Here is a 115343-nt window from a genome sequence, read left to right as displayed (position 1 = left end):
GCGCGCCTCGTACCCGGCCTCGCGCACGGCCTCGACGAGCGACTCGGCCGTCGCGCTCCCCTCGACCACGGCCTCGCCGCGCTCGAGGCTCACCTCGCCCACCCGCGTGACGCCGGCGACCTTCGCGAGCGCCCTGGAGACCGCCTGGACGCAGTGGCCGCAGGTCATGCCCTCGATGACGAGTCTCTGCATCTGCCCCCTATGGCCGGTCGAGGCGGCAGCGTCAACGCCGCCGCCGGCCCCGCCCCCTCCGGATGGGCGCGGATCCTGGCCGGACCGGGCGCGGCGCTGCCAGCCCTGACGACGGTTTCCGTCACGTTTCCTCCGCGGGCAGGGCGCGGCGGCGGCTGACAAATGAATGTAGCAAACGGGCGCGCGGCACGGGTGCTAGGGCTAGATCTCGTGTCAGACAGCTTCCTTGTCGCAGATGCCGTCACGCCGCTCCACGGGACCGCGGCCACCGCCGTCGCCTGGCGCTCGCGGGGGCAGCTCCGCGTCACGGTGATCGCGAAGGCGACGTTCGCGTTCGCGCCGGACGCGGCGATGCCGCGCGCGGCGCCGCAGCCGATCCTGCGCGCGGAGGTCCACCACGGCGATCACCCGGCCCGCAGCGTCCGGTTCACGAGCGATCTCGCGCCCTGCCTGGCCCGGGCCGACGTGCTCTTCACGGGCCACGCCTGGGCGCCGGCCGAGCGCCCGGTCGACGCGCTGACCGTGCGGCTCGCGGTCTTCGACGGCCGCCGGCCCCTCGTCGACAAGCGGCTCGTCGTGCGGGAGCAGGGCGGCTTCCTGCGGGCGCCGATCGTCTACGAGCGCGCGGTCTGCAGGGCCGATCGGATGGACAACCCCCTCGGCGTCGCGCCGGGCGCCGGCGCGCCGGGCGTCCTCGACCCCGCCGCGCCGGACCGCCCCGCCGGCTTCGGCCCGATCGCCCGCGCCTGGCCGGCGCGGCGGCGGCGCCTCGGGCCCACGCCGCGCAAGGCGCTCGAGGGCCCCATCGCCGAGATCCCCGACGGGTTCGACTGGTCCTACTTCCAGGCCGCGCCGCCCGACCAGCAGACCGAGCTCCTGCGCGGCGACGAGTGGATCGTGCTCGAGGGGCTGAGCCCGGGGCGGCCGCTGCTCCGGATGCGCCTGCCGGCGGCGCGCGGCATCGCGTGCGTCCACGGCCTGTCCGCCTTCGGCATGCCGGAGGGCCAGCCGCTCGATCTGCGCGCCGACACGCTGCGCATCGACGGCGACGAGCAGCGCTGCACGCTCGTCTTCCGGGGCAGCTTCCCGGTCGCCGGCGAGGCCGCGCTCGCGGCCGTGCGGATCGCGGCCGGCGTCGCGTCCGCCGGGACGCCGCTCGCCTGGGTGGAGCCGCGCGCCCCGCGGCGGGCCGCGACGGCGCCCGAGCCCGCGCGGGCGCAAGGCCCGACCGGGACCGTGAGCATGGCACCCCCGGAGAGCCATGCTGCGCCCTCGAGCGGCGGCGCGCTCTCGAGCGGCGGCGCGCCCTCGGCGCAGGACGCGACGCTCTGGCTCGACCACGAGGAAGCGGCGGCGTCGGGGCAAGGGCCGGCGCTCCCCTTCTCCTCGGCAGCCCCTGCGTCCTCCGCCCCGCCGCCGTCTGCCTCGTCGGCCTCGATCGAGCAGGCCGGCGGCGCCTCCGCCCCGCCCGCGACGCTCGCGCTGGCGCCCGACGACGAGCCCTCCCCGCCCGGCCACGCCGCCCTGCCCTTCGTGGCGGCCGCGGCCCCGAGCCCGCCCCTGGCAGCGCCGCCGCCGGCGTCCTCGCCGCTCCCTGGCGCTCCGTGGTCGGCCCAGCGCGCGCCCGCCGCGCCTGCGCCCTGCGCCGGGCCGGGGACGCTCATCCTGGCGCTCGATGCCTGCGAGCTCCCCTGGCCCCCCCTCCCCGCGGCGAGCCCGCAGGAGGTCGACCTTCCCGCACCTCCCCCGGTGCAGGATGAGGGCGGGAAGAGCGGCGCGTCGCGCTTCTACCCCGACCTCCGGCGCCCGTGGACCGACCGCGCCGGCGGCGCCGAGGAGGCCCCCCCTTCCCTCGCGTCCGCGCCCGACCGTGAGGAGATCAGCCTGGAGCGCTGCGCGGCCATCGCGGCGGAGCTCGCGGAGCGGCGCGCCCCTCGGTCCGAGGTGCTCGCGGCGCACGGCCTCTCCGCCGCGCGGTGGCGAGAGGTCGAGCAGCGATGGGAAGACGCGATGGACAGGGAGCAAAGGCGCGGCGACCGATCGCTGCGCGACCGCTTCGACGCCGCCTACATCGCCGCGTGGGAGTCCCTGCGCGGCCCGCTGGAGGTCGCCGGCTATGCTCGGTTGATGCTGGCGCACGAGCACCGTGAGCTCGACGCCGCCCTCGACGCCCTCGCCATCCGGCGCACCGTATGGGTCCGCGTGAGGCGGCTCTGGAGCAAGCGGCTCGCGGATTCGCCGGCCCTCGCCGCGGCCGTGAAGGAAAGGATGGCCGCGCTGCGCGGCGCGTGACGGCGCTGCGACGATCGGGCCCCCCGCTCCGAGCGGGCCGCGCTCAGCGGGCGTTGCAGGCGAAGATGTGCTCGATGGCGTCCACGCACATCTGCTCCGCCACATCCTGGGTGATCCGAGACAGCGCCCGGAATCGCGTGAGCTCGGTCAAGGTCTGGCCGACGTTGACCTCGGCGATCACCTCTCCATCGCCCTCGGCGTCCGCTCTGGAGAAGAGGCGGATCAGGTTGCTGGCGTCCACCGGCACGCCCCGGAGCAGGATGTGGAACTCGAGGCTCGGGGTCTGTTCGCCCACGTCATGCTCGAGCCGGTACGCGTGGCCCGACGCGGCGAGCTCGTCGCCGATGGCCTCGAACGTGGGCACGATGATGTCGGCGAGGATCCGACGGAAATCGGCGTTGAAGCGCTCGCGCCGGTCGGGCAGGTCGGCGCCGCGCGTGCCCTGGGAGAGGCGCGCGCCGTATTTTCTCTGGATGATCGCCAGGCGGATGCGGGCGTGCTCGTTGATGGGCATGCTCGTGTCCCTCACCGGGAAGAACAGCGCAGGGGTCGATGTCGCTCTCGCGGACGGCCCTCGTCGAGGGTGACCACGCGGACCTCAGAGGAGCAGCACCTTGACCTGGCCCGGGGCGATGTTCGTCCCGTTGACGTTGATCTGGTTCTGGATGCCCGTGGCGCCGAGCCGCACCGCCGGCTTGTTCTGGAGCAGCAGCTTCGGGTAGGGGACGAGGCGCCGCGAGGGGCCCATGTTGCGACGGGAAATGACGCCGCCGAGGACCCCGGGGTTATCGCCCATGGAGATCGGGACGATGGTCGCCAGGGTATGGGCGGCGCCCCTCCCCAGGATCACCTTGTACGCGACGGACGTCGCCATGGGTCGAGATGCCGTGTTGGGGTACGGGACGGGCCCCGGCAGGCAGACGTCGGGCACGCCGAAGTCGATCCCGCCGCCCGAGGTGATGGCAAAGCACATGTCCGGTCACCCTACCTGGATCTGATCGCCGTCGATCTTCACGACGTGCGACGCGGTGATCTTGGCGTTCTCGCCGTGCAGGGCGAGGCCGCCCTTGGCCGCATAGTCGATGCGCTCGGCGCGCACGTGATCCGCCTCTTCCACGATGCGGTAGGAGCGCTTCACCCTCTGCATCAGCCGCTCGAGCTGGGCGTCGAGGCTCCGGCCGATCAGCTTGGCCCGGTCGACCTCCCCGCGGACCACCTCGCTGACGAGCGAGAGCAGCCCCAGCGCGACGTGTCCCTCCCTGGCCTGGACACGGAAGGTCGACGCGGCCATCGAGAGGTCCTTGCCGGCCGCCACGCGCACGCCGTCAGGCGCCGAGAGGCCCAGCGAGCCGCGCTGCACATGGATCTGGAGATCCCCTCCGGAGACGAGGCGCGAGGGCGCGCCCTCCTCCCGCTCGAGGACGGCGAGGATGTACTGCGCGTCCTTCACGGCGGCGAGGAGCACCAGGTCCCCGGCGGCGGGCTCCAGCAGGCAGCTCGTGGCGCGCTTCGCGCGGACCTCGCCGTCGTCGGTCTCGACAATGTACGTGGAGCCATCGACGCGGAGCACGGCGCCATGGTCGCCGTGGGCTCCCCGCTCGTACCGCATCGTCCTTGCTACGCTCTGCATCGTCTCCTCACGAGTCCTCATGATTGCGGGGTGCGTTGACCGCCGGCGGGCCTCCCGAGGACGCTGGCCTGCCAGTCTTCTGCTTCCTTGAGCTCCTCGTCGTCGCCGTGCGCCAGCGCCTTGCTCAGCGGCCAGATCGTGCCCTTGTCCGTCACGCGGTGCAGCCGCGCGCGCGCCAGCGTCGCCTCGGAGAGGTCGGCGAAGGACACGTCGGCGTGGGAGAGGTCCGCGTCGCTCAGATCCGCCCGGCGGAAGCGGGCGCCCGGGCAGCTCGCCCGGTGCCAGACGCTCATCTCGAGCCGCGCCCCCGAGAGGTTCGCGGCGCCCACGCGCGCGTCGACGAAGAGCGCCTGGCTCAGGTCGGCCTGGGCCAGGCTCGCGTTCAGCAGGGTCGCCTCGACGAAGACGGCCATGTGCGCGACGGCCCCATCCAGCCGAGCTCCGGTCAGGTCGGCGCCCTTGAAGCTGCACCGCGCCAGCGTGGCCCCGGAGAGATCGCAGCCGCGCAGGTCGGCGTTCGTGAGCTGCGCCCCGCGGAGATCCATCCGCCGGAGGTCCCTGGGCCCCATCCGCACCTCGACGAGGATCGCTTCACGGAGGGTCGCGCCCGTGAGGATGGCCTGGGACAGGTCCTGACGGAACAGGACGGCCCTCGTCAGGTTGGCCCGGGAGAAGTCCGCGCCTCTGCTCTCGGCCTGGAACAGGCTGGCGTCGGCCAGGTTGGCGCGCACGAACCGAGTGCTCTCGAGGCTGGCGTGCGCGATGCCGGCCGACGAGAGGTCGGCTCCGGTGAGATCGGCCGACGCGAGGTCCACGTCCGAGAGGCTCGCCCCGACGAGCGAGGCGTCGGCGAGCGCAGCCCCCGCGAGCGTGCAGTCCATCGCGGTGCCGAGGTGGAAGTCCAGCCCCTTCAGGTTCGCTCCCGCGAGGTCACAGCGGTGGAAGATCGCCTCGCGCACCTTGACGCCCGCCAGGTTGGCGCCGGCGAAGGAGACCTCCTCGAAGATCCCACCGGAGAGATCGAGGCCCGAGAGGTCGCGGCCCGACAGGTCCAGCGCCGAGACGACCTCTCCCTCGTCGATCCGCTTGCGCAGCGCTTCCCTATCCATGCTGCCTCTGGGGCGGTATCACCCGAAGTCGCTTGAGGTTGGCGCCCTCGAAGCTCGTGTCGTCGTCTCCGACCATCCGGTCGGCGCACACGCCGAACAGGTTGGCCTTCTCGAAGACGGCCCCGCGGACGCAGGCGTGGTTCATGACGCTCTGCCTCAGGTCCGCGGCGTAGAGCGACGCCCCGGTGAGGTTCGTCCGGGTCAGCATGGCCTCGACGAGGCTCGCGCGATCCAGGGTCGCCTCGGACAGGTCCGCCTCGCTCAGCAGCGCGCCGCGCAGGTCGGCGTCGGAGAGGTCGCTGCCGCGGAGGCGCGTCCCCATGAAGTTCGCGCCGGTGAGCGTCGCGCCGCTGAAATCTGCGCCCGCGAAGGACGAGCCCTTCACGCTCGCGAGGTCCCTGGCCACGGCGTTCCGGAAGACGGCGCCGTCGCCCTCGACGGCGATGAAGGTGGCGGAGCTCAGGTCGACGCCGGTGAAGTCGACCTCGGTCACGTTCACCTCGTTGAACGTGGACCCCGAGAGCCGCGCGCCGAGGAAGCGCGCTCCCGCGAGGTCCACCTCCTGGAACGTCGCCTTCTCGGCGACGACGCCCTCCAGGTTCGTGTCGCGGAGGTTCGCCTCGGAGAGGTCGGCGCCCGAGAGCCTGGCGCCGGACAGGTCCGCTCCCCAGAGATTGGCCTTGACGAGCACGGCCTCGCCGAAGTCGACGCCTCCGAGGGCCTTCACGTCCCGCAGGCACGCCGAGCCGAGGTTGGCCCCATCGAGCCTGGCCTCCGAGAGGTCCGCGCCCTCCAGGTCCGCGTGCGCCAGGATGGCTCCCGTGAGCTTCGCCTTTCGCAGGTTGCTCCCGGTGAGAGAGGCCGACTCGAGGATGGCGCCCGAGAGGTCGACCCCCTCGAGGTCGAGGTGGGCGAGGTCGGCGCCCGAGAGGTCGCACCCCGCGAAGCTCCGCCCTTCCCTGTGCCCGGACTCGACCTCGCGGCGCAGCCGCAGCGCTTCCTCGCTGTCGAGGCGCGCCGAGGCCGGCAAGAGGTGCGCGAGCAGCCGCCCCTCTTCGCCCCACCCGGCGCGGAACGAGGCGATGTCGTCCAGCTCCTCCGCGGATTCAGGGGCGTCGTCCGCCGCAAATTCAGGGACGTCGTCCGCCGCAAGCTCGGCGGCCTCGTCCTCCGCAAGCCCGGCGGCCTCGTCCTCCGCAAGCCCGGCGGCCTCGTCCTCTGCGAGGTCACCGCCCAGGGCCTCGTCCTCTGGAAAGATGTCTCCGGCTGGCTCCTCGGGCTGGGCGTGGGCGGCCTCGGGCGCCCCGTCGGGGTCGTCGTCGTCGAGGTCGGCCTGAACGTCCCGGGTCCCGTCCTCGAGCGCTTGCCAGTCCACCGCCGACAGGAGCTCTTCGGCGCTGTCCGGTGCGATGCCCTCGCGCTGCATCGCCTGCCGCAAGCGATCGCGCGTCTGCAACACCGAGATCTCGCTCGGCCCGCTCGGCTGCCCGGCGGCGCTCCGGCGCGCTCCCGCGAGCAGCGCATCGACGTCCACACCTTCAATCTTCGACCCTCGGCCGGTGATCTCGCGCTCGAACAGGCTGATCATGGCCTCCTCGGGCTCATCGAGGGGCTCGGGGTCCTCCAGGGGGCCTTGCTGGGACAGATAGGCCTCGGGATCCAGGCCCTGGTCCCGCAGCCGCTTCTTGGCCAGCTCCAGGACCACCTGCTGCTGGCGAACCATCTCGATGTCCTCGGCGTCCTCCGGGTCCTCGGCGAGATGCGGGGTGGTCGCCACGGCCGCGGTCTCGATCGGCTCCGGGTCCGCGTCGTTGTGCGCCTCGGGCTCGGACGCGAACCACGCGAGGCTCTCCTGTTCCTGCCAGTCCTCTGGAATGTCCATGGCCGGCCCCGCCTCGTCCTCGTCGGTCGCGGCGTCGAGGGGCTCGGGGTCGATCCCCATCTCGGCGAGATCGGCCTCGATCTCTTCGATGTCGGGGTCCCTCCCTGCTCCGGCTCCGTGGACACCGGCGGCGACGCCGACCGCGGCCGCGCCTCCGACGGCCCGATCCGGAGTACCTCCCAAGAGCCCCTGCCGCCTGAGCCTCGACGCGAGCCCGGAGAGCCTGTCATCGGGCAGCGGCGGCGCCTCCGCATCCTCGGGCTCGGGCATGAGCCTGTCATCCTCGTCGTCCGGGAGATCGGGGTTCCGAGGGCCGAGGCGCGGGGTCAGGTACTCATGGTAATACGCGGCGGGCCTGGGTGCGTCCATGGCCTCGCAGGCGACCAGCACGGCCACCACGTCCTTCGCGTCGTCCTCGGCGATCTCGACGCCGCCGCGGAACAGGACGACTCCCCGCTCGCGGTGCGGGAACAGGCGCACGGTGTCGAGCTTCATGGCGGGCTCGCGGATCACCACGCCGTCGCGCGTGCGCAGGCAGACGAAGCACCGGCTCGCGACCCCGGGGAGGGCGCCTTCCATCCGGGGCTCGTCAGGGTGCATGTTCTCGACCACGAAGGCCTCGTCGCCCCGGAAGAACCCGTCGATCTGCTGGTCGTCCGGGGCCATGTTGAACATCGTCGGGTCCAGATCCCGCGCGAAGCCAGGGAAGCTCTCGTCGCGCCACGCTGCATCGTACGTGCCGATCTTGGAGGACCTCTGGGGCCAGGTGATGTCGTACCCGTCGAGGCCGGCGGGCGACGGGCGGTCGTCGCGCGCGCGGATCAGGTGCCTGGGCGACTCGATGTTGGGCAGCGCTGCGCTCCTGTCGCCGTGGCCCTTGCCCAGCGGGTTCCTGGCGAACCCCGCTCCACCGAAGGCGTTGCGCCAGGTGACCGGCATCTCGGTGAAGGGCGCCGGATCCGACATGCCGAGCAGACCCCACGTCCGGTCGCCGATCACATAGAGGCTCTTGTCGATGGGTCCGAGCTGGACGCGGACCGAGCTCGCGGGGCGGGCGACGCGCCCCGGCGGATAGCAGCGGCCCGTGACGAGGAGCTCGCCCCGGGTCTTGGGGTTGAGCTCGTCGAGGAGCCCGTCCTCGCCGAGCTCCTCCGCGGCCACCTGCCAGACCGTCGGCTCGTAGAGCAGCCGGGCCGGCCTGTCGTAGGAGAAGCCGACGAAGGCGGTGATCAGGAGGTGCGGGGTGCGCTGGTTCATGAAGACCCTCGGCACCACCCCGAGACGCATGGGCTTGACGATTTTCATCCGACGGCATCCAGGGCAGAGGGCTCGATGGATCCTGCGGCTCAGCGGCGAGCGCGAGCCTGCTCCACGCGCGCCAGGCGGATCACTTCAGGATGTGCAAATCCGCGTTCGAGAGCTCGAGGTGGGTCTTGATCTTCATGATCTCGTGCGCGGCGTTGTAGCCCTTCGCCCGGATGGTCGAGAGCTTCAATTCCTTGATCTCGTGCGGGGCCTTCTTGTAGGCCAGACCCTTGATATTCTCGTATTTCGTCTTGTCGATGACCTCGACGCGCGACCCGATCTTGGTCTTGTAAAGACCGGTCACCGTGCCCTCGGCGGGGCCATGGATGGTGGTCTCGCTCCGCCCGGTGACCGTGGTCTTTCTCGTGCCGAAGATCTCGGTGGTGCTGCCACCCCTGATCGTCGTCTCGCTCCCCCCCGCGTGAACGGTGGTCTTTCGCCCTGCGAGCAGGTCGGTGGTGACGCGACCGCCGATCCTCGTCTTCTTCGTGCCCACGACCTCGGTCTCGCTGCTGGACCAGATCTTCGTCTCGCTTCGTCCGGTCACGTCGGTCTTTCGCGAACCCAAGAACGCGCTCCTGTCGTTCCCCACGATCCGGGTGCTGCGGTTCCCCGAGACGACCAGGCCGCTGTTGCCTCGGATGGTGACGCTGCGATTGGCCATGATCGAGGTCGTGTCGTCGCGAACGATGGTCGTCGTCCGGCTCCCCTTGATGCGGGTCTTTCGATTGCCGTAGACGTTCGTGGACTCGTTGCCGAGGATGCGTGTGTCGCGATAGCCCAGGATCACGTTCTGCGAGTATCCAGCGACGAAGCTCCCGGAGTATCCCCCGACGAAGCTCAAGCTGAAGCCTCCCACGATGCTCTCGGAGATCCCCGCGGTGATCGCCGTCCGGTTGCCGGTCACGATGTTCTCGGAGGAGCCTCCGATCCACGTGTAGGCGTGGCCCTGCGTCTTGACCTCATACGACGCGCCGGCGTTGGGCGCCCCCATCCGGATGTAGGTGTTGTCATAGGGCGTCGACAGGGTGATCCGCTCCTGCCCGGCCTGGTCCTCGAGCTCGAGCCGGTTCCGCCCGCCCGTCTGGAGCACGTTCCGCGTGTTGTTCCCGGAGGTGACCGGGCTCGGCGTCAGCGCGTTGGGCGCGACCCCGACGATGGCCGGCCGGTCGGGGTCGCCTCCCTCGAAGGCGCACATGACCTCGGTGCCGGCGCGCAGCGGGAAGTGGAAGCCCTCGATGCCGCCGCCGTGGGGCTGGAGCATCCGGACCCAGGTCGACGCCTTCCCCCCGCCCAGGTCGCTCTCGTCGAAGTGGAACTTGATCCGGTAGCGGCCATGGGTGTCGATCTGCGCGTAGTCGCTGACCGCCGCGCCGTCGACGACCGCGGGCTCGGTGCCGTAGATGCGCGGCCACGCGGTGACCTGCGGCGCGCGGAACTGCGTCGTCGCGGGGATGGCCCTGGCCTCCATGCGATAGCTCCCGCGCCACGGCGCGAGCTCGTCGAGCTCGGGCATGTCCGGGGCCTGGTTGGACCAGTGCTCGACCTCGGTGGCCAGGTACTTCGTGTTGAACGCGGCCCGCGGGTGATCCTCGAGCTCGAAGGTGAACCCGGGGACCAGCGTCGCCGCCTTGCCCATCGCCTGGTAGACGACGCCGGCCGCGGCGAGGCTCTCGGCCTTGACGCGCGCCAGCCGCTCCCCGTCGCCCGGCGAGAAGAACCGCGCGCCGAACAGGCTGACCTCGCCGAAGCCGCTCTCGCTGACCGACGCCTGCCCGACGACCGGCACGGCCGGCGTGGCGTAGTTGTGGTCCTTGAGGCGGACCGCGCTGGGCACGGCGTCGTGCCGGCAGGTGAAGGCGTGGAAGGTGTCTTTCGCGGTGTTGGCGCCGCCGGGCTGCGGGTAATAGCGGATGGGCTTGCCGCCATGGGGCTGATGGGCCGACTTCTCGTCGATCAGCACCAGCGTCTCGCCGCCCTCCCCGTGCTCGAAGTAATAATAGATGCCCTCGCGCTCCATCCACCGGGCGATGAAGGCATAATCGCTCTCGCGGTACTGGCAGACGTGCTCTTCAGCGGCGTAGGCGCCCTGGAGCATGAGGGCGCAATCCGTGACGCCGCCCTTTTGAAGGACGGCGCCAAGGATCTCCGGGATGGTCTTGCCGGTGAAGACGCGGCTGTGAAACGACAGGGCGAGCAGGGCGAGGCGCGGGACCAGGGTGGCCCGGAAGACGCACCGACCGGCGAAGTCGTTGAGGAGCTCGATGCTGCCCAGGACGCCGCTCCGGAGGAAGCGCTCGCCGCCGTCGCTCCGCTCCAGGGAGACGGTCAGCGGCTGGCCCACGGCGGCGGCCATGTCGAAGCCGTGGCCGACATCGCTCGTCATCACCAGGAAGAGCTCGAAGCGATAGAGCTTCGAGATGCCCTCGGTCCCGCGAAAAGCTACGAGCTTAGTGGAAGGGGGCAGGGCGCTCGAGTGGACGACGAACATGTCAAGCATGGCGAGCCTCACGGGTGAGAAGCAGCGGCAAGCGCAGACGCATCGCATAGCCTAGACGGAACCTGTGTCAGTTGCGTGACGCGCAACGTGCTTGTTGTTGTCTTTCGATGACGCCTGGATGACGGGCCTGTCACCAGCTCCGCGGGCGGCAACGTTCACGCACACAGCCCCAAGCTCGCGCACATCGGCGCGACCGGCGCGGTCACGGGGCTGGCGCCGATCGAGGCGATGGGCGGCTCGGTCTCACGGCGCTCATCGCATCCGGCGAGAGGGATGGAAGGGACGAGGCTCAGCGGAGCTGGAGCGATGATGCGCGTGGCGCGGCCTCCGCCGGGCGGGCTTTGTTGAAATCGCCAGCTTGAAGTCGCTCCGCCGCGCGCCGGTGGCGGCGGCGGTGCAGCGGCGGTGAGACCGCGGCCATCAGCGGGGAGCGGGAGGAGACGTTCATGGAGGTGGGAGGCACCAAATATGGCTGGATCCTGTCGCGCGCGAAGGCGGCGCAGGAGGCTCGGGCAGCGACGCCCGAGCCCGTGGTTCGCTCGAGGGCTCGATCTTGCGGATCGCGTCAGAGCGGCAGGCGCGCGAGGAGGAAGCCGCCCCAGCCCTCGCTCTGCTGCGCCTCGGTGAGGCTCGTCACGGTCGACAGGTGTCCTTTCGCGTCGAGCACGGCGGGGACCTGGCCGGAGAACCCGTGCCACTCGCCGAGCTCGACGATCCGCCGCTGCGCGACGAACGCCCCGGTGCCTGGCTCGTAGGTCGCGACATAGGTCCCCTGCTCGTCCACGGGGCCACCGCCGAGGTCGAAGGGAGCCCCGAGCGAGGCGATGAGCGCGACCCGGCCGCCGGGCGCGAACGAGAGGCTGATCGAGCCGACCTGCGAGCCCGGGGTCGGGATCGCCCTCGCCCACCGGATCGCGCCGTCCTCGCCGGCGAGCTTCATGAGGAACGCGCCGCTCGTGGTGTCGATCGGGCCCTCGCCGAGGTCGGCGCCCGGCGCGAACTGGCCGGCGATCAGCACGTCGCCGCGCTCGTCCACGAGCAGCGCCTCCGCCAGGTCGCCGGTGCTGAAACCACCGCTTTCGAGTGCGCCGATGTGCCTCGACCAGAGGTGGGCGCCGTCCTCCCCCGAGTACTTCGCCACCCAGGCCTGCTCGCCTTCCACCCCGGTGGTGGCGCCCCCGCCGATGTCGGAGTCGCCGGAGTAGTGCCCGGCGACGAAGATGTCGCCGTGGAGGTCCATGGCGACCCCGCCGATCGGGGCGTACCAGGTCGTCGGCCACAGCTTGCCTATGTACGTCGCGAAGCGCTTCGTCCCGTCGGCGGCGAACCTGGCGAGGGCGAGGCGGCCCCAGGACTCGGCGGCGACGACGACATCGTTTCCGGGGCCGACGGCCACGCGGCCTGCGTGGTCGATGCCGCCGCCGCCCAGGCGGTGCATCCAGCGCGGGGTGCCGTCTCGATCGAGCGCGAGGACAAAGACATCGGACGAGGCGACCACCGGGTCATCTCGCTCCGGCTCTTCCAGGACGAGATCGCCGGCCTCGAGCGGACCTTCCGAGTAATGGCCGACGACGGCGATGCCGTCGTTTCCGTCGACCGCGACCCCCATGGCCGTCACCAGGCCTCCGCCGAAGCGCCGGACCCAGCGCAGGGCGCCGTCGTCTGCGTACGTGGCGACGAAGAGGTCCGCGTTGCTGCCGACGAGCGGCGTGATGCCCGCACCGAAGTCGGTCGCTCCCGACGAGCTGCCGGCCACGACGACGTTGGCCCTGCCATCGATGGCGAGGGCCATGGCACCCGCACCACGGGGACCCACGACCGGCCGGTACCAGCCCTCGGCTGGCGGCGATCCCCCGCCCTCACCGGGGCCGCCGCCTTCACCGGGGCCGCCGCCCTCACCCGGGCCGCCGCCCTCACCCGGGCCGCCGCCTTCACCCGGGCCGCCGCCCCACCCCCCCACGCCGTCGCCGCCGGATCCTCCAGATCCCGCGCCGCTGGCGCTGCTCGAATTGACGGCCTGATCGGTCTCGCGGCCCCCACCACATCCGGCGAGCAGGATGGCAGGGACAAGGATCAGCAGAGCAGAAGCGATGTTGCGCATGGAATGACCTCCGTCGAACAGGCTACGTCCCCGCCAGAGGACCGCTCCTTAATCCTCTCTTAAAGCGATTCACGCGCTCCCTCCCGCGGCCCCATCGCCCTTGCTCTCCCATCCCGGGCTCGAGATCACCCACGAAGCGTCCACGGTCCACGAGCGGCCGGAGCTCGTCGTCGAGACGAGAGGAGGCGGGGGCCGGAAGGAGCGGAGGCGGAGTGGGACGGAGGCCGCTCGAAACGAGCGGGCCGTCTCAGAGCGGCAGGTGGGCGAGGAGGACGTCGCCCCAGCCCTCGTGCTTCAGGGCGCCGAAGCCGGTCTGTACCTCGTCGAAGATCGTCACGATCGACAGGTGTCCTTTCGCGTCGAGCGCGGCGGGGGAGAAGCCGCCCAGCCCGATCTGCTCGCCGAGCGCGACGAGCCGCCGTTGCGCGACGAGCTCCCCGGTGCCTGGCTCGTAGGTCGCGACGTAGGTCCCCCGCTCGTCCACCGAGCCGCCGCCGAGGTCGAAGGGCGCCCCGAGCGAGGCGATGAGCGCGACCCGGCCGTCGGGCGCGAACGAGAGGCTGAGCGCGCCGACCTCACCGTCCGGCGCCGGGAACGCCTTTGTCCACCGGATCGCGCCGTCCTCGCCGGCGAGCTTCATGAGGAACGCGCCGCTCGTGGTGTCGATCGGGCCCTCGCCGAGATCGGCGCCCCGCGCGAACTGGCCGGCGATCAGCACGTCGCCGTGCTCGTCCACGAGCAGCGCCTCCGCCCGGTCGCCGCTGCCTATCCCGTAGTCTTTCGGTGCGCCGAAGTGCCTCGACCAGAGGTGCGCGCCGTCCTGCCCCGAGTATTTCGCCACCCAGGCCTGCTCGCCTATCAGCCGGGTGGTGGCGCCCCCACCGAGGTCGGCGTCGTCGACGAAGTGCCCGGCAACGAGGATGTCGCCGTGGAGGTCCACGGCCACCCCGGTGGTCGGGGCGAACGGGGTTGCCGTCGCCAGCTTTCCTGTGTCCGTCGCGAAGCGGGGCGTCCCATCGGCGGCGAACCGGGCGAGGGTGAGGCGGCCCGCGGAGTGGGCGGCGACGACGACGTCGTTTCCGGGACCGACGGCCACGTGGCCTCCGAGGTCGAATCCGCCGCCGCCCAGGCGGTGCATCCAGCGCGGGGTGCCGTCCCGATCGAGCGCGAGGACGAAGATGTCGGACGAGGCGACCCCCGGGTCGTCTCGTTCCGGCTCTCCCAGGACGAGATCGCCGGCCTCGATTGGACCTCTCGAGTAATGGCCGACGACGGCGATGCCGTCGTTTCCGTCGACCGCGACCCCCGTGGCCGTCACCAGGCCGCCGCCGAAGCGCCGGGCCCAGCGCAGGGCGCCGTCGTCGGCTGCATACGTGGCGACGAAGAGGTCCTCGAAGCGGCCCTTGAGGCCGACGCCGAGGAGCGGTGTGGCGCCCGCGCCGAAGTCGGTCGTTCCCATCGAGTTGCCGGCCACGAGGACGTTGGCCCCGCCATCGATCGCGAGGGCCATGGACTGCTCCCTGTCGGGTCCCGAGATCTGCCGGTACCAGGCCCCCGCTGGCGGCGTTCCGCCACCCTCGCCCGTGCCGCCGCCCTCACTCCAGCCGCCGCCGTCACCCGGGCTGCCGCCCTCGCCCGGGCCGCCGCCCCAACCCGGACCGCCACCCTCACCCGGGCCGCCGCCCCCCACGCCGTCGCCGCCGGATCCTCCCGAGCTCGCGCCGTTGGTGCCGCTGGAATTGACGGGTGGCTCGGGCTCACGGCTGTCACCGCATCCGGCGAGCAGGATGGCAGGGGCAAGGATCAGCAGAGCAGAAGCGATGATGCGCATGGCGTGACCTCCGCCGAACAGGCTAGGTCCCCGCCGCAGGACCACCCCTTAATCCTCTCTTAAACCGCTTCGCGCGCTCCCTCCCGCGGCGCCATCGCCCTTGCACTCCCATCCATTCCGCGGGCCCCCGGGGGGAGGTGGGGCCCTGCGGGGGCTCACCGGAAGGGCTGGCGTGGAGGCGAGCCACGAGAGGGGCTCGCCGGAACGCAAGCCCCGGAGGCGAGCCCCCGCAGGGCCCCACCTCCCCCCGGGGGGCCGGGCAGCCGGCAGCAGCCCCTACCGCCGCTTCCCCCCACCCTCGCCGGTCTCCCCCCCGCGCGAATCGCCCCCTTCCCAGGCGCCCGGCTCCACCGCGACGTAGTGGACCGGCAGCGCCGGATCCAGCGAGTACCCCTCTGCGTCTCTCCGGAGCCACGGCTTCATCCCGAGCTTCCGCAGCAGGTTCATCGCCACGTAGATCCGGTTCGCCGCCGCCTCCGGCAAGATCCGCTCGCCGGGCCACCCCGCCTCCTTCAGCGCGGCCAGGGAGAGCCCTCGCCCCGGCGCGCACCGCTGCTGCTCGGCCAGCGCGAGCAGCAGGCGCCGCGCCGCGTGGCGCTCGCGCAGATCGTGCCAGCCGCTGCCCGGCGGGCGGACGAAGCGCGCCCCCTCGGTCAGGAGGAGCTCGCCCTCGGCCCGCGCCTCGGGCACGTCGCCCAGCGCGGCCAGGCTGCGCTCCAGGATCCGGAGCAGCAGCCGCACGTCATCGGATCGGCTCGCGCTCGACGGCGATCCCTCCCGCGCGCGCGCGATCCTGCGCCGCGCCGCGCCCGCGTGCGCCGCGGCCTCGTCCCCCCGCCCCGCGCGGCGCGCCGCCTGGGCGAGCGCGAGATCGACGAAGCCCGACGCCACCCGCGCGAGCTCCACGTCGGGCTCGTCCCCGAGCTGCGCGAGCAGCCGCTCGGCGGGCTCGAGCGCGCGCCGCGCCTCCTCCACCTCGCCGAGCGACGCGAGCGCCGCCCCGAGGCGGCAGAGGGCGATCCCCTCGGAGCGGCGATCCAGGGCCTCGCGGAGCAGCGCCACGGCGCGGCCGTGGCAGGCGCGCGCGTCGGCGAGGCGCCCCTCCTCGTGGTGGAGCGCGCCGAGGTTGCCGAGCGTGATCGCGAGCAGCCGGAGGTCGCCCACCTCGCCGAGGATCGCGACGGCCCGCTCGTAGCGCCGGCGCGCCTGCGCGGGCGCCCCGCGTTCCTGCTCGAGCAGGCCGGCGTTCGTCGAGAAGATGCCCTCCGTCCGGCCGTCGCCGATCTCCGCCGCGATCGCGATCGCCCGCTCGTAGTAGGCGGCGGCCTCCTCCTCGCGGCGCTCGTCGTGGTGGAGCGCGCCGAGGTTGCCGAGCACCCGCCCCTCGGCGCGGCGGTCGCCGAGGGCGCGGTGGAGGGCGAGCGCCTGCTCGTAGTGGTCGCGCGCGCGCTCCATCTCGCGCCGGCCGTGGTGGAGCACGCCGAGGTCCGCGAGGATCCCCGAGAGGAGCGCCTCTGCGCCGAGCGCCGCCGCCTGCGCGCGGGCGCGCTCGAGGTCCGCGAGCGCCGCCTCCGCCTGCCCCCGGAGCCGCCGCGCGCGCCCCCGCGCCGCGAGCGCGCGGGCCACGACGCCCGGATCCGCCGGGAGCTCTTCGGCCGCCGCGAGCGCGCGGTCGAGCAGCTCGAGCTGCGCCCCGAACGGGCCGCGGGTGCTGAGCACGGGCTCGATGGCGCAGAGCGCCCGCAGCGCGCGCTCGGCCGCCGCGCGAGGCGCCGCCGCGGCGAGCGCGCCCCCGGCCGCCGCCTCCGCGCCGCCGCGAGGCGCCGTGGCCGGGGCGAGCGCGCGCTCGGCGACGGCGAGCAGCTCCTCCAGATCGCCGGCGATGCGGTTGAGCGCGTCGAGCCCGCCGCGCCGCTCGAAGTCCGCGGCCGCGGCCTCGCCGGCGGCCAGGTAGAACGCCGCGTGCCGCGCGACCGCGGCCTCGCGCTCCCCGCGCTCGGCGAGCTTCTCGGCGGCGAGCTCCCGCACCCCCTCGTAGAGCGCGAAGCGCGTCGCCCCGTCGCTCCCCGGGGGCGCCGCGCGGAGCAGCGACTTGTCGCGCAGCGCCTCGACGCGATCGATCGCGGCGGCGTCGGGCTCCGCGAGGACGGCCGCGGCCGCCGCGAGCGGGAACGGCCCGCGGAAGACGGAGCAGCAGGCGAGCGCCCGCCGCTCGCGGTCGTCGAGCAGGTCCCACGACCACTCGATGGCGCTGCGCATCGTCGCCTGCCGCGCCTCCCTGCCGCGCGCCGCACCCGCGAGCAGGTCGAGCCGGCTCCCGAGGCGCGCGAGCAGGCCGCGCACGCCGAGCACGCCCTCGCGCGCCGCCGCGAGCTCGATCGCGAGCGGGATGCCCTCCAGCCGCCGCACCAGGGCGGCGACGTCGGCGAGGTGCTCGTCGCTGGACGGCGGCGGCGCGGCGGCGCGGTGGGCCGCGGCGCGGTCGAGGAAGAGCGCCACGGCCGCGCTTCGTTCGATCGAGCCCTCGGCCGGGAGGCCGAGGGGGCCGAGCTCGTAGCTGATCTCCCCCGACAGGCGGGTGCGCTCGCGCGACGTCGCGAGGAAGCGGAGCTCGGGCGCCGCGCGCACCCACGCGTCGAGGGCCGGCGCGGCCTGGTCGAGCACGTGCTCCAGGTTGTCGAGCACGAGCAGCGCCGGCCCTTCCGTCGCGAGGGCGCGGCCGATCCGCTCGACGAGCGTCGCTTCCCGGCGCCCTGCCGCGACCTGCGCCCCGATCGCGCGCGCGACGGCGCCGCAGACGGCGCGCAGGTCGCGGCAGGCGGTGAGCTCGCAGAGCCACACGGCCTCGCCGGCGTGCGCCTCGGCCCAGCGGCTCGCGAGCTCCAGGGCGAGCCGCGTCTTGCCCATGCCGGCCGGCCCCCAGACGGTGACGAGCCGCTCGCCGCGCCGGAACAGCTCGGCGATCGCGGCGAGCTCGCCCTCCCGGCCGATGAAGCGCGACGCGGGCAGGGCGAAGTGCCGCCTCCGCGGCCGTGCTTCGTCCGCCATCCCCCCGACCTTCGATCGGACGGGGGCCGAGTTCAACGCCGGAGCGGGAAGAGCGGGAAGAGCGGGAAGACGATGGGGCGCGATGGGAGGGGCGCGGTGGCAGGGGCGCGGCGGGAGAACGGGATCCAGCGAGGGCTCAGGGTCGCGCGAGCGGGGTCACGAGCAGCGTCTTCCGGGCGTCGCCGAGCTCGACCTGCACCTCGATCCCGCGCCGATCGAGCGCCGAGAGCGGGCGGATCGGCGTCACCTGGGCATAGAGGTCGCCTGCGCCGCACCAGGTGCCCTGGAGCGTGGGCGCCTCGGCGTCGTCGGGCGTGAAGACGACGGCGCCGGTGCGGCAGCCGCCGTCGACCGCCACGTACAGGCCCTCGATGCCATCGAGGGCCGCGGGGCGCACGCGAAAGGCGAGGTCCGCGCCCTCGGGCGTGCGCAGCCGACCGGATTCGCCGCCCGGATCGGCGGTCGCCGTCCACCCGCCGCTCGCGAGCGAGAGCCCGCCGCTCGGGTCCTCGGGTCCCTCGAACCACCGGGTCATGGTCGCGTAGCTGCTCGCGCCGCCGCAGACGTAGAGCGTGACCGCGCCCTCGCCGCGCACGAGGGCGAGCACGGCGTCGGTGCCGTCGACCGTGCCGACCGAGATCTCGGGCGGCGGGGCCTCCGGGTCTGCCGCGCACCCCGCGCAGAGCGCGGCGCCGAGCACCCCGGCGGCGCGCGCGAGCGCGCGGGCGCACTCCCTGCCGAGGGTAGCGAGGATGTCGAGATCGATCCCTCTCGAGTGATGAAACGAGCCCATGGGATCGCAGGATAGTCCAGTCGAGCCTCGATGGTGGGAGGCGCCGGTGGCCCTTGACGGGCGCATTCGTGCTGCGCGCCCCGCGCGCCTGCTCCGACCTCCACCGCACGGGGTGGCTGAAACACATGGTGAGACACCCGCCGTCGCCGCCCAGCCCGCCGTCGCCTGGTATTCTGATAGCGCCTGCAACGGACATCCCGCCTCAGCGACGAGATCCTGCGGGAACAGGCCGTGTCCCAGCCAGGGCGCCGCTCGGCTTGCAGACTCGAGAATGAACCGCAGAGGCGCAGAGGGCACCGAGGAGGGTCGGGGGAGTAGCACGTTCATCTCTCTGACCTCTGCGCCCTCCGTGTCGCTGCGGTTCAGCGTGTCCGGATGACCGGGTACCGTGTCCGGATGACCGGGTACCGTGTCCGGATGACCGGGTACCGTGTCCGGATGACCGGGTACCGTGTCCGGATGACCGGGTACCGTGTCCGGATGACGGGGGGGGCGTGTTTCATCGACAGGCGTAGGCCCCCGGGGAGCCCGGCAAGACCCCCGCGGCTACGGCGTGGCGTCCTGCAGCACCCCGTCGGGCACGAGGCGGAGCGAGCGCACCGCGCCCTCGCGCGCGAGCAGCACGGCGCCGAGCAGCCCGGCCTCGCTGCCGAGCGGCGAGGCCACGACCGGCACGTCCCCGGCGCGGACGGCGTGCTTCGGCAGCGCCTCGCGCACGCCGCCGAGGAGGACGTCGGGCGCGGCCAGGAGCTCGCCGCCCAGCACGACGAGCTGGGGGTTGAGCACGTTGAGGAGCACCGCGATGCCGCGCGCGAGCTGCGCGCCGGCCTCGTGGAAGATGGCGCGGGCGCTCTCGTCGCCGGCGAGCGCCGCGCTCGCCACCGCGTCGACCGCGTGCGGGCTGGGCAGCTCCGCGAGCACGCGCGAGCGCGCCGACGCCGCCTCGGCCGCGCGCCGCAGCGCCATCACCGAGGTGAACGTCTCCAGGCAGCCGCGGCGCCCGCAGCCGCACAGCGGGCCGTCCTCCGCGACCCGGCAGTGGCCGATCTCACCGCTGTACCCCTGCATCCCGAAGAACAGCCGCCCGTCGACGACCAGCCCCGCGCCGATGCCCAGCCCGACGTACACCCACGCATACGACGCGTGCCCCCGCGCCGCGCCGAGCTCCCCCTCCGCGACCGCCGCCGCCTGGGGCAGGTTGTACACGGGCACCGGCATCCGGAGCGCGCGGCTGAGCTCCGCGCGCAGCGGGAACCGCTCCCAGCCCAGGTTCGGCGCGAGCACGCACACGCCGCTCGGCCGCTCGATGAGCCCGGGCACGATGGCGCAGGCGCCGCGCAGCCTCTTCCGCGGAACCCCGCTGAGCTGCAGCACCTTGGGCAAGAGATCCGCGATATCCCGGACGGTCCGGTGCGGATCGCGCAGGACGGACGGCTGTTCCATGCGCGCCCGGAGCCGCCCGCGCGCGTCGGCCACGGCCACGGCCGTCTGCTCGACGCCGATCTCGATGCCGAGGTACGCCGCGCTCTCCTCGTTGAACTCCAGGAGGCGCGCGGGGCGCCCGCCCCGCGACTCGGTCCCGACATCGCGGACGCTGCCGCTCTCGAGGAGCTCCTCGATGATCGCCGAGACCGTCGGCTTGGTCAGGCCGCTGAGCCGCGCGAGGTTCGTCCGGGAGATCGGGCCGTGCGCCTCCACGAGGTCGAGCACGAGGGAGCGGTTCAGCTCCCGAGGGGTGCGGTTGTTCGCGGTCTTGTCGGTGGGACGGACCATTCGAGCCCATACCACTTAGCCGCGCTCGCGCGACGAAAGCAAGAGGCGTCGTCATCGCGCTGTCACGAGCCCCGCGCCGCCAGGCGCGCCTCCTCCTCACGCGCTCACCGCCGTCCCCACCCGGGCGCCCGGCGGAGCGCCGGTGGGCGTTATGTCATCATGGGATGGGTCGAGGGCGAGCCCCCCGCGGCGCCGCCGGAGCCGGGCGACCTGCGTGACGAGCTGGTGCGCGGCGGGAGGACGGAGCATGGGACGCTCGCCGCCGTGTGGCAAAACGCCTCATCCTCCGTGTGATGTGTGAACAGGAGGTGCGCGCGGGCTTCTCGCCTCCGGCCACGCCCGGCCACGCGCGGCTCCGCGGAGGCCAGCGCTCCCTTCGGCCGCAACGCGCATATTCACGCCGACGGACAGGCTCATCTCTGGTCGCGGGGAACGCTGATTGCAGACGCGAGCGGAGGTGCGAACCACGGTGCGAGCGACGTGGAAGCGGGTGCGTACGCCGACGAACGGTGGGCGGGCAGCAGCCGCTGAGTCGATGAGAGCCGATAGCTGCATGGATGAAGGGAGAGCGATCATCGCGGCGCTGGAGCGCGGACGTATCCAACGGCTGGCCGCCCCGGGATGCGTGAGGGCGCGGCGGACTGGAAAACACCGCGACACCGCGGGGAGGCGCACAACGCATGGGCGCCGCGCAGCGAGGGGCGCTCGACGCGCTTCGCCGGGCGGCGATTGACGGGTGCTTTTCCTGGTCCTAGGGCATCGATGATATTGAAAATCCGCAGGAATCAGCCGGTGAGGGAGAAAACCGCAAGGGCGCAAGGGCGCGAGGAGCACACGGGAGAGAGAACCAGACCTCTCTCTTCCTCGTGCCCCTTGCATCCTTGCGGTTACTTTTCTTCCCGCGTCCGCGCGCTTTCAACTCGCTCACCGGCGGATCCAGCGGGTGGCACATTCTGTTGAATCGGGGCGAGCCTCGACCTGTTCGGCGCCCTGGCAACCGCCTTGTCTGAGACCACAGACCAAGGCAGCTCACCGGGGCCGGTCGGGGTGACTCTCCCCTGTTCGAACACGAGCCGCATTTCCGAGGAGACGAAGGGAGCGCTGGCGCCTGTCTCTTCACGAGGAGTTTCTGTGATTATGAAGATGGCGAATGTTCTGGGTGCTGTTCTCGCTGTAACGCCCGCCGGCTGCATGGCATCCTCCGACGACGCCGACGGCGTGGATCGAGCCGATCTCGTGGAGACCGGGGCGGCCGAGGGCGCGCTCCGGCCGAGCGACGACGCCGCCGCCCCCGGGACGCTCGATCACGAGAGCCGCTTCACGCTGGGCCGCGGAGCCTCGGTCCACGCGCGGTGCACGAGTCATCTGGCGGGGGCCGCCACGCGTGGTCTGCGGCCGGACAGCGGGTCGAGCGACGCCGCGGAGGGCGCGGCGCTCGCGGGCGCCTCGGCGCGCCAGGGCGTGTGTTTCCTGGTCGTGGGGCTGGGCGAGAGCTGCGGCGGCTTCACGGCTGGCCCGCTGCGCGTGTGCGCGGACGGGCTCTACTGCAAGTACGAGCCGGGCGCGCTCTGCGGCCGCGCCGACGAGGCCGGGCGCTGCGCGGAGAAGCCGGAGCTGTGCACGAAGGAGCTCGAGCCCGTGTGCGGCTGCGATGGACAGACCTACTCGAACGCCTGCTTCGCGGCCGCGAACGGCGTCTCCGTCGACACGCTGGGCCCGTGCGTCACGCAGGGCCCGTGCGCCGGCGGACCCGCGGAATGATCACCGGCGGCGGCCAGCTCGCCCCGCCGAGCGAGCTCCGCCGCCACGGCTGCATGCGCCGGCAGGTACAAGCGCCGGGGCGACCGCCGCTCTAGCCGTGGGTTCGTCGCTCCCGGTTCCTCGCCACCCGCGCCGCCCGGCGCGCCATGACCTCCGGCGACGGCTTGCGCCCCCGGTGCGGCGCCTGCTCCGCGTGGTGCTCGTCGAACGACCCCGGCGCGCAGCCGAGCTCGAAGACCGCGACCTCGCGCTGGCCGCGCTCGCCGAGCCGCAGCGGCATCACCGCCGCGCCGATGCCCGCGCCCACGTAGACCGCGCCCTGGCCGGGCTCGCCCCCCTTGCGCGTGCCGTAGAGGCCGTGGATGTACCGGTGGCCCGCGATCCTGCCGATCGAGAGCTCGTTCAGGCGCGCGACCGTGACCTGGCCCGCGTGCGTGTGCCCCGACAGCACCAGCGGGATGCCGTGGCGCCAGAGCCCGTCCGCCTCCTCGGCGATGTGCGAGAGGCCGAGCGTCGGCAGATCGCGCCGCATGCCCTTCACCGCCTTCTCGCGCGAGGCGTGCCCGGTGTAGGCGTCGTCGAGCCCCACCACCTGGAGCCGCTGGTGGCCGAGCGTGATCACCGTGCTCGCGTTGCAGAGCACCGCGGCGCCTCCCCGCTCGAGCGCGCGCCGCACCGCGTCCGCACCCGACCAGTGATCGTGATTCCCCAGCACCGCGATGACCGGCGCCTCGAAGCCGCGCACCACCTCTTCGAGCTGGTCGAGGTAGAGCTGGCTGTGACACACGAAATCGCCCGTGAGCACCACGAGATCGGGCCGCTGCCGGTTCGTCAGCGCCACGGCCGCGCGCTGGACGCGCACCGACGTCACCCGCCCGACATGCTGATCGGTGAGGTGCGCAATGCGCAGCGAGGACATCTGATCGAGGTACGCGGCCGGCCCCGCGAAGCGCCGGAGGCGAATCCCGAGGTCCGGGTCCGCCACCGCCGGCGCCGGCTCCCCAGGCGCTGGCTCCCTACCTGAGGCGCTGGCGCCCCGCGTGAAGATCTCCCGCCACCGCTCCCTCGCAGGTACTGCGCCTGTCACAGACGCCGAGTGTACGGGTGGGATGGATTCGCCGCCACCATTTCTTTCGTCGCAGACGCCCTGATCCCGGGCAGCGTAGCAATCCTGCGCTCGTGCGATGTCGGTCCGGGGGCGCGAGCCTGGAAATCTCCGCGCTCGTGCGACTCGGCTCTCAGGCATCAGGCGTGGGCGCGGCGGATGAGGTCGCGATCGATGCAAGCGAGGGTGGGACACCCCGCGAGCGCCATGGCGACGGAGAGCTCGTCGCGCAGGCCCGCGAGCACCCGCGCCACCCCCTCGCCGCCGAGCGCGGAGAGCCCCCACAGGACGGGCCGTCCGACCAGCACCGCGCGGGCGCCGAGCGCGAGCGCCTTCAGCACGTCCGTCCCCCACCGGACACCGCCGTCCATCAGCACCAGAGCTCGCCCGGCGACCGCGTCGGCGATCGCGGGCAGGACCGAGATCGTCGCGGGCGCGCCGTCGAGCTGCCGGGCGCCGTGGTTGGAGACGACGACGCCCGCGGCCCCGCAGTCGAGCGCGCGGACGGCGTCGTCCGGCCGCACGATGCCCTTGAGCAGGACGGGCAGCCTCGTCAGCGAGCGGAGCCACTCGACGTCGCGCCACGTCAGCGAGGCGTCGTGCCGCGCGGCCACGTACGCCGCGAGCAGCGAGCCCTGGTCCGCCGCCGGGGCGCCCGCCGCGGCGTCGCGCAGGTTCGCCATGACGAGCCCCTCGGGCAGCGCGAAGCCGTTGCGCACGTCCGCGATGCGCCGGCCGAGGAGCGGCGTGTCCACGGTCAGCATCAGCGCCCGGTAGCCCGCGGACTCGGCCCGCTCGACGAGCGAGCGCGTGAGGCCGCGGTCCTTGTGCACGTAGAGCTGAAACCACTTCGGCCCCGGGGACGCCTCCGCCACCGCCTCGAGGCTCATCGTCGAGAGCGTCGAGAGCGTGAAGATCGTCCCGAGCTCCGAGGCCGCCCGCGAGGAGGCGATCTCGCCGTCCGGGTGGGCGAGGCGATGATAGGCGGTCGGCGCCACGAGGATGGGAAAAGGCACCTTCGTCCCGAGCAGGATCGTGCTCGTGTCCCGCTCGGCCACGTCGATGAGGACGCGATGATGGATCTCGAGGCGGCGAAAGGCCCTGCGGTTCTCCCGGAGCGTCCTGCCCTCGTCGGCGCCGGAGCGGAAATAGTCGTAGGCCATCCTGGACAGGCGCGCGCGCGCTGCGCGCTCGAAGTCGTCGACCGTGAGCAGCGACGGGGCGGGGCGAGGGTCTTGCACGGCGTTCTCCTGGACGTCCCGCGGTGTTGCGGGCCGCGGGCGCGGGCCATCGTATCAGAGCAGCGGGCGCGCTGCTTCTGCCGGCCGGGCCCGGCGCGCCGCTGCAGAGCGCGGCCAGGCGCGGCCTGACAGCGTGATGCGCGCCGGGCCAGGCGGCGTGATGCGCGCCGGGCCAGGCGGCGTGATGCGCGCCGGGCCAGGCGGCGTGATGCCGGGCCCGGCGGCGCGGCGCTCGCTCATTCGCACGCGGAGAGCTGAGCGCTCGCCGGCTGCGCGCCCGCCTTGAGCTCCAGCATCGCTTCCACCGTGGAGCCGTTGATGTCGGTGGCGCGGACATGGTACGGCGGAGACCCCATGTTCCCGTCGCCGACAAGCCAGTAGTTGTACGGCTGCCGCGTGGCCGTCTGCCACGTGCCGTTGATCTCCACGTCGACCTTCGCGATCGGGTGCGTGTGCCCCTCGACGAGGATCTCGTTCCAGTACTGGTTCGTCGCATCCTTGAGGCGGAAGGAGACGGTCTCGGTCGTCGGACAGGGGATGTACTTCCAGGAGATCTTCCCCACGGCGCCGCCGTTCGTCGTGCCCAGGTAGCCCTCCTGCTCCTGGCCGATCTGGAGGAACGCGTTCTTGCTGAGATCGATGTGGCCCGCCTTGCACTTCGGGTTCGTGCCGATCGGGCACTGATCCACGACCATGGCCTGCACCTTGCGCCCGTCGTCGCGCGAGACCTCCACGCACGCGCCGCACACCGCCGCGTCGTTGTAATCGGCGGTGTTCATGGCGGCGAAGTACTGGCCGCCGCCAAAGGGGACGTGCGCGACGACATCCGGGTTCCGCCCCTTGATCTCGAAGCTGCAGTTCACCTCGATCGAGCCCTGATCCAGCGTGTACCAGGTGATCGAGCCGTTCTCGTATCCGGCGGGATAATCGCAGCTCACAGGCGTGCTGCCGCCCGTGCCGGTGGTGGTCGTCGCGGCCGTGGTCGTCGCGGCCGTGGTCGTCGCGGCCGTGGTCGTCGCGGCCGTGGCGCCGGGGTCGCCGCCGCCCGTCGCGGGGCCCCCGGTCGCGGTGGTGCCCCCCGTGCCCGCCGCCGCCGCGCCTCCGTCGCCGGCCCCTCCGCCCACGCCGCCCTGAGAGCCGCCTCCGGCCGACGCGCTCTCCGTGGCGCCGGAGTCGACCGGGTCGCCGCCACAGCCAGCGACGCCGAGCGCGACGAGCGAGAGCAACGGCAGCCAAATGCCCGTGGGCACGTAATTTCGCTTCATCTCGACTCCTCAAGAATTACGATATGAATGAATTTGCAAAGCCACGGTGGTGGCTTACGCCAGGCGCGCGGATCAAGCAACCGCCTTGGAGCGCCGCTGCGCGAGGGGACATGCGCTCTGGGGCGGCCCGTCTGGCCGGATCGATCACGGCGTCAGGGTGCGTTGCTCGATGAAGGTGCCGGCTCCCGTGGTGTACGCGATCCACAGGGATCCATCGCGGTCGGCCTCGATGGCAACGTGCTTGAACGACTTTCCCTGGAGCGCCTCGCAGCGCGCCAGAAACCGCCCTTCTCCGTCGAGCTGCCCTATCTCGAGCGTGTGTCGCGACCCGGGCTCGCGCGCGATCGGCCGGACGCGGGCGACGTGGATCGGCGAGGCGCCTTGCGTGGCGGCGATCGGCGCGGGGCTGAGGCCATTCGGGTAGAGCGACCAGACCGCGGGCATGTCGTCGCGCGGCGCCTCGTCGATGCGGATCGAGGCCATGCCGAACGTCGACACGTCGCGCGAGACCGGGAGGAGGACGTAGGCCGGCCCGCCGGCGCCGACGGCGAGCGCGCCGCCCATCCGCGACTCGCCGGCGTCGCCGATGAAGAGGACCGCGTCGGGCCCGAGCTCGAGCTTGCCGTCCGCGGAGCGCCCCAGCGTGCGGGCGTGCACCGGCGTGAGGGCCACGCGCGCGTCGATGTACATCGCGAGCGCCCTCCCCTTCCACGGCGCCAGGGCGACGAAGGTCGCGCCGCTGCCCTCCGCGGAGAGGGGCACGGCCGGCCCGTCGTCGAGCACGGCGAAGGCCTGGGTCACGACGCCCTCGGTGGTCTTGCGATCCGAGAGGAAGGCGAGGAGGGTGTGCCCTCCGGGCAGCTCGACGGCGGAGATCGCCGTGCCGCGGCGCCCGGCGCCCACGGGCACGCCCGGCGCTCCGGACAGCGGGGTTCTCCGGATGGTGCCGCCGTGGTCCATGCAGAACATGAAGCGCGCGGCCACAGCGCACGCGGGCCATGACGCGCGCGGGACGGCGTCGCCGCCGGCCCCGGCGTCGGGCGCGGCCTCGCCGCGCGGCGCGCCCGCCGTGGCGAGCCCGCCGAACGCGGGCGCGACGTGCTCCGCCACGCCGTCACGGTTGAAGATCACGCGGAAATCGGCGCGCGCGGCGTCGTCCGGGGCCCACAGCAGCGCCGGCCCGCGGAGCGAGAGCGCGAGCGGGCCCCGGCGGAGCTTGCAGCCTCCGGCCAGCCCCGCGTCGGGCGCAGCTCCGGCGTCGGGCGCCGGCCCCGCGTCCGGCGCCGGCCCCGCGTCGGGCGCTGGCCCCGCGTCCGGCGCTGGCGCCGCGTCCGGCGCTGGCCCCGCGTCGGGGGCTGCGGCGCTCGCCGTGGCGGCCGCGCCAGGCGCCGTGGCCGCCGGGATCGCGACGGACGCGACGGGGGCAGACGAGGACGCCGGCGCCGGCGCGCCCGGGCCCGGCGCCGGGCCGGGGTCGGGCGCACCGGCGCCGCCGCGACAGGCGACGAGCGTCGCCAGCGAGACCACGCAGGCGCGGAAGGGCGGGCTGCTCACCAGCGTGGCCGGACTCCGGGCAGGGCCGGGATGTTCCCCGTGCGCATGCCCGAGGTATCCGGCGGGCGTGCCGCAGCGTCAACCCGAGGGCCAGGGGGCCTGTGACCGGGCCGGCGGTATGTTTCGGCATGGTGCGCGGCCTCCGCGCGTCGCCCTCGAGAGCGTGTCGCAATGGGGGTAGCTCCCGTGGCGCAGCACGGCACAACCGCATTTTCCCGACGGAATCCGGAAGTACCCAAGGCGGCATGTGGCTTGCTGCGAACCCCGGACATGACACCTGGCATGAACTCCATCCTGCTTCGCCGCTGTGTGCCTGTCCTCGTGGCCGGGGCCGCGGCGCTGTCCACCCTGACATGGACCACCGGCTCGGCCGCGTGCGGCGTAACGGCGCCCGAGATCACCGCGCTCTCGCCGCGCGACGGCGCGGTCGACGTGCCGCTGAACGCGGCGCTGTTCGCCGGTTCGAACCTGGGTCGGCTCGACGTCACGCTGCGCGAGGCGCCGAGCGGCGAGATCGTGCCGGTCACCGTGTCGTGCAACGGATTCTACGACAACACGCTCTGCGTCGCGCACGCAGGTCCGCTCGCGGAGAACACGACGTACGAGTGGACCGCCGCCCTCGTCGACGAGACGGGCCTGGACGGCGGCGCTCCGGAGTGGCACCAGTTCACGACGGGCACGGCGCTGGACGAGCGGACGCCGCTCGCCAGCGATCTCTCCGTGAGCGTGCTGGCGCGCGGTGACCGGAACCCCGGCGGCTGCACCGAAGTGGGTCCCTGGACGAGCGTGAGGATCTCGTTCTCGGTGGATGAGCCGGTCCTCTTCGACCTCGCGGGGTTGCAGAGGATCCCGGTCCCGGAAGGCCGCTCGGAGCACGAGATCAAGGTGCCGAGCGACTCGTTCTGCTTCACGCCGCGGGTGCTCGACGTCGCCGGCAACGAGTGGTTCTTGCAGCCCGTGTGCGTCTCCGAGGACGACGGCCCGGCGCAGCCCGATGACCCGGCGCAGCCCGACGACCCGGCGCAGCCCGACGACCCGGCGCAGCCCGACGAGACGGAGACGTCCGCGGAAGACCCTGCGGCCACGGAGCCCGGCGCGACCGTGAGATGCAGCGTGGGCCAGGTGGGTCGGAACCGCGAGCTCGGTGCGGCGTCGCTGCTGTCTGCGGCGGCGGCGCTCGCCCTGGTGTTCCGGTCGCGGCGGTCGCGGTCGCCGAACCGTCGCTCGCGGCGCAGCTCGGCGGCGGACGCCTGAATACCTGATGATGAGAGACGTGGAGGGTATGAGCGAGCACGCGCACGCGCACGCGCACGAAGAGGCCAGACGAGGACGGAAGACGGAAGACGGAAGACGGAAGACGGAATGGACGGGAGACGGGAGACGGGATGGACGGGTGACTGGAAGACGCAAACACTCCGGCCCGAGCAGTCGCCGAGACGCGCCCTTCCCCTCAACCAGCGGTGAGCTCATCGCGGCGACGCCGTCCTGCCCCCACAACCGGCCTACTGCTGCTCGAGCACCGTGATCGACCGATCCCAGTACGACGCGACCGCCGCCCGCGTGCCGTCCTTCGAGACCGCCACCGCGCACGCCCCCTTGCCGGTGGGCAGCGACGCGACCACCTTCGGCGGATCGCCCGCGATCACCGCCACGCCGCTGCCGTTCGGCGGCCACGCCGTCCCGCCGAGCGCCACGAACAGCGTCTTCCGATCGGGCGACGTCACCCCCGTCCGCGGAACCCCGCGGAACGGCAGCGTGCTCGTCACCGCCATCGTCGACAGATCGATGACGCTCGCCGTCCGCGCCTCGGCGTTCAGCGTGATCCCGTACCGATCCCCGTGGAGCAGGAAGCCGGCCGTCGGCCCGACCCCGACCGGCACCTTCCTCGTCTCGGTGACCCCCGAAACGCTCAGCAGGACCGCCGTGTTGGACAGCCGATCCGGGAAGAACACCGCGCCGCCATCCAGCGTGATCGCGCCCTCGCGCGGCTCGCGGCCGACCGCGATGCTCCGCCGCGTCGCGCCGAACGGCGACTCGCTCGGATCGAACAGGTCGATCCACGCGCCCGCCGGCCGGCTGCCGTGCGTCAGCGCGCCCAGCGCCGCGATGTACGGGCGGCCCTCGGCCTGCACCAGGAACAGCTGCCCCGTCGCGTGCGGGAGCGTGATGTTCGCGAGCCGCACCCCGGTCGGCAGATCGAACTTCGTCACGCGCTTCGTGTCCGTCGTCGCCGCGATCACCGTCCTGCCGTCCGGCAGCGCCACGATGTCCCCAGGGCTCCGGCCGACGTCGAGCAGCACCGGATCGCGATCCCACGCCGTCGTGTCCATCACCGGGATGCGCGCGGCGTCGATGTGCCGCAGCACCGCCACGTAGCGGTCGAACAGGAGCCGGATGTGATCCCCCTGCGCCGGCACCGACGCCTTGTGGAGGATATCGCCGGTCTTGATCTTGTACTCGCGCAGCGACGCGTCGTCGCCGCTCACGTAGATCGACTCGCCCGACGGGTTGAAGACGATGTCGAGCGGGTGGACGTCCACGATCCGGATCTCGCGCGAGCGCCAGCGCCGCTTCGGCTCGGGCGGCGGCGCCGGCTCCGGCTCCGACAGGTCCGGGCCGAACGCCGCGGGGTCCGGGGCGCTCTCGGGGACCGCGCTCGGCGACGCGGTGCCCTCCGGCGCGAGCGCGGTCAGGGGCGGCGCCTCGCCGACCGGGGACTTCAGGCTCGAGATCGTCGCGATGATCACCGCCGCGACCCCGCTCGCCACCGACACCGCGGCGCGCGCGAGGCGCGGCTCGCGCCCCGAGAGCGACGCCGCGGACCCGCGGGCGCGCTCGCCGCCGATCCACGCCTTGCAGGCGCGGCACTTGCGCGCCCCCTCGATGATCCGGGCGCCGCAGCTCGGGCACGGGACGCGGCGCTCGTTCATCGCAGCACCCACGCCTTCGCGCGCGCGCCGAGCGCGAGCGCCGTGCCACCGTCCGGGGTGAGCCGGATCCGCAGCGGCTCGCCGCCCAGCGGGTGGACCTTCGCCGCGTAGGTGTTCAGATCGATCAGCGCCACCGAGCCCGGCCCCGCCCCGTCGCCGCTCAGCGCGACCACCGCCTGCGCCCCGTCCGGCGCGACGGCCATGTCGACCGCGCGGCCGGGGAACGAGATCGCGCGGAGGAGCTCGCGCTTCTCCAGGTCGAACACCTGGATCGCCCGCCCCTCGTTGCAGCGCACGAGGGCGCGCCGGCCGCGCCGGACGAGCTCCATCTGCTCCGGCTCGCGGCACGTCGTGACGCGCGCCTCCTGCCGCACCGCGCCCGACGGCAGCCAGGTCAGCGGCACCAGCGTGTTCTCGGCCCGCAGGGCGACGAAGCCCGCCGAGCCGTCCGGGACCATCAGGGCGCTGGCCGGGTTGCCGACCATCGAGGTGCGCACCCGGTCCTGATCCGAGCCGAGCCGGCTCGGGTCGAACGGGTACGCGACGCCGCCCGACGGCTCGCGCTGGCCGTACAGCGGGATCTGCCCCGTCGTCGTGATCGCCCGGCTACCGCTGTCGTCGACGGCCACGGGCCCCACGGGATCGTCGCCGAACTGGATGCGCTCGATCTCCGCGTGGTACTCGGTCGCGAGGATCGCCACCGCGTGCGCGCCCGGCAGCGAGGCGAGCACGCGCCGGCCCGAGGCGCCGACCACGATGTCGCCCACCGACTCGCCGAGCTCGATGGTCTTGAGCAGCCGGGTCGTGGCCACGTCGATCACGTAGATGCGCGACGGCGAGGTCGCGTAGACGACGTCGCCCACGCGGTAGAGGCGCCGCACGTTGGGCGCCTCGGAGACGAGGCTCAGCGCCTCGCCGGTCCGGGCGCTGCGCACCTCGAGGCCCGAGAACAGCGCGACGGCGAAGCGGTCGCGATCGAGCGGCAGCGCGTCGAAGGTGTCCTTCGGGAGCGAGAAGGGCCCGGCGATCGAGGGCGAGTCGACGAGGTGGCCGACGTCGTTCGGGCGCTGCCAGACGCAGCGGCCGAGCTGGCACGACTCGCCGCTCCAGCACGGCGCCCCGCACACCGGGACCGGCGGCGGGACCGGCGACGCGGCCCGCGACGGCGCGAACCGGTGCGGCGCCAGGTAGCGCAGCGCCCAGCCGGTGCCGATGACCGCCATGATCGCGCCGATCGTGACGAGAGGGCGCCAGTGCATGGCGAACAAGCTCGGGCGCGCGGCGTCCGGGACCGAAGGGGCCCTCGCCGACCGCTCGGCCCCGTCGGTCAGCTCGCCGCACTCGGGGCAGCGGGAGGCGCCGGCGGGGATGCGCTCGAGGCAGACGGGGCACGACACGTCACCGGCGGGCGGCGGCCGGCTCGACGGCAGCTCCGGCGGCTCCAGCTCCTCCCAGTGGGCGGGCGGGAGGCTCGCCTCGGTCGCGTCGCGGGACTCCTTCGCGTCCTCGTCCCAGCGGGCGGGCGGGCAGGCAAGTGGAGGGCTCGCCTCGGTCGCATCGCGGACTTGCTTCGCGTCTGCGACGGTGGCGTCGGGGTCGATCTCGCTCCGCGTCTTTGGATCCACTGCCCTCCCTCGTCTCCCGCGACGAGCGGACCCCGCGTACTCCGAGCGTGCCCGGATGTCGAGCCCCTCGTGCGGGCGCGCCCTACGGCGCGGCGCGGCCGGCGCCGCGAACGGGCCGGCCGCCGGGAAGGCCCCGGCCGTCCGCTCAGGAATCGGCGGGCGGCCTCTGGATCGCCGCGACGTCGGCGTCGTCGTCCTGCGGCCGAGCGGTCGGCCGGCGCGCATCCACCGGCGCGGTCGCGGGCCGGTCCGCGTAGGCCTCGTCCGCCGGGCTCTCGTCCTCGTCGGGCGGAGCGCTCGGCGGATCGAGGCCAGGGCCGTGGCCGATCTCCTCGGGCGCCCTGCCCTGCGCGGCGTCCTCGCCGGCCCCGGCCTGCGCGGCCGTCCGCTCCGCGGCGTCACGGTTTTGCTCGCTCATCGTCGCTCCCTCCTTCCGCGCGCCTCCCGCGTGCTGGACACGATCCAGATCCAGCGCGGGGCGCTGTCTCAGGCCAGCCCCACCGCGGGCACCCCCGCGGCGCTGGACCCCATGCACCGGCGCTGCCAACGGGCCGCGCGCGATGGCCGCCAGTCGCCCTCGGCGCTCCCCGCGCCTGCCGGCGGAGCGCTCGCCGCGCTCGCTCGCCGCTCACGACGGATGGAAAATACCAGCCTCACTCAACCCATGGCCCCCATGAAACGGCGCGTCCATCGCCGCAGAGGCCCTGCATTGACGCGATACGTCACCACATCAACAGAGCATTCGTGTGCTACTGTTCTCGCCGCGGCTTGGGAAGGTTCCTTGATTAAAGTGAGGTTTACGATGACGAAGACGGTCGGTTGTATGGCGGCGCTTGCGCTCACGGGATTGCTGAGCGCGTGCAGCGCGAGCTCCGATACCAACGAGAGCAGCGGAGGGACCAGCGGGGGGAGCTCGGCGCGGTCGAGCGGGGCCACGGGCGGCCCCGGCGGGACCACCGGGTCCGGCGATGATCTCGGCTTCGGCACGATCGACCCGAACAGCGGCATCGGGGGCGGGGACGGCGCGGGGGGCGGCCCGAGAGATGGACAAGGTGAGGGGGTATCGTGCGACGGCAAGTACACCGGCCGTGTGCGCGACTTTTACGAGATGTTCCCCGACATGGAGCCGTCGCAGGCCGGCAAGTGCGACAGGTGCGACGACCACGAGATCGTCACCGACACCCTCGGCCCGGACCTGAAGCCGGTTTACGCCGGAGGGCCCGAGGGCACCAGGACCACGACCGGCAAGGAGAACTTCGATCAGTGGTTCCGCGACGTCGAGGGGGTGAACGCCGGGATGGATTACACGCTCCAGTTCGAAGATCCCGACCGCGACGGGGTGTGGACGTACAACAACCAGGAGTTCTTCCCCATCGACGGGGAGCTGTTCGGCAACGAGGGCCGGCCGCACAACTACCACTTCACGTTCGAGCTGCACATGGGCTTCGTGTACAACGGCGGCGAGCAGTTCACGTTCGCCGGCGACGACGACGTCTTCACGTACATCAACGGCAAGAAGGTCGTCGACCTCGGGGGCATCCACGCCGAGCAGACGGAGGTCGTCGACCTCGACACGCTGGGCCTCGAGGTCGGGCAGAAGTATCAGCTCGACTTCTTCTTCGCCGAGCGCCACGTGACCGACTCCCATTTCCGTATCGATACATCGATCAAGTTCGTCGACTGCGGCATCCAGGTCAGGTGAGGTTCGGAGAGGGCGTCGCGCTCCGCCGCGCCGCCCCCGTCGCCTAGGGGAGCCTCGCGAGCCCGTACGTCCCGGCCCCGCTCACCTGGATCCAGACGCGCGTCACCTGGATGGGGCGCCCTGCCCTCGCCACCGCCGCGGCGGCGTCGCCGAGGTCGCGCGCGCACGCGGCGTGGAGGTCATCGGTCGTCTCGTGGTCCTCCGCCGAGCGGCGGATCCAGACCGCGGAGGACGGCATGGCCTCGCCCTCGTGCCGGTCCTGCCAGCGCCTGCCGACGAGGTGCGCCCGGAGGAGCTTCCTCGCGTCCGGCGGCGTGTCCGGGTGAAGCTCGTAGACCATCGTCGCGATGAATGACCTCATGCGCCCGAGCGTGCCGGAAGGGCCTCGACCCGTAAAGCCGCCGGGCGTCCAGGGCCGCGCCGCGGAGCCGCCGCTCTCGGCCGGCGCGCGGTCCGCCGCGCTGCCGCCGCGGGCCAAGGGGGTCCTCGAGGCGCGGCGCGAGCGAGGGCCGCTGAGGAAGACCGCGCCGCGCCGCCGCGCGGGACAGGGCAAGACCGGCGCCGGCGGGTGAGCAGCGCCCGCGGCGCGGGCCGCGCGCTTCAGCTAGGCTCGCGACGATGTCCCCCAGCCACGAAGGGCACCGGCGCATCCTCCCCATCGCGGATCGGCTCCAGGCGGACCCCGGCACCGCAGGCCGCGGTGTGACCATCGCCTTCATCGACTCCGGCTTCTACGCCCACCCGGACCTCGTCACGCCGCGAAACCGCATCCTCGCTTACCACGACATCTCCGCGCCCGACGCGGACGCCGCCGCGCTCGAGCGCCCGGACGTCTCCTCGTGGCACGGGATGATGACCTCGGTCGTCGCCGCGGGGAACGGCGCCCTCTCCGAGGGGCGCTTCCGCGGGCTGGCGTCGGAGGCGAACGTCGTGCTGGTCAAGGTCGGCTCCGCGCACCGCATCGTCCACGACGACATCCGACGGGGCATCGCGTGGGTGATCGCGCACCGCGAGCGCTACGGGATTCGCGTGCTCAACATCTCCTGCGCCGGCGACTTCGAGGAATCGTACCTGACCGGCGGCCTCTCGCGCGCCGCCGACGACGCGACCCGGAGCGGCATCCTGGTCGTGGCGGCCGCGGGCAACGCGGGGCACGAGGCGGCGCACAACGTCCTTCCGCCGGCCAGCGCGCCGAGCGTCATCGCGGTGGGAGGGCTCGACGACGGCGGCGCCGGCGAGCAGTCCTGGAATTACCACTCGTCCTACGGGCTCACCCTGGACGGCCTGCAGAAGCCGGAGCTCATCGCGCCCGCGATCTGGCTGGCCGCGCCCATCCTGCCCGGCACGCCGACGGCGGCGCAGGCGCAGCTCCTGTCGCGGCTCGATCGCGCGAGCGACGAGGCGCTGCCAGGGCTGCTCCGCGAGCACGCGGGCGTCGATCCGGACCTCGACGCTGTCGCCGGGCGCGAGCCGTACCTCGTCCGGCAGCTCGTCGCGGCCAGGCTGCGGGACCAGAAGGTCCTCTCCGGGCATTACAAGCACGTGGACGGCACGAGCTTCGCCGCCCCCATCGTGAGCAGCGTGGCCGCGCAGATGCTCGAGGCGAACCCGCGCCTGTCGCCGCAGCAGTGCCGGCGCCTGCTCATGACGACCGCGCGCGGTCTGCCGGGCATCCCCCTCGAGCGGCAGGGCTGGGGCGTCGTGCAGCCCCGCGCCGCGGTCGCCGCCGCGCGGGCCGCCTGAGCAGGCGCCCCGTCGGTCAGGGGCCGCCGCCGGGCAGGGACCGTCCCGCCTCGGCGCGAGCGCGGCTCGCGGTCGGCACCGGGGAGTCGAGCTCGGACGTTACATTACAGAACACGGACGGGGTTGACGAGCCCAGGACTCCCTGCATCCGCCTGGCAGAACACCTGCTGACGCGACTCGCCTGCAGGGGTCACGGCGGGTCCTCGGCGCGGAGCGAGCCCAGGGTCACGGCGCCGGGTGATGCGGCCCCTTGAGGGCGCACCGGAGGGGCTCGCGTTCCGGCGAGCCCCGTTTGTGGCTCGCCTGCACTTCAGCCCCTCCGGTGCGCCCTCAACCGGTGCGTCCTCAAGGGGCCGCGTCACCCGGCGCCGTCCGACGAGCCCTGGACCGTCCGGGACCAGGCAGAGGCGGCCAGCCTGGGGGAATACCTTGCGCACCCCCTCGCAGGCCGGTAGCTTCCAAAGCGCCTCAAGGCTCGTTCGTCCTCGACCTCTGATCCGGCCGCCTGTTGCAACGTGGTTGCCTCGTCTGAACGTGGGGTGACGGCCGGTCGTCGGGGAGCGTTTTCGCGCACGGACTGCGGCACGATCCGGGCCGTTCGCGAGGGAAGCGGGGATCGTGCACGGGATTGGGCAGACATGACCAAGCGGCTTTATGTGGGGAACCTGGCGTTCCATTCGACGGAAGATACCCTGCGCAACGCGTTCGAGGCGGCCGGCGTCGAGGTGCTCGCGGTTCAGTTGATGACGGATCGGATGACGGGGCAGTCGCGCGGCTTCGGCTTCGTCGAGGTGAGCGACGCCCAGGCGCAGATGGCCATCTCGGCGCTGCACGGCAAGGACCTCGACGGCCGCACGCTGACGGTCAATGAGGCGCGCGAGCGCACGGGCGGCGGCCCGGGCGGCGGGGGCGGGGGCGGCGGCTTCCGCGGCGGCGGCGGCGGGGGCGGCCGCGGCGGTGGTCGCGGCGGTGGCCGCGGCGGCGGCGGTCGCGACCGCTGGTAACCGGATCCGGCAACAACGGCTCAGGCCCCCCGGCGCCGTCGGCGCCGGCGGGGCCTGATGCCCTCGCCGGGCCCGACGCGTGAAGGGCCCAGCGCTCGATGGAACCGGTGGGCGGGACTAGCGGGCGCTCAGCGCCGCGGGGCGGCGGAACGGCGCGCGGCCGGCGAAGATCTGGCCATCGCCGAGCGCGTAGGAGATCCGGAGCAGCTGGTTGTACTTCGCCACGCGGTCCGAGCGGGACGCGGAGCCCGTCTTGATCTGGCCCGCGTTGGTCGCCACCGCGAGGTCGGCGATGAACGTGTCCTCGGTCTCGCCCGAGCGGTGGGAGATGATCGACCGGTACCCGCCCTCGCCCGCCTGGCGGATGCACTCGAGGGTCTCCGTCACGGTGCCGATCTGGTTCAGCTTGATGAGGATGGCGTTGGCGAGGCCGTCCTGGATGCCCTTCGCGAGGCGCGCGGGGTTCGTGACGAACAGGTCGTCGCCGACGAGCTGGACCTTCTTGCCGAGCCGCTCGGTGAGCAGCCGCCAGCCCTTCTCGTCGTTCTCGGCCACGCCGTCCTCGATCGACACGATCGGGAACGCCTTGCAGAGCTCCTCGTAGGTGTCGACGATCTCCTCGCGGGTCCTCTCCTTCTTGTCGAAGGTGTACCGGTCGGTCTTCGCGTCGTAGAACTCGCTGAGGGCCGAGTCGAGCGCGACGCCGACGTCCTCGCCGGGGCGGTGGCCGGCGGCCTCGATGGCGCGCACGACGTACTCGAGCGCCGCGCGGTTCGACGCGAGGCGCGGGGCGAAGCCGCCCTCGTCGCCGACGGCCGTGACCATGCCGTCCTTCTTCAGCAGCCCCTTCAGGGTGTGGAAGATCTCGGCGCCCGTGCGCAGCGCCTCGGCGAACGACTCGGCCCCGTAGGGCACGATCATGAACTCCTGGATCTCGAGGCCGTTGTCCGCGTGCACGCCGCCGTTCAGGATGTTCATGAGCGGCGTGGGCAGCACGCGCGCCGCGGCGCCGCCGAGGTAGCGCCAGAGCGGCAGGTCGACCGTGTCGGCGGCGGCGCGCGCGGCCGCCATCGAGACGGCGAGGATCGCGTTCGCGCCGAGCTTCGACTTGTTCGCGGAGCCGTCGGCCTTGATGAGCACCTGGTCGATCTCGGCCTGGTCGAGCACGTCCATCCCGAGGACGGCCGGCCCGAGGACGGTCTCGATGTTCTTCACCGCGGTGAGCACGCCCTTGCCCAGGAAGCGCTTCTTGTCGCCGTCCCTGAGCTCGACGGCCTCGTGCTCGCCCGTGGACGCGCCGCTCGGCACGGCCGCGCGGCCGACGCCGCTCAGCGTGGTGACCTCGGCCTCGACGGTGGGGTTGCCGCGCGAATCGATGATTTCGCGCGCGATGACGCTCTGGATCTCCGACATGACCTCTCCTCAAAGGGGACCGCTGGAGAGCGTCCCCGCCTGCTCTCGAAGGGGGCTCCGAGAAGCGGCGGGAGCATAGGCGCGCACCCCCCCATTTGTCGACGCTCCGGTGCACCCGGCGCGCCGCGCCACCACCCGGGTCGACGGTCGGCGCGTGGCTGGCGTAAGCTCGCGACCGCGTGGAAACCTCCATCGGCGTCTTTGGAGAGGAGATGCTCCTCTGGCTCTGCATGCTCCGGCAGTCGCCGCGACGTCCGCCGGCCGATCACGTCCTGCGGCAGGCGAACCTGCTGCTCGAGGAGCTCAAGGCGTCCAGGCTGTCGCAGGAGCTGCCGGTGGCGTCGGTCGACGACGGCATGTTCGCGATCGCCGCGCTCGCGGATGAGCTCGCGATGTCGCTGCCGGATCTCCGGCCGGTCTGGGCCCAGCGGCCGCTGCAGGCGGCGCGGTGGATGACGAACAACGCGGGCGTCGAGTTCTTCGAGCGGCTGGAGCGCGTGCGGAAGGGCCCGCCCGTGGTGATGGCGACCTACGCCTGCGTGCTCGGGCTCGGCTTCCGGGGCCGCTACGGCCTGCCGGGGCAGAGCGCCGACGAGCTCCTGCGGGTGCGGCGCGAGCTGTCGCTGAAGCTCGGCGTGGACCCGGATCGCGACTGGGTCGGCGGGGTGCTCCGGCCGGTGCGCGTCGAGGGCGTCGCGGTCCAGCACCTCCCCAAGATGCCGCTGTGGCAGTCCGCGCTGGTCGGGCGGATCGTCGCGGCGCTCGTGGCTCTGTGCGGCGCGCTCGCGCTCGCGCGGACGATCGCGCCAAGGCTGGGATGAGCGGCTCCTTCGTCTACGAGCTGGCGAGCGTCCACGCGCTGGTCCAGCAGGCGAACCCGGACAGCGCGCAGGGCATCTACGCGGTCCCCTGCTACCTCGTGCTCGGCGAGCCCGGCTCGGGCCGCACGACGGTCATCCGCTCGATGAACCTCTCGTGGCCGCCGGGCGGCGGGCCGCTCCCGATCGGCGTGCCCACGGCGCGGTGCTCGTACTGGCTCTCGAAGGAGGCGCTCTTCATCGAGCCGGAGGCGACGGTGCTCGGCCCGCGGCGGGAGCCGGCCGAGCTCACGCAGCTCTGCGAGGAGCTCCTGCGGTCGAGGAAGCGCGAGCCGATCGACGGCATCCTGCTGGTGCTGAGCATCGCGGACTTCATCGAGCTCGACGAGCGGGGGCTGGAGGCGTACGCGAACCGGATGCGCGCGTACCTCGTGGAGGTGAGCCGCGCCTTGCGGGCCGACGTGCCGGCGTACGTGGTGCTGTCGCGCTACGACACGCTCTGGGGGTTCGCCGAGGTGTTCCAGTGGACGCCGGAGCGCGGGCGCGAGGAGCCCTGGGGCTTCGCGCTCCCGCTCGAGACGAGCCCGGGCGGCGCGGCGCCGCGGATCCTGCAGGAGCTCGAGGGGCTGAACGCGCGCCTGGAGTCGACGTGCCTCGCGCGGGTGGGGTCGGAGGATCACCCCGACGCGCGGATGCGCGCGTTCCAGCACCTGGCGGAGGTGCGGGCGCTGATGCAGCGGCTGCGGCAGCTCTTCGGGGTGCTGGCGATGGACAACGCGTTCGAGCGGGCGCCGTGGCTGCGCGCGGTGGCGATCGGCAGCGCGCTGCCGGGGATGGGCGACCGGCTGCGCGCGGGGGTGACGCGGTTCATCAACATGGGGCTGGTGCAGCCGCCGAGCGTGCCGGTGGCGCCGCGGCCGGGGGGGCTGCCGATCCACGCGACGATGACGGCGGTCGTGCTGCCGGAGCGGGACATCGTGCCGCTCAGGCCGCGGTGGCGGGACGATCGGTTCACGCGGATCGCGTTCGTGATCGGGCTGGTGCTGCTGGCGGGGGCGGCGGTGACGGAGGGGATCCTGCGGCTCGTGCAGTGACGGCCGGCGGCGGCGGAGGCGGGCGCGGACGCCACGGGCCTGCGCTGCGCGCGAAGCCGCGGACGAGCTCGGGGGGACGCGGGACGAGGACGAGCGGCCGGGGCGGCGCGGCGGATGGCGGCGCGCCTCCCCCGCGCGCTACCATGGGCGGGTGAGCGCACAGGCTGCCGAGAAGAAGCGCCGGACGCCGGAGGAGTACCTCGCGTGGGAGCGCGCCCAGCCGGAGAAGCACGAGTTTTCTGACGGGGAGGTGTTCGCGATGGCGGGGGGCAGCCGCGAGCACAACCTCATCGTCGGCAACATCGTGCGCCTCCTCGGCAATGCGCTCCTTGACCGGCCCTGCGAGGCGTATCCCTCGGACATGCGGGTCAAGATCCCCGCCACCGGGCTCTATACGTACCCGGACGCCTCCGCGCTGTGCCAGCGTCCCGAGTTCGACGATCATCACGCGGACACGCTCATCAACCCGGAGGTCATCTTCGAGGTCCTGTCCGAGTCCACCGAAGCGTACGATCGCGGCGACAAGTTCGAGCAGTACCGCTCGCTCCCCTCGTTCAAGGAGTACCTGCTCGTCTCGCAGCAGAGGATCTTGGTCGAGCACTTCGTCCGGCAGGCCGACGGGTCCTGGAACATGCGCGTGCTCCGCGCGGGCGATCGCGTCGAGCTCGCGTCGCTCCGCTGCGCGCTCGCCGTCGACGAACTCTATCGCAAGGTGTTCGACGCCGGTGGAATGCCCAGGTGAGCTGAGCACGGATCTCGCGCCGACGTCGCCGACTCGATGCATCGGCAGCGAATCCGGCGGACAGGCCCTCTCGCGATTCACCTCGAGACCTCGACGCGCGGGCGCCGCGCGCGCCGCACCCGGTCGACGGCGACCGCGATCACGATGATCGTGCCCGTCGCGATCTCCTGCACCCAGCTCGGCAGCCCGAGGTGCACCCCGCCGGTCCGGATCACCGTGATGAGCAGCGCGCCGATCATGCTCCCCGCGACGCTCCCCTCGCCCCCCGAGAGCGGCGCGCCGCCGATGACCACCGCCGCGATGACCCCGAGCTCCAGGCCCACCGAGTCCGTCGGGTCGCCCACCGTCAGCGTCGCGAACTCCATCACGCCCGCGACGCCGGCGAGCAGGCTCGACAGCGCGTACACCGCGATCTTCACGCGCCCCGTGTCGATGCCGCACAGCCGCGCCGCGGCCTCGTTGCTGCCGACCGCGAGCACGTGGCGACCGAAGCGCGAGAACGCGAGGACGGCGGAGAACAGCAGCGCGAGCGCCGCCGTCGTCCACAGCCCGGGCGCGGTGAGGTCCGCCGTGAGCAGCGCCTCGAGCCCGCGCGGATCCGCGTCGATCTTCTGCTCGGACGCGAGCCCCTTCGCGGCGCCGCGGAGCGCGCTCATCGTGCCCAGCGTCACGATGAAGGGCATCATCCGCGCCCGCCCCACGAGCGTCCCGACGAGGACCCCCGCGACGCCCGCCACCGCCGTGGCCGCGAGCGCCGCCGGGAGCGGCGGCACGTCCGCGCGCAGGAGCTTCGCGAGGACGACCGTCGTGAACGCGACGAGCGAGCCCGTGGAGAGGTCGATCCCGCCGGTCGCGATGACCAGCGTCATGCCGATCGCGCAGAGGCCGACCACCACCGTCTGCCGCGCCATCGTGAGCAGGTTCTGGCTGCGCAGGAACGTGTCGGGCGTGAGCGCCGCGAAGAGCGCGTAAACGAGCACCAGGGCCACGAGCGGACCGACCCACGGCGGGCGCCTCTTCACGACGAGGCCTCCAGGAGCAGCGACGCCTCGGTCCACGACGACGCGGGCCGCGGCGGGTCGAGGATCCCCCGGCGCAGGACCGCGATGCGATCGCACGTCGCCACGAGCTCGTCGAGCTGGCTCGACACGAGCACGATGGCCTTGCCAGCGCCCGCGAGCTCACGGAGCAGCGAGAGCACCTGCGCCTTGCTCGCGACGTCGATGCCGCGCGTCGGCTCGTCCATGAGGAGCACGTCGAAGTCCTCCCGGAGCAGCCGGGCGATCTGGACCTTCTGCTGGTTGCCGCCCGAGAGCTCCCCCGCGCGCTGCTCCGGCCCTCTCGCGCGGATCGCGAGCCGCTCGATCCAGCGCGCCGCCTCCGACAGGAGCGATCGCGGCGCGGCGAGGCGCGGCGCGCGCGGCGAGAGCCAGACGTTCTCGGCGATCGAGCGGCCGAGCATCAGCCCTTCCCCGCCGCGATCCTCGCTGAGGAGCCCCACGCCGCGCGGCGCGCGCAGCGTGACCGCGCCGCCGCGCCTCGGGTCGAGCCCCGCGAGGATCCGGAGCAGCTCCGTCCGGCCCGAGCCGACCAGGCCGGCGATGCCGAGGATCTCTCCCCGGTGCAGCGAGAGCGACGCGCGCCTCGGCCGCCTCGCGCCGGCGACGTCCCTGGCCTCGAGCACCACCTCGCCGCGGCCCGGCGGCGGCGCCCCCGACCCCGCGCGCGGGGAGTCGAGCGCGCGGCCCAGCATCTCGCGGACGATCTGCGCCGGGTCGGTCTCCCGCGGATCCCCCTCCCCCGCGACGCGGCCGTCGCGGAGCACCGTGTAGCGGTCCGCGTGCGCGCGCACGTCCGAGAGGAAGTGCGTCACGAGCAGCACCGCGACGCCGGCGTCCCGCAGGGCGCGGACGCGCTCGAACAGGCGCCGGGCGTCCTCGTGGCCCAGGCTCGAGGTCGGCTCGTCGAGGACCAGGAGCCGCGCCGCGAGCCGCCCGTCCTCGTGGAGGCCGCCCTGCGCGAGCGCCCGGGCGATCTCGACGAGCTGCTGATCGGCGACGCCGAGCTCCCCGGCCGGCGCGTCGAGCGGCACCCGGGCCGGGTCGGCGGCGACGCGCGCGATCGCGCCCCGCGCGACGGCGCGCGCGCGCTCGCGGTCCCGGATCCCGAGCCGCGCGCGCGCGGCCGGCTCGATCCCGAGCACCACGTTGTCGGCGACCGACAGGTGGGCGCAGAGCGTCCGCTCCTGCGGGACGAGGACGACGCCCGCGCGGCGCGCGCCCTCGGCCGACGTCGGCGCATACCGCGCTCCGCCGAGCAGGAGCGCGCCCGCGTCCGCGCGCTCCACGCCGAGCAGGATGCGCGTCAGCGTGCTCTTGCCCGCGCCGTTCTCGCCGAGGAGCGCGTGGACGCTCGCGGGCGCGATCCGCAGCGAGACGTCGCGCAGCACGGCGTTCGGGCCGAACGCCTTCGCGAGGCCGGTCACCTCGAGGAGGGGGGCGCGCGCTCCGGCCACGAGCGGCTCACTCCCCGAGCCACCGGGCGAGGTCGGGCCTCACCAGCTCCTGGACCGCCGGGTCGTCGAGGTCCTGCCGGGTGACGACGCGCGCGCCCGTGTCGATGCGCGCCTCGACGCGCTCGCCGCGGAGGTGCGCCGCCATCGTCTTGACGGCGAGGTAGCCCATGTTGAACGGGTCCTGCACGACGAGCGCGTCGATGTCGCCCTCGCGCAGCGCGCCGAGGAGCTTGTCCGACGCGTCGAAGCCGACGAATTTCACCTGCTTCACGGCGTTCGTCTTGCGGAGCGCCTGGAGCATCCCGAAGGTCGTCGACTCGCTCGGCGTGAACACCCCGGCGATCGCCCCCTCCGCCGCCCTGTGCGCGAGGAGCAGGCTCTCGCTCTTGTTGAACGCCGTCTCCGTGGTGGCGCCGCCATGCTGGTTCTCGCTCACGACCGTGACGCCGGGCGTCGCGCGGATCGCGCCCAGGAAGCCCTCCTCGCGGCGCTGCGTGCTCGCCGAGCCCTCCTGGTAGCGGAGCACGATCACATTGCCTCTCCCGCCGATCGCCTCGCCGAGGTGCTCTCCCGCGAGCCTCCCGGCCGCGCGGTTGTCGGTCGCGACGAAGCTCACGTGCCCGTCGCCGGCGAGGTCGGAGTCGAACACGACCACGGGGATCTTCGCCCGCGCCGCCTCGCGCACGGGCGCCCTCAGCGCCGTGGCGTTGAGCGGCGCGAGCACGATGCCGGACACGCCCTGCGCGACGAAGCTCGAGACGATATCGATCTGCGCCTTGAGATCGTCCTCCCGGAGCGGCCCCTTCCACACGATGTCGACGTCGAGCTCGCGCGAGGCCTTCGCCGCGCCCGCGTGCACGCTCTTCCAGAACTCGTGCGTCGTCCCCTTCGGCACGACGGCGATGCGGAGGCGCGCGCCGCTCTTCCCGCCCGCGTCCGTCGACGACGTCTCCGACGTCGTCTTCGAGCACGCAGCGAGGACGGTGACCGCGAGTGCGCACGCGAGGACATGGGCGTTCATCGCCACGACATATAATCGACAGATCGCGGCCCGGAACCTGGTGAGACAGCGATGAAAGCAGACGCGGTATGCGCAGGACGCAATGGCGGACAGGCGATCTTCACGGTGAGCCGGGGGGCCGCGGCGAATCCATCGAGTCGCCGGTGGCCACGACAGCCTCGTCGTCGACGGGAGCGCGAAGGCGGGTGGCGCGGCTCGCGGCTCAGACCCGCTCCCTCGCCTGATCGAGCGCCTGATCGAGCTCTTGCAGCCGCTGCTCCGCGGTCCTCTTGGCCGCCTCCAGGGTGATGGCCTCGGCGCGGTCGATCTCGTCCAGGCTCTCCTGGACCGCCGTGGCGCGCTCCGTGAGGTCTTTCACGAGCCTGTCCGCCTCGGGCTTCGGCAGCTTCTTCTCGATCTTGCGCTGGAGCTCGGCCACGGTCTTCATCCGCTCGCGCAGCGTCGACTCCACCGCGGACCGGGTGTCCGCGCGCGCCCGGGCGAGCGCCGCGTCCGCCTCGGCGCTCGCCTGCCGGGCCTCGGCCTTCGCCTCCCGGAGCTCCTCGACCACCTCGTTCGCCCGGGCCCCGGAGCTCGCGGCGGTCTTCTTTTCCATGCTGTCGAGCTGGTTCCGAGCCGCCGCAGCTTCCTCCTTGACCTCGTTCTGGGCGTGCTCGGCGAGGGCCTTCTCGTCCCTCGCGGAGTTGCAGCCCACGAGGGCGGAAGCGGTGATGAGGACAGGCAGGAATCTACGGGCTGTCATCATGGCTGAGCTCTCCTTCGTTTGCGTGCATCGAGCCCCTCGGACCTCGCGTCCGGCGCTGCCGGCAGACCTCCCCGGCCGTGCTCCTCGCACCATGCGTGTCGCTTCACGCAAGGCACCCTGCGACGGACATGCCAGCGGCGGAAACCGGGCCGCAAAGGCCATGATATCGGGGCAATTCGTCTCGGCTGTGGCAGGACCGCGCGAGCGGCGGCCGCCGCGCGCCGGGCCAGGAGCGAGCGGTGCTTCAGCCGGCGCCGGCGCCGCCTCGGCCGGCGCTCACGGCGCGGCCGGGGCGCCGGCCGCCGGGGGCGCCGCGGGGCCGCGGCCGCCCGCGATCGCGAGCTCGGTCTCGATCCAGCGGTCGAGCTCGCCCTGCAGGCTGAACAGCGAGAGGTCGAACTCGCGCCCGTTGATGACGATGAACGGCGTCCCGGAGAGCCCGGCGCGATCGGCCTCGGCCTTGTCGCGCGCGATGACCTTCGCCGCGGCCTCGCTCGCCATGTCGGCGCGGAACCTGGCCAGGTCGAGGCCGATCTTCCGCGCGTAGCCGAGGAGATCGGCGTCCTCGAGCCGCGTCTGGTTCTCGAACAGGAGGCGCTCCATCTGCCAGTAGCGCCCCTGGCGGTGGGCCGCGACGGCGGCGCGCGCCGCGGCCTCGGCGTGCGGGTGCGACCGCAGCGGGTACACCTTGTGGACGAGCCGGACGTCCGCCGCGTGGCGCGCGACGACCTCGTCGAGCAGCGGGATCGCGCGCCCGCAGGACGGACACTCGAAGTCCGACCAGACGACGATCTGGACCTTCGCGGCCTCGGGTCCGCGGGCGGGCGAGTCGGCGACGTCGATCGTCTTCACGTTCGGGCCGAACCGCACGCCGTACGCGGCCTGCGCCTCCGCCGCGCTCGCGCCGCCGCGGATCTTGTCGGCGACGAGCTGCGCGGCGGGCACGCACGCCGCGCAGGGGCGCGCCTCGCGGACGCACTGCGCGATCGACACCGCCTGCTCGGGGCACGGGGCGTAGAGCTGCGAGACGAGCCGCCAGAAGGTCTGGCGCTCCCGGCGGACGAGCTCGGTGGTATCGACGCCCGGGAGCTCCTCGGGCTCGCCGGCGGGGGCGTCGAGCGGCGCGGCGCCGGGCGGTCCGGGGAGCGGGCCCCTCGGCGAGTCGGCGAACTGCGGCGCCTGCCGCTCCGCGCCGCCGCACGCGGCGAGCGCGAGGAGCGCGGCGAGCGCGAGGCGTCGGGGACGTGATCTCGAGGTGAACACGCGCGGATGCTACACGCTCGCGGTCGCCTGGCCAGGCCGAAGCGAGGAGCAGGCAGCGCGTCGCGCTCCGTCGGAAGGTGCCGACGAGGCCGAAGCTGGCGCCGCCCGGCGCGAGGCCGACCCTGGGGCGTGAGCCGCGGGCGTGGCGAGCGGACACGGATGGAATCGCAGCTCTCCGCCGTCGTCCCGCGCTCCTCGTACCCGGTACCCGAGGGCGGCGATCTCGATGCAGCCGGACCTGCGGGGTGATAGGATTCCACACATGGGAAAAGCAGGCTCCGCGGCGAAGCTCTCGTCTGATGACGATCCGGTGCGGCAGCACCTTCTGCGGCTCATTGGCGAGCATCGCAAGCGTAAATACGAGCCGCTTCACTTGGCCATCCACTTCACTCATCCCAGGCACAGGAAAGACGTCTGCCTCTTCGAAGTACTGGGGGGATTCGGTGATGGCAGGATCGACCCGAAGCGATCGATATTCGAGGTCGAGTTCTCCTCAAACCCCAACTTCCCCATGCCGGACGAGCGCAATCTGCGCTTGTTCTTGACCAGCCCCGAGGAGCTCCGCGAGGCAGTCCGCGCGGGCTGGGGATCCTTGACGCAACTGCGGCGTGCCATCCGGGCAAAGCAGGCGGACGTCTTGTTCCACGACAGGGTCGGGAAAGAGCTCTTAGGGCTACTGAGGTGAGACAGAGCACCGCGTGGCTTATACAGGCCAAATCGGACATGAAGGCGGCGCTCAAGCTGGCCGGGGACAGGACGCAACCCGAGGCATACTGCCAGGTCGCTGCCAAGGCGCAGCAGACTGTTGAAAAATCGATCAAGGCGCTACAATGCGCGCTCTACCATGCAGGGCTGTACGGCAGCGCCGTCGGCTCGGCCCACCCGGTCTCCAATGTAGCATCTGCCATCAGGACTGCTGCGCCCAATTGGCCGAAGGAGCTCAGAGAGAACCGAAAGAAGGTCCTCACCATCCTGTCGGACGCTCGACTGAAGACGATCAAACTCTTGGACAGCATCGTCCCTCAGTATCCGGCCCATGGACAGCTACCTCGACGAAACACCGAGTATCCGTTTCAGGACACGCCTGGGCTCGACACCTGGAAGGCTCCTGCTGAGAAAGGAGTGTTCACCAGGAGCGAAATAGACAGATTCCTTCGATGCGCGCAGGCCATTCAGGATATGACCAGCAAGATCGTGACGGCCCTGGAACTGGCTTATCCGTAGCTCAGCTTCCCCGCTGCCGATCGAAAGACCTCTTCGCTGGGCGCCCGCCGCTCGCCGCGTCACAGAGCCCCTCCCGGCTACCCGAGCAGCGACGCCGCGACGCGCGGCGCCTCCCGCGCCGGGCACCCCATCCAGCTCGAGAGCCGCGCCGCGGGCTCGCCGCGCGCGAGCGCCCGGTGCACCCGCTCCGCCACGTCGGCCCGGATCGCCCGCGTCCCGAACACCGGGTACCCGATCGCCGCGTACGCCCTGGGATCCACGCCCCGCGCGGCCGCCACCGACACCGCGCCGGGCGCCGGGCAGGCGGGCACGCGGCCCCGCTCGAACCACGCGGCGCACAGCGCGAGCCGGCGCTCGATCGCGCGGCGCCGGAGCAGGTGCTGCACGTAGAGCACGCGCTCGCCCACCTCGACGCCGCGCGCGGCGAGGAGCGCGCGGTCCTCCTCGGTGAGCTCCGCGAGCTGCTCGCCGGCGTCGCGCGCCGCCGCGGTCCCGAGCCCCTGCTCGAGCTGGTAGACGACGCCGCGCGCCGCCGCCGAGAGCGCCTTGAGCTCGGGCGACCGCAGCGGATCGAGCAGCTCCTCCACGAGGTCGCGCGCGAACGCCACGAGCCGGCGGAGGACCCGCGACCGCGCCCCCGGGCCGAGCTCCTCGAGCGGCGCGAGCTTGACGTCGGGCAGGAGCAGGGTCGGGCCGCGCGCGAGCTGGCCGAGCAGCCGCTCTTCCACGGCGATGCGGCCGCTCACGTCGAGGGAGAAGCGCTCGTGCGGCGCCGCGACGATCGACTCGACCCAGCGGGCCTCGTCGTCCCCGGGCGCCGGCGCCGCGGCCGGCCCCGGCGCGAGCCGCGCCCGGAGCGCCGCGATGCGCGCAAACGGGTGCCCCGCCGCCACCTGCGCCTCGGCCTCGGCCGGCCCCGGCCGGCGCGGCGCGGGGCGCGCGCCCGACGCCGCCCGCGCGTCCGACGCCGCCCGCGAGCGGCGCGACGCGCCGCCGCCCCGCTCGACGAAGCGCTGCACCAGCCGCTCGTGGAGCGCGTCGCTCAGGCGGTCCTCGATCGCGCGCGTGCGTTCCTGCCACCCCGCCGCGTCCTGCACCCAGCGCGCGTGGTTCGAGATGTAGGTCCACGTGCGGATCGACGCGATCCGCGTGATCAGCGTGTCGATGTCGCCGCCCACGTCGTCGATCTCGGCCACCCGCGCGGCCATCCAGTCGGCGTCGAGCGCCGCGCGCGGCCCGGAGAGCTGGCCGAAGATCTCGGCGAGCAGCGCGACGTGCGACTCGAACAGGAGCTTGCGGAAGTCGGGGATGCGGCAGACCTCCCAGAGCAGGCCCACCGCCTCGTCGCCCCGCGCGCGGGCGCGGATCTCCGGGTCCTCCGCGAGCCGCGCGAGCGCGGCCGTGTCCTCGGCGTCGTCGACGAGCCGGAGCGAGCGGGCGCGCGGGCGCGCCCGGAGCGAGGCGAGCAGCGCGTCGATCGACCTCCGATCGAGCTCGCTGCTCCGCCAGAGCAGCCGCCGCACGGGGGGGAAGCGGTGCGCCTCGATCGCGGCCGCGACGCCGTCGGGGAGCGACAGCGGCGCCACGGTGCCGAAGGTCCCGTCCGCGAGGTGCCGGCCCGCGCGGCCGGCGATCTGCGCGAGCTCGGCGGGGTCGAGGTCGCGCACGCCGCGCCCGTCGAACTTGCGCAGCGCCGCGAACGCGACGTGGCGCACGTCGAGGTTGAGCCCCATGCCGATCGCGTCGGTCGCGACGAGGTAGTCGACCTCCCCCGACTGGAAGAGCGCGACCTGCGCGTTGCGCGTGCGCGGCGAGAGCGCGCCGAGCACGACGGCCGCGCCGCCGCGCTGCGCGCGCAGCCGCTCGGCGATCTCGTAGACCTGCGGGGTCGAGAACGCGACCACGGCGCTGCGCGGCGGCAGGCGCGAGAGCTTGCCTGCGCCGGCGCTCGAGAGCCGCGAGAGCCGTGGGTGCTGGACGATCTTCGCGGTGGGCACGAGCTCGGCCACGAGCGGGCGCATCGTCTCGGCGCCGAGGAACCACGTCTCGCGCCGCCCGCGCGAGAGGAGCAGCCGCTCGGTGAACACGTGGCCGCGCTGGTCGTGCGCGGCGAGCTGGATCTCGTCGATGGCGAGGAAGTCGACCTCCAGGTCGACCGGCATCGCCTCGACGGTGCACACCCAGTAGGAGGGGCGCCTGGGGACGCGCTTCTCCTCGCCGGTCACGAGCGCGACGCGGGCCTCGCCGACCCGGGTGGTCACGCGATCGTAGACCTCGCGCGCGAGCAACCGCAGCGGCAGGCCGATCATGCCGGAGTCGTGCGCGAGCATGCGCTCGATGGCGCGGTGGGTCTTGCCGGTGTTCGTCGGCCCCAGGACCGCGGTGATCGGGGAGGCGTCGACCATGCCGCGGGCAAGCTTAGTACCGGATCCCGAGAAGACGTCCGGCGCGGCGGCGGGCGATCGCGAGGGGGCGGGCGCCGCGGCCGCCGCCCCGGCGCCCCGGCGCTGCGGCCGCCGCCTCGGCGCCGCGGCTCCGGCGGACCGGCTCTTCCGTGCGCGCGCCGCGCGGAGTCCCGCGGGGGAGCGCGAGCCCTCGCGGCAAGGGCCGCGACACAGGGCCGCGCCTCTGCTAGACCCGAAGGGCCCGAACGCAGAGGCGCTGGGACGCGAGGGGCTTATCGGCATGCTTTCGCTCGAGACGGGGAGCGTCGTCGCTGGCAGATATCGGCTGGAGCGGCCCCTTTCGGGCGGCGCCATGGGTCTCTTGTGGGTGGCGCGGCACCTCCAGCTCGACGTCGAGGTGGCGCTCAAGTTCATGATGCCGCAGCACGCCGACTCCCCGGTCGCGCGCGCGCGGTTCGAGCGCGAGGCGAAGGCGTCCGCGCAGCTCCGGACGCCCAACGTGGTCCACGTGTACGACTACGGGCTCGAGGGCGACACGCCGTACCTCGCCATGGAGCTCCTCGAGGGCGAGGATCTCGCGGCCCGCCTGAGGCGAAAGGGGCGCCTCACGCCGGCGGAGATGCTGGGCATCGTGAGCCAGGTGTGCAAGGCGCTCCGCCGCGCGCACGAGGTGGGGCTCATCCACCGCGACCTCAAGCCGGCGAACGTCTTCCTCGCGCGTCAGGGCGAGGAGATCGTGAAGATCCTCGACTTCGGGGTCGCCAAGGCGACGGGGACGGGGCTCGCGGCCGACGCGACGAAGACGGGCACGCTCATCGGCTCGCCGCACTACATGAGCCCCGAGCAGGTGCGCCGGAGCAAGACGATCGACTGGCGGAGCGATCTCTGGTCGGTCGGCGTGATCATCTTCCAGTGCCTGACGGGCCAGCTCCCCTTCCCCGGCGAGGAGCTCGGCGACGTGCTCGTGGAGATCTGCACGGGGGACATCCCGGTCGCCTCGCACCTCGCGCCGGAGCTCTGGCCCGAGCTGGATCGGTTCCTGGAGCGCGCGCTCCGCCGCGAGCCCGGAGAGCGCTTCCAGAGCGCGGACGAGCTCGCCGAGGCGTTCGCCGCGGCGGTGGAGCGCACGGCGCTCCGAGGGTCGAGCGGCTCGCTGGCGCCGGGTGGCTCGCTGGCGCCGGGTGGCTCGCTGGCGCCGGGCGGCTCGGTGGCATCGGGCAGCTCACCGGGGCTGGGTGTCGCGCACGCTCCGGGTGGCACGCCCATCCCGGTTGGCACGCCGGTCGCGGGCGGCACGGTCATCGTGGACGGCCCGCCGGTCGCGGGCGCCTCGCTGGTCCCGGGGGGCGCACCGGTCGCGGGCGCCTCGCTGGTCCCAGGTGGCGCACCGGTCGCCGGCGCCTCGCTGGTCCCGGGCGGCCTGCCGGCGCGGGATAGCTCGCCGGCGATCGGCGGCTCGCCGGTCGCCGGCGCGCCGGCTGCGGGCGGCCTGCCGGCGCGGGGTAGCTCGCCAGCGATGGGTGGTCCGCTCGCCGCGGGCGGCACCGTGGTTGCGGACGGCGCGCTGTTCCCGGCTGGAGGGCTCGCCCCCGGCGGCACGCTGGAGGCCGTCGGAGACGCTCTGCCCTCACCACCGCCCGATCGTCGCTCCACGCCGCGGGCGCTGCTCGCCGTGGCGGCCGGGATCCTGACGCTCGGGGCAGGCATCGCCGGCGTCTTCCTGCTTCGCTCCCCGGCATCGGACGTGGCTCCCGCCACACCGTCGTCCGGCGCCGCGGAGCTCGCCACGTCCTCGCTCAGCGCCGCGGAGCGCGCCACGCCGTCGTCCGGCGCCGCGGAGCCCGCCACGCCCGGCGCCGTGGAGACCGCCACACCTCTGCCCGATGCCGCGGAGCCCACCGCGCCGTCGCCGCCCGCGGCGCAAGAAGCCCCGCCGCCCGCGAGCGCGCCGGCCCCAGCGGCCTCCTCGGCGGACCCGGGCGATGCTGCCGCAGCCCCGGCGGCCCCCTCTCCAGCCCAGGGCGCTGCGAAGCCCGGCACCAGGCCGGCGAGACCCGCTGCGCAGCCGGCGCGGCGGCCACCTCCGGCGGCGCCCTCCAGCAAGGGCGCTTCCGAGCGGGATCCCACCTTCGGTTTCTGAGCTCACGGGCGGCGATCGCCTGGTGGTGGCGCGGCGTGAATCAAGATGCCTTTCGGCGAGTTGGCGGAGAGGGTGGCGACAGCCATGCCCCGGATGCCACCAGGATCGCCGCAGGCGACTCAGCTACACGTGTTGTTTCGCGCCTCCCACATTTCCCTGTACCTGCCAGTCTCTCTGAGCCTCTGCTGGCACGACCGGTTACTGTCAATATAATCATCGTAGCCCTTCTTGCACGCGCGCTTGAACCTCTCTGTGATTGTCTCCATCTCTCGCCGCAGCGCGCCGGAAAACCCAGGAACAAGACTCTTGCAATAGCTGTTGGCGGCGTCCCAACCGACGTCATACGCCTGTCTTTCCAGCTCGTCCATGGACTCTTCGTCATTTGCATCCGCGGCGCCCACCGAGACGAACAGCGCGCAGAGAGCTGCTGCGCATAGCTGCACTTTCATGACGTTCCCCCTTCTCCATGAGCTCCGCACGGCGGAACCATGGTTGCCGCCGGCCCATACCGTCGGCCGCACATTCATTGCGCCACCGTGGCGCATGCCAAGGTGCACGACGGCGTGGTCTCGATGGTCGAGCTCTGCGCGTCGATGGCCAGCAGCCAGCCAACGTCAGATGCCCCGGTTGCCCGCGCGCCTCCGGCCCAGCCGGACGGGCGCGGGCTCAGGCCAGCTCGACCGTCGAGCGCGCGCCTCGAGCGCGCGCCTGATGAGAAGGAACCCCGGCGCGCTCTCCAGTCGAGACGTCGTTCATCGAGAACGGGGCCATGAACGGGAGTAGGTCGAGCGCCAAACCACGACGACTGACGCATTGAACAGTCTTTCAGTGCCTGCCAGCGCGAGCATCGAGTGTCGGTTCGTGTGGGATTCCCACCACGATCACGAGCCGGGGAAAGTGCAGCCAGAGCTGATCGATCCGGGCGCGATCACGGCAGACGACATCATCGATGCCATCGATGCCGATGCCATCGATGCCATGGAGGGCCTCGACCCGAGGGCCAGCGCGAGCGGCCGGCGCGGCGACGGCCCTGAAGCGCAGACGGGGCACGCGACGGGCGGCTTTCGCGCGGGCCCGAGGGTGAGCCCCTCGAGCTCGACCACGACCCCGCGCGGGCCCGTTTTCGACGCGCCCTCGCAGGCAAACGGGGGGCCGCTGGGCTTCCCATCCGCTGGGCGTTATGCGAGACTGGAGCCTGCCCCATGGTGCCGGCTGCCGACCGATCGAAGACGAGCTCGACGGACAACGGCAAGTATCGCTTTCTCCTCCCGCTCGGCGAGGGGGGGACGGCGAACATCCTGCTGGCGGTCGCCCAGGGCCCGAGCGGCTTCAACAAGCTCGTGGTCCTCAAGACGATGAAGCGCCACATCGCCGAGGATCCGGAGTTCCGGCGGATGTTCCTGAACGAGGCGCGCCTCGCGGCGCGCCTCAACCACGCGAACGTCGTCCAGACCTACGAGATCGCGGAGCACAACGGCAGCCCGATCATCGTGATGGAGTACCTCGAGGGGCAGCCGCTCTCGAAGGTCGCCGCCCGCGCCGGGAAGCGGCTCGTGCTGGCGATGCATCTCCGCATCATCGCAGATGCCCTGAGGGGCCTGCACTGCGCCCACGAGCTCAAGGATTTCGACGGGACGAGGCTCAACGTCGTGCACCGCGACATGTCGCCGCACAACGTGATCGTCACCCATGACGGGCACGTGAAGCTCGTCGACTTCGGCATCGCCAAGCTCGACCGCTCCGATATCCGGACGAGCACCGGCGTCATCAAGGGCAAGCTCCGGTACATGTCACCCGAGCAGCTTACGGGCGAGCCGATCGATCGGCGGGCCGACATCTACTCGGTCGGCGTCATGCTCTGGGAGGCGGCGACCGGCGTTCGGATGTGGCGTGACGAGAACGATCCGGCGATCATGTACAGGGTCGTGAACGGGGACATCCCCTCGCCGCGCGAGGCGAATCCCGGGGTGTCCCCGGAGCTGGAACGGATCTGCATGAAGGCGCTCGCGCCGGACAGAGGGCTGCGCTACGCGACCGCCATGGATCTCGAAGCGGACGTCGAGGCCGAGATCCGCAGGCTCGACAGGGTGGTGACGAGCCGCGAGATCGCGGGCCTGATGACGGACCTGTTCGAGGAGCAGCGCATCGAGACGAGGAGCAAGGTCGAAGAGCGGCTCCGCACCGTCGCCTCGCTCTCTGCGGCCGAGGTTCAGGAGCTGGAGAGCTCCTCGAGCGCGCTCCAGGCGCTCCACAGCCCGAACACGAGATCGACCACCGTGACGGTGGTCGCTCCGAGGAGCCGCGTGGCCTCCGCCGCGCTCGGCGCCGCGGGCACGGTCCTGGTGGGGCTCCTCGTGTGGCTGATGGTCAAGTGGCGAGCGCCCACGTTCATGGTGGCGTCCCCCGACGCTCCTGCGGCAGCCGCGCCCGCGCCCGCCGCGCCGGAGGCGACCGCTCCGGTGCCGCCCGTGGAGACCGCCCCGACAGAGGCCGTCTCGATGACCGCCTCGACAGGCGCCGTGCCGGCGACCGCCCCGACAGGCGCCGTGCCGGCGACCGCCCCGGCAGGCGCCGTACCGGCGACCGCCCCGGCAGGCGCCGTACCCGCGACCACCTCGACAGGCGCCGCGCCGGCGACCGCCCCGACGGGGGCGGCGGGCGTGAAGGCCGCCGCGGCCCCTCCGGAGCCGGCGGTCCCGAGGAGCAACCACCCGCCACCCGGTCCAGACGAGAAGCCGGAGCCGGCGATCAGCCCGAGCGCGGCGCCCTCAGCGCCCCCGAGCGCGAACTGCAAACCGCCCTATTACTTCGATGATCGCGGTATCAAGAAATACAAGCCTGAGTGTCTGTGAGCGCCGAGGCGGCCGTGACGGCTCGCGTTGCCCGCTCGCGCGGTGGGCTGCGCTCGCGGCCGGGTGTGCGACGCTCCTCGGCGCCGCGCCCACCTGGGCGCAGCAGCCGGCGCCCGAGGAGCGGGCGCTCTGCGTCGAGAAGCACGAGACCGCGCAGGTGCAGCTGCAGCAAAAGAAGCTCCGGGCCGCCCGCGAGGCGCTGCGCGGGTGCTCGCACGAGGGCTGCCCGTCGGCGATCCGCGCGGACTGTAGCGAGTGGCTGCTCGCCGCCAACAGGGTCGCTCCCTCGGTCGTGCTCTCGGCCCGCACGGACGCGGGCGACCAGGCCGGCGTCCGCGTCCTGATGGACGGCGAGCTCCTCGCCTCGCGGCTCGACGGCAAGGCGATCGACGTCGATCCAGGCGAGCACGTGTTTCGCTTCGAGCTACCTCCCTATCAGCCCATCGAGCGGAGGGTCATCATCCTCGAGGGCGAGAAGGCGCGGGTCCTGTCCGTGCACTTCGGCGACGCGGCGGACGCGCGCCCGTCACCGCCGCCGCCCGCCCCGCGGCCGCCTCCGCCGGCCATCGAGGAGCGGCGCCCCGTGCCCGCCTCCGTGTACGCGCTGGGCGGGGTGGCGCTCGTGGGCGCCGGGGTCTTCGCGGGGTTCGCGCTGACGGGCGCCTCCGAGCGCTCGTCCCTGCTCTCGCGCTGCGCGCCGTCCTGCACCGACGAGGAGGTGCGGCCGGTACAGCTCAAGTTCTTGATCGCGGACATCGCGCTCGGGACCGGCATCGCGGCGGCCGCCTCGGCGACCCTCCTGTTCGCGCTCCGTCCGACGGTGAGGGCCCCGGCGCCCTCCACGCCGCGCTCGATATCGTTCTCGGTGGCCCCGCAGGCGTCGGGCGTCATCGTCGGCTGGGGAGGTGCCTTGTGACGCGCCGCGCAGGTCGGTGGTCCAGGGTCGTCGTGCCGTGCAGCGCGGTCGCCGCGCTCGTCGCGGCGGTCGGCGCATGCTCGCTGGCGATGGACATGGAGCCCCTCCAGGGCGGGGCGCCGGACGAGGTGCCGGGCGGGACGTGCGAGGGCGGGGAGAAGCGCTGTGATGGCCGCTGCGTGCCGACCAGCGACCCCGCGAGCGGGTGCAGCGCGGCGTCGTGCGCCCCGTGCGAGATCGCCCACGGGACGCCGGCCTGCGTCGCTGGCGGCTGCAGCGTCGGCGCGTGCGACCCGGGCTTCGACGACTGCAACGACAGCGCGGCCGACGGGTGCGAGGTGGCCGTCTCCTCCGACCAGGCGCACTGCGGGTCGTGCGACAACCCATGTCCCGAAGGCCTGACCTGCACGGACGGTGCGTGCAGCGATCCGAATTTCGTCGAAGAGTTCTGGGACGACCTGAACTACAGCGACCTCAACGACGTCAACCTGATCAAGAACGGCTGGGCCGTCCGCACGACGCCCGGCAAGCCCGGCGTCTCCGGCGCGACCTGGGACCCTTACATCGTCGAGTTCACCCCCGAGCACGGCAACCCCGATAACCGGGTGATCACGGTCGTCGCCTCCACCGAGGGCTACCTGGGCAGCTCCACGCGGCACACCGAGGTCCACACCACCGACTACAGGTTCTTGCACGGCACCTATGCGGCGCGCATCTACTTCCTCGAAGCGCCGGAGACGGGGCCTGATACGGACAGCGCGGTCCAGGCGTTCTTCACCTTCGGCCCCTCCGCGGCGTCGGACGATCCCGAGCGCGGGTATGGGGGGATGAACGCCATGTATCTCCCCAACGGCGGGATGGAGCAGCCCGTCCAGACGATGCGCCTCACCACCCGGGGCATCTCCGACCCGAGCGCCATCACGTCGACCAGCGCGGTCATGGCGCAAGGCTGGCACACCATCGTCGTGACCGCGAACAGCGCCACCCGCGAGATCACGTACTCCATCGACGGCGTGCGCGTGGCGACGCACCGGGACCTGCCGGATCTGAGCGTCTATCCGGAGGCCGCCATGAGGCTCGGGTTCAGCCTATGGTTCCTCGACGGCGAGCTCGACACCAGCGACAACACGCCTCGCACGTATTACCAGGTCATGGATTGGGTGTACCACGCCAAAGACAGGATACTGACCCGGGCGGAGGTCGAGCTCAAGGTCGCTGAGCTCCGCAAAGCGGAAGTCACCTTCAAGGACACCTTGCCGTAGGATGGATGGCCGTTGTCACGGCCCATCCTGGTCCAGCGCGCGGGGGCCAGGCGGCGTCGCCCCTCACCGGGTGGTGCCCGTGCCAGAGCCCGGGGGCTGGCTGGCGGGGGGCATGCCCGTACCAGCGCCCGCCGGCTGGCTAGCGGGGGGCCCGCCCGTCCCAGGGCCCGCGGGGGGCATGGAGGAGGTCTGCTTCCGCTTCGCCCAGCACGTCGGGCAGCGCCATACCATCAACTTGTTTCCGCGCGCGTCGAGCTCGCGGGTGAGGCGCCATCCATATTGCGCGCTGATGAGCGTGTAATTCGTGGAGGTCTGGGGCGACCACACCCCGCAGCCGACGCACTGGTGACTCTTGGGAGCATCGGACTCGGCCATGGGTCGCTCGCCTCTCCTCGCCGCTTCAGGATAGCCTCTCCGCCCCTCCCTCGGAAGGGGGGTTCGTCACAGGCGGTCCCGAGCGGCGCCCCGGGTCGGCACCGACCAGAACCGTGATGTGTGCTACCAGCCAGCCCTCTGAGGGCGAATCGTCCAGCCGTATACGTTGGAGGCGAAGAAACTCCGTCTGGCTGGACGCCGTGAGGAGGTCCCGCCTGCGGCGGCCCCTCGTCGCGCTGCCCCGTGATCGAGCAGCGCGGGCCGCCGCGGGCCAGGCGCCCGCGCGCCCGCGTGGCGGGCCGCCAGTCGCTCTCGCGCCGCGCGCCCGCGCGGCGCGAGAGCGATGCGGAATCGGCCTCACTGCCTGACGAGCGGCCCGACGCGGTTGGCGAAAGGCCACCCGAGGCTCTCGTCCGTGTGGATCTGCCAGTCGAAGGCCCCGCGGAGCGTCGGGTGGTTTCTCTCGAGCTGATTCCACGTGGGGATCGCCTCGTCGATCGACATGTAGTTCGGCTGGTCCCAGATCCCGAACCCCACGACGACGTGCCTCGGACCGAGCAGCGACACCCACTCGTCCACGCTGTCCACGATATAGGACTGCTGGTCGAGGTCGGGCCCGTCGTAATACTGCGGGGCCGCGTAGTCCATCGCGCCGGCCTGCACCATCGCCTCGCAGAACGCCTTGTCGCGCTGGTTCCAGGGGGCCGGAGGCGCGGTGATGATGAAGCCGGGGAAGCGCCGCTTCAGCTCCAGGCTCATCCAGATCATCTCGGCGGTGTCGGGGGCCTGGTCGGCCTCGAAGGTGTTCCAGTCGAGGCCGTCGAACCCGCCCAAGTTGTTGTAAATCCCGACTACGCTGTCGACGAACGTCTGCGATTTCTGGCGGTCCGGGAAGCTCATCCCGGCGCCGGCGCCGCCCACGGAGAGGATGATCTTGCGACCCTGGTGGGCCCGCGCGTACTGGATGTCGGCCTTGAGGTGCGTGGCCGCCCCGCGGCCGTCGCCCGGCGGCGTCCAGGTGACGGCCCCCGTGGTGCCGGGCGACCCGCCCACGGGCTTCGCGGCGAAGAGGTAGATCACGTTGTAGTTGCTGTTGACGTCCCGGATGCGGACAGGCGATGGCGTCCAGTTGGGATAATAGCCGGCGACCACCTTCTCCGGGAGCCCGCCGCCGGGGCCAGGGGCGGGATCGGGATCAGGGCCGTCGGCGCAGCCCGAGTACGGCTCCCAGAAGTACGTGCTGACCGTCGGGATGTAGCCGGGGTTGCCGTGCTCGGCGATGTACGCCGACCCCTGATAGTTCACGACCGTGCCCGCGTCGTACCACTGGCCCTCTCGCCACTCCGGAGGGCTGCACGGGTCTCCGGCCGGAGGAGGGCTGTCGGCGCAGCCCGAGTACGGCTCCCAGAAGTACGTGCTGACCGTCGGGATGTAGCCGGGGTTGCCGTGCTCGGCGATGTACGCCGACCCCTGATAGTTCACGACCGTGCCCGCGTCGTACCACTGGCCCTCTCGCCACTCCGGAGAGCCCGCGCACACGGCCGCTTCGTCGTGCCCCACGTCGACCTCCTCGTGCGGCGCGCCGGCGCCGAGGCATCCGGCCCCGCTCACGGCGAGGGCGACAAGCAGAAACGAGTATCTGGGAGCGTTCAGGGTAGAATCAAGCATCATGACAAGAATTCCTCTTCCGGGCAGCAAAGCTGGACAGGCGGCGGTCACTCTAGCTGTCGAAGCGTGGCCGCGCCGTTGACGATCCGGTGACTGCACACGGTGGTCCACCTCGCGATGACGACGCGGGCCAGGTCGGACCGGCCGTGGGCGCGCGCGCCGGAGGGGCGATCGGGCGGATCGCCCCCACCGGCGATCCCGCCAATCGCCCCCTGCGATCGGCGGGATCGCCGCGGCGATCTCACGGGCAGAACGTGACCTCGAAGGTCGTCTCGGACGGGCAGTTGTGCAGCCCGGCGGCGTCGTCGTAGGCGAAGCTGTAGGTCGTCGGCGCCATCTGCCCCATGACCTTCACGTAGTCGGTGTGCACGACGCTGAGCGGATCGCTCGCGTCGTTGCACATCGGCGAGTCCATGCACCCGCGCTCGACCGTGCACTGGCCGCTCGCCGGGTCGATCGGCGTCGGACAGCACAGGTGCACGCCCGGGTCCTCGCTCTCCGAGCGCCCGTACCCCCACGGGGCCGGGTAGTTCCACTTCTTGCACGGCGACAGGCACCCGATCGTGCGCCCGGAGGCGTCCCTGATGCGGAGATCGGCGTGAGCGAGCGCCGGGAACCGGCCGCCGCCGCTCAGGTCCTCGTCGCTCGGGCACCGGTCGAGCGACAGGTGGGAGGCGTCGGACGTGACGCAGTTCCCGGTCTCGGCCCCCTTCCCCCTCGGGACGATCTTGAACGGCAGCGTGTAGCCGTCGACCTGGCTCGCGTTGTACCAGGTGTCCGCCGCCCCGCCCTTCGGGGCGAACGTGGCCTCGAACTTGGAATCGACGGGCGGCTGGCACCCGCCGGCGGGGCACGGCGCGACGCTGTCGCCGATCGTGCAGTTGCGCCCGGCGGCGTCACAGCCGACCTTCGGCCAGAAGCGCGTCGCGCTCACGCCGGCGTCCGGGATGTCATAGTCGTGGTGCTGCCCCCGGGTGAGCCGGATGTTCTGCGGGTCCGCGACGTTCCCCGAGTGCGCGATCCAGATCGGCTCCGCGCACTGGCTCCTGATCCTGAGGCGCGTCGGCAGCGGGCCGCTGTCGCCGACCGGACCGCCCGTGGAGCCGCCGCCGTCGCTCACCCTGTCGAGCGTCCACTTCTGGTTGTCGCGGCCCTCGTAGGTGTACTGGACGATCGGGGTCCCGTCGTCCGGCCTGCCCCAGTAGAGGTCCAGCGCCATCGCGGGGTTGTGGCGCGGGTGGAGGCTGAAGTGGGCGCCGCCCCGGTTCGTGATCTGGAACTGCTGGTTGTGCCCCCCGCGGTAATCATACTGGATGATGTCCGCGTTCTGCGCTCGGCTCGCGTCCTTGACGTCGATGGCCTTGTTGCTGTTGATGTTGACGAGGCTGTACCTGGTGCCATCGATGGAGGTGAGCCGGAACTTCTGGGCGTCCGTCCCGTTGCAGGTCCACTGCTGCACCTTCGCGCCGTTCGCCTTGCTGCTGCGCGGGATGTCGAGGCACTTGTTGGTCGCGACCGACCGGATGACGTAGATACCGTCGGACACGCTCGACACGACCGCGGCCTCGGGGTCGTCCTGCACCTGCTCGCCGGGGAGCTCCGCGTCGACGGCCATGCATGCGCCCAGCAGAAGAATGAGAGAACCACAGGTGACTTTTCGGATCATAGTAAGCTCCCCTCGAAGTGCGGGTGACGCGCCGGAACGGCGTCGATTCCGGGCGATCGCCGCGTGGCGTGGTATCGCCGCGGGCCTTCGGCACGGAGGGCCGAGCGGCCGCTGCGAGGGAGCGCTGGAGCAGGAGACGTGCCACGGGAGCCGCGGTGCGGGGTGGGAGGGGGGATCCGGGCTGCCCGGCAGGAGATCTCGACGGGTTGCCCGGCCCCCGGATCGACGTGGAATCGGCGACGGACCGCGCCGGAGGTGATCCCGGAGATCACCCTCCGGCGATCCGGAGGATCGCCCTCCGAGGATCCGGAGGATCGCCCTCCGAGGATCCGCTCCGCTCCCATCGCTCCACCCGCGCGGCCCACGCCCCCCTCGTCGCCATCGCTGCCTCCTTCGCGATGCGCACAGGGAGCCGGCGCCGCGCCGACGATCACGCGAGGGCGCAAGAGGACGCTCGTCGGGCGGTTACCCCGTCGATGCGCAGGCCTTTGCGTTCGGCAGGAGAAGGCACCGCACATCCGGCGCCTCGTTCCAGGCATCGGTCACGGCGCTGAGCGGCAGGCTCTTGAACGGTGCACGAAAGCCGGCCGCCGGGGCCGCTGCCAGCAGCTCGCCGGCCCCGGCCAGGAGCTCCTTCACGGGGACGCTTCCGATACCGCTACCGATGAGCTCGAGCCCCGTGCTGCGCAGCATGTCACCTCGGATCGGGATCTCGTCACCAGCCATGGTCCCCAGCTGAACGAAGCGCAGGCGTGGCTCGCCAGCCCTGGACCCACGGTCCTTCGTCGCCGCCCGGAGGACGCGGACAGCCGGCTCGCCCCACACGAAGTCGAGCACGACGTCGACGCCTCGATCGAATTGATCCCGCAACGCTCGATCCGCGTCCCCGTCAAAAGCAATTTTCACATCGGCATCGAGTCGGTCGAGCTTCGCCTCGTCACGACCGACAGCGATCACCTTGCCCGCTCCGAAGTAACGGGCGGTTTGAATTGCCATGCCCCCTGCCGCGCCCGTCGCGCCGTTCACGAGCACCGTGTCGCCCTTCTGGAGGAGCGCCCGGCGTGACAGCGCAATCCAGGAGGCGAGCCCCGCGGTCGCGATCGCTGCGGCCTGCTCGTCGGAGAGCAGGTCGGGCACCGGCACGATCATGCCGTTCAGGGCGAGCGCCTTCTCGGCCATCGCGCCGAAGGGCGCCTTTGGGAACAGGAAGTAGACACGCCTCCCCAGAGAGTCTGTGCCGACGCCATCGACCCCCGGGACGAAGCCGCCGCTCTTTCCGCTCGCATAGTGCCTGCCCGAGACCAGGCCCTTGACGATGGGGCTGAGCGGAGCGGCATGTACCGTCACCACGGTCTCACCGTCGCCGGCCTCCGGCTCACGGAAATCGCCATAGGACGGCGGGACACCAAGCGCATGTACGACCGCGGCCTTCATGTTGAACACTCCAAGCGATGATCGCGGCCGCGCCACGTCGGCGACGACCGAGCCCGTGTTGCCCGAACCCCCGCGATGACATTGTCCATGTGCGTGCTCCTTGTTCTTCACGGCGAACGCGCCGTCGACGCGGGGAAGATGCGCCCGCTCGGCCCATCGTTCCACTGCATGCTAGACATACTCATCATGCCTGCCGTTCATGACGTGGCCACGGTCGATCTCAACCTCGTGCGGGTGCTCAGCGCGCTCCTCGACGAGCGGCACCTCACGCGCGCCGGCGAGCGGCTCGGCCTCACCCAGTCGGCGACGAGCCACGCGCTCGGCCGGCTCCGGCGCCTCTTCGGCGATCCGCTCTTCGTCCGCACCTCGCGCGGCCTCGCCCCGACGGCGCGCGCCCAGGAGCTGGCGGAGCCGGTGCGCGAGGCGATGCGCGCTCTCGATCGCTGCTTCCGCGCCGAGGAGCCGTTCGTCGCCGCGAGCGCCGTCCGCAGCTTCAACGTCGCCACCTCGGACTACGGCTCCTTCGTCCTCGCGCCGAAGCTCCTCGAGCGCCTCGGGCGCGAGGCGCCGGGCGTCGATCTCTGGCTCCGCACGGTCGACGCCTCCTTCGAGGAGCAGCTCGCCCGCGGCGACGCCGACGTGGTGGTGGCCCCGACGCGCAGAGACGAGCTCCCCGTCGGCATCCGCTCCCGCCCGCTCTACCGCGAGCGCTTCGTCTGCCTCGTGCGGAGGGGGCACCCGCTGGTGAAGAAGGGCATCGACCTCGTCTCCTGGACGTCGATGCGCCACGTCTTCATCGCCCCGCGCGGCACGCCCGGCGGCGTCGTCGACGAGACGCTGGCGCAGCTCGGGCAGCGCCGTCGCGTGGCGCTGGCGGTGCCGCACTTCCTCCTCGCGCCGCACGTGGTCGCCGGCTCCGACCTCGTCGTCACCGTCGGCGCGCGCGTGGCCGAGGCGTTCGCGGAGATCCTCCCCTTGCGCGTGGTCGATCCGCCGGTGAAGCTCCCCGGCTTCGAGGTGCGCATGTACTGGCACGAGCGCCACCACCGCGATCCGGCGCAGCAGTGGCTCCGCGACGCGGTGCGCCGCGCGGCCGAGCCGTCGTCCGTCAGGGCGTAATGGAAGTGAGCAGCGCAGGCGGCCCGGGAGCCGGCCCGGGCCGCGTCAGACGTTGCGCCGTCGTGCTCGAGGGCGCGCCCGCCGTGCTGGTCGACGGGCATCACGATCGTCACCCTTCCGTGAGACGGGCCACCGATGCGTCAGCTTCCCTCGCCGGGCGGAATGTCTTCTGCGCACCCATCGGTCATCTCCCCGGTCCATGGATCCTGGTAAGATACGCAACCCATGCTGCACCCGTAGCGCTGCTCGCCCAGCGGCGGCGTGCAGACCACGAGCTGGGTGGCGTCGTCCGCACAGCGCACCCAGCCGACGCCGTTGCCGCAGTCGTGCTCCGGCATGTCTGGCTTGAACCAGCTGAGCGGTCGGGCGCCGAAGCCCTCGTAGCACGCGTGGTCGCGGCTGTCGTTCTCCGAAGCGACGCTGTGATGCCCGTACATGCCGGTGATGGGCGACGGCACGAGCCCCGGGATCGTCGTGGGATCGTCGCCCCGCACAGGATCGCACAGCGCGCCCGCGACCAGGGTGTCATAGCGGATCTGCGCCGACGCCGGGTGGCCGGTATCTGTCGTGTCACGGACCTTCGGGTCCGGAGTATTGATGTCCACGCGGGTGTCGGTGTCACGCAGCCAGTTGACCATGTCGCGCGCGATGAAGATGCTACGGTAGCAAATGTCGCGGCTGTCCTGGTCCTCCCACACGATGTCGCAGCGCCTCTTGCCCTCGGGCGGAACGAGGTCGCGGAACGCGGCGTTGTCTGGATTGCCTGCCCACACCCGCCGGACGCAGTTCTTCGTGGCGAAGTAATCGGCCTGCCCCTCCGCAGCCATGTGCGTGCCCAGATTGCTGATGTCGCTCGTCGGCCTCTCCCCGGCGAGGAGCCCGGTCCTGAACGGAAACCCGCCGAAGAGGTGTCCGAGCTCATGGCACGTGGCCATGCGCACCACATCGCGCGTGAGGTACTGATTGAGAAAGGGCCCTTTCGGGACGAGGGTCCAGCCCCGCACGCCGCGGATCTCCGCGCCGTAGATGCCGCCGAGCGAATCCCACCGCGGCACGATCGTGATCGTCGCCGACCGCGCCGCCGCGTACGGCCGGTAGAGGTCCACGACCTCCTCCGCCACCTGCAGCGCCGTCTCCGCGTCGATGATCAGCGCGGCGTCGTCCGGCACGGACTGCGCGCCGCTCGCCGACGCGGCGAGCTCTCGCGCCGCCGCGGCCTCGCCGCCGCCGGACGCGCTCGCGTCGGTGTCCGTCGAGAGATCCGCCGGCGCGCAGCCCGACATGGCCAGGCCGACGAAAAGCATGCTCAGACTCGTGCTCTTCTTCATTCAATACTCCAGATCGTGCGCCCGCGGGACCACGCGCCGAGGGCGCAAGCTCGACATTCAAGGTACTGCACCGCTTGCCCTCCGGCGATCGACTCCGCCCGCGGAGGGAGCAGCGGCCGACAGGACGGTAGCATTCACGAGGACACGAACCAGGGGGGTTAACACAACTCAACAGATCCAGTTGAATAGTTCACGGTTGGAGGGCCGCGCACGCCCCCGTGTCCCGGGATCCGCGCGGCGATCCCGTGCTGCAGAGTCTCGACGCCCGCGCCGAGCGCGGCTCACCTGTCGAGCGCCGCGCCGGCGCGACGCCGCGCAGGCCGGTCCGCGCGCGCCGCGGAGCCGGGGCGTCGCTCGGCCCGATTTCGGCCGCCTCCGCGCCGCCGCGTGACGCCGGCGCGGAGGCCTGCTGAGATAGAGGGGCATGCCTCCGTGGAATGACGACGACGCCGCCTCCACCGATCTCCTGGCCGGACCGGTGCAGCCCGACACGACCGCCGCCGAGAGCTTCGCGCTGTCCGTCATGTCGGGCCCGGACGAGGGCCGCCGGTTCACCGTGGCGCCGGGGCTCCCCGCGCGCGTGCTCGCCGGCAAGAGCCCCGCCTGCGACATCCCCCTCACCGACCGGCTCGTCTCGCGCCGCCACGCCGCCTTCGAGCTCGCCGGCCCTCGCCTCCGCGTCACCGATCTCGGCTCGACCAACGGCACCTTCGTCCAGGGGATCCGCGTCGGCGACGCGTACCTCCAGGGGGGCGAGCTCGTCCGCCTCGGCGAGACCGTGCTCCGCGTCGAGGCGCTCGGCGTGACGCAGGCGGCCGAGCTGTCGCGCGCCGTGCGCTTCGGCAAGCTCGTCGGGGCGAGCGAGGAGATGCGGCGGCTCTACCCGCTGTGCGAGCGCCTCGCGGCCTCGAGCGTGCCCGTCGTCATCGAGGGCGAGACGGGGACCGGCAAGGAGGTGCTCGCCGAGGCGATCCACGAGCAGGGGCCGCGCGCCGCCGGGCCGTTCGTCGTCTTCGACTGCACCGCGGTGCCGCCGACGCTCGTCGAGTCCGCGCTCTTCGGGCACGAGCGCGGCGCGTTCACCGGCGCGAACGAGGCGCGCCGCGGCGTCTTCGAGGAGGCCCACGGCGGCACGCTGCTGCTCGACGAGATCGGCGATCTCGATCTCGCGCTCCAGGCGAAGCTCCTCCGCGCCATCCAGCGCTCGGAGGTGCAGCGCGTCGGCTCGAACCGGTGGATCCGCGTCGACATCCGCGTGCTCGCCGCGACCCGGCGCGACCTGGAGCGCGAGATCCAGGCCGGCCGGTTCCGGGACGACCTGTTCTTCCGGCTCGCGGTGGCGCGGATCGAGCTGCCGCCGCTCCGCAAGCGGCGGGGCGACGTCACGGTGCTCGCGCACCATTTCTGGCGACAGCTCGCGGGCCGCGGGGTCCCCTTCCCCCAGGGGTTCAGCGAGCGGCTCGAGGACTACGACTGGCCGGGCAACGTGCGCGAGCTCTACAACGCCGTGGCGCGCCGCGTGGCGCTCGGCGAGGCCGCGCCGATCGAGACCGCGAGGTCCGGGCTGGCCCCCTCGGGCGGGCCGGCCTCGACGCCCGGGCCCACCTCGACCCGCGGGCCCGCCTCGACCCGCGGGCCCGCCTCGACCCGCGGGCCCGCCTCGACGGCGGAGCCGGCTCCGCCGTCCGGCGCCGCGTGGCCGGCGATCTCGCCCTCGGCGGGTGGGCCCCCGTCCTCGATCGCGCTCGCGGAGGCCGCCGAGGGCGCCGAGCCCGCGATCTCCGGCGACATCATCGAGGAGATCCTCGCGCTCGACCTGCCCCTCGCGCGCGCGCGGGAGCGCATCGTCGAGCACTTCGAGCGGCGGTACGTGCAGCGCGTCCTCGCGCAGCACGGGGGCAATGTGCGGAGCGCGGCGGCCGCGTCGGGCATCGCGCGGCGGTACTTCCAGATCCTGCGCGCCCGGCGCTCCGCCTGACACGCCGGCGCGGGCGGCGCGGCGCGCCGCGGTCGCCGGCCGCGCCATGGTATCGTCGGACCGATGGTGCAGGCCCCGAGCCACGACGGAGCGCTCGCCGTCGTCCGCTACCTGCTCTTCGACGAGATCGGGGCGGGCGGCATGGCGACCGTGCACATCGGCCGGCAGCACGGCTCGGCGGGGTTCCGGCGCACCGTCGCCATCAAGCGGCTCTACCCGCAGCTCGTCCGGGACCCCGAGCTCACCGCGATGCTCCTCGACGAGGCGCGCGTCGCGGCCCGCATCCAGCACCCGAACGTGGTCTCGACGATCGACGTCGTGGCGAGCGGCGGCGAGCTCTTGCTCGTCATGGAGTACGTGCACGGCGAGTCGCTGGCGCGCCTGCTCCGCGCGGCGACGCGCGACGGCGGCGCGCCCCCGCCGCGCATCGCCTGCGCGGTGCTCGCGGGCGCGCTCCACGGCCTGCACGCCGCGCACGAGGCCACCGGCGAGGACGGCGCCCCGCTCGGCCTCGTGCACCGCGACGTGTCGCCGCACAACCTGCTCGTCGGCGAGGACGGCGTCCCGCGCGTGCTCGACTTCGGCGTCGCCAAGGCCGCGGGGCGCGCGCAGATCACGCGCGACGGGCAGATCAAGGGGAAGCTGGCCTACATGCCGCCCGAACAGATCGCGGGGGAGCCGCTCGACCGGCGCGCGGACGTGTACGCGGCGGGGGTGGTGCTCTGGGAGACGCTGACGGGCGAGCGCCTGTTCGAGGGGCGGGGCGAGGCGCTCTCCATCCTGCGCCTGTTGCAGGCGGGCGTGGATCCGCCGAGCGCGCGCCGGCCCGGGGTGCCGCCGGCGCTCGAGGCGGTCACGCTGCGCGCGCTCGCGCGCGATCCCGGGGACCGGTTCCCGACCGCGCGCGCGATGGCGCTGGCGCTGGAGGCGACCGGCCTCGCCGCGTCGACCTCGGAGGTGAGCGCCTGGGTGACGTCGCTCGTGGGCACGTCGCTGGCCGAGCGCGCGGCGCGGATCGTCGAGATCGAGCAGGTCCGGGCGACGCCCGTCGCGTCGCTCCCCCCCGAGGCCATCGCGGCGGAGATCCCGGAGGCGAGCCCGCGGCAGGCCGCGAGCCCCGCGCGGCGGCGGCGCTGGGCCGCGGCCGCGGCGACGGGGGGGCTGCTCGCGATCGCGGCCGCGGCAGCGAGCCTCGCGCGCGCCGGGGCGCCGACGCACGCCCGCGCGAGGGCCGGCGTCGCCGCCGCGGCGCGCGCGCACGCCGCGCCGCACGCCAGCGCGGAGGCGGCCGCCGCGGCGGCCGTGGCCGGCGCGGCGACCGGCGCGCCCGGGCCCTCCGCGGCTGGCGCCGACGCGCCTCCCACGCCGACCACGACGGCCACGCCTGCCGTCGGCGCGAACGCCCCCAGGCGCCCGCGCCGCGCCCCCGCGCGCGACGGATGCAACCCGCCGTTCGTCATCGATGCCCAGGGTCACAAGCGCTACAAGCGGGAGTGCTTCTGACGCAGACCGGATGACCCAGCGCCCCCCTCGCCACGCCCTCGCCGTCGCGATCGCCCTGTCGGCGCTCGCCTGCCTGACGCCCGCCCGCGCTCACGCCGGCGACGTCGAGGCGTGCCTGACGGCCTCCGAGGAGGGCCAGCGCCTGCGCGACGAGGGCCGGCTGCGCGAGGCGCGCGCGCGCTTCATCGCGTGCGGCGACGCCGCGTGCCCCGCGCTCGTCCGGTCGGACTGCGCAGGCTGGCTGTCCGAGCTCGAGGCGCGCATGCCGACGCTGATCCTGAGCGCGCAGGACGAGCGCGGCCACGACGTGGCCGACGCGCGGGTGACGCTCGATGGCGCCCCGCTCGCCGCGCGCCTCGACGGCCGGGCCGTGGAGGTCGATCCGGGCGAGCACGTGCTCCGCTTCGAGCGCGCGGGCAGCGCTGCCGTCGCGCTGCGGCTCGTCGTGCGCGAGGGGGAGAAGCTGCGCCGCGTCTCGGCCCGGCTCACCTCGCCCGCCGCGCCGGGGGCAGGCGCGGGCGCGCCGCGCGAGGACGCGGGGGCGCCCTCGTCCGCGGGCGTGCCGATCCTGCCGATCGCGCTCGGCGGCGTCGCCGTCGCGGGCGGCGTCGCCTACGCGGCGTTCGGCCTGAGCGCGCGCGCCGACGCCGACCACCTGCGGGCGACCTGCGCGCCGAACTGCACCGAGGCGGCGGTCGACGCGGTGCGGGCGAAGGTCGTCGCCGCCAACATCGCGTTCGGCGTCGGCGTGGCGGCGCTCGGCGGCGCCGTGGCCGCGCTCCTGCTGCGCCGCCCCGACGCCGCTGCGCCCGCCGCCGCGGTGCACGTCGTCCCCTTGCCCGGGGGCGCCGCCGCCACGCTCGGCGCGCGGTTCTGAGATCCCAGGCGCGCCGCGGCCCCGCGGCCGCGGCCGGGCCTCCAGCTCAGAACGAGCCCTGGCGCAGGTTGATGGCGTACTCGAGGTACGCCTTCAGGCAGAGGGACATATGCATCCAGCCCTGGCAATTCCCGTAGGACGCCTGCAATCCCTTCTCGGTCTCCTTCCAGCCCGACTCGGAGATCCGGAGGAGCGTCGAGCTCGGGCCCAGGGCCTCGAAGCGCATCTCCACCCGCGTGTTGTAGGGGAGCGTCTTCACCGGTTTCCCGTCGCCGTCGTCGCCCGGCTCGCCGGCCTCCCACTCGAAGGCGATGAGCTCGTCGGGGATGACCTGCTTGACGAAGACCGGAAAGGGCTTGCCGCCGTCGAAATCGGCGAAGCTCCACAGGACGGTGGTCCCTTCGTCGAGCGGCCCGCTCGCGCCGCCGGTCGTGAAATACCCGCTGAGCTTCTTCGGATTGTAGACCGCATCGAAGACCTCGTGGACGGGCTTCTGGATCTTCGTCTGCACCTGGAACTTGAGCTCCATGACGCCTCCTTCTCGCGGCAACACCTCGACCGCGCGCGACGCGCGGACACGACGACGCACCGATGCGCCGACCGCACGGGCTTACCTGCACGCGTCGTTTGACCGCCCCCGCATCATGTTATATTCTTATAACATGTCAAGCGCGGATCCGGACGACTTCGTCTTCAAGGCGCTGGCCGACGGCCGGCGGCGAGAGATCCTGGACCTGCTCAAGGACGGGCCGAAGACCACGGGCGAGCTGTGCGATCATTTCGTCGACTGGGATCGCTGCACGGTGATGCAGCACCTCGGCGTGCTGGAGAAGGCCGAGCTGGTGATCGCCAGGCGGGAGGGGCGCCACCGCTGGAACTACCTGAACGTGCTCCCGATCAAGCGGATCCAGGACCGGTGGATCAGCCCGTACGCCTCCGCCGCGGTCGACCTGCTCGACCGGCTGAAGCGCGATCTGGAGACGTGACGCGGGAGGCGCGGCGCGCGCGGTGGCTCGACTGGCTGAACGCCGTTCGGGTGCACGGGCGTTACCGCATGACGGGAACAATTCTCCCGGGAGGCTGTCGACAGCCTCCGAGCGCGGTCGAAACTGCATCGCTGGCCGTCGCCGTGTGGCGCGGGTTGCCACGTCATGCGCCGATCCTGGATGGCTCGCAGCGCGTCACCCAGGTCTTGAAGTGCAGCTCGCCGAAGATCAAGCGAGGCGCCACGAAGCCTGCCCGGGCGAGGAGCGCGAAGACCTCGGCGTCCGAGGCCGGGACCTTCATCGACGCGAGGGCCGCCTGTCGCTGCGCCACCGCCTCGGGCGGCCTCCCGGCCGCGAGGAGCCGCTGCGTCTCGGCGGCCATCAGCAGCGGATCGTCTCCGACCCGAACACCGATCACGAAGGGCGCCCCCGGCTTCAGCCGCCCGGCGATCTCCCGCAAGAGCTCGAGGCGCGCCTCGTCCCCCGGGACGTGGTGGAGGACGCCGATCATCTGGGCGCCGTCGAACAAGGGCCCGCGCGCGAGATCGCGCAGCGCGCAAGCATGCAGGCTCGTCCGCTCGAGGAGCCCTTCCGCCGCGAGCTTCTCTCTCGCGACGGCGAGCATCTCCGGCGAGGGATCGACGCCCGTGAAGCGAACGCCCGCGCCCGCGAGGCGCGCGTACGGCTTCACCTCGCTCCCGGTCCCGACGCCGATCATCAGCAGCGACGCGGCCTCCGTGTCGGGGAGCGCCGCGACGATCACCTCGGCGATGACCTGTTGCATGGCGTCGTAGCCCGCTATCGAGAGGCGCACGTGGCCGTCGTAGTGCAAGGCTCGCTCGCGACCGAACCCCGCGGCGCGCTCTCCGTGCTCGTCCGTTCTCATCATGGCTTCTCCCTGGCTGACGGTCGCTCGGACCGGCTCCAGCAAAGGAGTACCGCCCTCCGTGCGGCCCCGACAGGGCGGGGTTTTCGCTCCGACGAGTGAGGCTTTCTGTCGCCCCCACCGCGCGCGCAGGGCAGGATCCGGCGCCGTGCCAGCTCGGTGAAGCCCCCCGGCGCGCGTCGGCCGCGGCCCCGTCGGCAGCGCACCTTGCGCGCCGCCCGGCAGTGCGCATCCTGAGGCGACTTGCGGAACACCCCCCGGGCTCACGCCCGTGGTGTTGCCCGTCTTGGTATGACGGCGGCCCGTGCTACACACGTCCCGCCCCCCAGGAGATGATGATGAACCTCTACGATCCCTTCGTGCCGCAGCTCATCCAGACCGTGGGCCAGGCGCGCCAATGGCTCGACAAGGCCCAGGCCCTCGCCGAGCAAAAGAAGTTCGACGTCAACGTGCTCCTCAGCGCGCGCCTCGCGCCGGATCAGCACCCGCTCGTGAGGCAGTTCCAGATGATCAGCGACGGGGCCAAGTTCACGGCCGCGCGCCTCGGCGGGGTGACGCCGCCCGTCTTCGAGGACAACGAGACGACCGTCGACGAGGTGCGCGCCCGCCTCGACAAGACGATCGCCTTTCTGAAGACCATCGAGCCCGCGCAGCTCGAGGGCGCGGATGCCCGGACCGTCACCCTGCCGTTCGCGCCGGGCAAGGGGATCAAGGGCATCGACTTCCTGGTCAAGTTGGCCCTGCCCAACTTCTACTTCCACGCCACCACGGCCTACGCGATCCTCCGCCACAACGGCGTCGATGTGGGCAAGGTGGACTTCCTCGGCGAGCTGCCGTTCTTCGACGTTTGACGCCGCACGGCGCAGATCCCCGCGCGCCCCGGAGCTCGCCGGACGTGGCCGCGTCATCACCGCATGAACACCGCCCGACCCTCGCCTGATCACCGCGTGATGCGCAGGATCCGGTCCTTGTCGTCCGGGCAATCCCCGCGGCCGTCGCAGTTGCTCGTCGTGACGTAGAGCGCCCCGTCCGGGCCCATGATCACCTCACGGAGCCGGCCATATCCCTCCGGAGGGTCCCCCTCGAAGTAGACCTCATGGGCCTCGATGCGCGGGGGCTTCCCCGGCTCGAAGGCGACGCGGTGCAGGTGCTCCGAGCCGAGCGTGCCGACGATCAGGCTCCCGCGCCACTCGGGGATCGCGCTCCCCGTGTAGATGGCGGCGCCGCCCGGAGGCACGGCGTCGTCCCAGGTGAGGAGCGGCGTGACCAGCCCCTCCCTCGCCTCGCAACCGTAGATGGTGGGCCAGCCCAGGTTCGCGCCGAGGGAGACCACGTTGACCTCGTCGTGCCCGCGCCGGCCGAGATCGCCGCTGGGCCCATGATCGGTGACGACGAGCTCGCCGGAGCCGAGCCAGTCGAACCCCTGGGTGTTGCGGATGCCGAGCAGGACCGCCGCCTTGCCAGGAAACGGGTTGTCCGCCGGGATCTCGCCCTCGGGCGTCAGGCGGAGCAGCTTGCCCGCGAGGCTGTCCATCGATTGCGCCGTGTCCGGCTCCGCCGCGTCGCCCGTGCCGATGTACAGCATCCCGTCGGGGCCGAACCGGAGGCGGCCCCCGTCATGGCGCGCGGCGCCCGGGATCCCGTCGAGGATCACGCGATCGAAGGTCGCGCCGCGGAGATCGTCGGCGACGCGATAGCGAAGGACACGGTTGCTCCGCTCTCCGTCGCGCTCGGCGGTCACGTAGACGTAGATGAAGCGGTTCTCCTCGAAGCGGGGGTGCGCGACGATCCCGAGGAGCCCTCCCTCGCCGCCCTCGTGCGTCGCGATCGTCGCCACCGGGCGCTCGACGAGCTGGCCCTTCGATACCAGCCGGATCCGCCCGGGGCGCTCCGTCACGAGGAAGTCGCCGCCGGGCAAGAACGCGATGCCCCAGGGCACCTCGAGCCCGGTGACCACGGTCTCGGCCTTCACGGCGACGGCGCCCGGCGCGCCAGCGCCGTCCTCGACCAGGGTGCAGCCGGGACCCGGGCGCGCGATGGGCGGGCTCTTCGTCCGCGGGGAACAGCCGGCGAGCGCGGCGGGGAGCAGGCAGAGCAGGGATGAGGCGACGGTGCGGTGGACGCGCATCATGACGGGAGCGTGGATCCACGGCGCCGAGGGTGCCAGATGCCCCCGCGCGCTCGCCGCGGCACGCTCACCCCGCGGCCGCCGTCGGCCCGACGGGCGCCGCGGCGCCGGGCCGCGCGCCGCCCATCAGAAGTCGGGGAAAGGCGAGCCGTTGTGAATCCTCAAGGTCTTGCACTCCCCGTTCGCGTCCCAGGTGATGCGCATGTATCCGCGCGTCGCCATCGCGACGGACCACATGTCTGCAAGCTGCCAGCCCGCAGTGCACGAATAAGCGACACCGTCCATCGATGCCGAGAAGAGGCGCAGCGTGCTCCCATCCAGACTTCTCTCCATGATGAACTGCGCCGAGTCCAATCCAGGGGTCTCCTGGAGCGTGCGGAAGCTCCCGGAACAAACCCCTCCGGTGGCGTCCTGCGTGCAATAAAAATCCGAGTGGATGAAGCCTGCGCGCACGACGGCGGCCGTCGTGATCCCTGCGAGCGCGAGGAGCAATCCGCCGGCAGCCTTCAGAATGAACGATCGATGTTTCATGTGGACCTCGTTCCGTGAACGTCTCGCGAGCGTCGAGAGCGGATACCCCTGAGAGCGCCTCTCATGACATTGCGCCATCACATCATTGCATCTCTCGCGCATCTCTCGCGCATCTCTCATGCATCTCTCATGCATCTCCCGCGCCACCCGGCAGACATGCGGCGCGGCGTCGATTCACCGCGCGACATGCGCTCCCCATCCCACGATCTCGGCATGATCCGCCGTCACATGTCACGTGACATGCCACGCAGGCGGCGTGACATGTCACGGCTGCACGCCGCCGCGCTCGGCGCCCTCGTCCGAGCCCGGCTCGCTCCCGCGGCTACCGCGGCACGCTCACCACGCGGCCGCCGTCGGCCTCGTCGATCGCGTACGCGCACGCGCCCTGCACCGCCACGGCCGCGGGGCGCGTCAGGCCCTCGGCGAGCACCTCGGGGTAGCCCGGGCAGCCCGCGGTCGGGCACCGCATGACCGTGCCCCCGCCGCGGTTCGCCCAGTACGCGTCCGCGCCGTCGACCACGATCCCCGCGGGCTCGCGCAGCGGCCGCGCCGGCTCGGCCTGCGGCGCGAGCGGCTCCACGGCGCACGACGCCACGAGGTCGCAGCGGGAGACGCCGCCCGCCGTCCCCTCCGGGTCGGCCCAGGTCCAGAGCACCTCCGCGCCGCCGAGCGCGACCTGATCCGGGAAATCGAGCCGCGCGGCGACCAGCGTGGGCATGACCGGCGACGAGGCGCCCTTGTCGAGGCGGAGCACCTGGCCGAACTCGACGCCCGTGCCGCGCTGGATCCAGACGACATGGCCCGCGTCGCCCGGGGTGACCGCCACGCCGCGCGGGTGAGACACGCTCAGCGCGAGCCGCTCCGGCGCCGCCCCGCAGCCCTCGGCGAGCGAGCACCGCCGGAGCTCTCCCGCGGTGCCGCTCTCCTCGTCGACGGTCCAGTACACGTCCCGCCCGTCCGTCGCGAGGCCGCGCACGGCCTCGGCCTCGCCCGGACCGAAGGCGAGGAGCGAGATCGCGCCCGCCGCGCAGCCGTCGGCCGGGCACCACCAGAGCCCGTCCTCCGCGACCCAGACGACGAGCCCCTCGGCGGTCGCGAGCAGGCCCGGCCCCGGCGTGAACGCCACGAGGTCGTCCACCGCGCCCGTCGCGGGATCGAGGCGGCGGATCCGATCGCCCGCGCCGTCGCCCGCGCGGCTCGTCCACACCACATGCGACCCGACCGCGGCGATCGCGAACGGCGCGCCGGCCGCCTCGCCCGCGGCGACCACGCACGGGCCGCCGCAGCCCTCGGGGGCGCAGCGACCCGGGTCGCCGGGCTCGGGGCCCGGGTCGCCGGGCTCGGGGCCGCCCTCGGCCCCGCCGCTCAGGCCGTCGAGATCGATGTAACAGCCGGGTAGCACCGCGAGGAGGGCCGCGGCGACGAGCCCGGCTCCGACAACAGGCGTTCGCATGACGCCCTTTCTACAGCGTTTTCGTGACCTTCTTGAGCCGCCTCGGCGCGTCGGGGTCGAGCCCGCGCGCCTCGGCCAGGGCCGCGGCGGCCAGGTAGAACGCCTGCGCCTGGCAGAGCGGGTCGAGCAGCGCGTGAGGAGACTCGGGCACCACGAGATCCACCCCCGGCAGCCCGGCGGGGCCCACCAGGATCACCTTCGCGCCCTGGCCCCGGAACTCCTCGGCCACGCGGACGAGGCCGGCCTGCGCCGGGCCGCGCGGGGCGAAGATCAGGAGCGGGAAGCGGTCGTCGATGAGGGCCATCGGCCCGTGCTGCACCTCGGCGACCGTGAACGCCTCCGCGTGGAGGCCGCACGTCTCCTTGAGCTTGAGGGCCGCCTCCAGCGCGACGGAGAACCCCGGGCCCCGCCCGAGCACGAGCAGGCGCTCCTCGCCGCGCAGGGCGTCCACGAGCGGGCCCACGTCGCCCTCGCTCGCGGCGGCGAGGGCGTCCGGCAGCGCGCCCAGCGCGTCGAGCAGGGCGGGGTCCTCCTTCCAGCACCCCACCACCCGGGCCATGGCGCTCAGGCTGGCGAGGAAGCTCTTCGTGGCGGCGACGCTGCGCTCGGGGCCGGCGCGCAGCGGGATCGTCGACGCGGCCACCCGGGCGAGCGGCGAGCCGAGCTGGTTCACCAGGGCCGCCGTCACCGCGCCCGCGGCGCCGCACGCCTCCAGCGTGCTCACCACGTCCGGGCTCTGCCCCGACTGGGACACCGCGACCGCCAGGCTGCCCTGGAGCCGCAGCGGCGCGCGGTAGAGGGTCACCACCGAGGGGGGCAGGCTCGCGACCGGGCAGCCGAGCTGCGTCATCACGAGGTAGGCGAGGTAGGCCGCGGCGTGATCCGAGCTGCCGCGGGCGACCGTGACCACGGACGGCGGCGGCGCCGCGCGCAGGCGGGCGCCCAGCGCGCGGTGGACGGGCTCGTCCTGGGCGAGCTGGCGCGCCACGATCTCCGGGGCAGCGCGGGCCTCCTCGGCCATGAGGGAGCGGCTTCGGTCACGCAAGGGGCTCTCCTTCCACGAGGACCTGCCGCAGGGCGAGGTCCTCCTCCAGGACCAGGAGATCGGCGAAGCACCCCGGCGCGAGGCGCCCCCGCTCCGGGAGGCCGAGGTGCTCGGCCGGGTACTGGCTGCAGCGGCGCGACGCCTCGGCCACGGGCAGCCCGAGGTGGATCAGGTTCTTGAAGGCCTGGTGCATGGTCAGGCAGCTCCCCGCCAGGGTTCCGTCGGGCAGCCGCACGCTGTTCTGGCATTTCGTGACGGCGTGCGCGCCGAGCCGGTAGTGCCCGTCCGGCATGCCCGAGGCCGCGGTGCCGTCGGTCACGGCGTAGAGCCTGGGGATGCAGCGCAGGGCGGCCCGGATGGCGCCCGGATGCACGTGGAGCAGATCCGGGATCAGCTCGGCGAAGTCGCCGTGGGCCAGGGCCGCCCCCACGGCGCCGGGCGCGCGGTGGTGCAGCCCGGTCATCGCGTTGAAGAGGTGGGTGAAGCCGGTCGCCCCGGCGTCGAGGGCCGCCACGACCTGCTCGTAGCTCGACAGCGTGTGCCCGATCTGGACCCGCACCCCGAGGCCGGCCAGGGCGCGGATGAGCTCCAGGTGACCGTCGAGCTCCGGCGCGAGGGTGAGCACGCGGATGGGGGCCACGGCGTGGAGCGCGAGCGCGACGTCGAGATCCCCGCGCGCCACGCACGCGGGCTGCGCGCCGAGCCGGCCCGGGTTGAGGAACGGGCCCTCGAGGTGGACGCCGAGGATGCGCGCCTCGCCGCGGCGGCGCGCGTCCATGGCGGCCCGGATCGCGCGCAGGGCGGCGGTGATCTCCGCGAGGGGCGCCGTCATCGTGGTGGCGAGCAGGCTGGTGGTGCCGGCCGCGGCGTGCGCGCGGGCGAGCCCCCGGGGCGCGGCGCCGCCCTCCATGACGTCCTGGCCGCCGCCGCCGTGGACGTGCAGGTCGACGAAGCCGGGCAGGATCCGCGGCCCCGCGGCGGGCTCGGCGACGGGAGCGCCCTCGAGCTCCTGGATGCGCGCGTCGAAGCGGACGCGCCCGCGCATCCAGCCGGCCGGAGTGAGGAGGTTGCCTTCCAGATCCACGCGACGCGATCCTACCCGAGCTACCTCGGCTTGCAGCCCGAACCTGGCCCCAGCGGGGGTCGGGCTCCGTCCGGGAGGGCGTCCGCGATCGGGCGGATCGCCCGGCGATCTCCCGGATCGCCCCCGTGCTCGCCGGGATCGCCGGGCGCGACCGCGGCGAGCTCCTCGTGATGAAGCGCGAAATGGGCTGTCGCGGCGCCGTGGCGCCGCTCGTCGAGGCCATCGCCGCGCGCGGTACGCCGGTTGCTCATCGGGTCTGCGACGACCGGAAACCGGTACACGCAAGGAGATCAACCATGAAGCATTTCGCTCTCACGACCCTGCCGTTCTTTGCTGTCCTCGCCCTGGCGGCCTGCGGACCCGATGGCGAAGCGGACATGGAGCACCTCGGTCCCGATGGTGAGGAGTCCGCCGCGGCGGAGCAAGCCGCCGTCGCCAGAGCCTGGGCGCCGTACACCGCGTATGCGGTCAACTCCGAGGTGACCTACGGCGGCGTCACGTATCGCTGCATCCAGGCGCACACCTCCCTTCCTGGCTGGGAGCCGCCGATCGTCCCGGCGCTGTGGCAGGCAGTGAGCGGCAGCAGCTCCTCCAGCACCAGCAGCAGCAGCTCCTCCAGCACCAGCACCAGCTCCGGCAGCGGCGGCTCGGGCGGCAGCGGCGGCTCGGGCGGCAGCGGCGGCTCGGGCGGCAGCGGCGGCTCGGGCGGCTCGGGCGGCAGCGGCGGCGGCTCGGACAGCGGCGGCAAGAAGGTGATCGGCTACTTCGCCGAGTGGGGAGTCTACGGCCGCAATTACCACGTCAAGAACATCGACACGAGCGGGTCGGCCGCGAAGCTCACGCACATCAACTACGCCTTCGGCAACGTGGTGGGCAACCGGTGCCAGATCGGCGATCCGTATGCCGATTACGACAAGGCCTACAGCGCCGCCGACAGCGTCGATGGCGTCGCCGACACCTGGGACGCCGGCGCGCTCCGCGGCAGCTTCAACCAGCTCCGCAAGCTCAAGAAGAAGCACCCGCACCTCAAGGTGCTCATCTCGCTCGGCGGCTGGACCTGGTCGGCCGGCTTCTCCGAGGCCGCGCTGCCCCAGAACCGCGCCTCGTTCGTCTCCTCCTGCGTCGATCTCTTCATCAAAGATCCCCGGTGGGCCGGCGTGTTCGACGGCATCGACGTCGACTGGGAGTACCCGGCCGCGTGCGGCAACACCTGCAGCAATCGCCCCGAGGACACCCAGAATTTCACGGCGCTGCTCGCCGAGTTCCGCGACCAGCTCGACGCGGCGCGCCCCGGGCTGCTGCTCACCATCGCGGCGCCCGCCGGCCCGGACAAGATCGACAAGATCCAGGTCGGCGAGATCCACGAGCACCTCGATTTCATCAACCTGATGACCTACGACATGCACGGCGCCTGGGAGTCCACGACGAACTTCCACGCGCCGCTCCACAACGCCGCCTCGAACCCCGCGAGGGCGCTGAAGTACAGCACCGACGAGGCGGTCTCGGCCTGGCTGAGCGGCGGGACGCCGGCGAGCAAGCTGGTCGTCGGGGTGCCCTTCTACGGCCGCGGCTGGACCGGCGTCACCAACGTGAACCACGGCGTGTGGCAGTCGGCCGCCGGCGCCGCACAGGGCACGTACGAGGCGGGGATCGAGGACTACAAGGTCCTGAAGGCCAAGGGGCACCCCGGCTACACCCACCCGGACACGAAGGCGTTCTACACCTTCAACGGGACGGAGTTCTGGAGCTACGACACCCCGGCCTCGCTCGGGGTCAAGACGCGCTACATCAAGGACAAGGGGCTGGGCGGCGCGATGTTCTGGGAGCTGAGCGGCGACACCCCGGACGGCGAGCTCGTCACCGCGCTGAAGAACGGCCTCAAGTGAGAGGCCGGCGCGAGCGCGCCGGCTCCCCTCTTCTCCCTCGGTTCCCTGAGTGCCCTCAGTTCCCTCAGTTCCCTCAGTTCCCTCGGAACCGGTGGACGACGTTCCCCTTGTCGCCGGACACGTAGATCGCGCCCGACGCGCTCACGGCGACGCTGCTCATCGCATAGGTCGGCACCGTCCCGGTGATCGCGTCGAGGCCGACCTCGAGGCGCCGCGCCACGACCGAGATCGCCCCCGTCGACGGGTCCACGCGCAGCAGGCGGCGCTTCCCGGTCTCCACGACGAGCAGCGAGCCGTCCAGATCCACCGCCATCCCCTCCGGCCGGTCCAGGCCAGCGGCCACCTCGAGCGGCGGAGAGAGCGTCACGCCCCCGGACACCACCTGAAGGATCGCGCCCGTGGCCCGGTCCGCGGCCCAGAGGTCGCCGCCCGACACGGCGAGGCCCGAGGGCACGGTCATCGACGCGAGCGTCACGGGTCCGCCGCTCGTCTTTCGAACGACGCGCGCCGCGCCCGGCCCCGCCCCGAGCTCGGCCACCACGAGGTCGCCCTGGAACCGGACCGCGTTGAGCGGCGAGACGAAGTCGTCGTGGCTCTCGAGGACCGTGCCCGTCGCCGGATCGTAGACCTGAACCGCGCTGGAGAACCACGCGCTGAAGATCAGCGCCGAGCCGTCCGCCGACACCGAGGAGGGCCCGTGCAGATCCGAGAAGCCCAGGAACGGCCGCTCGACCCCGAGCGGCTCGCCCGTGCCCCCGTCGAACCTCCGCAGCGAGGCCAGGTCGCCGACATAGACCGACTCGACCCCTCCCTCGCTCAGCACCGCCACGCCGCCGGGCATGATGAGGCCGCCCGGGAGGAGCGAGCGCGTCTGGCCGTCCGGCGCCACCCGGACGATGAAGCCGTCGGTGGCGCTCGAGACATAGAGGTTGTCCTGCGCGTCGAAGGCGAGGTTGTCGAGGCCGGGGGGGAGCACCGCGAGGACCTCCGTGTCGCCCGTCGCGACGTCGATCCGCACCACCTCGCCGCTCTGATCGACCGCGTGGAGCCGGCCGAGCGAGTCGAACTTGACCGCCGTGGGGATGAAGAAGCCGTCCGCGACCGTCTGGAGGTCGCACTCCACCTCCGGGTCGACCGCGCCGGTGCAGGAGTCCACATCGATGCTGACCACCCTGCCCTGCGTCCAGATCGGCCCGTACAGCCGGCCGTCGGGGCCCCAGTCCATGCCGTTCAGGAAGCCGAGGTTGCTCGCGATGTGGCGCGGCGGCGCCGTCAGATCCGGGTCGACCTCGTAGAGCCCGTCCCCGAAGAAGTCGAGGGCCACGAAGAGCCTCCCCGTATCGGAGAAGGTGATCGGGTTGACCCCCGGCGCGACGTGCTGCTGGGTGATGTCGCCCGACGGCGCGCGGCGCACGACGTTCCCGGTGATGAGCGACGTCCAGTAGAGCGAGCCATCCGGGCCGAACGTGAGGTCATCCGGGCCATCGACCCCGTCCGACGCGCCGAGCCGACCCACGATGGCTCCGCTCCTGCGGTTCACGACGGCGATCTCGTTGCCGAGGAAGCTCGCGACGTACAGCCGGCCGTCCGGCCCCACATGGACGCCGTTCGAGCCGTGAAGCCGCGCCCCCTCGACGAGGACGGACGGCTTCGCAAGAGCCGTCGATGAGACACCGAGGAGCGCCGTGCCGGCAAGCACGAAGGCACCCGCGAGCACGAAGGCAAAGGACCTGCGCATAAGCTCTCCTTTCACTGCATCACCGCCGCGCGTGGACCGCGCACCCCGGGTTCACGGGGATCGCCGTGAGGCGCGGCCCCCGCAGGACGGCGTGAATCCCTGACTTATTTTTTATGACTACTTACAAAGAATCCTGGCCACGTTAACATGACTCGTGGGCGCGTCCAAGGCGCCACCGCGGCCCTCACCCGGGTTGCGGCCCCGCGTCACCCACATGAGCCAGGAGGGCGCACCTTCCCGGGTTGCGGACGGCAGTCACGGCAGTCACCTGCGTGAACCAAGGGGGGTGTCCGTCGGCCTGCGACCCCCGCGACGGGCCGGAGGGCATGTGGCGCTCCAGTGCGAGCCATGACATCCTCGGCCGCCCCCACGGGGTGAAAGGGACCGGAGCGATGACCGAGGTTGCTGGACCGAACGCGGATCAGATCCGTTACTGGAACGAGATCGCCGGGCCGAAATGGGTGGCTCTCCACGATGTCATCTCGGCCCAGCTCCGGCCGCTGGGCCTCGTCGCCCTGGATCGCGCCGGCGTCGCCGCGGGCGAGCGCGTCCTCGACGTCGGCTGCGGCCTGGGCGAGACCACGCTCGAGATCGGCCGGCGCGTCGGCCCGGGGGGCTCGGCCCTCGGCCTCGATATCTCCGCGCCCATGCTCGAGCGGGCGCGCGCGGCGGCGCGGGCGGCGGGCGCCGTGAACGTCGCCTTCGAGCGCGCGGACGCGCAGACCGCGGCGCTGCCCGGGCCGTTCGATGTCCTCTACTCACGCTTCGGTGTCATGTTCTTCGCCGAGCCCGAGGCGGCCTTCGCCAACCTCCGGAAGGCGCTGCGGCGGGGAGCGCGGCTCGCGTTCATCTGCTGGCGCTCGCTCCCGGAGAACCCGTGGCTCCACGTGCCGGCCATGGCGGCGGCCAGGCACCTCCCGCTGCCGCAGCCCGACCCGCGCGCGCCAGGCCCCTTCGCGTTCGCCGACGCCGCGCGCGTCCGGGAGCTCCTCTCGCGCGCGGGGTTCGTCCGCGTCCACCACGAGCCGCTCGACCAGGAGATCTCGGTGGCAGGCGGCGCCTCGCTCGACGAGGCCGTCGATTTCCTCCTGCAGATGGGCCCGACCGCCGCCGCGCTGCGCGAGGCGAAGCCCGCGCAGGAGCTCGTCGAGCGCGTCCGGGCCGACGTGCGCGAGGCGGTCGCGCCCTACCACGGCCCCGAGGGCGCGCGCATGGCGGGCGCCGCGTGGGTCGTGACGGCGGCCGTGGACTGAGCGGCGCGCGCGCGGCGCCCGGGAGCGCCGCGGCACCACCGCCGGCGCGCCCGAGCAGGACCCCCCCGCCCTGCGGCTCACAGGACGATGAACTTGTCGTCCGTGTACACGAGGACGAAGCGCGAGTCCGCCGGCGCGCCGCTCTCATCGAAGCAGGCGACATTGACGTTCGCGGTCGTCTCGGAGCCGCCCCAGCCGACGACCTTGCAGTACTCCGGTCCGGAGCCGTAGGCCGTGACCTGCACGTTCGAGCCCGTCGCCGACATGCCGGGCAGGCTGACGGAATAGCGGCCCGCGGACGTGCGCGCTGCGGTGATGTCGATCCCCACGTCGCCCAGGTCCCCCGCGATGTAGCCCTCCTGATAGGAGAGGCTCGGCGTGTACGACGCCGCCGTCGGGTTGTTCGCCCAGGCGTAGCTGTAGGAGAGCCCGCCGTTCACCTGGCGCGAGCGCGCGAAGTTGAGGGTGAAGCGGCCGTCCGACGGGGCGCCCGCGCTGTCGAAGCAGCGCACGCGGACCACCGTGTCGCCTCCGGACTGCCCCCAGCTGCTGACCTTGCAGTGATCGCTGCCCGCGCCGTAGGCCGTCACCTCGACCGTCCCGCCGAGCGCGGTCTGCCCTGGCAGGGTGACCGCATAATAGCCCACCCCCTGGCGCGCGATCGTGTTGCTCGCGCCGCTCGAGTTGAACTGGTACATCGGGTCGGGCGTGTACGCCGCCGCCGTCGCGTTGTTCGCCCAGACGTACGCCTCGCCCGAGGATCCGGTGCCCGACTTGCGGACATACGCGACGCTGAACTTGGTGTCGACCGGCGCGCCGCCGGCGGTGAAGCAGTTGACATAGACATCCACGTCATCGCCGCTCCTGAGCCAGGAGTTGACCTTGCAGCGCTCGGAGCCCCCGCCGTAGGCCGTGACCTGGACATGGCCGCCCGGCGCCGTGCCCACGTCCGGAAACCGCACGCGATACCGGCCCGTCTCGAGCTGCGAGACGGTGTTGTCCAGGCCCTCCGCGAAGTTGTCTCCGGCGGAGTTCCGCGAGTAGCTCGAGCTCGCGGTGTACGAGCCCGTCGCCTGGTGCGCCCACGCATACGCCCATGCACGGGAGACGTACGCTTGCTGGGCGTCACCCACCTCGCCCTCCTCGGCCTCGTACGCCACGGCGCACCCTGCGCTCATGATGCCGACGACAAGCGATCCCAGCAGCAGTGCCTTGCTCCTCATGACATGCTTCCTTTCCACGACTTCGGTGTTGGATAACGGCCCTCGCCGCCCCGGCGCGACCGCGACAAGGCAGTTGCAACGCGCATGCCGCGCGCGGCCGCGGCGCGTCCGGTGATGGATCTGCCTCCTGTTCCGGCGACGAGACGCCGGATCGGGCGCGATCAGGCCGTGATCGCGATAGGCCGGCTGCGACCGGCGACCGGGGCGCTGCGCGTCGCTGTCACGCGCTCATGACACCCTCGCTGTCACGCTCCCGTGACAGGCGTCGCGCCCGCGTGTCAGGGGAGGGGGCGAGCGCGGGGCGCGCCGCTCAGGCGATCTCCAGCCGATCGCCGGGCGCCGGGATCACGATCGCGCCGTGCCCGCGCGCGCGGAGCAGGCCCGCGAGGATCTCCTGCGGCCGCGGATCGCCGTGGACGAGCGCGATCGTGCCGAGCGGCCCGCGCTCGCGGCAGCGGTCCGCGTAGCGGAGGAGGTCGGCCTGGTCGGCGTGCGCGCTGAAGCCGTTCAGGACCACGACCTCGGCGCGCCGCTCCCGCTCGACGCCGAAGATCTTCACCCGCGAGCGCTGCTCGACGAGCCGCCGCCCGAGCGTGTGCTGCGCCTGATAGCCGACGATGAGCACGGTGTTCTTCGGGTCCTCGATCCCGGCCTTCAGGTGGTGGAGGATCCGCCCCGCCTCGCACATGCCGCTCGCCGCGAGGACGATCGAGGGCCCGGGCTCGGCGTCGATGGCCTTCGAGGCCGCGACCTCCTCGACGTAGCGCAGATCCTCGAAGTCGAACGGCGAGCCCGCGCCGCGGAGGAGCGCGCGCGTCTCGACGTCGAAGCACTCGGGGTGGAGCCGGAAGACGTCGGTGATCTTCACCGTGAGCGGCGAGTCGACGTAGACCGGCAGCGCCGGGATCCGGCCGGCCCGGCGGAGCTTCTTCAGCGCGAAGATCACCTCCTGCGCGCGCTCGAGGGCGAAGGTGGGGATGTAGAGCTTGCCGCCGCGCCTTGCGGTCCGCTGGACGACGCGCGCGAGATCTTCGTCGAGCTCGTCGGCCCCCTCGTGGAGGCGGTCGCCGTAGGTGCTCTCGCAGACGAGCACGTCCGCGCGCTCGGCGACCTCGGGATCGCGCAGGATCGGGCGCGCGTGGCGGCCGAGATCGCCGGTGTAGGCGACGCGCCGGTGCACCGCGCCCTCCGCGACGTCGAGCAGCGAGACGGCGCTGCCGAGCACGTGGCCCGCGTCGAGGAAGGTGAGCCGCACCCCGGGCGCGACGGGAATCGGGCGGTGGTAGGGCGCCGCGACGAGGCGGGAGATCGCCTCGACCGCGTCGTCGTCGTCGTAGAGCGGCTCGACGCGCGGCGCGTCGCTCCCCTGCGCCTCGGCGCGGCGGTTGAGGTAGCGCGCGTCGGAGACCTGGATGGCGGCGGCGTCGCGCAGCATCACGGCCGCGAGGTCGCGCGTGGCGGGGGTCGCGTAGATCGGGCCCTGGTAGCCGCTCTTGACGAGGATCGGCAGGGCGCCGGAGTGATCGATGTGGGCGTGGGAGAGGACGACGGCGTCGATCTCGTGGACGGGGAGCGGGAGGCGGCGGTTGCGCTCGAACGACTCGGCGCGGCGGCCCTGGTAGAGGCCGCAGTCGAGGAGGACGGTGGCGTCACGCGTCCGGAGGAGGTGCATGGAGCCGGTGACGGTCCGGGCGGCGCCGATGAACTCGAGGTGCACGGGTCCGGATGATACTGGCCCGCGCGCGGTGTGGAGAAGCGCGAACTCGGTGGACTGGGCGGCGGATCACGATCGGACGGCGCTCCACCTCATCGCGCGTGACGCCCACCGTTCGCTCAGGCCTCTACAGGGGCTAGCACTACTGCGGGAAGTTGCCCTGGATCAGCAGAAGAACCGCCATGGCGCCAACGACGCCAGGAGAGAGGGGAAGGGTTGTCCCTCTATTTTCCCTTCTACTTCCCTGGTTTCTTGGCGCCCTTTTCGTCATGGCGGTTCGTCTCTCGGCCCGACTTCCCGCAGTAGGCGTGGGAGCACAGGAGCGCCGATCGACGCGCGGCGGTGGAGGCGCTGTACCGAGGCGCAATCGCCCGATGCACGGCGGCCCCTTCCCTGTGCCGGGCGACCTACCTCCGCCGTCATGCGAGCGCGCATCTCGCGCTCGGCGGCGCGCCGGTTGGTTCGATGCTCGCGTTCGCCGAGCCGAGCTGGAGCCACGCTGCCTCTGCCGAGGCGGTCGCCCATGTCCTCGCCGATCTCCGGCGCTTGCGCGAGCGCATCGGAGCGGAGGTGGAGCAGTACGGTTCCCTGACTCCCCCGCTCGCCGCGGCGCTCGTCCGCTGCGCGGCAGCGCAGGGCGCGGCGGCGACGCTCGGAGACGCGGCGCCGTGGGCGAGCCCGGATGCGGATCTCGTGACTCCCTTGCTCGATGCGGACGCGGCGCGCGCCTCGGCGCTGCTCGCCCTCGCTGAAGCGGTGTCATTGCCCGCCCGGGAAGGGGTCCGCGAGCGAGCGTTCGAGATCGCCGATCTCACGGGCGCGCAGTGGGCGAGCCCTCCAGCGCTGCTCGCCATGGCGGTGGCGGCGGAGGGCGAGAGGCGCTCGAGGTATGCGCGCGCCGCGCTGGACGCCGCGCGCCAGTCGGATGGGCAGGACTCGCCGTGGGTGCTCGTCGCCGTGGCGGGGCTGCTCCCCGAAGAGGAAGCCCAGCAGGTGGCGGCGGATGCCATCGAGCGCGCTGGAGGGGCACCGGCTGCGCTCGTGCCTGGGCCGGGGCTGGGCGAGGCTTCCGCCATCGCGCTCGAGCGAGCTTCCCGCTCGTTGCCCGGCCCCCGGCGAGCTCGCCTCCTCGCCCGGCTGCTCGGCGGTTTGCCGGCAGAGGGAAGAGCTCGTGCTCTTCAGGAGATCGAGCGGCTCTGGACGTCGTGGTGCTTCGAGGAGAAGGAGGAGACCGAGGCAGTGACCCCCTACCTCTCCGAGCCGCTTCTGGAGAGGGCGCTCGAGGAGGTGCCGGTCTGGCCCGTGCACGCCCTCGGGGCACGCCTCGTCGCGCTCGGACGAGAGGACGAGGCGCGCACGCTCGTGCTGCGATGGGCGGGGAGCAGCGCAGGGTACCGGGCGGATGCGCTGCTCCGCCTCGGGGAGAGGCTCCCTCCGGGGCGGCGGCCGGGGGCGGAGGTACAGGCCCTCTTCGAGGAGCTCACCCCGGAGGAGGGAAGACGCCGTGCTCGCGGCAGCAGGAGAGGTCACCCTGGCTGGACGATGGCTGCGCACAAGAGGACGAAGCCGATCGCCGATAGCAGGGGGCATGCCATGCAGCGCAGTCGCCCAGCGCGGCGCACGCGCACAGCGTGGAGCTCGGCGCGCAGGACGACCGGCGCGCCCGGCGCGCGCTGGAGCGCCTCGCCCCGCGCGCGCCGCGCCCCAGGGCCGCGATCAGGCCTTGAGCTCGTCGAACTCGCCCGGCTTGCCGAAGGAGCCGAAATTCTCGATCGGCCCGCCGCCGTCCTCGGTGCAGCCGACCGCGTTCGCCAGCGTCGTCAGCAGCTTGTTGTGCGGCGCGTCCCTGTCGTTCAGCGTATTCGATTGCGCCGTCACCTTGATGTACTGCCCCGTCTTGAAGTAGCCGCCGCAGCTCCCCGCGATGATGTACGGCAGGTCGCGGAAGTCGTGGCGCTTCCCGTCGGAGAGCTCGTTCATGTACACGACCGCGCAGCTGTCGAGCACGGTGGCCCCGCCCTCCTCGTAGCTGGAGAGCCGGTCGAGCAGGTAGACGTACTCGCCCATGTACCACCGATCGATGTCGTAAAGCATCTCCTCGTAACCGGCCACCTCTTCCCCGGAGTCGTCGTCCTTCGTGTTCCCGTGGGAGAGCTTGTGATGGTTGTACGTGTGGCTCATCCCGTCCCACCGGAAGATCGGCCCCGCCGCGCCCGAGCCCCATTGCAGCGTGGCCGACCGCGTCGCGCCGGACGCGATCGCCAGCGCGAGGATGTCCATCTGCATCCGGCCGATCTTCCTGAACTCGGCGTCGAACGACACCGTGTCCGGGTCGATGCCCTCGATCTCGGCCGCGCGGTCCGGCGGGAGCGCGCGCGGGATGAGCCCCGAGTTGCCCATGTCCACCTCGAGGTCGCGCACGGTCTGGAAGTGCATCTCGAGCTTGTCGCGATCGGACTTGCTCAGCGGCTTCTTCAGCAGGGCCTCGTACTCGGCCGAGACCAGGTCGAGCACGCTCTCGCGGCGCTTCGTGAGCCGCACGAGCGCCTCCTCCTCGAGGTCCCTCACGCCGATCAGGTCCCGGTACGCGAGCCACGGGTTGTTCTCGCCGGCGACGGGCTGCTCGCTGCCCTTGTACGAGATGTGCCCGAGCACGGTGGGCGTCCTCGAGCCGACCATCAGCGTGAGCGCGGGCGTGCCCGGCGGGTTGATCTTGTTCGCGATGAACTGGTCGAGCGAGATCCCGTCGGGGTACCGGCTGCCCTCGAGCAGCGGCTGCGCCGTGAGCTTGCAGCCCATCCCGCGCATGTGATCGTCGCCCGCGGTCGGATCGAACCCGTAGCCGCGCGGCGCCATGTGAATGCCCCGCGGGATCAGCAGCCTGTCCCGGTAGCCGACGAGCGGCGCGATCGCCCGGTCGGCCCCGAACGACGCCTCCGTCAGCGCGCCGTACGACGTGCCCGGGAAGAACCGGGCCATGTTCACGCCGTTGCACATGAAGAAGGCGATGAACCGGCGCGGCGCGCCCGCCGGATCGGCCTTGGCGTCGCGCGGCAAGAGCGACTCGAGGAACGGCAGCCCGAGCATCACCCCGCACGCGCCCCGCAAGAACGTTCTGCGATTCATTGCTCCACCTCTTCCACGGCCCGGAACCGGAACGTCTTCGTCTGCGTGAGCGAGACCAGGAGCTCTTTGATGTTGTATCCCGACGCGCGGAGCTGCGCGTCCAGCGCGTCGATCGTGCACGTGTCCTCGCGCGAGAGCTGGCGGGCGTTGGCGTAACGGTACCAGTTCGTCAGGTAACACCGCTGTGCGACGGGGCTCTCCGCGAGCTGGGTGACGAGATCGACCGCGCCGTCGAACCGGATCGCGGCGCCCCCGACCTGGAGCTCGCCGGTCGGATCGATCGCCTCGCCGTCCTCGTCCGCGCGATACCGCCCGACCGCGTCGTAATGCTCGAACGCGAAGCCCGCGGGGTTGATCATGGCGTGGCACTTGTTGCAGCCGTCCGGGGACGTGTGCGCCTCCACCTGATCCCGGGTCGTCCTGATCTCGCCCGCGATCGGCGGCAGCGTCGTGTCGATGTTCGCCGGCGGATCCGGGAGCGTGGCGCAGAGGATCTGCCGCTGGAGGAACACGCCGCGATGGATCGGCGAGGTCTTGTCGAAGAACGCGTGCGCGCTCAAGAAGCCGGCCTGCGTCAGGAGCCCTGCCCGCTGCGCCGGGTCGAGCGGCGTCCGCACGAGCTTGCCCGAGAACGACCCCTCCACGCCGTAGATCGGGGCGAGCCTGTCGTTCACGAAGCCGACAGGCTCGGTCATGAGCGTCGCGTAGTCGGCCTCCATCTCCAGGATGACGTGCCGGATGAACTCCCGCGTCTCGGCCTTCATGGCCGAGGACACGCCGGCGTCGAACCCCGGATAGAGCGCCGGGTCCTTCGAGAGATCGTCGTAGCGGCCCAGGTGGAGCCACTGGTCGTGGAAGTCGGAGAGGGCGCTCGCCGCCCTTGGGTCCTCGAGCAGGCGCCGCGCCTCGACCTCGATGCCCTCGGGCGTGCCCAGGGCGCCGCTCTCCGCCCGCGCGAGGAGCGCGTCGTCGGGCGTGCTGTTCCAGAGCAGGTACGAGAGCCGGGTCGCGACCTCGTAGCCGTCGAGCGGGATGATCCGCTCGTCGTTCAGCGCCTCGCTGAGCTCGACGCGGTAGAGGAAGCGCGGCGACTGGAGCATCGCCTCGATCACGTGGCGGACGCCCTGCTCGAACGGCGTGCCCGCCTCGAACAGGCCGTCACCGCGGCGGTAGACGGCGACGTACGCCTCCTCCTGCGCCGCGGAGAGCGGCCTCCTGTAGACGCGCTTGCCGAGCTCCTGGATGAGCTGCCGGGCGCACGCCTCGCCGTCGCCCTCCGGGGCGCAGGGCAGGATCCTGTCGAGCACGCCCCGGTCGGCGACGACGCCCTCCGCGATCGTCTCCGCCGCACGCCGGTAGTCGCGGGCGAGGCGGTCGGAGACGGTGAGCGCCTTTGCGTTGTTGTCGAACCCGTCGAACGCCGGATCCGCGAGGAAGGCCGCCGAGGCCTTCATGTCCTTGCCGAACAGGTCCCGGATCGTGTTGTCGTACTGCGCGTGCGTGAGCCGCGTCAGGCGCGGGGTCGGGCCGGGCGCGGTGACGCCCGGAGCGCACTGGATCTCGGCGCCGGGGTCATCGACCGGGGCCGGATCGTCGGCATCTCCACTCTCTCCCGAGCACGCGGCGGCGCTGGAGAGCGCGAGGGCCACGAGCAGGATCCTCGGGGTGCTTCGGTCCACGGGCAGCTCCCTTCGCGAAGAGTCGCAAAGCAAGAATCTACGATCGATCCGGAGAGAAGGGTATCGACGGCGAGCGCCGGCCGTCAACGCGGGGCGGCCGCGGCGCAGCGGATCTCCGTGGTGGACCGGGGCGGTTCAGCGATGCCGGTGAACACGGCCGTGACGCGCTGCGCCCGAGCCTGTGCCGTGCTGTACGACAGGGACGCTGACCGGCGGAGGTGCGCGGGAGGGAGGGTGAAGAGGGGGAGAGGTGGTGAGGAGAGAGGGGATCCCGAGGCGAGCGCGCGGGACGGCCGGCCGCCGTGCGGTCAAGGCGCCTTGAAGGAGGGCTGGCACCGGCCCTCCACGCAGACGGCCGCCGTCCCCGGCGGGTAGATGGGCGCGCACGCGGGACACGCCACGGGCCCGTCGGGGCAGACCAGCGCCGCGAGATCGGCGTTCCGGTTGATGGCGACGATGCCTTCTCCACTGCACCCCTCGCAGCAGCCGAGGCCGTTGCGCAGCATGCACTCCGCATCCTCGGTGCACTCCGTGAGCGGCGACTCGCGCACGTCGAGGACGACGCACTGGCCGCGCTCGCAGGTGGCGGTGAAGTACTGGGAGGTGCGCTCGGCCTCGGTGACCTCCGGGCACGGCCCGCACGCGACGTCTCCGCACCCCGTGGAGGCCTCGTAGGAACCCGCCACGGCCCGGTTGATGGCGACGAACGCGCGGGCGTCGACAGGGTCGCAGGAGCCGCAGCAGCCCGGGCCCGCGAGCATGCACTCGCCCGGCGCCTCGCAGGCATCCATGTCAGGCGCGCCGCCCTGACAGGCCTGCTGGCACTCCTCGAGCGAGTCGAACCGGTTCGCGTTGCCCTCGCACCCGCCGTAGGTGAACGGCTTGCACAGGCCGGTGCTCGCGTCGTGCCAGTATTTCGGGAACGCCGCATCGCAGGGGCCGACCTCCATCGGCAGCGTGCACGCGTCGGGCAACCCGCCGCCCCCTCCCACGCCGCTGGTCACCGCGGTCGTGGTGCCCCCGCCGCTGCCCCCCACGCCGCCGGTCACCGCGGTCGTGGTGCCCCCGCCGCTGCCCCCCACGCCGCCGGTCACCGCGGTCGTGGTGCCCCCGCCGCTGCCCCCCACGCCGCCGGTCACCGCGGTCGTGCCGCCCGCGCCCGGGCCCCCTCCCCCGGAGCCGCCCTCGTTTATCGTCAGGCTGCAAGCCGCAGGGAGCAGAAGGGAGGTAAGCAAGCCAAGACCCAGGGTTAAGCGTCGGAGCATGCCAGGAGCATCTGCAATCGACGTGCCCTGGACGTCCGGCGGGCGAGGCCGCAGATCGCCCGAAAAATCGGGGCTGCCAGGCCAGGGTGTGCCACGCCGGCGCGGCACACCCTGACGACGTCGTCGAGGTGGCCCCCCGCGGCCTCACGCCCCGCACCGCGGAAGACCTCATCCCACCTTCCGCCGGCGGGGCCGGCATGCGCCGGGCGCGGGCGCCCGTCATGCCCCCCACCCCCGGTCACGGGGGGTGGTCACGCGCGCGTCACGCGGGGATCATGCGGTGATGTCGAGCCGCGGGAGCTGCTCGCGGAAGAACGAGTTGTACTTGGGATCGTTGTACCGCTCGTACTCGATCACGAACGGCGTGAGCTGACTGACACCACCCTTGTAGCGAATGGTGAGGGCCATCGGCGTGACCTCGCGGTAATTGCTCTCCGGCGGCAGGTCGTCGTTGATCTTGCCGCCCGCGGAGAACAGCGTGAGGAGCGTGCCGTCGGGCTCGTCGTACACGACGCGAAAGCCCTCCCGGATGCGCTCGTGGCCGCGGATCAGCGTGGTGCAGCCGAGCTTCTGCAGGAAGCTCCTGAACTGCCGCTTGCCGAACGGGAAGCGCGCGGTGGCCTTCTGGAGCTCCGGCGGGATCGTGTCGACCTCGCTGGGATCGCTCCAGAGCATCTGGAACCGGATCTCGGGGTCGTTGAGCGACGCGATCGACCGCCACTTGGCGGCGAGGGTGTCGTCGCGGGGGATCCCCGCGTGGACGAAGAGGATGCGGTCGAAGACCAGCATGTTGGGGAGCGCCTCGAACAGGCGCATGTACGCGGCGAACACCTCGTTCGGCGCGATGGCCGCGAGCGAGCTCATCGCCTCGGCGGGCCGCACCGGCGCGAGCACGCGGCCGTTCAGCTCGACGTAGTACTCGTGGTTGCCGCGCAGCACGAAGACGTGCTCGGGCGCCGCGAGGAAGAGCTGCATCACCGTGCGCAGGACGCCGTTGTAGCTGAACCGGCCGCGATCGATGTAGTCGCCCAGGAAGACGAGCATGGGCCGCGGGGTGTGCGCCGGGTCGTCGCGGTGGGCCTGCACCTTGGCGAAGAAGTCCGCCTGCATCAGCGCCGCCTTCAGGCACGAGTAGCAGCCGTGCAGGTCGCCGATGACCAGGAGCTCGACCTCCTGCCCCGGCGCGGGCGCGGCGACGTAGACGTGGCCGTCGAGGAACGGCGCCTGCCCCGCGAAGCCCGAGAAATCCAGCGCGCCGTCGAGCCGGCCCGCGCCGAGCGCGCGCTGCTCCGCGAGCCGGGCCTCGAACCTGTGCATGAGGTCGAGATCGACCTTGGCCTGCTCCGCGAACGTGGCCGGATCGGTCGCGTAATCCCACTCGAACGCCTTGAAGAACGGGTGATCGACCTCGCGCGCCCGCTTGCGCGTGGCCGGGTCGATCACCACCGCGCCCTGCTCGACCGCCTCGATCTCCACGTCGTCGATCTCGACCGGCGCCGAGAGGAGGGCGACGAGCTCGTCGCGGAACCGCTCCTCGTCCGGGTGGACGATGCCGTCGGCGTACATGAGCCCGTCGACGGTCGCGAGCAGCGCCGCGCGGTTGTCGTCGTCGAAGCCGTCGAGGAGCTCGAAGCAGCGGAGCTTGAGCTTCGCGAGGACGTAGTCCCTCGGGTCCTCGCCCTCGGCGACGCTCTCGGTGAAGTGACTCTGGATCTGGTGGTCGATCTCGGAGAACACCTCGTGGAAGTGGTTGACCCAGCGCGCGGTGACGTCCTCGTTCGCCTGGGCCTCGTCCCCGAGCGCGTCGCGCGCCCGCTGCTCCACGAGCTCCTGGATGTGGGCGCGGATGAACGATTTCTCCGTGGGATCGAGGTCGCCGTCGATGTACCCGAACGCGGTGAGATAGTAGATGATGGCGTGCATCTGCTGCTCAGCGACGCGTGGATCTGGGCTGAACGACATCATCAGGCAGCTCTCCTCTCGCGGTGGTCTCCCAGGGTAGCGCAAGACGGGCGCGCCGCGGCAACGGCCGCGCGGCCGCCGGCCGCCGGCCGTCGCCGCGCGGCGCGTCGCGCGGCGACGACCCGCGGCCGCGTCACGGGCCCCGGAGCAGCTCCGGCACCACCTCGCCGTCGCGCAGGTGCTCGCGCGGGGAGATGCCGAAGGCGAACAGGAACGTGGCGAGCAGATCCGGCGGGGCGATCGGCCTCGGGCCGTCCTGGAACGTCTTCGCCGGGGCCGGCAGGAGCTGCTCCGGATCGGTCCTGCCGAAGGCGAGGTCTCCGCGGAAGCGGGGCGAGATCACCATCGCGGAGTTGTTGGGGTAATGGTCCCGGCCCATCGCCGTGTTGAGCTGGGGAGCGCGGCAGAAGTCGCTCGTCACGAGGATGTGCGTGTGATCCGAGAGCTTCTTGCCCGCCCGGGTCGGGTGAGGGGCCTTGTCGAGCGCGCCGAGGAGCGCCGCGATGAGGTCGAAGAGCTCCTGCTGCGTGGCCGCGTGCTGGCGGTAATTGGCCGTGTGCGTGTCGAATCCGCTGCTCGAGAAGCTCACGCAGCGGACCACGTTCCGCTGGATCGCCTCCAGCGCGAACGCCGCGTTGACGGCGGCGGGCCCGGCGAACCGGGCCGCGTAGTCGAGCTCGGGGTGCGCCCGCACGAGCCGGCCCCGCGAGAACACCTCGTGGAGCCCGGATTTCAGCATCTTGCCGAGCCCCTCCGCCTGGAGCGAGAAGCCGTCCAGGGCCTCGCTGCGGCCGGCGCGCGCGGCGAGCGCCCTGGCCTCCTCGGAGAGGAGCGCGGTCACCGCGGCGCGGTCGTCGTCGGTGTCGTAGAGGCGCGCGCGCGTGAGCGTGCGGCTGATCGTGCCGATGTCCGCGACCATGAGCGGGGCGGCGCGGCGGTCGAGGCGGCCGCCGACGAACGCCGAGGGGTACTGCACCGAGACGACGGGGAAGGTCTGGCTCGCGCCGAGCTCGCTCGCGCAGATCGCGTCGAGGCTGGACGACATGGCGCGGCCGCCGCCGAGGTGCCTTCCGGTCGTCGCGAACGCCGTCCCGTCGGGGTGACTCACGGTGTTCATGGCGAGCCCGTTGACGATGCAGAGCCGGTCGTACAGGTCGGCGAGGCGGCCGATCGCGGGGCCGAAGACGAGGTTGGATCCCCGCGGCCTCACCGGCGTGAAGCTCCTGGCGGCGCCGCTCCCGGGCGCGTCAACCCAGCGGCGGAGCGGCGCCGTGTCGGTGTTGTCGGTCGTCGCGGGCTCGATCAGGCCCTTGCGCTCGTTCCGCGGATCGGCCCAGAGCGTGACGTCCCAGCCGCCGGCGGCGTGAATGAAGAGGAAGAACTCGTCCTCGACGGCCCGGGCCTCGCCGGCGAGGGCGCGCGCCGGGAGGGCGACGGCGCCCGAGAGCGCGGCGCCGGCAGCGGCCCTGAGCAGCGCGCGGCGCGGGAGATCCGGCACTCGATGCGCTGCCATCGGAGGCGAAGTCTGCCCCCGGCGAGGGCGGTGCGCAAGCGCGCGGGCCGGGGGCCTGCGGCCGCCTCGATTCAGCGACTCGAGCCGCGATCCGTCCCCCGCGCCGCCCCACGGACACCCGCGCTTGACGCGGGCTCGACGGGCTGCCTACGCTGAAGATCAGCACGGTGGTCAGCGCGATGCCCGCGTGGAGAAGAGGCCTCTCCGGAGAGGTACGAAGGCGCTCATCGCTGATCGCCGGCGGTCTCTTTCTCGGCAGCATGGTGGGCCAGGCTTGCTCCTCGGCGCCCAGCGGCGGCCCCGACGGCGGCGGCGCGGGCGCTGCGCCCGGCGGCGCGACGGCCTCCGGCGGGGGGACGGAGGGGGCGGGCGGCGGCCCCATCGTCGACGAGACGCCGAGGTTCGCGATCGAAGGCGTCACCACGTGGCGCCACGGCGCGAGCGCCGCATACACCCTCATTCACGACGACACCTGCGGCGCCGGCCTCGACAATCAGCTCTCGCTCGCCGCGCCGGCGCTCGGGCGGCGCGGGCTGCGCGCCTCGTTCGGGGCGATCGTGCAGAGCTGCGTCGAGCGCGACCTCTGGGGCGCGCTCCGGGAGCTCATCGCGCAAGGCCACGAGATCGTCAACCACAGCTTCAGTCACCCCGATCTGACCATGCCCCCGGTCGACCTGGCCGTGGAGATCGACGGCGCGCGCGCGACGCTGGAAGCCGAGCTGTCCGGATACGGCATCACCTTCTTCGTGTTTCCCCTGGACGCGTTCAACGACGAGCTCGTGGACCACCTGCGAGCGCAGGGTTACCTCGGCGCGCGCGCGGGCGCGCGGGGCCTCAATCCGCCGGATTACGAGGACGATCTCCGCATCCGCTTCGATGTCTTCGGCCCCGGCTACTCCGTGTACGCCGGCGCCGCAGGGACGCCGTGCGCGGCGGTGGCGCCGGGCGACGAGGCCGGCGGCGCGCCCCCCGCGTGCCGGCAGTACATCCTCGATCAGCTCGTGGAGGACGCGATTGCCGCCGGCGGCTGGGGCGTGCGGGAGCTGCACAGCGTCGCGGGCGAGGCCTGGGAGCCCGTGCCCATCGACGAGTACGAGGCCCACCTCGATCTCGTGAGGGACAGGATCGACGCGGGCTCGCTCTGGATGGACACGGCGAGCGCCGTCGTCCGCTACCGCCGCGCCCGCGAGGCCTGCCCGCCGCCCGTCGTGAGCGGCGACCGGCTCGTGTTCGCCCCGCCGTCGGGGCGCTGCGCGGCGTACGCGACCCCGTTGACGTGGATCGTCAAGCCGCTCGCCGGCGCGCCCACGGCGCTCTCGGCGATCCAGGACGGCGTGCCCCTGGACACCCGGGCCGTCGGCGACGGGCGCTTCCTCGTCGACGCCGACCCAGCTGGCGGCGCCGTCACGCTCTCGGCACAATGAGCGCCGGAGAAAGGAGCGCGCAGTGGCGAAGATCACCGTATACGAGACGTTCTACAAGTCCGATATCGAGGCGCTGCTCGACGCCGGCATCCACGTGAGCCTCGCGTTCGACGCCTCCCACAGGAGAGTCGAGAAATCGGTCCACCTCGAGCTGCTCATCGACGCCAGCCACGCCGCCATCCAGCGGCTCAGGAGCTGCAACAACAGCACGTACATCAAGCTGAAGGGCGCATTGATGTACGGCGAGGGCGTCCACAAGCTCGAGTGCCACCATTTCGAGCAGGATATCGTCGACGGCTCGCCGAAATCGTACGAGATCCGCCAGAACCGCGCCATCGTGCGGCACGGCGACGTGGGGGAGGTGGTGCAGGACATCGGCTGGTGGTGAGCGCGCCGCGCCCGGCGCATCGCGCGCCGGGGCCGCCGCCGGCGCGCCGGGGGGGCCCGGCGCAGCCGGCGGGCGATCCGTCCGTCACAGGCAGGGGTCTTCGCCGAGCGCCGCGGTGCACGCGCCCGGATCGTCGAACGCGCGGCTGACATGGAGCAGCCGACAGGCGAGCGTGTCGCCCTCGGCGCTCGCGACGGCATAGCCGGAGTCGCCGGCGGCGCCCGGCACCGCGCTGCATGCGATCTCGCACTCTTCCGGCGCCGTGAAGATCGCGTCGAACATCTCCCCGCAGGCCGCCTCGAGCAGCCTGCAGTACGACGCGCAGTTGCCCGTGGACGTGGCGTCGTTGTCCACGCCGCAATGGCCGTCGCCGCCCGGCCCGGCGTGCCCGCAATGGGTGACCGGATCCAGCATGGCGCTGTAGGCGTGGTACTTGCGGCAGCCCACGGTGTTCTCGGTCCGGTCCTCCGCGCCGCCGGGCGCGAGCGCCGAGCAGACGGAGAGGCACTGCTCGCGGGACTCGTAGACGGCCAGGTCGCCCGCGCAGGACGTCATGACGACCTGGCAGTAGTCCTCGCAGCCCGGCTGGGTCCCCGCCGGATCGACGCACGGCTCCACCGGGATCAGGCTCGCGTGACGGCAGTGCTCGTCGGGCTCCACCGTCGCGGAGCTCACGTGCACGAGGCGGCATTGCAGCGTGTCGCCCTCGTGGTTCTCGATGACATCGAACGCCTCGACGTCCTTGAGCCCCGCGCACATGGCGACGCACTCCTCCTGCGTGGGGAACTCGGGCGAGCACGACGCGGCCTGCAGCGCGCAGTAGCTCTCGCAGTTGCTCCCGCACACGCCGGCGCCGCCCGGGCCCGCCGCCGGACAGTGGACCGAGGGCTCGCCGGTGCGCCCCGCCAGATCCGCCTGCCGGGCGCGGCAGGCGAGCGTGTTGCCCACGGGCTCCAGGGGATCGCCCGGGTCCAGCGCCGCGCACACGCCGTGGCAGGTCTCCAGCGTGGAGTAGACCTGATTCTCGCCCGTGCAGCTCGCCATCACGGCGTCGCAGTAGGAGGTGCACGCCTCGCTCACGGGGGGAGGGTCCGTGTTCTCGTCCTTCGGTGGAACGAACGTGCGGTCCTCGATGCCGGCAATGGCGTGGCAGCCGAGCCAGGAGGAGCCCGCCAGCGGGGCGAGCAGGACGAGCGGCAGGAGCCCTGTCGTGCGCCTCATTCGAACGTCCCTCCCACGCGCAGCCCGACGTTGCGCGCGTCCACGAGCGGCCCCACCTGGACCCCGGACGACGACCTCGGCGCCACGAGGTACAACACGGCGCCGCCGACGACCGCGGCCGCCCCGACCCCGAACGCGATGTTCGAGGCGGTGGCGGCGCTGCTCGCCTCCTCCGTCAGCGTGACGCCGCGGGGATCCTCGCACGTGCTGCCGCCCTTGCAGTAGCCCTCCGCGTCGCCGTTCTTCGAGAGGGCCTTCACGCCGAAGAACGTCCCGACGCCGAGCCCCACGATGCCCGCGCCGCCCACGACGAGGCCGATCGTGCGCATCGTGTCGCCCCGCGACCCGGCCGGCGCCGGCGCCGGCGCTGGCGTGGGCGTCGGCGCCGGCGCGCCGCGCGTGGGCGCCGGGCCCACGGCCTCGCCGGGCGGCGGCTCGCCGGGGGCGGGCGGCGGCGCCTCGAGCCGCTCGAGCGGCGGCACATCGACGTTCGCCACGGCCTTGTTCTTCCCCAGCTTCACCGTCGTCCTCCAGGTCTCGTGACCCGGGGCGCTCGCCTCGATCGCGATCTCGCCCGGATCCACCGGGATCGCGATGCCGAAGACCGCCCGCTCGACGACCTTTCCGGAGGAGCGCACCGTGAACTCCGGGAGCGACACGTTCTCCGGCGCGACGCGGATGCTGAGCTTCGACAGGGTCGGCTCCAGCCGGGCCGCCCTCGCCTGCGCCTTGCGGGCGCGCTCGGCTTGCCCCGCGGCCCTCGACTCCGACATGGCCTGGCGGAACGTGGCCCAGGCGCTCGCCGTACGACCGGTGTTCTCGTAGCACTCGGCCAGGTAGAGGAGCGTGCCAATCCCCGGATCGATGCGGTGACTCTCCTCCAGCTTCGGGCACGCGTCCGCGCTGCGCCCCTGCCTCATCAGATCGAGCGCCGCGTCGAAGAGCGCCTCCGCCACGGCCTTCTCGGCGGCGCTCGGCTCCGCCCGCGCGGGGAGCGCCCCGGAGATCAACGCCGCGCACAGACCCAGGGCGACGGGGGTTGCGAGGCTTCGCTGATGGCGTCTCATTCGTCCTGTATTCTCCTCCAAGCTGACCGCGACAGGGCCCGTGGGCCGTCGCCCGGTTGACGCGGGCGCCGCGCTCAGCGCCGCCCGCCGAAGTCGCTGATCGGATTGCTCCCGTCTGGGTCCGGGCGCGCTCCCGGGCCCGGCCGCGGGCGTTCGGCCGGTCGGGGCGCAGGGGTCGCCGGCGGCGCCGGCCGCCGGGCGGTGGGCGGCGCCGCCGGGCTGGAGGACGTCTCCGGCGGCGGCGCGGCCGCGCTGCTGGCCGGCGCAGGCGGCTCCGGCGCGCCGGGAGCCGCCTCGGGCGCCGCGGCGCTCGCGGCGTCGGGGGCCGCCTCGGGCGCTGCGGCGCTCGCGGCGTCGGGGGCCGCCTCGGGCGCTGCGGCGCTCGCGGCGCCAGGGGGTGCCTCGGCGCTCGCGGCGCCGGGGGCCCCCTCGGGCGCGTGCTCCGGCGCCGCCGCCGCGGGCGGCGACGCCGCCGCGGGCGCGGGGGCCTGCTCGCCGCCGGCGGTGTTCCCGGAGCGCAGGAAGAGCACGGCGCCGAGCGCGAGCGCGGCCAGGGCGCCGCCGGCCGCGAGGGCCAGGCCGAGGAGCGCGCCTTTGCGCCCCGCGCGCGCCGCGTGGCCCGTGTTGCTCCACGAGTTCGCCGTGGGACCCGTCTCCGCGGACGCCGCGGGAGACAGCCCGCCGTGCGGCACGGACAGGCGCGATTCGCCGGCCGGAGGGCCGCCGGTCGTCGCACCGGACAGGCTGACCGTCGCCCCGGGCTGGCTGTACGCCGTGCCGGGCTGGCTGTACGCCGCCCCGGGCTGGCTGAACGGCGCCGGTCCGGGATCCGGGAGCCCGAGCACGCGGCGCGCCCGCTCGACGTGGACGTGGCTCCCGGCCGGACCGAACCCGACCAGCGCAACCCCCAGATCCCCGACGTTCCTCCACCGCTGGTCGGGCTCCTTGGCGAGGCAGCACATCACCGCCGCGTCGAGCTCGCGCGGGATATCGGGGCGGAGCTGAGCCATCGTGGCGGGGACCTCGTGGAGCAGCGAGGCGAAGAGCTGTGCGACGGAGTCGCCATCGTAGGGAGTCCGCCCGGTCAGCATCTGATACACGATGACGCCGAGCGCCCAGATGTCGGTGCGCGCGTCGACGTCCCTGGCAGACCGCACCTGCTCCGGGGACATGTAGAGCGGCGAGCCGAGGAGGGCCGCTGTCTTGGTCAGCGCCAGCTCGTCGCGCGAGCTGCCGAGCAGCGATTTGGAGATGCCGAAGTCGAGGACCTTGAGGACCCGCCCGCCGTCGGGCCGGCGCGAGAGGAACAGGTTGGCCGGCTTGAGATCGCGATGCACGATCCCCGCGGCGTGCGCCTCGGCCATGGCCTCGATGGCCTGGAGGATGTAGCCCACGGCCTCCACCACGGGCAGCGGGCCTCGCGCCCGGATCTCGTCCGCGAGGTTGTTCCCCTCCAGGAACTCCATCACCATGTAGGGCATCCCGTCCTGCAGCGAGCCGACATCCAGGACGCGCGCCACGTGCTCGCTCTTGATCCGGGCCAGCGCGCGCGCCTCGCGGCGGAACCGCTCCGCCGGGTTGCCGTCCCCGACGCCGGGCGAGAGCAGGAACTTCATCGCGACCCGCTGCTCGAGCTCCAGGTGCCACGCGGCGACGATCATGCCCATCGCACCTGAGCCCACGATCTGCTCCACGCGGTACTTGCCCGCCAGCACATCGCCCACCGCCACGGGAGCCGCCGCCATGGGCCGTAGGGTAGCCGAGATCCGGGGGGATCACCTACTTCGGAGAGTCACCTCGTGCGCGCGAGACGGGAGAGCCCGCGCACCTCCCCCCGGGACAGCCGTGTGCCCGGACACGTGCCTGGGCACGTGGAAGGCGGCACGATGCCCTGCCGGCGAGGCCCGAGCCCCCGCGATGAGCGGCGCCCTCAGAGCATCATGCCGCCGGACGCCTCGATGCGCTGGCCGGTGATCCAGTGGCTCTCGGGCGCGAGGAGCAGGGCGACCAGGCCGCCGATGTCGTCCGGGAGGCCGACCCGACCGAGGGCGGTCTGGGCGGCGAGGGCCCGGTTCAGCTCGGCGTCGTCGCGCACGCGGCCGCCCCCGAAATCGGTCTCTATCGCGCCCGGCGCGAGCACGTTGACCGAGATCTTCCGCGGTCCGAGCTCCTTCGCCAGGTAGCGGGTGAGCACCTCCACGCCGCCCTTCATCGCGGCGTACGCGGAGTACCCGGGGTAGGTGAACCGCGCGAGCCCGGACGAGACGTTGAGGATGCGCCCCCCGTCCGCGAGGAGCGGCAGGAGCTTCTGCGTGAGGAAGAACGTCCCCTTGAGGTGGACGTTCATGAGCGCGTCGAACTGCTCCTCCGTGGTCTCGGCAAAGCTCGCGTGGGCGCCGATGCCGGCGTTGTTCACCAGGCAATCGAGGCGATCGCGCCCGAAGCGGCCGGCGAGCTCCGCCCGCACCGCCCCGGCGAACGCGTCGAAGCCGCGCGTGTCGCCGACGTCGAGCGCGAGGGCCGCGGCCTTGCCTCCCCTGGCCTCGATCTGCTTCACCACGCCCGCCGCCTCGGCCGCGGCGCTGCGGTAGGTGAGGATGACGCCCGCGCCGCGCTCGGCGAGGTGGAGGGCCATGCTCTTTCCCAGCCCGCGGCTCCCACCGGTGATGAGGGCGACGGGGCTCTGCTTCGGTGTGCTCATGGTCGGATCCTTTCGAGGGCAACGCGGCGCCTCGCCGCTGTCCGAGATCGTGAATAGCGAGCCGTCTCCGGTTGAGAAAGCCCCGGGATTCCGACACACTGTTTCGTCAGCCGGAACAATGAGCGTCGATCTCGAATCGCTGAAGATCTTCGTGAAGGTGGCGGAGCTCGGGAGCTTCACGCGGGCCGGCGAGCACCTCGGCGTGCCCAAGGCGCGCGTGTCGCTGCGGCTCTCGGCGCTCGAGGCGGAGCTCGGCGTCCGTCTCCTCCAGCGCACGACGCGCGTCGTGCGCCTCACGCCCGACGGGGAGGAGCTGCTCCCGCGGGCGCGGCGCCTCGCGCGCGAGGCCGACGAGATCGGCGCGATGTTCCAGGGGGGCAGGGCCCTGCGCGGGCGCGTGCGGATCGATCTGCCGGTGCACCTCGCGCGCGACGTGATCATCCCGCGCCTGCCCGAGCTGCTCGCGCGCCACCCCCAGCTCGAGGTGCTCGTCAGCACGACCGATCGGCGCGTCGAGCCGCTCCGCGAGGGCTTCGACTGCGTGCTGCGCATCGGCGCCCCGGGCGACGAGCAGCTCGTCGGCAAGCGGCTCGGCGTCCTGCGGATGATGAACTGCGCGAGCCCGTCGTACCTGCGAAGGCACGGCACGCCGCTCCGGCTCGAGGATCTCGATCGGCACCTCGTCGTGCATTACTCGACGACGCTCGGCGCCGACGCGCCGTCGTTCGAGTACCCCCACGACGGCGGCTACCGCGAGCGGCCGATGCGCAGCGTGGTGACGGTCAACAGCGCCGACGCCTACGTCGCCGCGTGCGTGGCGGGGCTCGGCATCATCCAGGCGCCGCGGATAGGGATGCTCGCCCGCGTCGCGGAGGGCGCGCTCGTCGAGGTCTTGCCCGCCCTCCCCTGCGCGCCCATGCCGGTCACGCTGCTCCACACGCACGAGCGGAGCGTGCCGCGCCGCGTGCGCGCGGTGATGAGCTGGCTCGCCGAGGTGCTCTCTCCGCACCTCGACGCGCTCGGGGGGCGTGACATGTCGCGGTGAGGGCGTGACATGTCACGAGCGCGCTCAGCCGACCTGTCCGGGAAACACGCGCCCGCGCGCGCGCCAAGGCGCCCTTTTCGGCTGCATGGGCCGGCGTTTCGCGTGGAGAACGCCCGGCGCGGTACGAGCGGGCGCCGCGCGAGCGTCGCGGGTCGCCGCGTCGGCGCGGACGCTCGCGATCACTTCGCCAGCATCATGAGCTCGCCGCCGTTGTGGTTCGTCCAGTAGATCGCGGCCTCGTCGAGCGCGATGCGCCTCGGTCCGGACTGGCCCGTGGCGATCGTGACCGCCGCGCCCCCCTCGAGCGGCGCCCGCCTCACCTCGCCGCTCCCGTTGTTCGCCCAGTAGACGAACGCCGCATCCACGGCGACGCCAAAAGGGCTGGACTCCCCGCCGGCGATCACGGTCGGCGCGCTGTCGCTGCCGTCCTTCGAGATCTTCAGCACCTCGCCGGTCTCGAAGTTCGTCCAGTAGACGTGCGTGGCGTCCACCGCGATGTCGGTGGCGTTGGCCGGCCCGTCGTGGAGCAGCGCCGAGGCGGTGCCGGGGCCGTCGATCGGCGCCCTCCTCACCTCGCCGTCCGTCCGGTTCACCCAGTAAACGTGCGCGCCGTCCAGCCCGATGCCGTCGGGCGTTTGAGGCCCGGCGAAGAGCTCGGTCGGGGCTTCGCTCCCGTCGACCGGCGCCTTCATCACCTGTCCGTTGAAGTTCGTCCAGTAAACGTACGTCCCGTCGACGGCGATGTCCTGAGGGCTCTGCTCGGCGGCGAAGGGCACCGCGTCGCCCCCCGCCTTCGGCGCCCTCATCACGGTGCCATCGCCGCTGTTCGCCCAGTAGACGTCGACGTCGTCGATCGCCAGCCCGCGGGGGACCGGCTGCGCCACGGCGATCGGCGTGGACACGCCGCCATCGCGCAGGGACACCCTGCTCACCGCGCCGTCGCCGGCGCCCTCGGGGCCCTGGCTCGTCCAGTACGCGTCCGTCGCGTCCACCGCCACGTCGAACGCGTGCTCCGGGCCGGTGCCGAGGAGGACGGGTTGACAGACGGAGTCGACGCAGGCGCCGCCCAGGCAGCTATGCCCGCACGATCCGCAGTGCTCCGGGTCGCTGGTCACGTCCCCGCAGCCGCCCCGGAGGTCGGGGGCGCAGCCGAGCCCCGGCGCGAGGACAGCGGCCACGACACCCGCGCACGCCACCGCCCGAAGGCCGTTGATCCAGCGAGGGCTCCGCCTTGCGTCCATCAGAATACACTCCTGCACGTGAAGCCGGCGACGCCGGGCGCGAACCAGGGCGTGATCGCAGCGTCGGCCAGCGTCGACGGCGCCGCGGTGACAATCCCGTACACCGCGGCGCCGATCCCGGCGAGCCCCGCCGCCCCGAGCCCGACCGCGAGCCCGATATCGCGGTTCCAGCGGGCCTCGAGGGCATCGGCGGCCGCGTCGTCGTACCGCGCGCAGAGGTTCCGAGGGCAGTCTTCAGCGACCGTGCTGCGGACGCTCGCGTGATCGACCGCGAACCCGACGCTGAGGCCGAGCGCGACGAGACCCGCCCCGCCGGACCAAAAGGCCCACGCCGGGACGCCCGCTCCCGTCGCGCCTCCCGCCGAGAGCGTCAGTTTCACCGGCATGGTCGTCCCCTCCTGCACCCGCACGGTCCGGCGCTCCCGCCGGAAGCCCGCCGCCGTCGCCTCCACCGAGCGCTCGCCCGGATCCACCTTCCACAGGAGCCCGAGCGCCTCGGGGGGCACGGCGGCGCCGTCCACGGTCACCTCCGCCTCGCCCCCGGGCGGCCCGCTCACCTCGATGACCAGCGCCGGGATGCGCGCGGCCAGATCCTCGGCGAGCTTCGCCGCCGCGATCCGCGCCCTGGTGAACGCCCCGGGCTCCGACGGCGCCCCGGGCGAGCGCGTCACGTCGAGCGCGACGTTCCGCGCCTCGATCAGCCGCCCGAGCGCCACGAGGCCCCTGGCGAGATCCAGGCCTGTCGTGGGCACGCCCATGATGGCGTGCGCTGCCCGGAACGCCTTCACCGCGGCTCGCGCGTCGCCTGCGTCGAGCTTCGCCCGCCCGTCCAGGAGCAGCGTGCGCGCCCGCTCCCGGTCGGCCGCCGTCGGCTCCGCCGCCCGCGCCCCGCCCGCGGTCGCCAGCGCGGCCGCCACCACGATCAGCGAGCATGCCTTTTGCCATCGTGCCATGGCCGCTCCTCCTCAGGATCCGATGCCAGGAGACCAGCGCGGCCGCAACCGGGACGAGCCTCGCTGCGCGGGTCGTGCGCCGCCGGGAACCGCGGAGTGCGACGCTGCGCCGGCGACCTCTCCGTACGTCGACGGACCGCCGCCGGCGCCGCGCGAGAAACGTGTAGCGCGGCAGCCCTGTGTGTCCGTACAATGACGAGAGCTTGAGCTATCGACACAGCAGTATGTGGAGAACCATGACATGCTCGAACGCGCGCGCTTTGCCTGGCTTCCCCGTTCCATCTCGCTCGCCCTCGTTGCGCTGAGCGTCGCCTGCGGTCAAGGATCGACCGAGCCTGGCGATGGCGCCGCCCCGGCGACTCCGTCCCTGATCGGCGACGTCGCGTTCTCCACGCCGAGCCAGACGTTCAGGGATCGGATCCAGGTGGGAATGATCACGACCATCGCGGAGGCCGAGATCCGCTATACGCTGGATGGGCAGCGGCCGACCGCGGCCTCCACGCTTTACACGGGCGAGCCCGTGACCCTCACGGAAACGACGCAGGTCCGCGCGCAGGCGTTCGTGGGGGGCGTCGCGAGCGGCGCGGTGAGCACGGGCCTCTACATCGCGCGCACCATCGACGCGACCTCCGACATTCCCATCGTGGTCGTGGACGGCTACGGCCAGGGCAAGCCGACCGACAAGGAGGTCTACTTCGACGCGGCGGTGATGATCTGGGAGCCGGTCGACGGCGTGGCCTCGATGGCGTCGCTGCCCACGATGGCGATGCGCGGGGGCTATCACGTCCGCGGGCAGTCGTCGCAGTCGTTCCCGCAGACGCCGTACAAGCTCGAGCTGTGGGACAACGACGACAAGGATCTCGACTACGAGGTGCTGGGCATGCCCGCCGACTCGGACTGGGCGCTGATCCCGCCCTACTACGACCGCACGTTGATCCGCAATCCGTTCACCTACACCCTCGGCCGGGACATGGGCCTGGAGGCGCCACGCGTCGAGTTCGCCGAGGTCTACCTGAACTACGACGCGCGCTCCATCGGGGAAGCGGATTACCAGGGCATCTACTGGATCTCGGAGACCATCAAGAACAACAAGGTCCGCACCGATCTCGAGCAGCTCGACGAGGAGGATCGGGGGCTGCCCGCGATCAGCGGCGGCTACATCTTCAAGTTCGACCAGGCGGCCGCCGAGGAGCCGAAGCTGCTCTGCACCGGCTCGGATCCCCTCCCGGGGTTCGGCGGCTTCGGCGGGCGCCCGGGCGGCGAGCGCCCCGGCACAGGGGGCACGTGCTGGGTCGATCTCGAGGTCGTGGATCCCGATCCCCTGAACGACGAGCAGAAGGCCTGGCTGACGCAGTACGTCCAAGAGTTCCACGACAGCCTCCATCAGACGCCGATCGGCGATTACGCGGCGTACATCGACGTGCCGTCGTTCATCGATTACCTGATCATCAGCGAGCTGACGCTCAACGTGGACGCGTACGTGCGGAGCGCGTATTACTTCAAGGATCGCGATCAGAAGCTCAAGGCCGGCCCGCTGTGGGACTACAACTTTGCGCTCGGCGGCGTGGGCGCCCAGAGCGCGACGCCGGAGTCGGGCGGGGACACCGGCTTTCGCTTCAGCGGCCAGAGGAACGTCAACAACTGGTATCAGAAGCTCACCGCGGATCCGAGCTTCATGGCCCAGGTGAGGACGCGCTACACGGCGCTCCGCCAGACGCTCCTGTCCGAGGCCGCGATCGAGCAGCGCATGAACGAGCTGAGCGCGCCGCTCTCGCGGGCCGTGGTCCGCGACTTCGCCAGGTGGCCGGTGCCGAGCATCATCGAGTCGAGCGAGGGCTTCCTCGGCGGCCCGACCGCGCCGACGTGGGAGGGGCAGCTGCAGGTCATGCGCGACTTCTTGAGAGCACGGCTCGCCTGGATGGACGCCAACTTGCCGTGACACGGCGCGCGCCGCCGCGCCGATCGCGCGAGCCCTCGCCCGCCTGAGCGAGCCCTCGCTCGACCCGGGCGTCCCGGACGCCTGTGCATCCATACGAGTCCCAGATTGCCGTCTTGGCCGGATCGAGGCCTGTCGCGGCGCGCCCGTCGAGGGCGACGCGCGCCGGGCCGAGCCGGTACACTGCGGAAGACGGGCATACGAGCTCGTGGACTCGGAGAGGTTATGAGCACAAGCTCTCAGCTTTCGGACAAGAAGATCCGCGTCGACGTCGGCGGAATGCCGATCGAATGGGACGTCGAGAACGGTCGGTGCACCTGGGCCGGCGTCCCCTCGGTGTCCATGTTCGTGTCAAGCAGCGTGCTCGGGCTGATGGCCGGGTTCCAGCGGATGGCGGGGACCGAGCGCTTCAACCTCGCCGTGGAGAGCGGGGGGCGGCTCAGCATCGGAGACGACTGGAAGTATCTCTCCGGTTACCCGACGTTCGAGGAGGGCTTCAGGGCGCTCGGCATCGGGGCGGCCACCGCGGGCTGGGGCCTGTGGCAGGTGCTCTCCGTGGACCGGGAGCGGAAGGAGGCGCGCTTCCGCGTGGTGAACGGGTGGGAGGCGCTCTACCAGAAGGAGCTGGGTGTCTGCTGGGGGAGCAGCATGATCGCGGGCAAGCTGGCCGGCTACTGCACCCGGCTGTTCGGGCAGGAGTGCGAGGTCGAGCAGACGTCGTTCGCCGCGCGGGGCGACCCGCACGACGAGTTCACGGTGCGCCGCGCGACGATCACCCTGGAGGAGCGGCTGAACCGGCTGCTCGAGGAGGAGCGGGCGACGAAGGCGGACCTGGCCATCGCGCTGCACAAGCTGAAGCGCGAGGTCGAGGAGCGGGCCCGCATCGCCGAGGAGCTCCAGAAGACCGAGCAGGAGCTCCGCGAGAAGCTGTTCTTGATCGAGCGGCAGCAGCGCGAGCTGCGCGCGCTCGCCACCCCGATCATCCAGGTGTGGGACGGCGTGCTGACGCTCCCCTTGATCGGCACGCTCGACGGCGTGCGGGCCGGGGTGATCACGGAGGAGCTGCTCGACGCGATCGTCCGGACCGGCGCCCGCTATGCGATCCTCGACATGACCGGCGTCGACGGCATCGACGAGGCGACCGCCGGCCACGTGCTCCGGATCGTCCGCGCGGTGGAGCTGCTCGGCGCCAGGGGGATCATCACCGGCGTGCGCCCCGCGGTGGCGGCGCTGATCACGTCGCTCGGCCTCGACATGTCCGCCGTGAGCACGCAGCGGAACCTCCGCGAGGGGCTACGGACGTGCATCCGGTGGCTGGACGGCGCGCCTGCCGCGGGCGGCGGCAGGTAGTCCAGGAGGAGGCCCGGCGCCGCGAGCGCCGTCGCTCGCCCGAGGCGGGCGGACGCGGGAGCGCCTCGACCGTGGGGGACTCCGCCCGATCAGAGCCCTCCGGGCGTGCTCGTCGCCACACACCGCCCGTTCCTGCACGTCGCGCCCACGGCGCGCTCGAAGGCGCAGCCGACGGCCGGGCAGCGCGGCGGGCGCGTGCAAGTCTTCTCGAAATTCGCCTCGAACGCGGCGCGATGGTCGCGGTGGATTGCGTGCCGGCATCCGCACGGCCACCCGCAACACCCCGCAGGCTCCGGGCACGACAGCACGCAGTCGGTGGGGCTCTGGCAAGCATAGGGGTCGCTCGACGCGGGCGTGCTCTGCGGGGGGCCGGAGGGCGGCGGGGAGCTCGGCGGTGACCGCGGACGCGCGGCCCCGGGCACCTCCAGGACAGCCTCCGCGGTGCAGACGGGCACGTTCGCGGTGCGCACGCTGGCGCGCACCACGTGCTGGCCCGGCGGCAGCGCCGACGTGCACGGCGGCGCGCCTCGGAGCGCGATCGTGGCCTCCGCGATCGGCCGCGCTTCGCCGGGGCCGAGCGCTACACGACGCGTCGAGCCCGCGCCCAGGCACGACCCCGCGTTGCACGTCCCGTAATAATCGTAGCCCGGCCCGAGCCCATCGAGCTCGACGAGCCCGTTCGGGCATCGGTCCGGCAGATCGAGCGCGAGCGGCTGATCGGTCGCGTTCTCGGCCACCACGCGGAGCAGCCGTCGCTCCCCGGCGACCGGCGTGACGTCGAGGCGGAGCCGCACCGCGCATCGAAACGCGTGCGCGCCGCCCGGCTCGATCATGATCGGCAGGGCCGGAGGCGCGCGGGGCTCCGGCGGCTCCTCCGGCGTGTACGCCCCGGCGCTCCCGCCGACGTTGGCGCCGCCCGCCCTGGTGCCGCCCCCATGGACCACGCGACCCGACGGGGGCTCTTGAACGCACCCCAGGGCCGAGGAGAGGATGAGCAGCGAGAGAATACGAGTCGATTGATGGCCAGGCATCCGCCCCTCTTCCCCCGGTCGGCGGGCGGGCCGCCGTGCGTGCCCCTGCGGCCGTCGCCGGCGCCCCGGGTCAGGCTCCCCGCCGCTCGGTTCGTCGCGAGCGTACCCGAGATCGGCGCCGGTTTGCCGCTGAACCTTTCCGAGCCGGCGTTCTCGTGGGGTCCTCGCGACCTGCGGCCGCGCGCGCTCGATGTCGCTCTAGCGCGGACCTGCCTCCGTGCACAGCCCGTTGATGCAACGGTTGGTCCGGTCGCAGCAGTCCGCGCCCGTCTCGCACCGTTCCCGGGGCTGCGAGCACGAGCCCTCGGGGATCGTGTTCGTGCAGACCAGGCTCCCGTCCTGGCCTGGCTGGCAGTAGCCGCCGCAGCACTCGTCGCCCGCGCTGCACGCGTCGCCGTCCGGCTTGCACGGATCGAACACCCAGTACCCGCGCGCATTGCCGGCCAGGAGCTCCTGCCCGGGCAGGTAAAACGCCGGGTGGCTCGCGTCCGTGCCCGGCGCGGCGTTCAGGTCGATCGCGGCGACCCAGAGCTTCTTGGTCGTGATGTTCGTCACGAGGTCGACCCCGCGCGGATCGCTGCAGAACGGCGGGATGACCGCCGCGTTGCCGTACAGGCGCCGGCTGGTGAACACCACCCACGCATACCCCCCTGCGGCGATGGGGCTGACCGTCGGCTCATAGTTCAGGTTGGCGTCGTCGCCGTGATCGGCGTCGATGCCGCCCACCGACGTGCCGTCCGCCGTGCATGTCATCGCGATCGGCTCGCTCAGCTTCGGCAGATAGACGTTGCCCGCGGCGTCCTTGCCGTTGAGCTGGTCGAGCGGGGTGACGTCGCCTGCGCCGGTGATGCTGGTCCAGGCGATATGGGCCTTGGCGCCCCGGCGCGTCTTCAGGTCCCCGTCCCCGTTGCCCTCGTTGCTGGCCGCGGTTTGATGGTGGAAGACGACCGACTGGCCGTCGGGGAAGAACGCCGGCCACCCCGGCCGGGTCTCGGCGGGCTGCCCGGCGTCATCGACCACGACCACAGGATCGCTGAACGCGCGGGTCGCTGCGTCGAACCTCATCACGACGAGCTGCTGGTTGGTGCCGCCCATCCGATTGAACGCCACGAGCTCGCCGCGCGGCGAGAACGCGGGCGTTCCGAGGCCCGTCGCCACCTCGCGGAGCCCCGTCACCGGGAGCGGCGCCGCGGCGCCCGGCAGGGGCAGGAGCTGCCCCGAGGGCGAGAGCGCCATGGAGCCGTCCGGGAACACCGCGGGGAACCTCGCGCCGACGGACATGGGCTGCTCCGTGGCGCCGCTCGGGCTCAGGTCGTACGCCGAGGAGGCGCTGTTGTCGTCGCCGTGTTGCACGACCAGCCGCGAGCCGTCTGCCGCGACCGAGTGGCAGACGCGACAGGCGCTCTCGTCCCCGCTGGCCCCCGCCGTCAGCGCCGGCCCGGTGTCGCCGACGCGGATCGACAGCACCGCGCCGCCGAACCTGCCATTGCCCCCGACCGCGCCGCCGAGGTTCTCCGCGAGCTTGGTACCATAGGAGTTGTAATAGATGACGCCGCCCAGGCGCGCGGGCGCGATCGTCCAGGTCTCGGAGATAGGCCCATACGCCTGTCCCCCGCGGGCGACGGTGAGGCGGACCGTGAGCCGGTCCGGCGTACCGTCCGGCGTCGGCCCGCCGGCGCTGTTGGTCGCCATGGTCCAGACGTCCTGCGGGATGGGGTGCCGGACGAACGGCCCCTGGGTCGTCTCCAGGATCGCCGGCCGGCCGAACGTCCCTTTCCACGAGAACGAGCCGCTCGTGGTCCTGAGCTCGATCTGGATCGCGTCGGCGTCGCCCTCGGCCCAGCTCCACATGAGGAGCGGGGCGAGCAGGCCTCGAGGAAAGACGGTGTTGTCGTACGGGTACAGGAACCTGAGGCCCTGCGCGCTCCCGTCTCCGGCCGGCGCGCCCAGCGCCGCGAGGGTGGCCGGGTCGGCGATCGCCCCGCCGAGGCCCTCGCCGGCGACCCCGCCGATCCCGCCGCCCTGCGTCAGCTGCGGGACCGACGTGGCGATCTGCGCCTGCTGCGCGGGGTTGTCGGGATCCGCGCCGTTCTGCTCGGCGACCAGCTTGATCAGGATCTCCCGGCGAACCGTCTCGCCGTTCAGCCCCGCCTGGACGGCGACGAGGCCCCCGGTGGTCCCCCGCGGAACGAAGGTGGCCGTGCTCGACGGGCCCGCCTCGATGGTTCCGAGGTCGCCTCGGTCGACGCTCCAGCCGGCGCTGACCGGATTGCCCCTCAGGGTCGCGGTGTACGCCACGGTCGGCGTGGTCTGCCCCGCCGTGACGGTGATCGTCTGCAGCGCGCTCGGCTCGACGCTGAGCCCCAGCTCGGCGCCGCCCGTGCCCGTCGTCGTGGTGGCAAGGGTCCCGAAGGAGCCGCTGCCCTCGGCGACGCCGCCCGTGCCTGCCGCCCCGCCGTCGCCGCCGTTGCCGCCGGTCCCGCTCGATCCGGGCGGGGTGCTGGCGCCGCTTCCACCGCACGCCGCGATGCCCGCCGCGAGGCCGACGACCAGGCCGAGGGCCATGCTCCAACGAGAGGACTTGTTCGCCATCGGATCAGATTACCGCTCTACCGGAGCGCTCATCAATCCCGAGTCGCCGCCGAGGCGGTTTTCACAGCGCGCATCAGCCGGGCTCCGAGATCCCGCGGAATCACCGCGAAGAGCCAGATGTCGTGGGGTGGACCCTGGTGAAGCAGAAGGTGGCATTGCTGCGGGAAGCTGCCGCGCCGTGATGCGCTGAAGGTGTGGAATGAGCCCGACGCGGCGCAGCCAGCCTGGGGCGGGCCGCCTCTACTCGTCGTTCCTGGCCCCCGCGCGCCCGCGCTTCCGCTCCGAGGTCTTCCGCTTGTCGGTCAGCCGCGCCTCCACGGCGCCGCGGGAGGGCCGCGTCTTCCTCCGCCGCACCGGCTCGACCATGGCCGCCCGCACCAGCGCGCGGACCTTCTCGATGGCGTCGTCCAGGTTGCGACCCTGGTCGCGCGTCTTCTGGCTCGTCACCTGGAGCAGCCCGTCGGCGTCGAGCCGCGTGGCCACCGTCTTGCGCAGCCGCGCCCGCGCGCCCTCCGACAGCCCGGTGATCGCCTCGAGGTCGACGCGCAGGTCCACCTTCGACGACACCTTGTTGACGTTCTGCCCCCCGGGCCCTCCGGCCCGGACAGCGGTCATGCGGTAAGCCGCCGCGGGGAGGACGACGCCGGCGGAGATCTCGATGGGCTCGGGCATGACGCGCAGGGTCGGCGGATCAGGGGCGAGGGCGCGGCGCCCTGGGCTCCCCGGGGGAGGGCCTCGCGCGCGGCGGGTTCGTAGCTCAGCCGGCCGGCGCCGTCGAGCCGTGTTCGATTGACGAGGTGGCGTGTCATCACGGGCGCACAGGCGGATGTCGCGAACCGCGCGGCCGAGCTCGTCTCACGACCGAGCCCGGGCGAGCAGCGCCTCGAGCTCCCGGACGCGCCGCTCGGCAGCCTCGCGGGCCGCGCGCTCGGCCTCGGCCGTGCGCCGGGCCCGTGCGGACTCGCGGCGCGCAGCCTCCTTGGCGGCGCGCTCCGCCTCCTCTGGCGTCAACCAGCGCTCCGCGCCCGCCTCGTCCGTGCTGAGATCGAACGACGCGCCGGCCGGCGACCGCACGGCGTGGAGCAACAGGTCGCGGATGCGCTCGCTCAACAGATCATGGGGGCTCGACTCGGGCACCGTCTCCTCCGTCAGCACCCAGCGCTCGGGGTCAGGTACGACCTCGGAGCGACGGATCACGCGGAGAGGCGGCGGCATCGGCGCAGAGCGTAGCACAGGGGTCGACGCGCGCTGCGCGGCGGGCGAGGTCGGCGGAATCCTGGGTGCGGTCATGGCATCACCTCCCCCCGACGCGGCGGGAGCCGCGCTGCGGGGTGTCTCTGTGGAAGGGTTCCGGGCGGGGCGGGTGATCAGAGAAAATACGTCGTCGCGTCCAGGGGACGGCTCGGCCGGAGCCCCCCCGCGGCCGGCGGCGCGCTGGCGGGGGTGTATGAGGCTCCCCTGCCTCAGGCCGCACGCGACGACCGCTCAGCAGGCTCCTCAGGGGTCATCGCTCTGCGTAGGGTAGGCCAAGCGCCCTAGACGAGAGATGAGCTCCTGGAGGAATGCCCGCAAGTCTGAAACCGCGATGTCACCCGGGATGGAGGCATCATCGCCGATCTCGATCTCCGAGAGGATCCATGCCAGGGAGCCGGGCGTCACGCCGCCATCCTTTCGCTTGGCGAGCGGCAGCGCATCTTCCACTTTGTAGCCAGCGCGCTCCAGCGCATAGACGTCAACCAGATCGCGGATCTCCGAGCGGGATAGCAGCGTGCAGAGCTTGTTCGCGAGGATCTCCTCCGGTGGATCGACGCGGATGTCGCCAAAGAGCCGCTTTTCCGGGTAGCCTTGGAAGGCGTGATCGACGACCAGATCGACCACTACCCGATCCTTGCCACGTTTCACCAGACGGCGGCGAAAATTGGGCGCGGTCTCCTTGTTCTCGATGGCACCGCCGATCTCCTGCACGACCGCTCGCAGGGCCTCATCGGCGTGATCGAGATCCTCCGTGGTCGTAAAGAGATCCAGGTCTGCCGTTCGTCGATGATGGAGGTGAAAGCCAGCGAGCGCAGCGCCTCCCGTCACGAAGAAACGTCGTTGGCGACGGAAGAAGGCCGCGAGCACCTCCTCCTGCAGCGGGCTAAGCAGGCTCTTGCTCAAGTAAACCCTCCTTGTGCCATAGCTTCAGCAGAAACTCCCAGAAGCGCTTGCGTCGCCCGAGGTGCCGGGCCAGCTGGCTGAACCGCGCCGCGACCTCTTCGGGAGTGGTGAACCGCCAGACGTCTGGGTCCTGTGCTTCACGCAGGATCTTGCCCAGTAGCCGATCGCGCTCAGGCGGTGATGCGGTGTTCAGCCGGCGTCGGACCTCGCCGACGGGGATGGGATCGTCCCAGAGAAAGTATGGGATGGCCTGATCGTCATCGAGATCGCTGGAGAGCGGTGTGGCTAACTCCGGGTTGCCGGGGCCGACTGGAGCCTCGGAAGAGCTGCGTCGAGCCGAGACTGGTCGGCTTGCGGCGTCGGGTTTGTCAGCCCCGCGGACGCTGCCTGAACCCGGCAAGGGTACGACGTCGATCTTCAGGCCGCCGACGCTCGAGTCGCCCATGACCGCGAGCCAGAGCCAGCTGCGAAGCGCAGATGGAGCGTCTTTCGAGAGATGGTCGATGATCCCGGGAGCGGGTTCACGAAGCAGGCGGACGCTCCAGACGAGGCGTTGATTCTGGGCGTCCAGCGCTCGTTCAAGCGCACGGCGCCTGACCACGAGCGCCTTCTGCCATGTGATTTGTCCCCTTGAATGATGAGAATAAATGACCACTACGCGCCCTTCGCGATCCATGAAGCACCAGTTCGCGCCTCCTCCCACGGGCTTCGCGTCGACGAGATCGAGGAGGACTCGTAGCCATCTGGCCGGGAGCCTGCAGGACCGCGCGATGCCACGAAGCCCATGATAGCCAGACTCAACGGAGGTGCCCGTCAGCTCGATTGTTCGATCGCCCATCGGAATCTCGTACGCTCCGATGCGCTCGTCCGACCAGGGAGCCCAGATGGCCTCCCCAGGATCGACACCATCACACCCGAACTCGCCGTCCTCGCAGAGGAGACCGAGTGTTTGTGGGTCAACAGAGCGCGCATGAGCCGCAAGCAACCCGGCGTCGCGCTCTGCTGCCGCGGCGGCTCCGATCCATAGCGTGGAGTCGGCATGACTCTCCCGCTCACGCGCGCGAACTTCTCCCCAGAGGGTGATCCACTCGTCTTCTTCCGGTTCGAAGCGCGGGGCTGCGCCTCTCGGAAGACGAAGCCAGGGCTCGATCTCGGGAGGCGGGGCTGTCCTCACCCACTCGACGGCTCGATCCACCTGCTCCTGGGAGCGCAGTTGAATCGAGGAGACGAGGCCGTCATCCGCCCAGAACACCCAGGGCTCTCTGTCCGTGGAGGACTCTAGGGCGGCGTCGCTCGCGGGGTTCGGCTCGATCCGGGCGATGCGCACAGGATCCACTGGCGGCTCGATCGGCCCGTTGGCTCCGCGCCGCACGTCCGCAGGTGCACGCGCCGCGAGATAAGCTTGCAGCTGACGGCAGCCGGTCCTGATGTACTTCTCGGCCACCGTACACACCGGGCTGACCTCCCCACGTACCCTGGCATCGCCGTGGTACCGCGCGATCGCTACATCCATCCCGATGGCCGCGGCCGCCTCCTCGCCGCGCGTGTCTCCGTAGAACTCAGCCTCGCTCCAGCCCATCGCGCGCAGGTGTGCCACGAGCGCACCGAACGCGAAACGAAGCGGAGAGAGCGTGGAAATCTCTGCCTGCTCCGCATGCGCGCGCAGGATTCGGGCGGCGCGCGGGTCGAGCCCCTCTGCCCGCTCCGGTGACCACATGTGCAGATCCATCGAGCCCGCATATCGGAAGAATGGATCGATGGCTGGAGGCACGACGTACCAGGCGAATCTCGCCGAGACAGGCTTGACTCCGTGATGATCACTTGCCGCTCGGGCGGCCTCGGCGTCGATGGGGAGCGTTTCCCCGATCGACGCATACAACCGATGCGCCCGTTCGAGAATGGCAGGATCCACGTCGACGCCCACGGCGCGCGCGCGCTCGACGACGCCGCGCGCCGCATGGAGCACCGCGACGTCCTCCCGGCGATGCGGGGCGTCCGGGGAGAGCACGTGCTCGTCGACC

Annotated in this window: 89 protein-coding genes (2 of these 89 cut by a window edge); 29 read left to right on the top strand and 60 right to left on the bottom strand. The window is 72.6% G+C overall.

Annotation, left to right across the window (positions count from 1 at the left end; genetic code table 11):
• Positions 1-192, bottom strand: partial view of a CopZ family metallochaperone gene (locus WMF31_RS03300; protein ID WP_129353783.1) — the 5' portion only. It extends 12 nt beyond the left edge of the window; only the first 192 of its 204 coding nucleotides appear in the window; the start codon lies at positions 190-192; its stop codon lies off the left edge, out of view.
• Positions 193-402: 210 nt separating this feature from the next.
• Between WMF31_RS03300 and WMF31_RS03295 the strand changes: the two genes are divergently transcribed.
• Complete coding sequence (locus tag WMF31_RS03295; RefSeq protein WP_242515479.1) at positions 403-2484, top strand: DUF2169 family type VI secretion system accessory protein; 2082 nt, start codon at positions 403-405, stop codon at positions 2482-2484.
• Positions 2485-2527: 43 nt separating this feature from the next.
• Here the strand turns inward: WMF31_RS03295 and WMF31_RS03290 are convergent, their stop codons facing one another.
• From WMF31_RS03290 to WMF31_RS03240, 11 genes are all read right to left on the bottom strand, one after another.
• Positions 2528-2998: a hypothetical protein gene (locus tag WMF31_RS03290; protein ID WP_436600544.1), complete on the bottom strand. Its 471-nt coding sequence runs from the start codon at positions 2996-2998 to the stop codon at positions 2528-2530.
• 84 nt (positions 2999-3082) lie between these two features.
• The gene (locus WMF31_RS03285) at positions 3083-3457 is read right to left on the bottom strand and encodes a DUF4150 domain-containing protein (RefSeq protein ID WP_129353789.1); all 375 of its coding nucleotides are present in this window, start codon (positions 3455-3457) and stop codon (positions 3083-3085) included.
• A 6-nt stretch (positions 3458-3463) separates the two neighbouring features.
• Positions 3464-4114, bottom strand: coding sequence for a DUF3540 domain-containing protein (locus WMF31_RS03280; protein ID WP_129353791.1), 651 nt, complete (start codon positions 4112-4114; stop codon positions 3464-3466).
• Positions 4115-4131: 17 nt separating this feature from the next.
• Positions 4132-5223 (bottom strand): pentapeptide repeat-containing protein, encoded by a 1092-nt coding sequence (locus WMF31_RS03275; protein ID WP_436600543.1) that lies wholly within the window; start codon positions 5221-5223, stop codon positions 4132-4134.
• Positions 5216-8362: a DUF2169 family type VI secretion system accessory protein gene (locus WMF31_RS03270; RefSeq protein ID WP_436600542.1), complete on the bottom strand. Its 3147-nt coding sequence runs from the start codon at positions 8360-8362 to the stop codon at positions 5216-5218. The genes WMF31_RS03275 and WMF31_RS03270 overlap by 8 nt, the downstream gene beginning before the upstream one ends.
• A 130-nt stretch (positions 8363-8492) precedes the next feature.
• Positions 8493-10910, bottom strand: coding sequence for a type VI secretion system Vgr family protein (locus tag WMF31_RS03265; protein WP_436600541.1), 2418 nt, complete (start codon positions 10908-10910; stop codon positions 8493-8495).
• A gap of 565 nt (positions 10911-11475) precedes the next feature.
• The gene (locus WMF31_RS03260; RefSeq protein ID WP_436600540.1) at positions 11476-12702 is read right to left on the bottom strand and encodes a hypothetical protein; all 1227 of its coding nucleotides are present in this window, start codon (positions 12700-12702) and stop codon (positions 11476-11478) included.
• Positions 12703-13258: 556 nt separating this feature from the next.
• Entirely contained in the window at positions 13259-14521 is a 1263-nt protein-coding gene (locus WMF31_RS03255; protein WP_436600539.1) for a hypothetical protein, read from the bottom strand.
• A gap of 597 nt (positions 14522-15118) precedes the next feature.
• Positions 15119-17890, bottom strand: a complete 2772-nt coding sequence (locus WMF31_RS03250) for an ATP-binding protein (RefSeq protein ID WP_436600538.1) — start codon at positions 17888-17890, stop codon at positions 15119-15121.
• A 136-nt stretch (positions 17891-18026) separates the two neighbouring features.
• Positions 18027-18683 carry a hypothetical protein gene (locus WMF31_RS03245; RefSeq protein ID WP_129353803.1) on the bottom strand — a complete coding sequence of 219 codons (657 nt, stop codon included), beginning with the start codon at positions 18681-18683 and terminating at the stop codon, positions 18027-18029.
• Positions 18684-19229: 546 nt separating this feature from the next.
• Positions 19230-20456: an ROK family protein gene (locus tag WMF31_RS03240; RefSeq protein ID WP_436600537.1), complete on the bottom strand. Its 1227-nt coding sequence runs from the start codon at positions 20454-20456 to the stop codon at positions 19230-19232.
• Positions 20457-21647: 1191 nt separating this feature from the next.
• On the opposite strand from WMF31_RS03240, the gene WMF31_RS03235 reads away from it, so the two are divergent.
• Positions 21648-22217 carry a Kazal-type serine protease inhibitor domain-containing protein gene (locus tag WMF31_RS03235; RefSeq protein WP_436600536.1) on the top strand — a complete coding sequence of 190 codons (570 nt, stop codon included), beginning with the start codon at positions 21648-21650 and terminating at the stop codon, positions 22215-22217.
• Positions 22218-22308: 91 nt separating this feature from the next.
• Here WMF31_RS03235 and WMF31_RS03230 read toward each other — a convergent pair whose 3' ends face one another.
• From WMF31_RS03230 to WMF31_RS03215, 4 genes are all read right to left on the bottom strand, one after another.
• Positions 22309-23202, bottom strand: a complete 894-nt coding sequence (locus tag WMF31_RS03230; RefSeq protein WP_436600535.1) for a metallophosphoesterase — start codon at positions 23200-23202, stop codon at positions 22309-22311.
• A gap of 260 nt (positions 23203-23462) precedes the next feature.
• Positions 23463-24563, bottom strand: a complete 1101-nt coding sequence (locus WMF31_RS03225) for an alpha-hydroxy acid oxidase (protein WP_436600534.1) — start codon at positions 24561-24563, stop codon at positions 23463-23465.
• Between the two features lie 236 nt (positions 24564-24799).
• Positions 24800-25828 carry an expansin EXLX1 family cellulose-binding protein gene (locus WMF31_RS03220; protein WP_436600533.1) on the bottom strand — a complete coding sequence of 343 codons (1029 nt, stop codon included), beginning with the start codon at positions 25826-25828 and terminating at the stop codon, positions 24800-24802.
• Between the two features lie 144 nt (positions 25829-25972).
• Complete coding sequence (locus WMF31_RS03215; protein ID WP_436600532.1) at positions 25973-27382, bottom strand: hypothetical protein; 1410 nt, start codon at positions 27380-27382, stop codon at positions 25973-25975.
• 282 nt (positions 27383-27664) lie between these two features.
• Here WMF31_RS03215 and WMF31_RS03210 point away from each other — a divergent pair, with 282 nt between their 5' ends.
• Positions 27665-28636 carry an Ig-like domain-containing protein gene (locus WMF31_RS03210; RefSeq protein WP_436600531.1) on the top strand — a complete coding sequence of 324 codons (972 nt, stop codon included), beginning with the start codon at positions 27665-27667 and terminating at the stop codon, positions 28634-28636.
• Positions 28637-28884: 248 nt separating this feature from the next.
• Here WMF31_RS03210 and WMF31_RS03205 read toward each other — a convergent pair whose 3' ends face one another.
• The 3 genes from WMF31_RS03205 to WMF31_RS03195 form a co-directional block, all read right to left on the bottom strand.
• Complete coding sequence (locus WMF31_RS03205; RefSeq protein ID WP_436600530.1) at positions 28885-30312, bottom strand: YncE family protein; 1428 nt, start codon at positions 30310-30312, stop codon at positions 28885-28887.
• The gene (locus WMF31_RS03200) at positions 30309-31937 is read right to left on the bottom strand and encodes a YncE family protein (RefSeq protein WP_436600529.1); all 1629 of its coding nucleotides are present in this window, start codon (positions 31935-31937) and stop codon (positions 30309-30311) included. The genes WMF31_RS03205 and WMF31_RS03200 overlap by 4 nt, the downstream gene beginning before the upstream one ends.
• 145 nt (positions 31938-32082) lie before the next feature.
• The gene (locus WMF31_RS03195; RefSeq protein WP_436600528.1) at positions 32083-32355 is read right to left on the bottom strand and encodes a hypothetical protein; all 273 of its coding nucleotides are present in this window, start codon (positions 32353-32355) and stop codon (positions 32083-32085) included.
• Positions 32356-32739: 384 nt separating this feature from the next.
• Here WMF31_RS03195 and WMF31_RS03190 point away from each other — a divergent pair, with 384 nt between their 5' ends.
• Positions 32740-33639, top strand: coding sequence for a fibro-slime domain-containing protein (locus WMF31_RS03190; RefSeq protein WP_436600527.1), 900 nt, complete (start codon positions 32740-32742; stop codon positions 33637-33639).
• 43 nt (positions 33640-33682) lie between these two features.
• Here the strand turns inward: WMF31_RS03190 and WMF31_RS03185 are convergent, their stop codons facing one another.
• The gene (locus WMF31_RS03185; protein ID WP_436600526.1) at positions 33683-34000 is read right to left on the bottom strand and encodes a hypothetical protein; all 318 of its coding nucleotides are present in this window, start codon (positions 33998-34000) and stop codon (positions 33683-33685) included.
• On the opposite strand from WMF31_RS03185, the gene WMF31_RS03180 reads away from it, so the two are divergent.
• From WMF31_RS03180 to WMF31_RS03170, 3 genes are all read left to right on the top strand, one after another.
• Positions 33987-34211, top strand: a complete 225-nt coding sequence (locus tag WMF31_RS03180; protein WP_436600525.1) for a hypothetical protein — start codon at positions 33987-33989, stop codon at positions 34209-34211. The two genes, WMF31_RS03185 and WMF31_RS03180, sit on opposite strands and share 14 nt — an antisense overlap.
• Positions 34212-34257: 46 nt before the next feature.
• Complete coding sequence (locus WMF31_RS03175) at positions 34258-35382, top strand: S8 family serine peptidase (RefSeq protein ID WP_436600524.1); 1125 nt, start codon at positions 34258-34260, stop codon at positions 35380-35382.
• A 638-nt stretch (positions 35383-36020) separates the two neighbouring features.
• On the top strand, positions 36021-36386 hold the full coding sequence (locus tag WMF31_RS03170; RefSeq protein WP_436600523.1) for an RNA recognition motif domain-containing protein: 366 nt from the start codon (positions 36021-36023) through the stop codon (positions 36384-36386).
• A gap of 117 nt (positions 36387-36503) precedes the next feature.
• Here the strand turns inward: WMF31_RS03170 and eno are convergent, their stop codons facing one another.
• Positions 36504-37799: a phosphopyruvate hydratase gene (gene eno, locus WMF31_RS03165; protein WP_129353834.1), complete on the bottom strand. Its 1296-nt coding sequence runs from the start codon at positions 37797-37799 to the stop codon at positions 36504-36506.
• 179 nt (positions 37800-37978) lie between these two features.
• On the opposite strand from eno, the gene WMF31_RS03160 reads away from it, so the two are divergent.
• From WMF31_RS03160 to WMF31_RS03150, 3 genes are all read left to right on the top strand, one after another.
• Positions 37979-38620 carry a DotU family type IV/VI secretion system protein gene (locus WMF31_RS03160; protein WP_436600522.1) on the top strand — a complete coding sequence of 214 codons (642 nt, stop codon included), beginning with the start codon at positions 37979-37981 and terminating at the stop codon, positions 38618-38620.
• Positions 38617-39711 carry a type VI secretion system protein gene (locus WMF31_RS03155; RefSeq protein WP_436600521.1) on the top strand — a complete coding sequence of 365 codons (1095 nt, stop codon included), beginning with the start codon at positions 38617-38619 and terminating at the stop codon, positions 39709-39711. The genes WMF31_RS03160 and WMF31_RS03155 overlap by 4 nt, the downstream gene beginning before the upstream one ends.
• 151 nt (positions 39712-39862) lie before the next feature.
• The gene (locus WMF31_RS03150) at positions 39863-40453 is read left to right on the top strand and encodes a Uma2 family endonuclease (RefSeq protein WP_436600520.1); all 591 of its coding nucleotides are present in this window, start codon (positions 39863-39865) and stop codon (positions 40451-40453) included.
• 77 nt (positions 40454-40530) lie between these two features.
• Here the strand turns inward: WMF31_RS03150 and WMF31_RS03145 are convergent, their stop codons facing one another.
• From WMF31_RS03145 to WMF31_RS03125, 5 genes are all read right to left on the bottom strand, one after another.
• Positions 40531-41475 (bottom strand): ABC transporter permease, encoded by a 945-nt coding sequence (locus WMF31_RS03145; RefSeq protein ID WP_436600519.1) that lies wholly within the window; start codon positions 41473-41475, stop codon positions 40531-40533.
• Positions 41472-42968, bottom strand: a complete 1497-nt coding sequence (locus WMF31_RS03140; protein ID WP_436600518.1) for a sugar ABC transporter ATP-binding protein — start codon at positions 42966-42968, stop codon at positions 41472-41474. Before WMF31_RS03140 ends, WMF31_RS03145 begins: the two co-directional genes overlap by 4 nt.
• 7 nt (positions 42969-42975) lie before the next feature.
• The gene (locus tag WMF31_RS03135) at positions 42976-43989 is read right to left on the bottom strand and encodes an ABC transporter substrate-binding protein (RefSeq protein ID WP_436600517.1); all 1014 of its coding nucleotides are present in this window, start codon (positions 43987-43989) and stop codon (positions 42976-42978) included.
• A gap of 202 nt (positions 43990-44191) precedes the next feature.
• Positions 44192-44734, bottom strand: coding sequence for a hypothetical protein (locus WMF31_RS03130; RefSeq protein WP_436600516.1), 543 nt, complete (start codon positions 44732-44734; stop codon positions 44192-44194).
• A 276-nt stretch (positions 44735-45010) separates the two neighbouring features.
• Positions 45011-45997 (bottom strand): DsbA family protein, encoded by a 987-nt coding sequence (locus WMF31_RS03125; RefSeq protein ID WP_436600515.1) that lies wholly within the window; start codon positions 45995-45997, stop codon positions 45011-45013.
• Positions 45998-46259: 262 nt separating this feature from the next.
• Here WMF31_RS03125 and WMF31_RS03120 point away from each other — a divergent pair, with 262 nt between their 5' ends.
• Entirely contained in the window at positions 46260-46682 is a 423-nt protein-coding gene (locus tag WMF31_RS03120; RefSeq protein ID WP_436600514.1) for a hypothetical protein, read from the top strand.
• Entirely contained in the window at positions 46679-47221 is a 543-nt protein-coding gene (locus WMF31_RS03115; RefSeq protein WP_436600513.1) for a hypothetical protein, read from the top strand. The genes WMF31_RS03120 and WMF31_RS03115 overlap by 4 nt, the downstream gene beginning before the upstream one ends.
• 77 nt (positions 47222-47298) lie before the next feature.
• Here the strand turns inward: WMF31_RS03115 and WMF31_RS03110 are convergent, their stop codons facing one another.
• Complete coding sequence (locus WMF31_RS03110; protein WP_436600512.1) at positions 47299-49626, bottom strand: helicase-related protein; 2328 nt, start codon at positions 49624-49626, stop codon at positions 47299-47301.
• Positions 49627-49906: 280 nt separating this feature from the next.
• Between WMF31_RS03110 and WMF31_RS03105 the strand changes: the two genes are divergently transcribed.
• The gene (locus WMF31_RS03105; protein ID WP_436600511.1) at positions 49907-51766 is read left to right on the top strand and encodes a protein kinase domain-containing protein; all 1860 of its coding nucleotides are present in this window, start codon (positions 49907-49909) and stop codon (positions 51764-51766) included.
• Between the two features lie 119 nt (positions 51767-51885).
• Here WMF31_RS03105 and WMF31_RS03100 read toward each other — a convergent pair whose 3' ends face one another.
• Positions 51886-52215: a hypothetical protein gene (locus tag WMF31_RS03100; RefSeq protein ID WP_436600510.1), complete on the bottom strand. Its 330-nt coding sequence runs from the start codon at positions 52213-52215 to the stop codon at positions 51886-51888.
• A 753-nt stretch (positions 52216-52968) separates the two neighbouring features.
• On the opposite strand from WMF31_RS03100, the gene WMF31_RS03095 reads away from it, so the two are divergent.
• The 3 genes from WMF31_RS03095 to WMF31_RS03085 are packed head-to-tail and all read left to right on the top strand — an operon-like array spanning position 52969 to position 56796.
• Positions 52969-54618, top strand: coding sequence for a serine/threonine protein kinase (locus WMF31_RS03095; RefSeq protein ID WP_436600509.1), 1650 nt, complete (start codon positions 52969-52971; stop codon positions 54616-54618).
• Positions 54578-55534 (top strand): hypothetical protein, encoded by a 957-nt coding sequence (locus WMF31_RS03090; RefSeq protein WP_436600508.1) that lies wholly within the window; start codon positions 54578-54580, stop codon positions 55532-55534. The genes WMF31_RS03095 and WMF31_RS03090 overlap by 41 nt, the downstream gene beginning before the upstream one ends.
• The gene (locus WMF31_RS03085; RefSeq protein ID WP_436600507.1) at positions 55531-56796 is read left to right on the top strand and encodes a hypothetical protein; all 1266 of its coding nucleotides are present in this window, start codon (positions 55531-55533) and stop codon (positions 56794-56796) included. The genes WMF31_RS03090 and WMF31_RS03085 overlap by 4 nt, the downstream gene beginning before the upstream one ends.
• Positions 56797-57528: 732 nt before the next feature.
• On the opposite strand, the gene WMF31_RS03080 is transcribed toward WMF31_RS03085, so the two are convergent.
• From WMF31_RS03080 to WMF31_RS03070, 3 genes are all read right to left on the bottom strand, one after another.
• Positions 57529-58842, bottom strand: a complete 1314-nt coding sequence (locus WMF31_RS03080; protein ID WP_436600506.1) for a glycosyl hydrolase family 18 protein — start codon at positions 58840-58842, stop codon at positions 57529-57531.
• Positions 58843-59080: 238 nt separating this feature from the next.
• Positions 59081-60454 (bottom strand): RICIN domain-containing protein, encoded by a 1374-nt coding sequence (locus WMF31_RS03075; RefSeq protein ID WP_436600505.1) that lies wholly within the window; start codon positions 60452-60454, stop codon positions 59081-59083.
• Between the two features lie 516 nt (positions 60455-60970).
• Positions 60971-61939, bottom strand: a complete 969-nt coding sequence (locus WMF31_RS03070) for a zinc-binding dehydrogenase (protein ID WP_436606515.1) — start codon at positions 61937-61939, stop codon at positions 60971-60973.
• 186 nt (positions 61940-62125) lie between these two features.
• On the opposite strand from WMF31_RS03070, the gene WMF31_RS03065 reads away from it, so the two are divergent.
• The gene (locus WMF31_RS03065) at positions 62126-63058 is read left to right on the top strand and encodes a LysR family transcriptional regulator (RefSeq protein ID WP_436600504.1); all 933 of its coding nucleotides are present in this window, start codon (positions 62126-62128) and stop codon (positions 63056-63058) included.
• Between the two features lie 140 nt (positions 63059-63198).
• On the opposite strand, the gene WMF31_RS03060 is transcribed toward WMF31_RS03065, so the two are convergent.
• A complete protein-coding gene (locus tag WMF31_RS03060) occupies positions 63199-64362 on the bottom strand; it encodes a hypothetical protein (protein WP_436600503.1) in 1164 nt (387 codons plus the stop codon).
• 448 nt (positions 64363-64810) lie between these two features.
• Here WMF31_RS03060 and WMF31_RS03055 point away from each other — a divergent pair, with 448 nt between their 5' ends.
• From WMF31_RS03055 to WMF31_RS03045, 3 genes are all read left to right on the top strand, one after another.
• On the top strand, positions 64811-66364 hold the full coding sequence (locus WMF31_RS03055) for a sigma 54-interacting transcriptional regulator (protein ID WP_436600502.1): 1554 nt from the start codon (positions 64811-64813) through the stop codon (positions 66362-66364).
• Positions 66365-66427: 63 nt separating this feature from the next.
• Positions 66428-67867 carry a serine/threonine-protein kinase gene (locus WMF31_RS03050; RefSeq protein WP_436600501.1) on the top strand — a complete coding sequence of 480 codons (1440 nt, stop codon included), beginning with the start codon at positions 66428-66430 and terminating at the stop codon, positions 67865-67867.
• Between the two features lie 10 nt (positions 67868-67877).
• The gene (locus tag WMF31_RS03045) at positions 67878-68744 is read left to right on the top strand and encodes a hypothetical protein (RefSeq protein ID WP_436600500.1); all 867 of its coding nucleotides are present in this window, start codon (positions 67878-67880) and stop codon (positions 68742-68744) included.
• A gap of 46 nt (positions 68745-68790) precedes the next feature.
• On the opposite strand, the gene WMF31_RS03040 is transcribed toward WMF31_RS03045, so the two are convergent.
• Positions 68791-69273, bottom strand: coding sequence for an SRPBCC domain-containing protein (locus tag WMF31_RS03040; protein WP_436600499.1), 483 nt, complete (start codon positions 69271-69273; stop codon positions 68791-68793).
• A 133-nt stretch (positions 69274-69406) separates the two neighbouring features.
• Between WMF31_RS03040 and WMF31_RS03035 the strand changes: the two genes are divergently transcribed.
• Positions 69407-69730: a helix-turn-helix domain-containing protein gene (locus WMF31_RS03035; RefSeq protein WP_436600498.1), complete on the top strand. Its 324-nt coding sequence runs from the start codon at positions 69407-69409 to the stop codon at positions 69728-69730.
• A 163-nt stretch (positions 69731-69893) separates the two neighbouring features.
• Here WMF31_RS03035 and WMF31_RS03030 read toward each other — a convergent pair whose 3' ends face one another.
• Positions 69894-70619: an SAM-dependent methyltransferase gene (locus WMF31_RS03030; RefSeq protein WP_436600497.1), complete on the bottom strand. Its 726-nt coding sequence runs from the start codon at positions 70617-70619 to the stop codon at positions 69894-69896.
• Positions 70620-70954: 335 nt separating this feature from the next.
• Here WMF31_RS03030 and WMF31_RS03025 point away from each other — a divergent pair, with 335 nt between their 5' ends.
• The gene (locus WMF31_RS03025; RefSeq protein ID WP_436600496.1) at positions 70955-71467 is read left to right on the top strand and encodes a DUF1993 domain-containing protein; all 513 of its coding nucleotides are present in this window, start codon (positions 70955-70957) and stop codon (positions 71465-71467) included.
• 89 nt (positions 71468-71556) lie between these two features.
• On the opposite strand, the gene WMF31_RS03020 is transcribed toward WMF31_RS03025, so the two are convergent.
• The 6 genes from WMF31_RS03020 to WMF31_RS02995 all read right to left on the bottom strand — a co-directional run bounded on the left by WMF31_RS03020 (position 71557) and on the right by WMF31_RS02995 (position 77108).
• Positions 71557-72744 carry a PQQ-dependent sugar dehydrogenase gene (locus WMF31_RS03020; RefSeq protein WP_436606514.1) on the bottom strand — a complete coding sequence of 396 codons (1188 nt, stop codon included), beginning with the start codon at positions 72742-72744 and terminating at the stop codon, positions 71557-71559.
• A gap of 126 nt (positions 72745-72870) precedes the next feature.
• Entirely contained in the window at positions 72871-73275 is a 405-nt protein-coding gene (locus WMF31_RS03015) for a hypothetical protein (protein WP_436600495.1), read from the bottom strand.
• 322 nt (positions 73276-73597) lie between these two features.
• The gene (locus tag WMF31_RS03010) at positions 73598-74728 is read right to left on the bottom strand and encodes a hypothetical protein (protein ID WP_436600494.1); all 1131 of its coding nucleotides are present in this window, start codon (positions 74726-74728) and stop codon (positions 73598-73600) included.
• 10 nt (positions 74729-74738) lie between these two features.
• Positions 74739-75749, bottom strand: a complete 1011-nt coding sequence (locus tag WMF31_RS03005; protein WP_436606513.1) for an SIS domain-containing protein — start codon at positions 75747-75749, stop codon at positions 74739-74741.
• Between the two features lie 16 nt (positions 75750-75765).
• Positions 75766-76818 carry an N-acetylglucosamine-6-phosphate deacetylase gene (gene nagA / locus WMF31_RS03000; protein ID WP_436606512.1) on the bottom strand — a complete coding sequence of 351 codons (1053 nt, stop codon included), beginning with the start codon at positions 76816-76818 and terminating at the stop codon, positions 75766-75768.
• Positions 76819-76877: 59 nt separating this feature from the next.
• Complete coding sequence (locus tag WMF31_RS02995) at positions 76878-77108, bottom strand: hypothetical protein (RefSeq protein ID WP_165372951.1); 231 nt, start codon at positions 77106-77108, stop codon at positions 76878-76880.
• A 45-nt stretch (positions 77109-77153) separates the two neighbouring features.
• Between WMF31_RS02995 and WMF31_RS02990 the strand changes: the two genes are divergently transcribed.
• Positions 77154-78743, top strand: coding sequence for a glycosyl hydrolase family 18 protein (locus tag WMF31_RS02990; protein ID WP_436600493.1), 1590 nt, complete (start codon positions 77154-77156; stop codon positions 78741-78743).
• A gap of 73 nt (positions 78744-78816) precedes the next feature.
• On the opposite strand, the gene WMF31_RS02985 is transcribed toward WMF31_RS02990, so the two are convergent.
• Positions 78817-80481 (bottom strand): hypothetical protein, encoded by a 1665-nt coding sequence (locus tag WMF31_RS02985; RefSeq protein WP_436600492.1) that lies wholly within the window; start codon positions 80479-80481, stop codon positions 78817-78819.
• Positions 80482-80873: 392 nt separating this feature from the next.
• Between WMF31_RS02985 and WMF31_RS02980 the strand changes: the two genes are divergently transcribed.
• Entirely contained in the window at positions 80874-81734 is an 861-nt protein-coding gene (locus WMF31_RS02980) for a class I SAM-dependent methyltransferase (protein WP_436600491.1), read from the top strand.
• Between the two features lie 77 nt (positions 81735-81811).
• Here WMF31_RS02980 and WMF31_RS02975 read toward each other — a convergent pair whose 3' ends face one another.
• The 7 genes from WMF31_RS02975 to WMF31_RS02945 all read right to left on the bottom strand — a co-directional run bounded on the left by WMF31_RS02975 (position 81812) and on the right by WMF31_RS02945 (position 94216).
• A complete protein-coding gene (locus tag WMF31_RS02975) occupies positions 81812-82957 on the bottom strand; it encodes a hypothetical protein (protein ID WP_436600490.1) in 1146 nt (381 codons plus the stop codon).
• A gap of 310 nt (positions 82958-83267) precedes the next feature.
• Positions 83268-84674, bottom strand: coding sequence for an MBL fold metallo-hydrolase RNA specificity domain-containing protein (locus WMF31_RS02970; protein ID WP_436600489.1), 1407 nt, complete (start codon positions 84672-84674; stop codon positions 83268-83270).
• A gap of 1713 nt (positions 84675-86387) precedes the next feature.
• Complete coding sequence (locus WMF31_RS02965) at positions 86388-87797, bottom strand: DUF1552 domain-containing protein (RefSeq protein WP_436600488.1); 1410 nt, start codon at positions 87795-87797, stop codon at positions 86388-86390.
• Positions 87794-89476 (bottom strand): DUF1592 domain-containing protein, encoded by a 1683-nt coding sequence (locus WMF31_RS02960; RefSeq protein WP_436600487.1) that lies wholly within the window; start codon positions 89474-89476, stop codon positions 87794-87796. Before WMF31_RS02960 ends, WMF31_RS02965 begins: the two co-directional genes overlap by 4 nt.
• Positions 89477-89784: 308 nt before the next feature.
• The gene (locus WMF31_RS02955) at positions 89785-90711 is read right to left on the bottom strand and encodes a BPTI/Kunitz domain-containing protein (protein ID WP_436600486.1); all 927 of its coding nucleotides are present in this window, start codon (positions 90709-90711) and stop codon (positions 89785-89787) included.
• Between the two features lie 303 nt (positions 90712-91014).
• Positions 91015-92706, bottom strand: coding sequence for a metallophosphoesterase family protein (locus tag WMF31_RS02950; RefSeq protein WP_436600485.1), 1692 nt, complete (start codon positions 92704-92706; stop codon positions 91015-91017).
• Between the two features lie 130 nt (positions 92707-92836).
• Entirely contained in the window at positions 92837-94216 is a 1380-nt protein-coding gene (locus WMF31_RS02945) for a DUF1501 domain-containing protein (protein ID WP_436600484.1), read from the bottom strand.
• Positions 94217-94476: 260 nt separating this feature from the next.
• Here WMF31_RS02945 and WMF31_RS02940 point away from each other — a divergent pair, with 260 nt between their 5' ends.
• Both WMF31_RS02940 and WMF31_RS02935 read left to right on the top strand, forming a co-directional pair.
• Complete coding sequence (locus tag WMF31_RS02940; RefSeq protein WP_436600483.1) at positions 94477-95640, top strand: polysaccharide deacetylase family protein; 1164 nt, start codon at positions 94477-94479, stop codon at positions 95638-95640.
• 22 nt (positions 95641-95662) lie between these two features.
• A complete protein-coding gene (locus tag WMF31_RS02935; RefSeq protein ID WP_436600482.1) occupies positions 95663-96028 on the top strand; it encodes a hypothetical protein in 366 nt (121 codons plus the stop codon).
• A gap of 84 nt (positions 96029-96112) precedes the next feature.
• Here WMF31_RS02935 and WMF31_RS02930 read toward each other — a convergent pair whose 3' ends face one another.
• From WMF31_RS02930 to WMF31_RS02915, 4 genes are all read right to left on the bottom strand, one after another.
• Positions 96113-97249: a hypothetical protein gene (locus WMF31_RS02930; RefSeq protein WP_436600481.1), complete on the bottom strand. Its 1137-nt coding sequence runs from the start codon at positions 97247-97249 to the stop codon at positions 96113-96115.
• The gene (locus tag WMF31_RS02925; RefSeq protein WP_436600480.1) at positions 97246-98316 is read right to left on the bottom strand and encodes a tetratricopeptide repeat protein; all 1071 of its coding nucleotides are present in this window, start codon (positions 98314-98316) and stop codon (positions 97246-97248) included. Before WMF31_RS02925 ends, WMF31_RS02930 begins: the two co-directional genes overlap by 4 nt.
• Positions 98317-98390: 74 nt before the next feature.
• The gene (locus WMF31_RS02920; protein ID WP_436600479.1) at positions 98391-100061 is read right to left on the bottom strand and encodes a serine/threonine-protein kinase; all 1671 of its coding nucleotides are present in this window, start codon (positions 100059-100061) and stop codon (positions 98391-98393) included.
• Positions 100062-100246: 185 nt separating this feature from the next.
• Complete coding sequence (locus tag WMF31_RS02915) at positions 100247-101017, bottom strand: SDR family NAD(P)-dependent oxidoreductase (protein WP_436600478.1); 771 nt, start codon at positions 101015-101017, stop codon at positions 100247-100249.
• A gap of 118 nt (positions 101018-101135) precedes the next feature.
• Here WMF31_RS02915 and WMF31_RS02910 point away from each other — a divergent pair, with 118 nt between their 5' ends.
• Positions 101136-102062, top strand: coding sequence for a LysR substrate-binding domain-containing protein (locus WMF31_RS02910; protein ID WP_436600477.1), 927 nt, complete (start codon positions 101136-101138; stop codon positions 102060-102062).
• Between the two features lie 179 nt (positions 102063-102241).
• Here WMF31_RS02910 and WMF31_RS02905 read toward each other — a convergent pair whose 3' ends face one another.
• Together WMF31_RS02905 and WMF31_RS02900 are read right to left on the bottom strand one after the other, a co-directional pair.
• A complete protein-coding gene (locus tag WMF31_RS02905) occupies positions 102242-103303 on the bottom strand; it encodes a hypothetical protein (protein WP_436600476.1) in 1062 nt (353 codons plus the stop codon).
• Positions 103303-104256: a hypothetical protein gene (locus WMF31_RS02900; protein WP_436600475.1), complete on the bottom strand. Its 954-nt coding sequence runs from the start codon at positions 104254-104256 to the stop codon at positions 103303-103305. Before WMF31_RS02900 ends, WMF31_RS02905 begins: the two co-directional genes overlap by 1 nt.
• A 241-nt stretch (positions 104257-104497) precedes the next feature.
• Between WMF31_RS02900 and WMF31_RS02895 the strand changes: the two genes are divergently transcribed.
• Positions 104498-106195 (top strand): CotH kinase family protein, encoded by a 1698-nt coding sequence (locus WMF31_RS02895; RefSeq protein WP_436600474.1) that lies wholly within the window; start codon positions 104498-104500, stop codon positions 106193-106195.
• 222 nt (positions 106196-106417) lie between these two features.
• Entirely contained in the window at positions 106418-107542 is a 1125-nt protein-coding gene (locus tag WMF31_RS02890; RefSeq protein ID WP_436600473.1) for an STAS domain-containing protein, read from the top strand.
• Positions 107543-107631: 89 nt separating this feature from the next.
• Here the strand turns inward: WMF31_RS02890 and WMF31_RS02885 are convergent, their stop codons facing one another.
• The 6 genes from WMF31_RS02885 to WMF31_RS02860 form a co-directional block, all read right to left on the bottom strand.
• Positions 107632-108573 carry a hypothetical protein gene (locus tag WMF31_RS02885; RefSeq protein WP_436600472.1) on the bottom strand — a complete coding sequence of 314 codons (942 nt, stop codon included), beginning with the start codon at positions 108571-108573 and terminating at the stop codon, positions 107632-107634.
• 198 nt (positions 108574-108771) lie between these two features.
• Positions 108772-111165, bottom strand: a complete 2394-nt coding sequence (locus WMF31_RS02880; protein ID WP_436600471.1) for a hypothetical protein — start codon at positions 111163-111165, stop codon at positions 108772-108774.
• Positions 111166-111405: 240 nt separating this feature from the next.
• Positions 111406-111837, bottom strand: a complete 432-nt coding sequence (arfB, locus tag WMF31_RS02875) for an alternative ribosome rescue aminoacyl-tRNA hydrolase ArfB (RefSeq protein ID WP_436600470.1) — start codon at positions 111835-111837, stop codon at positions 111406-111408.
• A gap of 183 nt (positions 111838-112020) precedes the next feature.
• Entirely contained in the window at positions 112021-112380 is a 360-nt protein-coding gene (locus tag WMF31_RS02870) for a hypothetical protein (RefSeq protein ID WP_436600469.1), read from the bottom strand.
• Between the two features lie 282 nt (positions 112381-112662).
• Entirely contained in the window at positions 112663-113322 is a 660-nt protein-coding gene (locus tag WMF31_RS02865; RefSeq protein ID WP_436600468.1) for a nucleotidyl transferase AbiEii/AbiGii toxin family protein, read from the bottom strand.
• On the bottom strand, positions 113303-115343 hold the 3' end of the coding sequence (locus WMF31_RS02860; protein ID WP_436600467.1) for a hypothetical protein. It continues 2828 nt past the right edge of the window; only the last 2041 of its 4869 coding nucleotides appear in the window; its start codon lies beyond the right edge, outside the window — the gene reads right to left on this strand; its stop codon occupies positions 113303-113305. Before WMF31_RS02860 ends, WMF31_RS02865 begins: the two co-directional genes overlap by 20 nt.

The sequence above is a fragment of the Sorangium sp. So ce1036 genome (genome assembly GCF_051369805.1).
In the GTDB taxonomy this organism is placed as follows: Bacteria; Myxococcota_A; Polyangia; order Polyangiales; family Polyangiaceae; genus Sorangium; species Sorangium cellulosum_F.
This window is presented reverse-complemented; position numbering and strand designations above follow the sequence as displayed.

Bases quoted from the DNA above. Each gene is read 5' to 3' on its own strand.
- WMF31_RS03290 (WP_436600544.1), bottom strand. From the start codon at position 2,998: ATGCCCATCAACGAGCACGCCCGCATCCGCCTGGCGATCATCCAGAGA.
- WMF31_RS03285 (WP_129353789.1), bottom strand. From the start codon at position 3,457: ATGTGCTTTGCCATCACCTCGGGCGGCGGGATCGACTTCGGCGTGCCC.
- WMF31_RS03280 (WP_129353791.1), bottom strand. From the start codon at position 4,114: ATGCAGAGCGTAGCAAGGACGATGCGGTACGAGCGGGGAGCCCACGGC.
- WMF31_RS03275 (WP_436600543.1), bottom strand. From the start codon at position 5,223: ATGGATAGGGAAGCGCTGCGCAAGCGGATCGACGAGGGAGAGGTCGTC.
- WMF31_RS03270 (WP_436600542.1), bottom strand. From the start codon at position 8,362: ATGAACCAGCGCACCCCGCACCTCCTGATCACCGCCTTCGTCGGCTTC.
- WMF31_RS03265 (WP_436600541.1), bottom strand. From the start codon at position 10,910: ATGCTTGACATGTTCGTCGTCCACTCGAGCGCCCTGCCCCCTTCCACT.
- WMF31_RS03260 (WP_436600540.1), bottom strand. From the start codon at position 12,702: ATGGCCCTCGCCATCGATGGCAGGGCCAACGTCGTCGTGGCCGGCAGC.
- WMF31_RS03255 (WP_436600539.1), bottom strand. From the start codon at position 14,521: ATGGCCCTCGCGATCGATGGCGGGGCCAACGTCCTCGTGGCCGGCAAC.
- WMF31_RS03250 (WP_436600538.1), bottom strand. From the start codon at position 17,890: ATGGCGGACGAAGCACGGCCGCGGAGGCGGCACTTCGCCCTGCCCGCG.
- WMF31_RS03245 (WP_129353803.1), bottom strand. From the start codon at position 18,683: ATGGGCTCGTTTCATCACTCGAGAGGGATCGATCTCGACATCCTCGCT.
- WMF31_RS03240 (WP_436600537.1), bottom strand. From the start codon at position 20,456: ATGGTCCGTCCCACCGACAAGACCGCGAACAACCGCACCCCTCGGGAG.
- WMF31_RS03235 (WP_436600536.1), top strand. From the start codon at position 21,648: ATGGCATCCTCCGACGACGCCGACGGCGTGGATCGAGCCGATCTCGTG.
- WMF31_RS03220 (WP_436600533.1), bottom strand. From the start codon at position 25,828: ATGAAGCGAAATTACGTGCCCACGGGCATTTGGCTGCCGTTGCTCTCG.
- WMF31_RS03210 (WP_436600531.1), top strand. From the start codon at position 27,665: ATGAACTCCATCCTGCTTCGCCGCTGTGTGCCTGTCCTCGTGGCCGGG.
- WMF31_RS03205 (WP_436600530.1), bottom strand. From the start codon at position 30,312: ATGAACGAGCGCCGCGTCCCGTGCCCGAGCTGCGGCGCCCGGATCATC.
- WMF31_RS03195 (WP_436600528.1), bottom strand. From the start codon at position 32,355: ATGAGCGAGCAAAACCGTGACGCCGCGGAGCGGACGGCCGCGCAGGCC.
- WMF31_RS03190 (WP_436600527.1), top strand. From the start codon at position 32,740: ATGACGAAGACGGTCGGTTGTATGGCGGCGCTTGCGCTCACGGGATTG.
- WMF31_RS03180 (WP_436600525.1), top strand. From the start codon at position 33,987: ATGAATGACCTCATGCGCCCGAGCGTGCCGGAAGGGCCTCGACCCGTA.
- WMF31_RS03185 (WP_436600526.1), bottom strand. From the start codon at position 34,000: ATGAGGTCATTCATCGCGACGATGGTCTACGAGCTTCACCCGGACACG.
- WMF31_RS03175 (WP_436600524.1), top strand. From the start codon at position 34,258: ATGTCCCCCAGCCACGAAGGGCACCGGCGCATCCTCCCCATCGCGGAT.
- WMF31_RS03170 (WP_436600523.1), top strand. From the start codon at position 36,021: ATGACCAAGCGGCTTTATGTGGGGAACCTGGCGTTCCATTCGACGGAA.
- eno (WP_129353834.1), bottom strand. From the start codon at position 37,799: ATGTCGGAGATCCAGAGCGTCATCGCGCGCGAAATCATCGATTCGCGC.
- WMF31_RS03155 (WP_436600521.1), top strand. From the start codon at position 38,617: ATGAGCGGCTCCTTCGTCTACGAGCTGGCGAGCGTCCACGCGCTGGTC.
- WMF31_RS03135 (WP_436600517.1), bottom strand. From the start codon at position 43,989: ATGAACGCCCATGTCCTCGCGTGCGCACTCGCGGTCACCGTCCTCGCT.
- WMF31_RS03130 (WP_436600516.1), bottom strand. From the start codon at position 44,734: ATGATGACAGCCCGTAGATTCCTGCCTGTCCTCATCACCGCTTCCGCC.
- WMF31_RS03120 (WP_436600514.1), top strand. From the start codon at position 46,260: ATGGGAAAAGCAGGCTCCGCGGCGAAGCTCTCGTCTGATGACGATCCG.
- WMF31_RS03110 (WP_436600512.1), bottom strand. From the start codon at position 49,626: ATGGTCGACGCCTCCCCGATCACCGCGGTCCTGGGGCCGACGAACACC.
- WMF31_RS03105 (WP_436600511.1), top strand. From the start codon at position 49,907: ATGCTTTCGCTCGAGACGGGGAGCGTCGTCGCTGGCAGATATCGGCTG.
- WMF31_RS03100 (WP_436600510.1), bottom strand. From the start codon at position 52,215: ATGAAAGTGCAGCTATGCGCAGCAGCTCTCTGCGCGCTGTTCGTCTCG.
- WMF31_RS03095 (WP_436600509.1), top strand. From the start codon at position 52,969: ATGGTGCCGGCTGCCGACCGATCGAAGACGAGCTCGACGGACAACGGC.
- WMF31_RS03090 (WP_436600508.1), top strand. From the start codon at position 54,578: ATGATCGCGGTATCAAGAAATACAAGCCTGAGTGTCTGTGAGCGCCGA.
- WMF31_RS03080 (WP_436600506.1), bottom strand. From the start codon at position 58,842: ATGATGCTTGATTCTACCCTGAACGCTCCCAGATACTCGTTTCTGCTT.
- WMF31_RS03075 (WP_436600505.1), bottom strand. From the start codon at position 60,454: ATGGCCGTCGACGCGGAGCTCCCCGGCGAGCAGGTGCAGGACGACCCC.
- WMF31_RS03070 (WP_436606515.1), bottom strand. From the start codon at position 61,939: ATGAAGGCCGCGGTCGTACATGCGCTTGGTGTCCCGCCGTCCTATGGC.
- WMF31_RS03065 (WP_436600504.1), top strand. From the start codon at position 62,126: ATGCCTGCCGTTCATGACGTGGCCACGGTCGATCTCAACCTCGTGCGG.
- WMF31_RS03060 (WP_436600503.1), bottom strand. From the start codon at position 64,362: ATGCTTTTCGTCGGCCTGGCCATGTCGGGCTGCGCGCCGGCGGATCTC.
- WMF31_RS03055 (WP_436600502.1), top strand. From the start codon at position 64,811: ATGCCTCCGTGGAATGACGACGACGCCGCCTCCACCGATCTCCTGGCC.
- WMF31_RS03050 (WP_436600501.1), top strand. From the start codon at position 66,428: ATGGTGCAGGCCCCGAGCCACGACGGAGCGCTCGCCGTCGTCCGCTAC.
- WMF31_RS03045 (WP_436600500.1), top strand. From the start codon at position 67,878: ATGACCCAGCGCCCCCCTCGCCACGCCCTCGCCGTCGCGATCGCCCTG.
- WMF31_RS03040 (WP_436600499.1), bottom strand. From the start codon at position 69,273: ATGGAGCTCAAGTTCCAGGTGCAGACGAAGATCCAGAAGCCCGTCCAC.
- WMF31_RS03035 (WP_436600498.1), top strand. From the start codon at position 69,407: ATGTCAAGCGCGGATCCGGACGACTTCGTCTTCAAGGCGCTGGCCGAC.
- WMF31_RS03030 (WP_436600497.1), bottom strand. From the start codon at position 70,619: ATGATGAGAACGGACGAGCACGGAGAGCGCGCCGCGGGGTTCGGTCGC.
- WMF31_RS03025 (WP_436600496.1), top strand. From the start codon at position 70,955: ATGAACCTCTACGATCCCTTCGTGCCGCAGCTCATCCAGACCGTGGGC.
- WMF31_RS03020 (WP_436606514.1), bottom strand. From the start codon at position 72,744: ATGCGCGTCCACCGCACCGTCGCCTCATCCCTGCTCTGCCTGCTCCCC.
- WMF31_RS03015 (WP_436600495.1), bottom strand. From the start codon at position 73,275: ATGAAACATCGATCGTTCATTCTGAAGGCTGCCGGCGGATTGCTCCTC.
- WMF31_RS03010 (WP_436600494.1), bottom strand. From the start codon at position 74,728: ATGCGAACGCCTGTTGTCGGAGCCGGGCTCGTCGCCGCGGCCCTCCTC.
- WMF31_RS03005 (WP_436606513.1), bottom strand. From the start codon at position 75,749: ATGGCCGAGGAGGCCCGCGCTGCCCCGGAGATCGTGGCGCGCCAGCTC.
- nagA (WP_436606512.1), bottom strand. From the start codon at position 76,818: ATGCGCGGGCGCGTCCGCTTCGACGCGCGCATCCAGGAGCTCGAGGGC.
- WMF31_RS02995 (WP_165372951.1), bottom strand. From the start codon at position 77,108: ATGAGCAACCGGCGTACCGCGCGCGGCGATGGCCTCGACGAGCGGCGC.
- WMF31_RS02990 (WP_436600493.1), top strand. From the start codon at position 77,154: ATGAAGCATTTCGCTCTCACGACCCTGCCGTTCTTTGCTGTCCTCGCC.
- WMF31_RS02985 (WP_436600492.1), bottom strand. From the start codon at position 80,481: ATGCGCAGGTCCTTTGCCTTCGTGCTCGCGGGTGCCTTCGTGCTTGCC.
- WMF31_RS02980 (WP_436600491.1), top strand. From the start codon at position 80,874: ATGACCGAGGTTGCTGGACCGAACGCGGATCAGATCCGTTACTGGAAC.
- WMF31_RS02975 (WP_436600490.1), bottom strand. From the start codon at position 82,957: ATGAGGAGCAAGGCACTGCTGCTGGGATCGCTTGTCGTCGGCATCATG.
- WMF31_RS02965 (WP_436600488.1), bottom strand. From the start codon at position 87,797: ATGAATCGCAGAACGTTCTTGCGGGGCGCGTGCGGGGTGATGCTCGGG.
- WMF31_RS02950 (WP_436600485.1), bottom strand. From the start codon at position 92,706: ATGATGTCGTTCAGCCCAGATCCACGCGTCGCTGAGCAGCAGATGCAC.
- WMF31_RS02945 (WP_436600484.1), bottom strand. From the start codon at position 94,216: ATGGCAGCGCATCGAGTGCCGGATCTCCCGCGCCGCGCGCTGCTCAGG.
- WMF31_RS02940 (WP_436600483.1), top strand. From the start codon at position 94,477: ATGGTGGGCCAGGCTTGCTCCTCGGCGCCCAGCGGCGGCCCCGACGGC.
- WMF31_RS02930 (WP_436600481.1), bottom strand. From the start codon at position 97,249: ATGAGGCGCACGACAGGGCTCCTGCCGCTCGTCCTGCTCGCCCCGCTG.
- WMF31_RS02925 (WP_436600480.1), bottom strand. From the start codon at position 98,316: ATGAGACGCCATCAGCGAAGCCTCGCAACCCCCGTCGCCCTGGGTCTG.
- WMF31_RS02920 (WP_436600479.1), bottom strand. From the start codon at position 100,061: ATGGCGGCGGCTCCCGTGGCGGTGGGCGATGTGCTGGCGGGCAAGTAC.
- WMF31_RS02915 (WP_436600478.1), bottom strand. From the start codon at position 101,017: ATGAGCACACCGAAGCAGAGCCCCGTCGCCCTCATCACCGGTGGGAGC.
- WMF31_RS02910 (WP_436600477.1), top strand. From the start codon at position 101,136: ATGAGCGTCGATCTCGAATCGCTGAAGATCTTCGTGAAGGTGGCGGAG.
- WMF31_RS02905 (WP_436600476.1), bottom strand. From the start codon at position 103,303: ATGGACGCAAGGCGGAGCCCTCGCTGGATCAACGGCCTTCGGGCGGTG.
- WMF31_RS02900 (WP_436600475.1), bottom strand. From the start codon at position 104,256: ATGGCACGATGGCAAAAGGCATGCTCGCTGATCGTGGTGGCGGCCGCG.
- WMF31_RS02895 (WP_436600474.1), top strand. From the start codon at position 104,498: ATGCTCGAACGCGCGCGCTTTGCCTGGCTTCCCCGTTCCATCTCGCTC.
- WMF31_RS02890 (WP_436600473.1), top strand. From the start codon at position 106,418: ATGAGCACAAGCTCTCAGCTTTCGGACAAGAAGATCCGCGTCGACGTC.
- WMF31_RS02885 (WP_436600472.1), bottom strand. From the start codon at position 108,573: ATGCCTGGCCATCAATCGACTCGTATTCTCTCGCTGCTCATCCTCTCC.
- WMF31_RS02880 (WP_436600471.1), bottom strand. From the start codon at position 111,165: ATGGCGAACAAGTCCTCTCGTTGGAGCATGGCCCTCGGCCTGGTCGTC.
- arfB (WP_436600470.1), bottom strand. From the start codon at position 111,837: ATGCCCGAGCCCATCGAGATCTCCGCCGGCGTCGTCCTCCCCGCGGCG.
- WMF31_RS02870 (WP_436600469.1), bottom strand. From the start codon at position 112,380: ATGCCGCCGCCTCTCCGCGTGATCCGTCGCTCCGAGGTCGTACCTGAC.